Source organism: Paenibacillus sp. ov031 (assembly GCF_900143165.1).
Lineage (GTDB): Bacteria > Bacillota > Bacilli > Paenibacillales > Paenibacillaceae > Paenibacillus > Paenibacillus marchantiae.
Window position 1 is genome coordinate 57,672 of sequence record NZ_FRDO01000002.1, and the last position, 115,343, is coordinate 173,014.

A 115,343-nucleotide genomic window follows, 5' to 3' on the forward strand; every position below is an offset into this window, starting at 1 on the left:
ATCCCATCATCAGGTTCATATTTTGAATGGCTTGCCCGGATGCACCTTTCACCAGGTTGTCGATGACCGAAATAATCGTCAAACGACCTGTACGAGGGTCAGCCGCAAATCCGATATCACAATAGTTCGATCCGTACACTTCCTTCGTTGAAGGCCAGATCCCCGGCTCACGTACACGCACGAACGGCCGATTCTCATAATATTTGCGATACAGATCAACGATTTCACGGTCACTGTGTTCACCAGTTAGATTGGCATACATCGTACTCATAATTCCACGAGTCATCGGTACCAGTTGAGTTGTGAATGTTACAGTGACTGGAGTTCCAGTGATATTCCCCAGCACTTGCTCAATTTCAGGAATATGCTGATGTTTGTTCAGTTTATATGCTTTGAAGTTCTCATTCATTTCTGCATAATGATTCGTCAAACTTGTTCCCCGTCCCGCACCCGACACTCCAGATTTGGCATCAATAATAATACTGGAAGGATCAATCCATCCTGCTTCAACAGCTGGAATCAATCCGAGTAACGTAGCCGTTGGGTAACAGCCTGGGTTGGAAATAAAGTTCTTGCCCTTCACTTCGTCGCCATACACCTCTGCCATGCCGTATACCGCCTGTTCCAGCAATGATGCAGATGGTGCCGGATGTTTATACCACTCTTCATACACCGTTCCATCCTTGAGTCTGAAATCTCCAGACAGATCAATGACCTTAAGACCCGCTTCAAGCAGACTCGGAACGAGCTTTGCGCTTACACCAGACGGGGTTGCTGTGAACACCAGATCTGCACGACTTGCGATCTCAGCCGGGTCTACGCCGTCGAGTGGCCTCTGAATCACGTCCGTCAAATGCGGGAATCCATCTGCAATGGACTCACCACTGCTGGATGAAGAGATTACCGAAGTAATTTCAACCTGCGGATGGTTCTGGAAAAAACGAATCAGCTCCACCCCGCCGTAGCCGGTGGAACCGACGATTGCCACTTTTAATTTGTTATTCACTCTCGCTCCCCCAATCTTGTCGTATGCGCTACTTATACTGTTCTCCTGCTCCCAAAGAGCTTTCATACAGCAATTCCGTCGCTTCTATGCATATTTGTGTATTATTATACGACTCTAGTTATATAAATACAACACTCTATCATCAATTTTACATGGATTCTCATCACTTCCGAACATATCTTTCCAACATCTGCGGACGAACCCGTATACTTCTGCTAAAATACGTATTATAGGAAACATTACAACCAGGATCTAATTCATAATCAATCTACACGATGAAGGGTTTATGAATGGATTCATGATGGTCATTATGAGACATGGGGGACTACAGTGCATATCGAATCCATTTTACTTGTTGTACTCCTGGGCCTGAATATTATTTTCGCTGCAGCGGTCGTTTTCTTCGAACGAAAGGATGCCAGTGCATCCTGGGCTTGGCTGCTCGTCTTGAACTTTATTCCGGTGTTCGGGTTTGTACTCTACTTATTAACAGGGCAAAACCTGACGCGCTACCGACTTTTCCAGTGGAAAGAGCGCAAGAAGCTTGGGCTTGAAGAACGTATTGCTGCCCAGCTTGCACAGCTGCAAGATAATAGAACACCTTTCCGTAATCAAGCGACAGAGAGTAGTCAGGACATGATATATATGAACCTGAAGCAAAACGATGCTCTGTTGACGGAAGACAATGCGGTCGAGATTATTACCGACGGAACAGACAAATTTCAGCGGTTGCTCGATGATATTGAGGCAGCGAAAGATCATGTTCATGTGCAATATTACATTTATAGAGGCGACCGACTCGGTAAAAGAATCCGGGATGCACTTATTCGTAAAGCGCGCGAAGGTGTCAAAGTTCGTCTGCTGTATGACGCGCTGGGATCACGGCGCGTATCCAAACGTTTTTTCAAAGAATTGCGCGAAGCAGGCGGTTTGGTTGAGGTCTTTTTTCCATCCAAATTCAGTCTGATCAACCTGCGTATGAACTACCGAAATCACCGTAAAATCGTCATCATTGATGGCAACCTTGGATATACAGGCGGGTTTAATGTAGGGGATGAATATCTCGGGTTGAATTCCAAGTTCGGTTACTGGCGCGATACTCATTTGCGTATTCAGGGTAATGCTGTTCATGCTCTTCAGACCCGTTTTCTTCTCGATTGGAATGAAGCGTCTAAGCAGCACGATACACCATATGTTCCGGCGCATTTCCCTCATATTGAGGGCACAGGGACAACTGCCATGCAGATTGTATCTAGCGGACCGGATGCAGAGACAGAGCATATCAAGAACAGTTACCTGAAAATGATTAATGGAGCCAAACATTCGATTCTGATTCAGACGCCTTATTTTATTCCAGATGCCAGTGTATTCGAAGCCATTCGTCTTGCGTGCCTGTCAGGAATCGATGTTCGCATTATGATTCCAAATAAACCGGATCACGCCTTTGTATATTGGGCTACGCTATCTTATATCGGTGAGTTGTTAAAAGTGGGAGCAACCGTGTTCATCTACGATAACGGCTTTATTCATGCCAAAACGCTCATTATCGACAGTATGGTCGCATCTGTGGGAACCGCTAATATTGATTACCGCAGCTTCCGATTGAACTTTGAGGTAAATGCATTTATGTATGACGAGGCGATTGCGACTACTCTTGTGCAGACGTTTGAGCATGATCTTCTTGTATCCCGTGAGATGACGCTGGAGGAATACAATAAACGCAGTGTGAAGATCAAATTTAAAGAAGCGATTTCTCGTCTGCTGTCTCCGATTCTGTAAATACAGTAGTTATAGCAGATACAGTAAGTAGTACAGTGATTTTCGTTCCAAAAGACAAAACAAAAAGCAGGTACTTCCTTTCCAGCTATTTCTGGTGGAGGAGTACCTGCTTTTTTAGATTATATATTTACTTTCTTATAAGTTAAACGAATGACCTCTAGAGTGCTCTCCGTTATCATGTGAATGTGTTAAGTTTGATTTATAGAGTGCCCTACTCGCTGTACCTTACAATTCCCCACGCTTAAAGCCTTCGCCCAGTACTTCATGCGCATTGCTAATAATGACAAAAGCCCCAGGGTCCACTGACCGAATTAAAGCTTTTAGTCTCGGCACCTCATTCTGTCCAACGACCACCATCAGTACGGTTCGCTGATCATCGGTGTAACCACCTTTTGCCTCCAGCTTCGTCAGTCCGCGATCCAGATCATCCAGAATCACCTTCGTAATCGGTTCGGTCTGGTTGGAAATAATATAAGCTACCTTGGAGTTACCAAGCCCCATCTCGACGGCATCAATGACTTTTCCAGTAACGTATAACCCGATCAGAGCAAAGAGTGACTGCTCCAATGACAATACAAAGGCTGCCATAATAATGACCATAGCATCCATCATCACAACGCAAAGAGAGTAACTCAGTCCGCTGTATTTCTGAACGATTCTGGCCAGAATACTCATGCCCCCTGTTGAACCTCTACCTCGGTATACAATTCCAATCCCGAGACCAACCCCAATTCCTCCATAGAGAGAACCGAGCAGTGGATTCGTTGTTGGAATGGCCCAGTCTTTCGTAAGATATACAAACAGTGGCAGTACAACGCTGCCGAGTACAGAACGTATACCATACTGCTTGCCAATCAGGAGAAAACCCGCGATCAGAAGTGGAATATTAATAGCCCACTGGGTGTATGCCGGCTCAAGTCCCAGCCAATGTTTGCCTAATATCGATAACCCGGATACCCCGCCTGAAGCAATCTGGTTCGGAAGTAAAAATAAATTAAAGGCCACGGCAATCAAAAACGAACCTAAAATAATGGATACGGTATCTACAACGTTTCTCCATGGGCCGTTCAGGGGAATGAGCGTGGTTAACCTCTTCTTGCGGTTATTGTGTAACTGCTGTTGCTGTTGCATGTCATCTTGCTCTCCTTTTTTGTATATATGCTCAAAAAAAAGCCCCTGTATACACCCAGCATACGCCTACACGTATCGGGTCTATACAGGAACTTTTGATTAATCGGTATCTACTTTAATCTGGCTGCGCAAATAACCATCGATGAATCCATCGAGGTCGCCATCCATTACTGCTCCTGTGTTTCCAGTCTCCACGCTCGTACGGTGATCCTTTACCATACTATAGGGATGGAACACATAGGACCGAATCTGGCTACCCCACGCAATATCCGACTGTTCTCCTCGGATTTCGTCCAGATGTTGTTTTTGTTCCTCAATTTTACGCTCATACAATTTGGAACGAAGCATCGTCATCGCGCGCTCACGGTTCTTGATCTGTGACCGTTCATTCTGGCACGTTACAACCACACCTGTTGGAAGGTGAGTAATCCGTACGGCTGAGTCGGTGGTATTGATATGCTGTCCACCCGCGCCACTCGCACGGTACGTATCGATCTTGAGATCTTCTGTCCGAATGTCCAATTCAATGGTGTCATCAATCTCAGGAACCACATCACAGGATACGAAGGAAGTATGCCTGCGTCCTGATGAGTCAAAAGGTGAGATCCGCACCAATCGGTGGACACCCTTTTCGGCTTTCAGATACCCATAAGCATTATGCCCCTTGATGGATAGCGTGACACTCTTGATGCCTGCTTCATCTCCTGCCAGATAATCCAGCACCTCAACCTTGAAGCCACGTTTCTCGGCCCAGCGAGTATACATCCGCATCAGCATCTGTCCCCAGTCCTGTGACTCGGTACCACCAGCACCCGGGTGAAGCTCGAGAATCGCATTCATCTTGTCATACGGCTGATTCAGGAGAAGCTGTAGCTCGAACGCTTCTACCTTGCTTACGATGGCTGTCACGCTGTTGCCGATCTCCACAGCCAGATCATCGTCGCCTTCCTCGTCAGCCAGTTCTGCCATCATCACCGCATCGTCATAATCCTGCTGCAGCTTGGTGTATTGATCCACAGATCCCTTTACCGCGTTCAGCTCAGCGATTAAAGATTGTGCCTTATCATTATCATCCCAAAAATCCGGGGCGGACATCTTCACTTCGAAGTTCTCAATCATCTCTTGCTTAAGATCTAAGTCAAAGAGACCCCCTAAGATTTGTTAGTTTCTTGCCTATTTCACGCAGGTCCTGCTTCACGCTTGGATCGATCATGTGCAATTCCTCTTTTCATTAAGATAAGCTCCCCGCATCCAGGGCATTCCTCTAGATCAAGTATCCGATACTTCACCTTGGAGTCTAGGTTACCTTTATATCGGCAATCCTCTTCTCCATGATCATGGTCACATAGTTATAACTATGCACCAATTACAGGTTATGCATCCTTCACTTGATCATTTGGAATACCCGGCTGCAAGGAGCCGTTCATGTCATTCTATTTAAGTTGATCCAGCATTCGTTACACCTTACCACTCCAATTGCAATAGCATCTTCCGATCGCTCTTATCCCCAGATTTTCTCGATTCCCTCTCACAAGGGAAAAATCCGGTGATAAAGGCGAACGCGTAGCTTCTCCAGATTGCTTCCGCACTCTCCGTTATGGTGTAAAAAATTCAGATCCAACTTATACACAGGGTAATATAAGAGAGTCTACTCTTGACCGTGGCAGTGTTTAAACTTTTTGCCGCTGCCACATGGACAAGCATCGTTGCGTCCGATTTGGTCAGACACTTTTACCGGACGTTTCTCTGTAGGTTCGCCGCTTGTCGAGATCTGGCTTTCGTCAACAACCGCTTGACGCTCCTGATTGCTCTCGATTTGTGCTCTCATCACATAAGTTGCCACTTCTTCCTGAATCGAAGCGATCATCTGATGGAACATTTCGAAGCCTTCGAACTGGTACTCACGTAGTGGATCTGTACCACCGTAGGCACGAAGGTGGATACCTTGACGCAATTGATCCATTGCATCAATATGATCCATCCATTTGCTATCTACTGCGCGAAGCACAACCACTTTCTCGAACTCACGAACCATCTCTTCACCGATTCGCTCTTCACGTGCATTGTACTTGTTCTGAACTTTCTCAAACAGGTAGTCGATAATCTCTTCTGCTTCTTTGCCCCACAGATCATCTTTCGTTACAGAACCTTCATCCAGCAATTTGCTGTTCATGTAGTCGGCAACTTCCTGCAGTTCCCAGTTTTCCGGAATGTCATCACTGCAATGAGCTTCCACAATACGTTCAATGGAAGGTTTGATCATATCCATAACGATCTGTTTAATATTCTCGGACTCAAGCACCTCGCGGCGCTGTTTATATATAATTTCACGTTGTTGGTTCATGACATCATCATATTGGAGAACGACTTTACGTACGTCAAAGTTATTACCTTCAACCCGTTTTTGTGCCGACTCTACCGCACGGGTAATCATCCGGCTCTCAATCGGTTGGTCTTCTTCAAAACCAAGACGCTCCATCATGTTCAGTACATTGTCTGCACCGAAACGTCTCATCAGTTCATCACCCAGTGACAGGTAGAACTGTGTAGAACCCGGGTCACCCTGACGTCCAGCACGTCCACGCAGCTGGTTATCAATCCGGCGAGATTCATGACGCTCTGTACCGATGATATGAAGGCCGCCCACTTCAGCTACACCTTCGCCCAGGATAATATCTGTACCCCGTCCAGCCATGTTGGTTGCAATTGTTACTGCACCCGCTTGTCCGGCTCCTGTGATGATCTCAGCTTCCTCAGCGTGATATTTGGCATTCAATACCTGGTGACGGACACCACGGCGTTTCAGCATATCAGAAATACGCTCGGAGTTTTCGATGGAGACCGTACCAACCAGAACCGGTTGGTTCTTGCTGTGACGTGCAACGATTTCTTCCACAACCGCGTTGAACTTGCCATCGATGCTCTTGTACACCACATCAGCCATATCATCCCGTTTGTTCGGACGGTTGGTTGGAATCTGCAATACTTCGAGACCGTAGATTTTTTTGAATTCTTCTTCCTCGGTCTTCGCTGTACCCGTCATTCCCGCGAGCTTGCGGTACATCCGGAAATAGTTCTGGAATGTAATTGTAGCAAGAGTCATGCTCTCGTTCTGTACTTCAATGCCTTCTTTGGCTTCGATCGCTTGGTGCAATCCATCGCTATAACGACGTCCTGCCATCAGACGGCCTGTGAACTCATCGACGATCAGTACTTCTTCATCACTCACCACATAATCGACATCACGACGCATGATTACGTTAGCTTTCAATCCCTGTACGATGTGATGGTTGAGCGTAACATTGGCATGATCATACAAGTTTTCGATACCAAATGCTTTCTCCGCCTTCGCCACACCAGCTTCAGTCAAAGCTACGGATTTCACCTTGATGTCCACCGTAAAGTCTTCTTCTGGAACTAGACGTTTCACGAAACGGTCAGCTGCATAGTACAGGTCCGTGGATTTCTGAGCTTGTCCGGAAATGATCAGAGGTGTACGTGCCTCATCGACCAGAATGGAGTCCACTTCATCAATGATACAGAAGAACAATGGACGTTGAACCATCTGCTCTTTGTACAACACCATGTTGTCACGCAGATAGTCAAAGCCAAATTCATTATTCGTTCCGTACGTAATATCACATGCATAAGCATGTTGTTTCAAAGCATGGTCCATACCGCTCAGGTTAACCCCTACCGTCATGCCCATGAATTCATAGATTTGTCCCATTTCCTGGCTATCCCGTTGAGCCAAATAATCATTGACCGTTACCACGTGTACACCTTTGGACGTCAATGCATTCAGGTATACCGGGAGTGTTCCTACCAGTGTCTTACCTTCACCCGTCTTCATCTCTGAAATCCGGCCTTCATGAAGGGCAATGCCTCCGAGCATCTGTACGTCATAGTGACGTTTGCCCAGTACACGGCGAGATGCCTCACGTACGGTTGCAAATGCTTCAGGAAGAAGTTCATCTGTTGTTTCTCCCTTTTCAATGCGGGCACGGAATTCATCCGTTTTGGATTTCAGTTGTTCATCAGACAGAGCCTGAAATTGTGGTTCCAGTTTATTGATCACATCGACTGTCTTCATCAGACGTTTAACATCACGTTCGTTCATGTCGCCGAAGATCTTTTTGACAAGTCCTAGCATGGTATACCCCTTTCGTGCAAAACAGAATAGACCCCCTGTTGCCGCCGCGCGACACCATCGGATGGATATGCATCCACTTGCCCGGGGGTGACAAACGATATAAAAAATAATATAAATGAATCAACTCCAGGCTTGCCAAGGTTCCCTCATGAAGCTGATTCGGTATTCAACCGGATCCGGTTATTAGAAATAAGCCGAATACCGAGCCTTATGAATCATGTTCATGGTGCTGTGCCTGTCATTGATTATGATTAGCGATCATTCGTTGACAATTCCTCATCAGGACAATGATTCTCTTGCATAAATTGTAACAGTTTGTAAGGGTCGCCGCAACACGCCACGGCACACTTCTTTGAACTTCTGAAGCCTCTCCGATGGAGTTTAAGTGCAAAAAATCATAGTCGTTAGCGGAAGCCCTTGATTCTATCGTTTCATTTTCCAGTTAGATAAGGCATGTTAACGAATTTTGGTGGTAAATTTGGATGAAAATCTCAATATAGAGAAAAAGAATACACCTTTAACGACTTCTCCGCAAGCACTGAAAATTTTGCTTTCACTTTGCACGGATTGGTCTCATTCCTACTATCTATTAGACGCAGTAACATGGGAAATAGTTTCACAATCTTGCTTCAGCGACTTTTTCCAGCCCATCCACGCACAAAAGAGCCCCATCCCATAAAGGATGGAGGCTCTTGTTAGTTTAATCCAATACAGGAATCCAAAGTATCCCTGTCTTCATTCGTTATCATTAAGGAATCATTTTACATTTCAATTCATTAGTTCAACCTTGTTCAATCAAACCGTATTTACCATCGTTCCGTTTGTACACAACGCTGACTTCTTCGTTCTCAATGTTGGAGAATACGAAGAAATTGTGGCCGACCATGTTCATTTGGAGGATAGCCTCTTCCACGTCCATTGGTTTCAACATAAACCGTTTCGTCCGTACCACTTCCAGGTCATCATCTTCGGTCTCCGTATCCAGTTCAGCGGTAGCCACTGTACCTGTCGGATCTTCGACGAAGAGCGTTTTCAGGCTGCCTTCCTGGCGGAACTTACGGTTTATTTTCGTTTTGTGTTTACGGATCTGACGTTCCAGCTTGTCCACCACGGAGTCAATGGAAGCGTACATATCGTCGCTCTCATCCTCGGCGCGGAGCACAATGCCTTTCAAAGGGATCGTCACCTCTACTGTATGCAAGCCTCTCGTCGTGCTCAGGGTAACAGCACCGTCAGAGTTAAGGGGTGCATCGAAATACTTCTCGAGTCTACTCAACTTTTTGTCGACATAATCCTTCAAAGCATCGGTAACCTCGATTTGTTGACCTCGAATACTTAAATTCATAGGGCACTCCTCCTTTTCCTTTGCCACTTCATTATAACACGAATGTAAGCGCCATGTAAAAACTCCCGGTGACCGAATAATGACATCTGTTCAAGCCACATCAGCCAACATAGGCTTACCGCCATATTTCGCGATATTTCACCATTTTGAGGCATAATCGTTAAATAACATGGATTGTCTTACTAGGCGCTTGATGATGTAATTAACCGTTTCCGAGCTCCTTCAATCTATTATGTAAAATGAATACAAACTATGTCTTGAATCTATCAAAATCATAAGAATAATGTTCTATGGCTGATTCTCAAATTTCGAATCTATTAAAACAAAAAAAGACCCCGGAAAAACCGGAGTCTGATGCTAGCGATAATTCAATTGGTAACCATCTAACCATATATGTAGGTCGGATTGTCCGGATGATTATAATTTGATTACGTTAGCTGCTTGCGGTCCACGCGCGCCTTCGACGATATCGAATTCTACGGATTGACCTTCTTCCAAAGTTTTGAATCCTTCGGATTGAATTGCGGAGAAATGTACGAATACGTCGCCGCCGTCTTCAGTTTCAATGAAACCGTAACCTTTTTCTGCGTTGAACCATTTTACTTTACCTTGCATGCACTAACATTCCCTTCGTCATCAAATGAAGTGAAGCTTTCGGCCTTAACCTCTGCCCACAATTCAGATAATACCATCCAAAGTTATCCATTGTCAATTGGTAACGTAAATGTTTTCTTGGAATTTTTTGTAGATTAGTTGAGGATTGTGTTGAATGGTGGATTTACTATTATTCTACACATAATATATTGTTGTAACAATCTTCATTGTATTAAAAATCCACCCTAGCAATACCCTTTTACACGAAAAAAAATAAGAATAAAATAGTATGAAGTTTAACTTCTTTCAAATTCATTCTCCTTGTGTGATAAGAAGCCTAAACAAGAATAGTCAAGAATTTAGAACGTCTAACTAAAGAAGTTCCCTATTGATTATGTCTTATGTTAAATGTCAAGATCACTTAAATTTGCAAATTTAATAAAAGTATAACAACCTTAAATATCATACTATTTTGTGATTCTTGCAATTTTTTAGGTTTATCAGTAAAAATCAAAGAAGGAACAACTGGTCTAAATTCATTTCAGCTGTTCCTTCTTTGATTAAATCTAGCTTAAATATGCGTCGTAGTAATACTTCTCCTAAACCACACTTTAAGAGACATCTGTAATAGACATCAAATTTCCTTGCGAAATATCTTCACAGCATCAACTACATCCTTAACATCAGTATCTGTCATTTTGGGAAACAGCGGGAGTGTAATGGCTGTCTCATAATATCTCTCCGCATTTGGACATAATCCCTTTCTATATCCTAACTTCTGATAATAAGGTTGTAGATATACCGGGATATAGTGGACATGTACGCCAATATTCCGATTGCGTAATGTTTCAAAGATTTCTCTTCTAGAGTAACTGAAATACTCAGGTAAAAACCGGACAACATATAGATGCCAGCTAGAATTAGCCTTCGGGTGCTGATACGGTAATACAAGCCCAGGAATCTCTGCAAGTTCCCTGTTATATATCTCAACAATCTCCCTGCGTCTTTGTACAAAATCGTCCAACTTATCCATCTGAGACACACCTAGAGCGGCTTGTATATCTGTCATTCGATAATTATAGCCCAGTGCATGCATTTCGTAGTACCAAGGACCGTCATTTTGGGTCATCTCATCCGGGTTACGAGTCATACCATGACTCCTAAATTGAATTAATTTCTTATAAAAAGTCTCATTGTCAGTCACGATAATTCCACCTTCTCCGGTCGTCACATGCTTTACCGGATGAAAGCTGAACATCGTCATATCTGCCCATGTTCCAATCTTTCGTCCATCATAGTCTGCGCCTAGCGAATGCGCCGCATCTTCAATCAAAATTAGATTCTTTTCTCGGGCAATATCCAATATTCGATCTATTTCGACAGGTTGTCCTGAAAAATCAACTACGATAATTGCTTTGGTGCTAGGAGTGATTTTGGTCTCGATCTGGTTAGCATCTATATTGTAAGTTTCCATATCAATATCACAAAAGACCGGGGTTCCACCTTGATAGAGCACACAATTGCTGCTTGCTAAAAAAGTTAAGGGGGTGGTTATTACCTCATCTCCCAGTCCAATTCCAGCAGCAAAACAGGCACCATGCAATGCTGCTGTTCCGTTGGTAAAGGCCACAGCATATTTAGCCCCAACGTAATTGGCCACTTTTTCTTCAAAAGCTTGAATGGCTGGACCTTGTGTAAGAAAATCACTTTTCAACACTTGGATAACAGAATCGATATCGCCTTCATCCAGCCATTGCTGACCATAAGGAAGCATGTTTGGTCTGTGTTGATTTGATTCACTCATGACTTGCCTCCTTCAATAAACAAGTAGTTCCTCACTAGAAAAAGCTATTGAAGACCTCCTTGGGTAATCCATTCCCTTGTCCGAGAAATTCCTTCTTCAAGTGTCACTTCTGGCTCCCAATTAAGCAATTGTTTTGCTTTCGAAGAATTGCATAAAAGCTTCTCAATTTCGCTCTGAGGATGAATGTGTTCCACGTGCTTAATTCTGGCTGGATCCTTTACAATTAAGTTGGCTAAATCATTAACTGAAATATCCTTGCCCAAACCTGCATTGACAACTTCCCCATTTACAGCATCACTAAATCCTGCCGAAACAACAAAGCGAGCGCAATCCTCAACATACAATAGATCCCTTGTTTGAATCCCAGAGCCATAAATATTAAGAATTTTTCCATCTATTTCATTTTTAATGAAAATTGCAACTACTCCGCCTTCGCCACCCGTCTTTTGAAAAGGACCGTATGTATTGAAAGGACGAATAACCACAGTAGGTAATCCATAAGCATAATAATAGGAAAGAACCATATTTTCCGCGCTAATCTTGGCACCCGCATAAGGAGATGCAGGTTTGGTCGGATGTAACTCATCAATACCCTTTTCATCTGCACAACGGTCATAAACCATGCATGTACTCATAAAAACTACTTTTGTATTGTGTGCCCTACATTGCTCAAGGATGTTAAATGTTCCAATTGTATCATTGTTAAAAGTAGTGCGTGGATCGTCAATAGAATCTTGTACATTTATGGATGCGCCCAAGTGATAACAGATCGAGAATTTATGGTTCATAAATAGTTTTTCAAGCAATGCCTCATCCATGATTGTTCCCTCTATAAATCCTTTAAGGTTTGGATGTTTGTCAAACTCGACAATATTTGAAACAGAACCGTTAGATAAATCATCCAATAACCATACAGAATGACCTTCTTCCAATAAACGCTTAGCCACCCAACGTCCGATAAAACCAGCGCCTCCAGTTAGCAAAATATTGTGCTTCATTTTAAGTAACCTCCAACGTAAGTAGATTAATTAAGCCTAGCCAAAGAAATCCCAATTTAATGGAGTTCCTTTGGGAATATCTCTGTTCACTCTTTTACCAATCAAAAAATCATAATGTTTAGGCTCAAGTCCATATCCCGGTCTAATTATTCGTACGTTATGTGGGGACAATAGCTCGCCAGCTTTAATATTTTCAGAAGTATATATCGAACGTCTAAATTTCATTGAGTCTTTTTCTGTTTCAGATGCACCATAACTAATATGACCTAGTGCTTCCCAAGCCCTCTTTGACTCTTGGACCAATTGTTTCATTTCCTTAGGCTCCAATGAGAAGGCCGAGTCCACTCCCCCATCGGATCTTGATAATGTAAAGTGTTTCTCAATCACAGTTGCCCCGAATGCTACGCTAGCAATTGCCACGCCTATTCCTTGCGTATGGTCAGATAACCCTACTTCGCAACCAAAGAGATCCCTCATATGAGGTATTGTCATTAGGTTTGTTTGTTCAGGTGATGCAGGATAAGTACTTGTACATTTTAATAATATTAATTGGTCATTGCCATTATCTTTAACAGTTCTAACTGTTTCATCCAAATCTGCCACTGAAGCCATGCCTGACGAAATTATAAGCGGCTTACCTAACGCCGCAACTTTCCGTATAAGAGGAATATCGGTATTCTCAAATGAAGCTATTTTATATGCTGGTACATTAAGCTTCTCTAGAAAATCCACAGCACTATGATCAAATGGCGAACTGAAAACGATTAATCCTAATTCATCACATCTTTTAAAAATAGCTTCATGCCACTCCCAAGGAGTGTGCGCTTCACTGTACAACTGATACAGAGATTGCCCTTTCCATAAACTATTTTGTTCATTAATGAAAAAGTCACCCTTATCTAAATTCAAAGTCATTGTATCAGGAGTATACGTTTGTAGCTTTATAGCATCAACTCCAGCATTAGCCGCTTCCTCTACAATTCGGATAGCTCTATCAAGCGATTTATTATGATTACCTGACATTTCGGCAATTATAAATGGTGGCACCTCTTTTGAGATAATGCGATTAGAAATGTCTAATGTTTTCATCGTTGTTCTCCTTATGTTCTTTAGCAATTCCGATCAATTGAGATACAGGTGTGTCCCACCCTTTATCCAAATAATCGGCATATTTTTTTTTGTCTTTTACATAGTGGAAACTGCCTTCAGATTTATCTTGGGCTTTGCCTGTATTTATATTTGTCCTAATGTTAATCCACTCTCTTATAAAGAGCTCCTCTATTTCTTTTATCAATCTTTCATAACTTGTACGTAAAGTATCACTATTTTCTAAAGCGACTTCTTTTTGAACAATTATATCTCCCGTATCCAAATTCTCATCAACGTAATGGATGGTAACGCCTTTTTTAGTGTCCTCCACTATACTCCAAAAGTTCGGATCTGCCCCTCTATTCCAAGGCAAATAAGAAATATGCAAATTCACTATTCGTCTTTTAAACATATTAATAATCTCAGCGGGAATTAAATAACGATACCCAAAACTCACAATAAAATCTACCATGTGTAAAATCTCGCTTTTTTCTTGAAGCTTTTCTTCAAAAAAAATAATAGTATCATTATATGTTTCAAACAACTTCTGTTTGATCATATCATTACTGGGTCCCAGCCAGAGTACTCTCATCTGCATCTGTCCACCCTTTCAAAAGCATTTTTACTACTCTAGAGACCCCTAATCCATCAACTACAGAACGGGCTTTAATTCTTCTTCCCTCTAAATCCACTACGTCATACAAAAGGTTTCTTAGTGCCTTAGATATTTCTAATTCGGTAATCTCACTCGATTTGCCAAGATAGTGATCAACACCAAACTGTTCACACTGCAAAGCAATGGATACTTGGTTATCAGCTACTGTAATTATGAGTCCAGGCAGTCCCATACAATATCTTTCCCACGTTAGGGAGCCTCCCGAACATATAGCAAGATCCGATTCTATCATTATACGTGCAATAGATGGAGGTTGTACAAAAAGATTAAGGTTCTCAGATTCACCGCATATTTCTTGTAGAACTGCTTTATCCGTATTAGACTCTCCAACAACAACATTCACCTTTAAGCTACTTCCTTTTAACATAGTATGAAGAACATTTACAACCCTTAAAGTTTCACTAGTAGGATCTGTTCCTCCAAAACACACAAATATTGTTTCAATATTGCTTCTACTACTATAATGTACAGTACTATTTAATACTTCTTTGAATTCATTTCGAAGCAACGAATACTCAGGTCCAATAAGTCTGACTGTACTATCCAGCAATAGACCGTCATATTTCATCTGATTATTTTCATGCAAATTCGTATCAATTAGAACATGACAATCATGCTTTCTATTCGCCAAGTCATCAATAACTACCATTTTACAACAGGAGTTTTTAACTTCTCTTTCCCAAACAAAATCAATATTATAGCTATCAATAATAAACCAGTCATCTTTCAGAACACCAAATTCATTAACTAATTGAGCGATGGTTTGTTCTGCATCTTCTATTGACCCTGCTGGATAAGAACAATTCAACTTCAATAATCCGAATCCTTTACGTTCAACAATTTTTCTCAGATGTTCAGTGATCTCTCTACAAACAAATACTATATTGAAACAAAAGAGAGAAAGCTCCTCACTTAAAGACAAGCAACGCATCAAATGTCCTGTACCTATCTCTTTTGAAGCATCAGCTCTTATAAAGATTCTCATCTTTAATTCATCACCTTTTTTTGCTCAATATGACAGTTTATTTTATGCAATTCAGGTTTGCACTCCATTAAAGAAATAATATTTTTCCAATCATATATTTGTTTAGACTCATATAAATAACAATATATACTCTCTATTAACTTCCAGTCCTCTACGGTATCAAGAGTCCAACGATATTTTGAATAGTCAATATCATTAAGATAATCATATATCTTGAATTCAGTTTTATTATTATATATATATGGCGTGACATGCTCTCTAAAAGAAGGTGAAGACGCGTTTAGAAAGGCTTCTTCTAAGGCTTGTATAGAGAATATTTCAGCATCAAGCCCCCGAGGAAAGGTTCTATTAATTGTATTACTCACATAATCATAATCTTTGTTGTTGAACTGTGAAATCATGGAGGATACTATGTTACTATCAATAAGTGGACAATCTGACGTAATTCGAATGATAGTTTCAGCCTTACAGGTAAGCGCTGCTCTGTAATATCGATCAAGAACATCATTTTCGCTGCCTCTAAAGACATTTATACCAATTGCCTTTGCTTCATCTACAATAATATCATCCAATGATGACTCTGTTGTTGCTATTACAATTTCATTTATATCTCCTATGGAGCTGATTCTATCTGTTACATGTTGAAGGATAGTCTTCCCAAAGAGCTTTTTCATTACTTTTCCTGGTAAACGAGTGGAACCCATTCGGGCCTGAATAATTACAACAGTCTTCAATTAGGCTCCCCCTATTAAATTAAATTCTCCTGCATTATCCAATCCCTAATTAAAGATTTATGGATAGGAGTTAAATTATCTTGACCATCCGTAGGAAAAAGGGTGTTTAATGAGGGATTTACACGATAAACTGAAGGTATAATATACATATTTAATTCTTCTTCTGCTATTAACTTTTCTTCGAAGGTCATTAGCTCCTCATATCTTTTTTCGCCAGGACGAAGCCCAATATTGTGTATTCCGACTTCAGAATTAATTTGATAACGTTCTTTGACTATTTCAATTATAACTTCGGCCAAATCGCCTATTTTAATAACAGGCATTTTAAGAACAAAAACCTCTCCTCCTTGCGCTCTATCATTAGCTTCAAGTATAAGTTCAATTGCCTGGGAGGGAGTCATCATATAGCGCAGCATATCTGGATCTGTAAGAGTTAAATCCTTTCTATCTAATATTTGTTTTTTAAACAGAGGAATTACTGATCCTCGTGACCCCATAACATTACCAAACCTCACAGAGGAAAAAATAGTATCTTTAGAACCCTTTTGGTATTCTGCAGCAGAGATTAGTCTTTCCGCGGTAAGTTTCGTAGCTCCGTATGTGTTGGTTGGTGATATTGCTTTATCTGTACTTGTAAAAAGTACTTTTTTCACGCCATTCGCAATCGCCGCCTGTATAACATTTTGGGTGCCAATCACGTTAGTCTGTACAGCTTCAAAGGGATTATACTCACATGAAGGCACATGCTTCATTGCAGCAAGATGAAAAACATAATCAATATCCTCCATAGCCCTCATCAGTCTGGATAAATCTCTCACATCTCCGATCAAAAATCGAAGTTGATCAGAGAATGAACTAAGTTCATGATTCATTTCATATTGTTTATGCTCATCTCTACTGAAAACTCTAATAACATGGGGTTTATGTTTGATTAAATGTTGGACCAATTGTGTTCCAATAGTTCCTGTACCGCCTATAACAAGTATCTTTTTTTCAGTATATATAGATTTCATTTTTATACACATCCTTAAATTAATACGGCTCTACGGAATTTTCAATAAATAATATCACTACTATACATTATCGGTATAATGTCCTTCTCTTTGAATCCTTGTAACAAAAAAACCCCTCAGTTGAGAGGTTAACTCATATAAATATCGCGTTATTTTCTACGATCCATAAGTATGCTACCCGGTGAAAGATTAGATTCATAGGCACTTCGCTGTGTTGCCGCTTGCCTACGATTATACAACCATTCCCGAGCTTCGAGAAGGAGTGATTCCATTCTCCGCAGTATAACAGGATCCAATTCCAGTACTCGTTTAATCCTGTCTTTTTGATCCTCAGTGGATACTTCTTTATTTTGCAATTCGATATTAATCAAATCCACAATGGGTTGTCTCTTTGTAATAAATTCTTCTACTTCCTCGTAAGAACATATTTCGATACTATCCATAAATGAAATGGTCAACTTTTCTAATTGTTCGATGTAATTATCCATTAGCAATTTCCGATTGGCCTAATGCTATTTTATTAGCCTGAATCCAAGTCTCACGTAACTCAACTAGATAACTTAAAGCTTCTTCTATCTTCTGATGATCTTTACGTATATTCGCTTCGATAAGCAAATAGTTGGTGTATTCATATAGAGAGTACAAATTCTTTGATATCTCATAATCAAAATTAAGCGTACCCATCAATTCACTGACAATAGATTGTGCCTTACCAAGATTGGTACTTGTCTTCCCATGATCATGTTGCTGCAGGCCTTGAAGCGCAGTTTTGATAAACCTTATTGCACCATCATACAACATAACAACAAGTTGGGCTGGAGTTGAAGTTTGGACTGCTAATTGCTTGTATTTATTGTAAGGAGAATTAATCAATTCGCTCACCTCTAACTATGAATTCAAGCCCAGACTTGATAATAAACTGGAAGACTGGGAATTTAATTTGCTCATGGCCTGTTCCATTGCAGTAAATTGTTTGTAATATCTATTTTCAGCAGTAGTAAGATTTTTCAGCATTGTATCCATACGGCTATCATATGATTTCAGTTCACGCCCCATAACACTCTCAGGTTTATAAGCCCCTGTGATTGAGCCAGAAAAACGGTCAGTACCAGCACGGTCAGAAATCATATTGATTGAATTGCCAACTTTCTCAGCAAGCTTATCAAAAATTCCAGTAGAAGGAGAACTTACTGGCCCTTGGAATAAATCCAATATTTTTTGAGGATTATCAGAGATAGCACTCTTCAATTTAGACTCATCCAGTATAAGTTTACCTTCATCATAATACTTACCTGTAGTTATCCCCATAGCACTAAGATCACTCAAATTTGCGGTGATAATCATCCGCATCTGCGAAACCGTGGACGTCAATATATCATCATTTTTCAACAAACCACTTTGTGATTTTTCTGTCCAGGCTTTAATATCCGCCTCTTTCATTTCCTTCTTTTGCTCATCTGTAAGTGGTGCAAAATTCCGATATTTTGCTTCGCTCGTTTTGGAATTCAATGTACTGAGTAAAGAATTATAATCTTCAATAAATCCCTTAATAGTTTCCAAAACGTTATCCGGATTTTTCTGAGTTGTTATATTAACAGTCTCCCCAGACGGGGTTGTGGAAAGCAAATTGAATGTAATTCCATTTAACATGAAGTTGTTACTATCCTTCTCAACATCTATTCCGTTAATATTTAATTTTGCATTTTCACCAGATTTGAAATTTTGTTCTCCTTTAAAGAGAGCCAGTAAGGTATTATCCCCTGTATCGGTTCCAAGTTTAATAGGATCTCCATTTTGAGAAGTGAAGACCAATCTCCCGGTCGCCTTATCAAAACTTGCTGTTGTATTCGCACCTGCACGAGCTGACACCTCTGCTATAACATCATCAATAGAGTCAGAACCTGCAAAGCTAAAAGTTTCATTGTTAATTTTGAGAGAAAAAGGTTCAGTGGCTCCTGTAAGTGCAGACAATTTAGTGCTTCCCGAAAAACCTGAACCTGCGCCATTGGTCTCAATAACTGCTTTGTCAGTTGGTGTACCACCAAATAAATTAACAACAGAATTAGTACCAGTATTCGCTCCGATGTCCACCTTACCGGCAGGACCACTCGTCTTAGAACGAATGATCAACTGACCTGTTAATTCGTCATAACTTGCATTGACATTCGCTTTGGTATTAGAGTTAATTGTAGAAATCATACTTGAAATTGATGTAAGGCCATTGAATAATGGCTTTCCATTATCATCTTTGAAGCTTACACCATTGATGATTAGATCGAAACCTTTATCAAGATAATCCTTACGATCAGTTTCACTCATCCCTGCCAAATCAACACCATCAACTTCTGCAAGAGTAGAAGTACCTTTGTAAATCTTATCCGTACCTGTAGTTTGCACGGTAGCACTTGTTGCAAGTTTTGATATTTGAACTTTCATATCAATCCCATTAGCATCAGCAGTCGCCTCTGCTTTAAGAGCATCCTTATTCCCCGTAATAACAGCCTTATTCGCATTTAGTGCTGAGTCTTTACCATACTTATCCGTTAATTTATTATAACGGAAATCATAGAGCTTGCTATTTATCTCACGATAACTGTCTCGTTTCCACTCTACCAGTTGTTTATTTTGGGTAATTTTATCATATGAAGCACGTTTTGCAGTCATCATACTTTTCACAAGACTATCTATATCCATACCTGAAAAACCATTAATACGAGTTACCATAATCGTTTTTCCCCCTTAGATTCAGATTTTTTCATCAATAAGAATACCGGCAATCTCCATCATTTTAGCTACTAAATCTAATGTTTTTTCAGGTGGGATCTCACGAATTAACTCTCCAGTTTCTCTGTTTAATACTTTCACCATAATATCATGTGTTTTTTCGTGAATACTTATCTCTAATGAAGTCTGTGGTCCCTGTAGTGACTTAATCGCACGTTCGATCGTTTTCACCAGTTGTTCATCTGCTACAGTGGACAGCTTAACCTGATTTTCTGAAGAATTCATCTCTTTATAATTGTCAGCGTTGTTAGAATACTCTTGTACACGTTGTCTTGATAGGGAACTTTGCGTTGATAATGACAACTCTATATTCATTGAATTAAGCCTCCAAAACAAAGGATTATTAACTTATTATCGGTTTCACTTGCAAATTCTTTAGACAATAGCAGACATTTTATCCTGCAATTCAGCTAGGGTTGATTCCATCGTTTCCGTTATCTTGCTCAACACAACTATACTAATCTCAAGAAATCCCAATTGTATTTCTTTATTCTTCCGCAGATTCTCCGTTGATAATACTTGTTCGATTTCAAACAGGTTCCATATACTTGTTATTAGCAAGGCTTGAAGATTGTGACGCAACAACATATGTCCCATCAATTCATTGAATAAAGAATCCGTTTTCTCTAATTTTTTCAATGCTTTCAGCAACTTTTCAACAGACTCGTTTTCTCTTAGTTTAATCCCTTGCAATAAAACATGTTGCTTCTTAAGTCTCATTTTTAAATCTTTAAAATGGCCCAGCTCTGAACTAAGATTCAAGACCATTTGACTTAGACTCAAAGGATAATTTTGTATTTGTCGAATTTCCTCATGTACACAAATAGACTCTCTTCCCAATCGAAAGTATTCTTCATAAAAATCAATTAGTTTCATTGGTATGGTATGATTTATTTTAGCTCCGCCTTCAGTTGCATTTATTACTTGAAGTTGTTTATTGAATATCTCCGATTCGAACCAACTACGAAATGCATTCCATATCTCTGTAGTATGCACTTCACCACCATAGTAGCCCTCTGTTGTGATCTTCTGATCCATGGAAGCTACTGGATTGCTATCATAAATCGTATTGCTAGCATGAGTTTCATTTGGAGAGTTACCATAAGCCAAATCTTGCCCGACAAGAACGATAGGAAAGGCTCCCAAATGAGCAGCTAGTCCAAACGCTACATGAGCGCAGGACTGTCCAATACTAATGGAGTTATCTCCCTTTAGCCCCATAACATCCTTCAACCACACATATTCACCTACATTGTCTCTTATAGGTATACATATATTATTACTGAATTCTTCAAAAATTTCCGGATATAGCAGCAGCGGAGCAACTAACGTTACTTCTGAGGGGTAGCTCTTGTTTTTATAGAAGTACGTGTATGTTAGTTCTCCCCGCTCAATGGAACAGATGAAATCAGGAATAATACCCTCATCGCATAAACGCTCAGCTATGGTATCTACTGCAATTATTACTGCCTTATGTTTGAATTGTTTAAGGTATTGTATGTTCTTGTTTAATGATGGACCTGCAGCTACAACAATAGCTGGCACATCTTTGAACAAATTCCTCATCTGCGCTGTATCTCTTGAGCGAACTAGATGTCTTACATTTTTCATATTGTGCTCAAAGCCCATCAGACTATCTTCCACTGAATTCCCGTATAACGTGGTTCTATATTTAGATATTTCTTTGATCTGTCTAACCAGTGAAAGACAAGAATCAACATCATGTTCCCGATAGTAGGAAGTATAATAGAATCTAATATTTTTCAAATAAAATATAAGGCTAGTTGAGAATAACTTATCTAAAAACATAGGCAAGTTACTCAAATCATCAGCAAAAAGAATTACGTTCGGAGATGCAAAGAAAGACAGGTCTTTCTCCCTCAAAACGTAATTAAAAAATGAGCAGTTCGGCTCTACGATCACTAGAAATGACTCTTTGCTCATAGTTTGAATCAGGTATTCCAGCTCCAATGTGGAATAAATTCCCATAGCGAAAATCAGTTCTTTTTTGTTCGGATTAGGTATACTTTCCATGTCTACATTTTGGCCCAAATATATTACTTTATTATTAACCTCAATCAAATCACCTTTTTCGTGATTTTCTTCAAAAAAACGAAAAGAACACTCGTTATCAGGTTCACCAATCCAATGCAAGCTATTGTTGGATAGAAGCCTGATGTTGTTATCTAGTAATTGCAAAACATGTATCCCCCTTTTACTCTTAATCACAAATAGCGTGTTCTCTAAAAAGAAAGCCCCACATGAGTGGGGCGGAAAACCTTTTTTTTGGAAACTTATTATCTGAGCAATTGTAGAACACCTTGTGGTTGTTGATTTGCTTGAGCAAGCATCGCTTGAGAAGCTTGAGCCAAGATGTTGTTTTTTGTTTGTTCCATCATTTCCTTTGCCATGTCAACGTCACGGATACGGGATTCAGCTGCAGTCAGATTCTCAGAAGCAGTTCCCAAGTTGTTGATCGTGTGCTCCAGACGGTTTTGAACTGCCCCCAGTTTCGAGCGTTCACTGGATACTTTTTGAGTAGCCACATCAATAACTTTGATTGCTACAGTTGCTTGAGATTGAGTGGAAATTTGCAGCCCCTTCACACCCAGAGCGGACGATCCCATATCTTCAATAGACAAATTCATTGTTTGGCCTGTATTTGCACCGATTTGGAATGTTGCAGTTCCATCTGTACGGACATTAGCTGCAGCTGTTGTTTCGTTGAACGAGGACAACGCGTTAGTAGCAGATGTACGAATATTACCGCCAGTATCTTTCACAGAAATTGTCAAACCATTGATTGCTCCTGTTGATCCATCATTAGCTGCAGTAACTAGAACATTGCCTGAGGAAACAGTGAGCGCCAAGTTAGCATCCGCACCGCCACTTGATGTGTTACCCAGATTAGCCAAAGTAGTAGTAGAAGTTACAGTGATTTTGTTAGTTACAGTAGTTCCATCTTTTACATAAGAAACTGTAATTTCGTCACCTTTGGTGATTCCAAGATTATTACCATTTCTATCTGTAGCACTAACCAAAGTTGTTGTCCCAGCAGTAAGTGCAGCACCCGCACTATTTTTCAATGCACTGTTAGTATTAACATTTGCAACAGCGCTGTTAACAGCTTGACCCATGGAACCGTCAAGAAGGTTCTTGGTATTGAATTGGGTAGTGGATTGAATGCGATCGATTTCCTCATTCAACTGGTTCATCTCATCTTGCAGGTTTTTACGGTCGCCAGCAGTATTTGTATCGTTACCGGATTGAACTGCGAGTTCACGCATACGTTGCAGGATGGAGTGAGTTTCGTTCAATGCACCCTCAGCAGTTTGGATCAAAGAGATACCATCTTGCGAGTTACGGGATGCTTGATCCAAACCACGGATTTGGCCGCGCATTTTTTCGGAAATTGCCAGACCTGCAGCATCGTCACCAGCACGGTTGATGCGAAGACCGGAAGACAATTTCTCGATGTTTTTGTTAGTGTTAGTAGTGTTTGTAGACAGTTGACGGTGAGTGTTCAACGCCGCAATATTGTGGTTAATAATCATTTGATATTTCCTCCCTGAAAATAAGTTAGTTCCACATCCTTGTGGTAAACGCCGCGACATTAAGGTCGGCCGCCCTGCCGAAGCAGCGTCTAAATAATATATCGACAGGAGAGGAGCAACTGTTTATAGCAAATTGGAATTTTTTTATTCTTTTTTAGTACTATCGTTCCGCAAACGTTCCATAAACGCTTCGACATTTACTGCTAGAGGTGTTGCAGACTCACGGTTCGCTTCTTGGATCGATGCATATATCTCCTGCCGATATATATCAATATGCTTGGGTGCAGAGATACCTATTCGTACCGTATCACCCTCTACGGCAAGTACAGTCACCTCAATGTGATCCTGAATGATGATGGACTCACCCTTTTTTCGTGATAGTACCAGCATGTCAGACTCCACCCTTCACTGATTTCGCTTCATCTTCTTCCCATATGAGATGACGTGTCTCATAGCTGGATTGATGGAGTACAACTTGCTTACCCACACGATTTACGGGATTAAGCACAATAGGTGCAAGAAGATTCATTGTAGATTTATTCGTTTGGGAATGGATCGTAACCATGGAGTACACCGATACTTGATCAATGATTCCCAACTCTTCCTTGTCTACCTCGCTCAGCTCAAAACTATAATCGGGCACAAACGTAAATGGACTTACCAACAAGAACGATAAATCCGGTTCTCGCACAGACTGTAAATAACTGAACGGCGTTCCCTCCCATGGAATTATAGCAAACTCCGTCTCTTCCTCAAATCCAGGCAAACCTTTTGGAAACTGATATACATCTTCCCCACTAACCTCTACATCTCCCCACGTACTTGTATGAATAATAATAACGAACGCCTCCTTGGCGATTAATAATATATACAAAAAGAGCCATAGAGGGCTGCATCCGAGACCGTCTATAGCTCTACATTATAACTCATAACCCCACATCTATGGCAGGTGGAGTGTATTGAACTGATGCATACTGTTTCACATAGATATCCAACTTACCTCGTTGATACTCAATTTCCGGTTTATTAACAATAACGTTCATTTCGGAGACAGCTGGTTCATAACTAATGTCTGGCGGTCTCGTCTCAATTTGAATATCTACATTATCAAATGATGCGGGAGTCCTTGTTTCTGGAAAAGACTTTGGTTGCCAGTCCATACCAATAATATTAGATATCGTATTGCTCGGTTTATGAATAGCAGCTAACTGATTTCCCTGTTGAACACGTTCAGCCATGTTTTGCAAAAACTGCTGTTGAATGCCCGAGTAGATTCGGGCATTCATGTCAATCATATTGCCACCATTGTAGGCAGAGAAGGCCTTGCTCTGATCTACATGAAGAGTGATTGGATGACTCTCCACAGTTAGCTTGGCAGGCCTGGTGTTTAGCTGAATTTCTGCCTTAGGCTGACGAATAGAGTACTGACCAGGATTAGTATCCATATTTAGAATAGAAGGTGTAGTTCTAATCTGAACTACAGGAAGAGTCTTCATGAGTTAGATCCCCCTTTTATCTAAGGAAATCCACCAAAGATGGAGAGATGATTTTTGCACCCGCGGACAAAGAAGCATTGTAGATGTTTTCCTGAATTTTGGATTGCATAGCTAACTCTGCATAATCTGCATCCTCAACCTTTGATTGTAGATCAGTTAAGTTAATGCCTAGATCATCCAATCTTCCCATCATCAGATCAACCCGATTCGTCTTCGCACCAATCTCAGAGCGAATCGCAAGCATTTTGTCCATCCGACTGTCAATGTTATCAAGTTGATTTGAAAGTTCCTTCTGGTCGCCATCCGATAATGCTTTCATAATTGTATTCATAATAACAAATAAATTATCATCTTCTGTACCTGTACCAAACACTTCATTACCATCCACGTTAATTGGCAATTGTACACTCTCACCAACAATAAAGTTAATCTTACCTTTATCCGTTATAACAGAAGCAGCATTTGTTGTGTCGAATGAGCCATCTGCATTGGTAGGAAAGTCATATGGCTTAACATCATATGTCTCACCGTTGAAAATGTATTTACCGTTCAGCTTACTGTTGGATATATCGACAAGCTGTTCCTTTAGCTGTTGTACCTCTTCATTTATACTATCCAATGCAGATTGAGGATTTGTTCCCGTCGATGCATTTACTGTCAATTCACGAAGACGCTGAATTACACTTCCAGCTTGATTCATGACAGTATCATTAAAATCAAGCCATGATACGGCACTGTCTACATTTTTCTGATACTGCTCATTAGAAGACAACTCAGCTCGATAACGAAGGGAGTACGTGATACCTACTGGATCATCTGAAGGTTTGTTGATTTTCCGACCTGTTGCCAACTGGGTTTGTGTATTATTCATCTGTTGCGCATTCCGGTTCAAGTTCAAAAGCAGTTGCGAACTCAACATATTATTCGTAATTCTCATAATAGATGCTTACTCCTTCCTTAACTATCTGCCTACTACACCAGTAGAGTTAATTAATTTATCAAGCAGTTGATCAAATGTAGTCATAAAACGCGCTGATGCGCTATAGGCGTGCTGGAATTTAACCATATTGGTCATTTCTTCATCCAATGACACACCACTCACCGACTGGCGACGCGTGTCTACTTGCTCTACAAGAAACTCAGAGTTAGACGTCTGACGTGCAGCTTCTTGGGACTGAACCCCGAGTTGTCCAACAATCGCACTAAACTGTGCACCAATCGTTGCATTACGTAAACCATCTGCTGATTTCATCGGTGTGTCCTTAAGGTTAGCAAGTAAAATGGCAAGTGTATTGTTTCCTTTGATTACAGTCTCTGTGCCAGACGCATCCGTAGTACGCAAAGAAGTAGCAATCTTGTTCGGATCAGCCAGAATTTCCGCATTCAATGAGATATTTCCAGCTGTAATCGCAGTCCCACCACCAGCTGCTGTAAAGAACGGCACTCCTGGTGAATTGGTTCCGTCCATACTGTACCCAAGCTGATGCAGCCCGTTCAATCCTTTGACCGTTACCTTCAGATCTGTAGCCAATGTCCGCGCCGCACCAGTATATGTAACACCACCCAGGACAGTATTATCTGGCAAAACAGAACCGGCAGGAAGCGTGATCTCAATATCTCCGTTGGCAAGCGTATTAGCCAGGTCATCCATTTGTTTCTGGTAGTCACTGACCAATGTATCTCTGGATTTAATCATACCGTGTACTTCGCCGTTAGTAAGATTACCTGCTGCGTAAGCCGCATTGAGGTAAGCTGGGTCAACGACAGCCTGGACTGCCCCACCCGTAACCAGCGCTTGTCCATTCATCTGAATGGAGTATCCTTGTGGTGAGTCGGTAACGGTAATATTCATAATTTTGGACAGCTTGTCCGCCATCAGGTCACGCTGGTCACGCAAATCGTTGGCATTGTCGCCGAGCGATTCGATCTTAACGATCGAACTATTCAGGTTAGCAATGTTACCCAGGTAGCCTTGAATTTCACTACTTTTCACAGAGATGTTACTGTCCAGATCCTCACTGAGTGCACCCAACTGACGACTTATCTGATTCATCGCATCTGTCAAGGCAAGTGTTGTCTCTTTTACGATTCGACGAGCAGTAACATCCTCCGGATTTTTGCTCAGATCGGACCATGATTTATAGAAGTTATCCATAACTGTCCGGAATCCGGTATCGGATGGTTCATTTACAATGGCTTCAAGCTTCTCAAGGGTATCACGCTGAATGGACCAACTCCCGAAGTTGGTGTTTTCATTACGGTATTGGTCATCTAGGAATTTCTCACGCACACGGGTGATAGAATCAAACTCCACGCCTGTTCCGAGTTGTCCTGGTGTTGTACTGTGCAAAAATGCAAACGGCTCCATAGGAATAGACGCCTTCATGTTTACCGTTTGCCGGGAGTACCCTTCCGTGTTGGCATTTGCCACGTTATGTCCAGTTGTGCTAAGCGCTGTCGTCTGTGTGAACAAGCTGCGTTTAGCCGTTTCGATTGAATGAAAAGTAGATGTCACCTTGTTTCCCCCTAATTAATCAGGCACGTGTATCAAAAAGACCAATTCGCCCTGGATTACCGTTCTTATCAGCAGGATGCTGATATGTGGCATCCTGTTCCGGCCGAGAAGCAAATATGTCCATTGAGAGATCAATAAACATCAATGATTGCTCGATCAGTTTTTGATTCAATTGATTAATTTCTTTCAATTCCTGCAATGTTCCCGCTAGCTTCTTCTGGACTTCAAGCAATCGCTGTTTATCAGCCGGATCAAAGATCAGCTTGGAGATCTCTGTGATATTCAGGTTAAGCATCGACTTGATGCCCCGCTCCTGAAGCAGTTCATGAACTGCACTCAGTCGTTCGCTCTCAAGTGGCTCCTGCTGTTTCATAAACTTGGATTCCTTATTCATTACAGCAATGAGTTGATCCACATCGTTTTTGACAATAACCTGTCTCTTGATCTCGCTGAGTGCCAGCATCTCGCGGTGACTTTGTTCCATTTGCTGCAAAACTGCAATTAATCTGTCCAGTGCTGCCATTACGTGATCACCTATTCCTTATCAAAAGACTTAAAGTACGGCAGTAACTTGTCAGCAAGCTTGCTGCTGTCCACTTGGTAAGTTCCCGAACTTACCTGTTCTTTCAGTTCCTGTATCCGTTGTATACGTCCTGCATCCTGTGTACGACCTTGTTCCTCAAGCATCTTCATCGCCTCCGGAGAAATGGATACCTCGTCCTTACGGCGGCTCTTTTTGGCATCAGCCTGCTGATTGGATTCAACGTTCCTCTGATATGAATTGATTGCACCAATTCTACTCGGTTCATTGATTTTCATACGAATTGCACTTCCTTCCACCTTAGGATTTTTAACATTATCTTTATGTTCTCGAACGATTAGGATAATAAAAAAAACCGATAATCTTTAATAAGTTTATCGGTACGTTCCAAAACATTTGTTATAGCAAAACTTGTATTTAAGCCCTCGTTCCTATAGATCCCGTAGTTTGTCGACAGCATTATAGGTTCGTCCGCCTATGCTGCCGTTATCCTTCTGACCTACTTCTCTAGCCGCTCCAGCCAAATCTTTCGTCAAACGATTCCGGCAAGAGTCGCACATATGGCCATCACGAATCAGGGTTCCGCACACTTCACAAGGATACATCATATTTGGGGCGTTTTCGATGGAAATACGTCCCTCACGAATGAACTTGGTAATATTTTTAATTGAAACGTCTGTTGCATCAGATAGTTCCTGTATGTTAGTGCCCTTGTTTTCGCGCAGATATTCCACACAAGTCTGGTATTCCAGTTCAATTTCCTTGATACAGTTCGAGCACACATCCCGAAAATTCAACGCATATAATTTTCCACAACGCGGACAATTACCCAGATTCATCGCTAAAACGCCCCTCTCAAACTTCCTCTTCCGAATGGATAATAACTATACATTACCTTATTTTCTCACTTCAAGTCCATAGCCTCTTTGCGAATAAAAAAGGGGTATAGGGTGCATGTATGCGCAACCTATACCCCTGATCTAAATCCTTAATTCAATGTTTTGATGCTTAGTACAGAAGTCCATGCACTTATATTTTGATCGTTCAGTGCACGAATGCGATATTTATGAAGGCTTGATGGAAGCAAATCGGAATGAACAAAGGTTGTATCATTTATAGTCGCTACGATTTGACCATCTGCTTCAATTTCATATGAAGAGGCACCGTTCACTGCATCCCATGTTAATACAATACCCGTTCTGTCTGAAGTTCCTTTTAATACCGGAGTGCTCAATTGTGTGGTTCCGCTGATCAAATCACTCCATGTTCCTACGCCAGCGGCGTTCTTGGAACGAATGCGGAAGGTGTGATCTGTATTGGCTGCAAGACCACTCTTCGTGTAGGCAACGCCTGTAACAGCGACGATTGTACCGTCGATCTCCAGATCGTATCCCGTAGCTCCGGTTACTGCGTTCCATTTCAGGGCGATAGCCGTATTGGTTACGGAGTTTACGGTAAATCCAGTAACGGAAGCTGGGATTGTGCTTTGTGTCAAAATGGCTGTCCATGCACTCGTATTAGTATCCGTCAAAGCACGTACGCGATATTTATGTGCTGTACCTCCGAGCAGACTACTGTGTGTGTACGAAAGCTCGTTCACTGTCGCTACTACCACACCATCGGCTTCCATTTCATATTTCGTAGCGTCGGTGATTGCTGCCCATGTCAGGTTAATAGCCGTTTCCTCCGATGTCGCTTTCAACACTGGAGTGTTCAATTGCGTCGTTCCGTTGATCAAATCACTCCATGTTCCTACTCCCGCGGCATTCTTGGAACGAATGCGGAAGGTGTGATCTGTATTGGCTGCGAGACCACTCTTCGTGTAGGCAGCGCCAGTAACAGCGACAACTGTACCGTCGATTTCCAGATCATAACCAGTTGCTCCGGTTACTGCGTTCCATTTCAATGCTATTGCTGCATTCGTTACGGAGTTAACAGACAATCCGGCAACGGAAGCCGGGATTGTGCTTTGTGTCAAAATGGCTGTCCATGCACTCGTATTGGTGTCTGTCAAAGCACGAACACGATATTTATGTGCTGTTCCTGCCAGCAAGCTGCTGTGCTTATACGAAGGTTCGTTCACTGTCGATACTACCGCTCCATCAGCTTCCACTTCATATTTCGTAGCGTCGGCGATTTCTGCCCATGTCAGGTTGATAGCCGTTTCTTCCGATGTGGCTTTTAATACTGGAGTGTTCAATTGCGTCGTTCCGTTGATCAAATCACTCCATGTTCCTACTCCCGCGGCATTCTTCGAGCGAACGCGGAAGGTGTGATCTGTGTTGGCTGCAAGACCATTTTTCGTGTAGGCAGCAGCTGTAGTGGATACTAATACACCATCAATCTCTAGATCGTAACCAGTAGCTCCAGTTACTGCATTCCATTTTAAAGCTATTGCTGTATTTGTTACCGAGGAAATAGTCAATCCGCTCACGGACGCTGGAATTGTGCTTTGCGTTAAAATCGCTGTCCATGCACTTGTGTTGGTCTTGGTCAAAGCCCGTACACGATATTTATGTGCTGTCCCTGCGAGCAGACTGCTGTGCGTGTATGAAGGTTCGCTCACTGTCTCCACGACCACACCATCGGCTTCTACTTCATATTTCGTAGCATCGGCGATTTCTGCCCATGTCAGATTAATAGTCGTTTCTTCCGATGTCGCTTTCAACACTGGGGTGTTCAATTGCGTCGTTCCGTTGATCAAATCACTCCATGTTCCTACTCCCGCGGCATTCTTCGAGCGAATGCGGAAGGTGTGATCTGTATTGGCTGCGAGACCACTCTTCGTGTAGCCAGCAGCTGTAGTGGATACTAATACACCATCAATTTCCAGATCATAACCCGTTGCTCCAGTTACTGCATTCCATTTTAAAGCTATTGCTGTATTTGTTACCGAGGTAATAATCAATCCGCTCACGGATGCCGGGATTGTGCTTTGCGTCAAAATAGCTGTCCACGCACTTGTATTGGTATCGGTCAGAGCACGTACGCGATATTTATGGGCTGTTCCTGCGAGCAAGCTGCTGTGCGTGTACGAAGGCTCGTTCACGGTCGCTACTACCACTCCATCAGCTTCTACTTCATATTTTGTAGCGTCGGCGATTTCTGCCCACGTCAGGTTGACAACTGTTTCTTCGGACGTTGCTTTCAATACTGGAGTGTTTAGTTGCGTTGTCCCACTAATCAAATCACTCCATGTTCCTACGCCAGCGGCATTCTTGGAACGGATGCGGAAGGTGTGATCTGTGTTTGCTGCGAGACCACTCTTCGTGTAGGCAACGCCCGTGACAGCGACAACTGTTCCGTCGATCTCCAAATCGTAACCAGTCGCTCCGGTTACTGCATTCCATTTCAAAGCTATTGCTGCATTCGTTACCGAGCTAATAGTCAATCCGCTCACGGAAGCTGGAATTGTGCTTTGCGTCAAAATGGCTGTCCACGCGCTTGTGTTAATATCGGTCAGAGCACGTACGCGATATTTATGCGCTGTTCCTGCGAGCAAGCTGCTGTGCGTATACGATGGTTCGTTCACGGTCGCCACTACCACACCATCAGCCTCTACTTCATATTTCGTAGCGTCCGCGATTTCTGCCCATGTCAGATTAATAGCCGTTTCTTCCGATGTCGCTTTCAATACAGGTGTGTTCAATTGTGTGGTTCCGCTAATTAAATCACTCCATGTTCCTACTCCAGCGGCATTCTTAGAACGGATGCGGAAGGTGTGATCTGTATTTGCTGCGAGACCACTCTTCGTGTAAGCAGTAGCAGTAGTGGATACTAACGTGCCATCAATCTCTAGGTCATATCCCGTAGCTCCAGTTACCGCGTTCCATTTCAAAGCTATTGCTGCGTTCGTTACCGAGCTAATAGTCAGTCCGCTCACGGAAGTTGGAATTGTGCTTTGCGTCAAAATGGCTGTCCACGCACTTGTGTTGGTGTCAGTCAGAGCACGTACGCGATATTTATGTGCTGTTCCTGCCAGCAAGTTGTTGTGCGTGTACGAAGGTTCGTTCACTGTCGCTACTACCACACCATCAGCCTCTACTTCATATTTCGTAGCGTCAGCGATTTCTGCCCATGTCAGATTAATAGCCGTTTCTTCCGATGCGGCTTTCAAAACTGGTGTATTTAATAATGTGGTTCCGCTAATCAAATCACTCCATGCTCCTACACCGGCAGCATTCTTCGACCGGATGCGGAAGGTGTGATCTGTGTTGGCTGCAAGACCACTCTTCGTGTAGGCAACGCCGGTGACAGAGACAACCGTACCGTCGATTTCAAGATCGTATCCAGTGGCTCCAGTTACAGTTGTCCATTTTAACGCTATAGCCGCATTGGTTACAGAGTTCACTGTTAGTCCTGCAACAGAACCTGGTAGCGTATTTTGACTCAGTACGGCTGTCCACGCACTTGTATTGGTATCTGTCAAAGCACGCACACGGTATTTATGAGCTGTACCTGGTGTGAGTCCGGTATGCGTAAATGTCGGATCTACAACAATACCAGCGATTACTCCATCAGCTTCTACTTCATATGAAGTAGCCCCCTCAATAGAAGGCCAAACGAGAATAATTTCTTCCTGTGAAGGACTTGATTTTAATACAGGTGTGCTCAATTGAGTTGACACGGTTAACAGATCAGACCAACTGCCTGCCCCGCCTGTATTTTTTGGTCTTAAGCGGAAAGTATGTTCTGTATTAGGAATGAGTCCTGTTTTGCTATATGTGGTACCAGTCACAGCCACGATATTACCGTCAATCTCCAAATCGTAACCCGTTGCACCTTTTACAGCGGTCCATGATAGTGCAACTTTATTAAATGTTGCTTCTGTTACTTTCAAACCACTGACGGAGTCCGGAACGACCAGTTGCGTTATTGTTTTACTCCAATCGCTCTCATTGTTGGAGGACAGCACTTTTAGCGTGTACGTATGACTTGAATTTGCTGCGAGACCCTCATGCTCATACGATGTCACATGGCCAAGCTCGATAGGCTGCTCATCATCAATTTTTAATTGATAATGAGTAGCTTGGTCAACCGCATTCCATTGGATAATATTTTTACCTTCCTGGGAGCTTGCCGAAATCATCGGTTGTTGGAGCAAGGTTTTGATCTCATACAAAGGGCTCCATTCACTTGTACCTATTGAATTTAGAGAACGTACTCTATAGGAATACAACGTATCAGGCAATAGTGAATTGCTGTCAAAGGTTGTCCCATAGTAAGGCCCCTTAATGATTCCATTCTCCTCAATTTCATATTGCACGGCCTGCTGTGCATGCTGCCATTTCAAGTTAACTGTATTTTCACTTTGTTTTCCTGTGACCCCAGCCGGAATAGAAGGGATGTTGCTAATCGTCACCGGGTCTACTAACTGTTTGGTAAAAGAGGCCGGTTCCGCTTTGCGTGTATAATACGGGTTCAGTTCAGAATAGAAGTCCACTACCTCTCCCGTATCCGCATTAACGACCAAACTTAACTGCCTAACATCATAATTGTATACATCAACCGGTGTAAGTTGACCCAGAACATTATAGTTCGAGATAGTCCATTGCCCCACTTCCATGCCGGATTGTCTATACGTCATCTCAGTGAAGTAATCACGAACCTTACTTAGATCAATAAGAAATGCATTGTCGATCTGTCCAGTATACTTGGATGTATACGAGCCGAAGCTTATATTCGTAATATCACTGGTAAATCCCAAGATGGACTGCCTTCTTGTAAAAGAGTAACCTGTTGTTGAAATATTGTAGGATCTAACCCAACTGAGATTAACATCTCTCTGGTTCACCTGTAATTTACCGTTGTTATTCGTCATTACATATTGATAATCATTACTTGATGAAACAATACCATTACTCGTTGCGGCATCAGCACGGTTCCCCCCGTACACGCCAAACTGTCCGAATACCAGCATTAGCACCAGTAAACGGACGGTCCATAAGTAAAACCTATTTTTTCTTTTTCCTGCACCCACCGTTGTTCTCTCCTTCAAAAGATATGTTGTGCCACTCCCTGTGCTGTCACCTATGGTGAACGGCAGAACTATCTATTCTACACAGCAGAACCAATTCCTCTTTTTTACATGTAAAAATATTCTTGTATAATTCATATTCATAATTTCGTCAAACAACCAATATACAAATTATAGATGTATATATAAAAATCCATAATAGTGATAACGCTGTACATACAAGAACGTACTTTCTCTTTTCTATATAAAAGATATTAATTATTATCATCATATAATTTGAGTATGATAGCCATTTATTAAGTAATATTCATATTACGGTCAGGATCTGGCCAAAGTCAGCGTGTAAATCTCTATTGGAAGGTTAATAGAATATCCAGCGTTCAGGATCACCTGTCCGCAAGCATCCAAGGTGCTACCGGTTGTGTAAATATCATCAAGCATCAGCAAGCGTAAGGGACCAATTTCCCAACCTTGTTTTGTTGGTCTGAAATTCGAAGAGGCTCCTTGTCCAATCGTAGATGAATTAGCTGGCTGTGAATGCATCTCCTTTTGCGCGAATTGAGAGTTGGCTTGATAGAGGTCATATATCAACTCCAGTCCATCCGGCTGCATTGCAAATGCATCTTGCATGGTCTGAATACGCTCGCCGCGTGTTTTGAAGCTTTGTTTGGTGGTGTTGATCCGACGCTGCAGCAGATCAACTACAGGTAGGCGGACGGCTGCGGCAAGTCCTGCTGCGAGCCGCTCGGCCTGGTTGAAGCCGCGCTCGGCAAGGCGTTCGTTGCTGACGGGGACATAGGTCACCGCGTCTGGCCGCCATCGCGGCTTGTTGTTTTGGAGCAGCGACTGGCGGCTGAGGGTCGCTGCTCCGGTAGGAGCGTGCGTATAGTACGCGTCTGAGCTGTGGCTGTTGTGTTGCGCGTGTATATGCACAGGCGCTAACGCGGTAGGTAAGTGAACGGGCGTGGGCGCTGTTACGCGCCCGTTATTTCGGTGAACGAGTGCGTTTGTTGTCGCGCTCGAGCCAGGTGGGTGTGAACCAGCAGCCACCTGGTATTGAGCAGGCGTGGCGGGATGAGCCGCGGGGGCCAGGGTTTCTTTTGCCAAAACAGGGTTGAATTCTTCACTCATTGCTTGAAATGCTTGAACAGTAAGAGCCGTTAACAGTGGAGCGTAGCGCTCGTGGCCTCTGAATTTGTACATCCCAATCCATTCCTTCATTAAAGCGTTATACTGGACGGCGCTGCGGTTGCATATGAAAGAACGGTTTTGCATGTGTGGGCGGACGCAGTCCGGGCAGCCGATCCCTCGACCACAACGCAGACAGCGAATGGAACGAATCCATGGAATTTGCTGCACACAACGCGGACAGATGCCCGGGTAGATCGGAGACAATATCGCTCGTGTACCACAGGTTAGACAAGTCGCTCCGGGTGGAGCGAGCAATCCATGCAGGCGATGGGTGAGTTGGTGCACGTGGTCTGTTATGCTGCTTAGCCAGTTCGACATTAGGTTGTTGCCTCCCTCAGTATCTATTGGTGTGTTGGCGGGTGAAGGTAGCCTTTGCGTTTTGCGATGGTGTTCATTTTTTGGATCTGGGCCACCGCTTTCACCTGGGAACGCGTACGACGGGATGATGCGAAGACGACTCTTCCTGCTGGATCATCCATAGATCGACCCGCTCTACCCGCCATCTGTACCAGAGAAGCTTCGTCAAAGAGACCATTATCCGCATCCAAAATAAATACATCGCTACGTGGAATGGTGACGCCCCGCTCCAAGATAGTGGTGGTCACGAGCAAACGTATGGTCCGTTCACGAAAAGCAATAACTTTGCTCGCCCGATCCGGATCTTGGGATGATGTTCCTTCGATATGGATTTGTGGAAACATGCGACGCATGAGATTTACAAATGCCTCAATCTGAGCGATCCGTGTCACAAAAACAAATACCTGTGCATCCCGTAGCAAGGAGGTTTGAATGCTCTTTTTTAGTGTGGCGGGCAGCTCTCGCTTCCGAATACACTCGGCGACGGTAAGCATTTTCAGTAAACGCGGTACTGGTAAAGGATGACGGTGGAAGCGGACCGGGACTTTGGCGTGAGTGAGTTTCCCTTGCGCTGCTTCCCGCTGTAGCCTAGCTGGTGGCGTAGCGGACAAGTACACAAAATGGCCATCAGGCTTGCATGAGGACGCCGCCGCATGAGCGAGCATGGGATCATTATGATAAGGAAATGCGTCGAGCTCATCGATAATGACCAGATCGAATGCCTGGTAAAAACGCATCAGTTGATGTGTGGTGGCGAGTGTGAGCTGCGCGTCTTTCCAGCGTTCGGTGCTGCCTCCGTATAGCGTAGCGAGCGAGATGCCAGGGAATGCTTTCGCCAAACGAGGGGCAAGTTCCAGCACGACATCCCGGCGCGGCGTAGCCACAAGCGCTCGTCCACCGCGCTCCAATATGTATTGGAGCAAAGGGAAAATCATTTCCGTCTTGCCGGCCCCGGTCACGGCCCACAGCAAAAACCGCCCCGGCCCATCCCCTGCGGATGGCTGGGCCAAAAACGCCAGCGCCGCGGCAGCCGCCGCGCTCTGCGCAGGGCTAAGCCCCCACCGGGCAAGTCCGCCCTCGGTGGGGACAACGGCCATGCCACGCTGCGATGCACCACGTGGCACGCCCCAAGGCACTGCGCTGCGCAGCAGCAGCGCACAGGCACGGCTGCGCCCCAGCGCGAGGCAAGCCTCGCAGTAGGCGCACGCCGCCAGGCCGCAGGCAGCGCAGGGCACGCGCTGCCCGGCAAAGCTGCCGCATCGGCGGCAGCGGGGCGCGCTGTGCGCGCGACCAAGCCACGCGAGGCGTTGCCGCCGCGTGGCAGGCCCTTCCAGGGCGGCTGCTATGCTCAGCCGCCCACGCAGGTGCGCGAGCTGCGCAGCCGCGCGCCAAACCGAGGCAAGCTGCGGCGATGTGTCCGCCAGCAGCGCCTCTGCCTCGGCCGCCAGCAATTGGCGGCCGCGAAGCCGCTCAGCTAGCAGGGCCGCGCCCCGCTCAAGCTGAGCCCACTCCCCGGCGGGATACGACTCTGGCATCCCGCCCACCTCCGCGCCTCTTTCCGCAGTAATCCCCGCTTTGCCCGCCATCTCCCCCCTAGCCTCCAGTTCCCCGGAAGCCCTCTCGTACTTTTCCAGTTTCCGCTGTATATACACCTGCCAATGCTCCTCTCCCCACTGATCCATACCTCGCTCCACCTCAAAATTCTCTACCATCCACGATGCCTGACTTAAAGGTAACTCCCTGCCTAACATCAACCATCGCGAAACCCGCTGTCCGCTCACCCCCTCAAGCCACCACGCCACATCCGCTCGGACATCCAGTGACAGCACCATCTTCCACTCTTCTTTCACTCGGCACACATACAACCCAACCTTCATCTGCTCTCCTCCCTCATTCTCCATGTCCCGAAACGCAAAAAAGCACATGCCCACCGACTAGTCGTCGGAGCATGTGCTTCATGTCCATATCTCATTTATTCACTATCCATTTGTATTATCACTATAACAATTATGCAGTTGTCCCACAAGTCGTGTAGTTTCCAAAAGCAATCGTTACGATCATTTTACCTATTCAATGAGTAGCGATAATCTTTCTTTGATCATGCGAAACTTTTTCCAATCTGCATCGTCTATACTTTTAACTTAAGATTTCTGATTTCAAAAAGGTTCTTGCTGCAATCCCCACAAGACTCCAACAGGGACAATAACCATAGATTGCATAAAAACCCATATTTAATTTAACAGCAAGCTTGGCTACAATGACAAAAAAAGACTACAGCATAAGCTGTAATCTTTAACCTCGAACATGATGAAATCCAAGCTTATTTTGGCAAGCTGGCACGACTTCATTGAAAGTGCATTCTGACTGATGACACGCTTTAGCCAGTCTGTCTCAGCAGCTTGCACAATTAATGAGCCCGACTGTTGCAAAAAAAAGCATCTACTGCTTTGGCTCACGCAAATCGATAAGGCGAAAAGAATGACTCCCAGTCTGATTCCACTGTTCCATATCCGAAGGGACAGCAGACAAGTAAGATAACTCCATTCCTTGCCTATGCATAAGCTTCTCAATAATACGAACCGTTTCGGCTTCCGTACGATCAGCGACAACCGTCAATGTGAAGCTCTTTCCACGGTAAAATAATTCCCGGCAAAGCGCTCTTACAATGCCTTCAATCCGCTGCTCCTGATTGGAAGGAATGAGCATAATCTGCTCGTAGCCCTCGGGGTCCGGACGGGAAAGATGGCGCTGGTGCATGGCATGAACGGCCATTGCCGCCAGGAAGTATATGAGCAGAATCATAGTCAGATGAGCAACCATGGCAACTGCACCTCCTCGGAAGGTCATGCTCACCCATGGCGAACATCCCTGTATACAGCAGTATATGCTGCATTCCCCGAAGGGTTACACTTGCAAATCCTAAAGCGCATATTCCATTCTGATCGACACCGGACGAAGAAGACAGGCCAGGTCGTTCAATCATTCATGCCGAAGCTTGAACATAAGTTCGCCTAACTTCACACTTTGCTCATTTTCAGTAATAAAGTCCATTAACCCGCTAACCAGTCCAACACTCTGGAATGGGCGCGAGTAAACAGAATCCTATAATTGCTATAATCAAACTGCATCTAAATACAATCGTATATTAGAGGGTAACCCAACCATATTTGATCGAGTTGATAACCGCTTGTGTACGATCATCCACTTCCATCTTCTGCAAAATACTGCTGACATGGTTTTTTACTGTTTTCTCACTGATGAACAGGAACTCACCAATCATTTTATTGCTCTTACCTTCAGCCATCAGACGCAATACTTCAGCCTCACGACGAGTAAGCGGATTATTGTCGCCAGCGACAAATTTAACGCCTGCTTCCTTCGAAGCTCCTTCGCTCATTGCCCCTGTCTCATTAAGGTACGTCATACGACGCAACTGCATGATCAGTTTGCCAGTTACTTTAGGGTGGATGAATGCATGCCCTTCATGAACAGAACGAATCGCATTGATCAGGGACTCGGCCTCCATATCTTTGAGCAGGTAGCCATTAGCACCTTTACGCAGCGTCTCGAACACATAACTCTCATCATCATGAATAGACAAGATAATGACTTTGACATCCGGGAACAGCTCACGCAATTTCTCCGTCGCTTCAACCCCGTTTTCCACAGGCATGTTGATGTCCATCAATACGATGTCCGGTTTATCCTGATTACAGAATTCGAGCACCTGAATCCCATCGCCGCATTCGCCGATGACCTCAATGTCGTCCTCCATATTTAAAATGCGTTTCAGACCTTCACGGAACAGCTGATGATCATCAGCCAAAAGAACTTTAATTGATGTCTTTCCAGTATCACGGTTTTCCATCCTGCTACTCCTTTCCCTTATCCACGTTTGTCGGGATATGAATCACTATTTTGGTTCCTTGATTTTCCGCGGACTCGATCTCTATTCTTCCTTCTAACAGTTCAACCCGCTCTCTCATCCCAATCAGACCGAAGTGGGTATGATCCTTGCTCTTCTTCGCAAGAAGCTCCGGTTTGAACCCAAGCCCATTGTCCTGCACGACAATCTTAACGAGCTGAGCCTGGTATGTAATTTCCACTACAACATAAGTGGGATAAGCATGCTTTGCAGCATTGGACAGACCTTCCTGCACGAGGCGGTAGATCGCAGCCTCCATTGCCGAAGATAAACGGTGTTCCTTGCCTCTCGTTTCAAAAAGCGAGCGGATTTTTGTTTTTTCTTCAAAATCCTGCACGTACTTCCGAAGCGTTGGAATCAATCCCAGGTCATCCAGTGCCATAGGACGCAAATTGAAAATAACTTTTCTCATTTCTCCAAGACTCGAACGAACCTGGCCTTTCAAATCTACTATTTCGGCCTGGACCATCTTAAAATCCTGCTTTATGAGCATTCTTTCTACAATTTCCGTCCTAAGCACTAGATTCGCGAGCATCTGCGCAGGTCCGTCATGGATCTCACGGGCAATACGTTTCCGCTCTTCTTCCTGGGCCAAAATTATTTTCAAACCAATCATTTGTCGATTTTTGGCGGATTCAATGATGCGGGTCACTTGACCCAGCTCACCCGACAGATACTCCAGTACAACCCCCATCTGGGAACCGATCGTCTCGGCGCGCTCCACGGAAGCTTCCACATTTTTGGCACGCTTCTGCAGATCATCCCGACGGGCTTTCAGATACATTTCCTTCTCACGGTAAATCATCAGATCCAGCTGTAACTGCGTCGCTTTCTCATACGCCTGCTTGATATCATGCTCGGAATAACGGACGAAGTCGCGGCTAACCTCAGTTAGCCGGATCCGGGAGCGGCGGTAGTTAAGCTCCAATTGATCTACTTTCTCGATCGTTTCCGCCGTCTCCTTCAGAACCGACTTCAATTCCTCGTTCAGCGTTTTCAGCTCATTCCGAGTCGAGTCCATAATCTCAAACATTTGATATTTACTGTTTTCCATGACTTGTATGGCGTTTTTTATGACGCGGTCTATGGCATCGGCTTGTAAATCCACGTTTGTTCGACTCCATTTCTATCGTTTCCGGTATATATCATACCATATCACGATGAGATGGTAACGGTCTTCGTGTTCTGTTCCCATTTTACAGTCAGTCCAAGCTGCTCTGAAACGAGTCTGAGAGGGACTAAAGTCCTACCACCAGATACGTAAGGTGCTACTGTTGCACTTTGTCTTTTGCCATTGATGATGAATTCTTTCTGGCCTACAACCAGATCAATCAGCTTGCCACCGCGCACGACGGTAACTCTTTGATTTTTGCTATCCCAGCTCGCCTGTCCGCCAAAAGCATCCAATACATGCTTGATTGGAACATATGTTGTACCATTTTTCAGTACTGGCGCAGAATCGATTGCCTTTTTCGTTCCGTTTACGGTCATGGATTTCTGTCCAAGCACCAGAGAAGCAGTTCCTGTAGGCAAGCCCACTTCACTGGATTTGGATGGCATGGTGAAAGCAATGTTGTCAAAAGCAACCGTGCCTGTCTTCGCACGCTCATCCTGACCTTCTTCCACATTCACCACATAAACCCGTTTCAGCTTCGCCGGATAAGAAATATTCAGCCCATTCAGGTCCACGTTCAGTTTTTTCCAACCATCCCAATCAATTGCCTTAGCGAGATCGGCATATACCGTTTTGCCACTGGCATCCGTAAATTCAGCACGCAGCCAGTTCAGGCTCTTATCTCCCATAACATCCATCGACATGGATGTCGCTGTTGCAGATATCTCTTTGCCAGTGGAACCGTTCAATTGGGCATATGCATACATTTTACCTATTCCTGCGGTCATGTCATAGCTCAGCTGTAACACCTTGGAGCCAGCTTTTTCACCTGTTCCCGCTGTCACGGAAGCCGATCCAGTTACACCTGATGCGTTGGTCGTGAAGTTGATCGGGTAGCTTACATTCTCGAAGTTCTCCCATATCGTTTCACTTGCCGCAGCGGAGAGCACAACCACCGTGCTGTAGCCGTCATAACGACCGATCGCATAGCCAACTTGAGCGCCAGCGTTCACGGAGGATACGGTTAATTGGTCTGCAGACACTTTACCTTTGAATCCAATAAACTCCCATGTCAGCGAATCCGCCGGAACTGTCACACTTTGTCCGTCTTTGGTCTTCGCCGTTACTGGAATGGAAATCGTTGTACCCGCTTGGAGCGATCCCAAGCCAGATCCTGCTGTCAGCGAAGCCAGTTCACTGCCACCCAGCACGGTAACTTTAATGGAAGATGAAGCACCATTACTTGTTGCAGTCAGCGTCGCTGTACCTGGTTTCACACCTTTGATCGTTCCATTGCTTACACTGACGATGCCGTTGTTGCTCGATTTCCATGTCATCTTGATATCGCCTGTCGCAATCGGGTTATAGTAGGTGTCATATCCTTTGGCTGTATACTTGCCCTCTTGCCCTACCAGCAATGTTTGGCTGCCACTCACGGCAAAGCCCTGCAGCTTACCTTCCGGAGCCGTAGAGAACACGCCCAGCGTGTTTACGACCTGACGCTGCTCTGTACCGTACTCCGTGTTGAACGTAAGCCCTGCTGTCTCCTCGCCAAGCGGACGAGTTACCATCGTTGTGGAACCGCCTCCGTCCAGATTCATGCCTTTCCATACACCAATGCTGGTCATGAAGGATTGCAGTTCAGTCAGCGACAAACCGCTGCTGTTACTGTTTTTCTCCGCTGCAATAATGTAGACATACCGACCATCTTGGGAGTAGCCGACTGCTGTTCTCGCACGAATGCCACCGATGCCGGAAGCAGCAATATCACGGGAAAAAGTAGCCGCCTTGCCACCATTCACCAGAATGGTATGTCCACCGATCATCATCTGCAGGTTGCTTGGATCAACGGTCTCCCCCGTCGTTTTGGCTTTTAACTTGTAATCCGCATTCAGCGACTGTCCTACCGCCAGGTGAGTCATAATCCATGTCGCTGCCGTTCCGTGCGCACGCAAAATGTACCCATCCGCCGGCACCGTCATGTTTAACGCCTTTTTATCCGAAATTTGGGTGATCACACCGTTCTGCACAAGTACCTCAGTTGGTGTTGTGGAAGGATCATTCGGTCGCTTCGTGGACGTCCAAGCCGGTGTATAAATATACATCGAATTGGCGTGACTGTATTTCACCGAGCTCGATTCGACCGTGTAGTCCTCTTTATTTATCCCACGCAAAGCAAACGTTGAACCATCATCTGCCTTCACGGTGCCATCGAATGAATATTCATCAATCATCGGCTTGCCGTCTTTGGTTACGGTGAGGGCATACATCCCTGACAGCTCTGATGGAGTAGATACGAGGACCCCATCCGAGACCTGTCCACCAATTGGGGCAAGTTCCCCGGATACATTGAAATAATCGCCGTTCACGGCGGCTACTGCTCCGTTTTCCTTAGCCATGCCACCCGTGCTTTGTTTACTATTCAGATTGCCGCCCTTGCCTGTCATGACATCCAGCTTCACATAGGGATTTTGTAAATCCACTTGAATGACATCTGCCAGTACGTTCACCTTCGAGCCGGAACGTGTCGTTGTATAATTGTATTTCATCAACTTCGCACCCGAAGTCAGAATTTCTTCGCTCAATTTACTTGTTGTTGTAGAGGCCGCTGCAGCCACCGACTGCCATGTACTTCCCGACCACACCTGTTGTCCCGCTCCCAGAACCGGTGCAATCCAGATCACGCCTGCCAGCGTCACAATCGCCCATTTCTTCGCCTTGCTACCCTTAACGTCGTTCAGCCGTTTCCCTTGTTTCCCCAGCATGTTTGAAACGTCTCTCCCATCTTGTATATCAATCTTAGATATCACGATCTCTACCATGTGGCAGCAGACAGCGAGATTTCTAGTATACTCTTCTATTAATAGACTACTTTTTGTGGAAAAAGTTACGCCCCGAGCCTGAATTCAGGTATTTATTGGGTTATGCGATATCCTATTGTTCTGTTATACGTTTTTACAGTCAAAAAATAGACTTCAGTTATGCTTGAGTTAGCACAACCGAAGTCTATTTGGAGTAAATCTGGCTGTTGAAACAATTGATGTAACCAAATCAACGTTGTTTCTACATTTAGGAATGTTGAAGCTAATATTTACGATGACGGTTTTGAAATGAGAAATTCACCAATAATTGTTGTTCCATCATTCTCGTACACGGTTATGCCTCGATCCATCTTCTGCTGGCTCTGCCATTGCAACGCTTCTTCAGGTGTTCGTTGTTCTGGAGCAGGACCAGGACTATCTAGTTTTAAATATAAAAAAAGACCATTTCAAGAAATGAACTTCCTTAAAATGGTCCAGTATGTTACGTATCGTTATCATGACTATTCCTAATAACATTATTGAAATATCATTTCGTTTTACAAGTATCCTAACTTATCCAACACACGCTTCAACATTACCGCTGCTTGTGCACGAGTAGCATTACCTTGAGGGACAAACGTTTTTGACGTCATACCCTGGATAATTCCTTCTTGCACTGCTTTGGCGACAGAATCCTTGGATTGGATTTTGTTGCTGTCCTTGAACTTCGATAACGTGGAGGCAGCTGAAGATTGCAGTGAGACCGTTTTTCCACCAAAATTCATAGCCCGAACCATCATAATGGACATCTGTTCACGGGTAATTGGACGGTCTGGCTTAAAGGTACCATCCGTATTCCCTGTAATGATTCCTGCTTCAGCAGCTGCACCGATATAAGCACTCGTTGTGCCACCGCCCAAAACATCACGGAAACGACCTGCTGCTGTTTGGTTCCCCGGCAGCCCTAATCCTCTAGCTACTAATTCAGCAAATTCTGCGCGTGTAATATTCTGATTTGGTCCATAGAAAGAACCGTTCGGCGTACCGATAATCCATTTGGCAGAAAGCTCTCTAATGACTGCACTAGCCCAATGGGATGATGTATCCTGGTAGTTTACGATATGTGTAACAGGAACAACCGTTTGATTGCCATTCAACTGTCCTTGGACAACCACACCATTGATAGTGGTTTTAAACGAACTAGGCACGTTAGATAGGATAAATGTACCTGGATCCATATAGGTTAACCCTGAAGTTGTCGTCGGTGTTTTCAGTGGCAATTGTATAGCGAGCAGGCTTTTAATGTTCTGCTCCACACGTAGGTTGTTATTTCCGTTAAATGCAGACAAGTATATATTCGTATTATTGCCTAACTTCTGTGCGCCTGCAGCTAGTAACAAGCCATCCAATGTACCTGCTCCCGATACCGGTACTGTCTCGATCTGCACATAAAGATAGGAAGAACCTACACTCGTTGATCCCCCCACGTCTTGAATCATGGAGGACACATCCAAACCAGACAGGGGAAGTGTCCATAGGCGATCACCATATTTGATTCCAATTGAACCCGTGCGATTGCTCGATGCCAACTGAGCCAATGCGCTTAAGGGGAAGCCGACATATGCCGAAGATTCATCAGCATTCATCTCAAATACAACAGGCTGTGCCGTTTTTCCAACCGTGCTTGCATACTCAAAGGCCTGTAGCAATTTGGCAGCATCTACGTTAAATTGACGAGTTGAGAGATTGTTGCGAGTTATTGCTGACACATTGGTAGCCGTATCGTTACTCATGACAAGAACAGCCTGACCATAACTCGATGCATCTAATTCTGTCAGCCAGGAAGGACGGCCATTCGTCTGACTGCCTGTGGAACTGCCATTAACCTGTAAGTTAAGTGGCCCGAAAGCTACAATTGTGTTATTTAATGCATCTCTTAGTGGAACGGCTCCCGGAACGTAACTAACGGTTCCCGTCTGTCCCGAGGTAGCTGAACTTGAAAGCTTCAGAGTTACTACGGAACCTGAACTTGCAGCTGAAAGTACACTTACCGAAGAGCCACCGAGCTGTACATTGAATTGCGACGCGGTAAGAGCCGTCTGAGCTTGAAGTGGTTCCTTAAAGTTAATGGACGCGGTATCTCCTTGAAGGACAGCCGAAAGAATTTTTCCGTTTCCATAGGTGTAGGTCACTGGCGCCAAATTAATGTAACCAGCCGGGTTGCCATTTAAGTCAGTTAATCTCAATGTTCCAGGCACGTAGGATAAACTAACGTTTTGCGTACTTGAAACGGCACTTGCCAATGTTAAGGTAACCAAGTCATCCTCAATCTCTGTATCATTTACAAACACTGCCTTCCCATCTACCAATACGGAGTATTGACTCTTTAGGGGCTTGTTCGTCCTGCTCAGCGGTTCATTGTAACGAATCCATAATGTAGATCCGCTTACTTCTGCGTTTTTAAATTCGGGAGCTTTCGTATCAAGACTATTACGAACGTAGAATCCACTAAAGCCCGCAAGCGCTTGTCCACGAGTGTCTTTTACAGGCCATGAGCCTGGTTCATACGATACTCTAACCACTTCCCCATTTTGTATGGAACGACTGAGGCTGAGTGTCACCAGAGAACTATTGTTGGTAGAAATGCTGTTAATTCCCACTGATGTGCCGTCAGCAGTAACACTAAACTGTCTTACAGCATCACTTGAATTGATATAGACCGTCTCTGGGTAGTACAAGCTAATCGTACTATTATAAGCTGTACCTTCACGTGGTTTGGACATGATGGAATCCAGATTATTCTCCACATCTCTGGCAGAGAATGCTGCTGCAGCGTTAAAAGACAAATCTTGAATTTTACGAGTTCCTGTTCCCGGGGCGTACGCAATTCTAACAACCTGTCCTACCGCTACACCCGTGTCCAGTACAACATAGACACTATCTCCTGAGACATAGGAAGTACTCACATTCCGGTTCTCTCCGTTAACCGTGACCGTGAAGCTGGAAGTAAACGGATCAAGACTTGAGAGCAACTCGTCATATGTCAAACGTATGATGCTATTGCTGTACATTTTAGCTGTCTTTAAAACTGGAGCGGTGGTATCCGAACCCAATGTCCTGAATGTCCATGAGTTTGTCCCATTCAATCCTGTAAACAAGTTTCCCGCGTTATCCCGCAGAAAGCCTCCTAATATATCCACAGTGTAGGTGGTATTGCTTGTTAGACCATTTAACGGAATAATCCGTAATTGTCGGTTGTTAGTACTGTTGAGTAATACTGTTGCGGGTATTGCAACACCATTTGCATTTTTTAATATAACCGCTCCAGTAATGTAAGCTGAGCTCAACTCTTTGCTGAATGTCACTGTAAGTTCACTCGTTAAAGAAACATTGCTTGCTCCATTAGTCGGAGATAACGAGGATACGGTTAATGCTGATGGATCAGAAGAAAACGCAGTGAAGTTCCATTCTCCTCGACTAATCCCTTTTACATCATTACCAACGCTGTCCCTTAATACCCCTTCAGGTATCACAACGGAGTATGTAGTGTTATTCGAAAAGTTGTTCGTTGGATCAATGGTGAGCGTTCTACCATTTATCACAATTCGCGGTGCACCTGCACCTATATCCAGTTCTTCAACAACTGTACTTCCTTGTAGAAGCTGAATTTTGCCTACACCCGCTGAAATACTATCACTGTAAGTCAGTTGTATGTTGGACGTAGTAGGAACAGAAACTGCTCCTAGATTGGGGAAATAGGAGGTTACCATAGCCGTTCCGATTCCCTTTGTACTAAATTTCCATTGTTGCGATGTCAGGCCTTTGACCACAGTCCCTCCATCAGCAGTTAGCAGGGAGCCTGAATCGAATTGTACATAGTATGTTCCTCCACGTAACATTGGATGAGCAATACTTACTTCTTTTCCTACCCCTTCAACACTCTCAGGTGCATCCGGATCTGCTAGAGTTCCCTTGATCTTTACATCCGGGCTATCCATTCTAACAGTAGCCACAGGTGAATTATCCTGAAAACGTCTGATTATTACATTTCCCACAGCGTTTTCAGACTTCTTAACCGCTTCCTTGAATCGAATTACGAGCGGTGCTGCACCATCAACCTCCGTTGATCCCACCGCAGGGATTGTAGTTTCAATCAATGTGTCGTTAAATTCATCGGCGGCATACACCGTATTTGTGTCCATAAACGGGATACCTTGCCAACCTTGAATAGACATTAGCACGATTAACAGACCGATAATCCCTCTGCGAGCCGTTCTTTTTAAAATCACCGTTCCTTCCTCCTCATCCTGTTTCATTTCAACTGTCTGATGTACAGACCTCATTATGTATGTCGGTTACATTACCAATTTTATTTAGTTAAAAGGAAATAAAAGGAATATTATTACGTTTCTCCAAAGTTCTTAATGTTTGCATACAAAAAGCCCCTGATTCCATATCGGAATCAAGGACTTTATTTAAAGATCGTATCGTTAACTTACAGACCTGCTTGCTCTTTCAAAACGTCTGCTTTGTCCACTTGTTCCCAAGGTACATCCAGATCTGTACGGCCGAAGTGACCGTAAGCAGCCGTTTGTCTGTAGATTGGGCGACGCAGATCCAGCATACGGATAATACCAGCCGGACGAAGATCGAAGTTGTTACGCACAAGCTCAACCAATTTCTCTTCGCTGACTTTGCCTGTTCCGTATGTATCCACGTTGATCGATACCGGGTTGGCTACACCAATCGCGTAAGCGAGTTGGATTTCCACTTTGTCGGCAAGACCTGCAGCAATGAGGTTTTTAGCAACATAACGAGCTGCATAAGCCGCGGAACGGTCTACTTTAGTTGGATCTTTACCGGAGAACGCGCCACCGCCGTGACGTGCATAACCGCCGTAGGTATCTACGATGATTTTACGTCCAGTCAGGCCTGCATCTCCTTGAGGTCCGCCAATAACGAAACGTCCTGTTGGGTTGATGAAATATTTAGTCTGCTCATCCAGCAATTCAGCTGGAACGACAGGCAAAATTACGTGTTCTTTGATGTCTTTTTGGATCTGCGCAAGTAGAGTCTCTTCAGCATGTTGAGTAGACACGACAATTGTATCAACACGCACCGGTTTGTCACCGTCGTATTCAATCGTTACTTGAGTTTTACCATCCGGACGGAGATATTCCAATGTACCGTTCTTACGCACTTCAGCCAAACGGCGAGCGATACGGTGGGATAATGCGATTGGCAAAGGCATGAGTTCAGGTGTTTCATTCGTTGCAAAACCAAACATCAGACCTTGGTCACCGGCACCAATGTTCTCTGTCTCGCGAGCCATTTGTTCCGGGTCACGGTTCTCCAGAGCTGCGTTAACGCCTTGGGCGATGTCAGCAGACTGCTCGTTCAGAGAAGTCAGGACGGCACAAGTATTATAATCGAAACCGAACTTGGCACGAGTGTACCCGATTTCCTTAATCGTATTACGAACGATGGACGGAATGTCCACATATTCAGACGCGGAGCTGATCTCACCGATGACAAGCACAAGTCCTGTTGCTACGGAAACTTCGCACGCTACACGAGCATTTGGATCATTCGTCAGGAACGCATCCAATACGGCGTCCGAGATCTGGTCGCAAATTTTATCCGGATGTCCTTCAGTTACAGACTCCGATGTGAATAGATGTCGGCCTTTAATAGACATTGAAGTTTCAACCTCCCATAACGAGTAGTATGGCGATTGCCCGAACAAAACATTTACGTTGATTCGTTCACTGTACCCTCGAAAGCTTTCCGGGCGGAATAAGGACGCAGGGTCCGCAGTTACGAAGATAAGGATTTTTCAGGTAATGGCCTCAACAAAAAATCAACCTTTCCCTAGCGGAAAAGGTTGCGTACCTCAACTGCCATCTTAACGTATTTGTCAAGACGTGTCAAACGGATTGGGATAAGGAAAACACCCTATAAGTGCTGCTGTGCCTGGCGTATCAGCCTTTTGGTAATCTCTCCACCGACCGATCCATTCTCACGGGAAGTCAGATGGCCCCAGCCTTTATACTGACCATAAGAGTGATCACTTACCTCACCCAGTTCAGAACCAAATTCGGTATCTGCACCAGCAAGACCTCTACCGCCATATCCCACATTCAGACCAAACTCAGCGGCAATTTCATACTTCATCTGATCCAACATCTGACGACTTTCGGGTACCACTTTGCGGTTGCTTCTAGCCATGATTCCTGCACCTCCGGTTATTGGTTGTGTACAGTTATAGAGTGAGCAGGAACAAGGCTGGCTAGCCGTATTAATGTTTGTTAGAACTGGGTAATCTGAACAAATGAAATGAATAAAAATTCTGATAAGTGCTTATCCTATTTCAGAGAATATCCACCACGTACCATGACAGTAAGGCTGTACTTGTTTCCATCTAATACCGTTATACCCCGTCCATCTCTTGGGAAAGTGAGCAAGTGATTGGTCGGTGCTGTCTGACCATTCGTCAAATCAACCCCGTCCGTCAGATCAGCTACACCATTCGTACCTTCACTGACGATCACAGCTTTACCGCTACGCACGATGAACTCCGCGCCAGATGAACCGATCAGTTGTTGACCTGGCTTCACGGTCACAATCTCAACAGCATTAGAGGCGCCAGAGACCAATGGAGGAAGTGTTGTGTCTCCCCCTGTGCTGCCTGTTCCTGTAGAGCCACTATTACTACCTGATGTATTTCCAGACCCTGTGTTCGTACTTCCACCCAAAGCCTTTTGAATTTGCTGATCCACATAACTCTTCGTCACTACCGGATCATCTGCTGTTCCTGGTTGGCTTGTACCTGCACCTATTGCCGTATTGCTGTATACAGACCCAACCCACACGCCAACACCAATCGCCAGTGCAGCCAGGGATACTTTCATATAAGGTTTCATGTGATTTATTTTCCTCCTCTGGTAATCTATTAACTTTAACTATAGAGAAAAAGTAGAGATGCGACAAGCAAAACCTCGTTTCCGTTAGGGTGGAAACGAGGTTTTGCCACTAATCCTATTAGATTATTAAGTCTGCAAATACTATTATTCTATGACTGGTTCTTCTTTTGGTAACTTGGAAAGATCATATCCATAAACTTGCTCTGCAAGAAGCAAGCGTTGTCCTTGGAATTGATCATACAAGCTTAGTCGGTAAGAGCCGCCTCGTAATTTCTCGAAGAAGCTATCTTCGACGCTCCAGTTCAGTGTCTGGCTAGTTCCCACTTTCAGATCAGTACCAGGAGTCAACTCTTTCTCGAAAACTTTTCCATTTTGAGCTGTAAAGGTTAAAATCCACTTGTGTTCATTCTCAGCCATCTCAATCTCTTCGCTACGAGTAAGCGTGTAATTCATATCAACTTGTACTGAATTGCTACCAGCCAGATATGCACGTACACTGTTAGAAGTAAGTGTAAATGGATAGAGATCAATATTGGTTAAAGAACCTTGAACACTAATGGAGGTTGGAGGTACTTCAAATGCCATAGCATTGACATAAGCAGTCGCTTCCCCTTCGCCCGTTACAAATTTGCTGTCTGCAATACCTTCACCCACAATCAGGCGCAGGTCTGAGAAGGTAACAGACTTCGGAATCTTAGCCCAGAACGTAACAATCGACTTCTGACCCGGCCCAGGCAGACGCTCTGCTTGCTTCGCAGTTGCTCTGTAATACTGGCCATCGGAAGTTTTGAAGTATCCAACAAGTTTGCCTAGACCACTCTGACGCAGTGACTTGTTCGTCATTTCGAATTCGGTATATACGATATCCGATGACGTTCCTGGATAACGAATTGTTCTTCGAACACCCATCTCGGTCTCTTTATCTGCAATACCATTTGTATAGGTCTTACCCGTTGCTACGTAAGATACGGGCTGGATCAAACCGGACGTATTTAATGTGATCCACTCATTCGTTTCTTCTTCACTAACCTTTTCGATCAAACTTAATTCCAATCGTCCCATACGAAGCTCAGAAGGAATTTTGGTCAACAGATAAGCCTCCGTCGTCATACCCGCCCCAAGCAGTTTTCCACTTTGCGTATAGATTAACTTCTTATCTCCATCGATTTGAGCCGAGTCAATGGTAAACATGGCTTCGAGCTCTGGAAGCTGCACCGTTTTGCTGCCGGCATTGCGAATCGTTACTTTTGCAGCCACAATGTCACTATCTGCCCAAGGTAAACGCTGTAACGATCCCAACGAAACACCAAACGTTCCTTTACTATTCTTGATGACCGTCTCTGTTGTCAAACCATCTCCAGTGGTTACAGATTGCGGAATGGCATATACGCCTACAGGATAAGAGAAAACAAAGCTACTTGTACTCGTTGGAGTCGTTGTATCCGTGCTCTCAGTCTTATCCACAGGACTCATCGCGTACAGCTTAATTTTGCTTGTGTCCCCATCACCTTGTAAGGTTGCGTTGAGTTTAATCGTTTTAATATCTCCTGGATTAAGCTTTAATGCGTCCAATGCTTTGGTTTCAATCGGATAAATTGTTCCGTCAGCAGTTCGTACTTCAAATGAATATGTTGGTACTTTAACAGCTTTCTTGCCTTCGTTCTTAAGCACAAATTGCATATTCAAATCATATTCACCGTCATCAATACGTACCTTTGCTGATTCCAGCAATGTAGATAACCGTTGTCCCTCAACAGATATCATATTCGGTTGATTCGCAGCCACCTCTACGTTCGTTGCTTTGCTTGCCTCAGGCAGTTGCAACGTAGCAACAGGTAAGACCGTCTTCTCTTCACCCTGCTCTTCCACCAACAATAGTTCAGACTTTTGCAGCTTCACCGATGTAGGGAGAAATGCCATCAGACTGAGTGCCTTATTAGCCTGAGCCTGAATGCTAACGCTTGTACTATCCTTGTCTGGCGTCAACGGATAATTCTTACCACTTGGTGTACGCAAGATCCATTTGATATTCGGATTTTCGAGTAATTTATAACTAATATTGTTTAAATTCACACCAATTTTGACATATTGATTCTTATCTTCACCTGGGAATACTTTAATACCAGACACTTTCACCTTCACGGCAGAATCACTTAGACGAACCGTCTTCGGTTTGCCTACGGGTGTAGTAATACTATAGGATGCGGGTACATTAAACTTACCCAGCGTACGTTCATAGTTAGATTGACTGAAATCCCACTTCACGATGAGGAAGTTCAGATCACTCAGCTTCACATCGCGACCAACCTTCATGACGTAAGTTAGATCTACCGTTGACCCAGGTGCAACTGTTTTCTTTTCTTGGTCCTTCGCAATCAGTTTAGGTGAGAACAGCGTTCCGCCTTTAGTTTCTACTTTACTCCAATAATCAAGCATCAACATTGGGGTACTGTCATTGTTTTTGTATGACAGAGTATATGTGACGACGTTGCCTTCATCTTGTGCCAAGATGTTCACATCCGTTAATCTTACGGAGCTACGTGCGGTTACTTTGACAGGAGACAAGTTACTCAGTGTATGTACGACCTTGTTCGTTGATGTTGTTTTCTTTGATGCACTGCTATTTGAACTGGTGGCAGACGTTTTATTCGTTGTGCTCGCTGCCATCGCAATGCCAGCGGTTGAACTGATCAACAAAGCACTTGCGAGCAAGCTCACAACCATTTTCTTTTGATCCACTTCCAAACCTCCCATAAGTTGCTTGTTGCTTTATAGTATAAACGTTTGGAAAGGGGAGAAAGTTACGATGTTGTTGTGTTTTAAGCAATTTATAGTCTCTAAAAGACAATATAAAAAAGGAACCACAAGGGCTCCTTTTTTACTAAAATAGACTATTAGTTTTGCAATTCAAGTGCAGTAGAAGTATTACCAGCCAAGTCAGTTACAGCAGTATCAGCAACTGTACCCAATGTAACTTGGTTAGTCGCATCTGTTGCAGAAATAGTTACTGTCAAAGTGGTGTTCGAAGTCCAAGTACTTGAAACTGTAGCAGTTCCAGTTTTGGAGTATGCAGCATCAACAGCAGTTTTTACAGCTGTTTGACTTGCTGTATCGATAGCTTCGCTAAACACTAATGTTTGTGTAGCATTTGCTGTGAAGGAATTAGCTGCTGGCAACTTAGTAGTTACTGTTGGAGCAACATCATCATGAATTACAGTTGTTGCAGAAGCACCATTTGTAGTTCCAGCGCTATTAGTTGCTTTAACAGTAATTGTGTTTGAAGTATTTGCAGCCAAAGTTACATTCGTAGTATATTCTCCGTTAGCGTTAGCAGTAACAGGAGCAACAGCATTACCATTAATTGAAACAGTTACTACAGCGTTTGGAGATGTTACACCAGTTACTGCATAATTAGCAGTTTTTACACGTGTAGCACTTGTTACTGTTGGTGCCACAGGAGCAGTCGCTGTGGAAGCTGCGATAGATACAGTTCCAGTAGCAGTATCAGAATCGCGGGTGTCAAATGATTCAAGTTTCAAATCAGTTTTAGCTACACCATCTGTTCCAAATGCAGAAGCATCTACAAAGTTACCGTTATCGTTAGTGAATACTACGCTAACTGTACCAACATAAGCAACATCAGAGAAGTCAAGAACAATTTTATTGTCTCCAGTTGCGCTAGTCAGTGCACCTACGTTTTTAACTTCGTAGTTATCATTTGCGCTTCCGTAACTAATTGTAGTTCCATCAGCTTTAATCACTTTAAAGTTATCTTTAAAGTTCGCAGTGTTTTTAGCTTTTACCGCTTCATCAAGATTAATTGTCAATTCCGAATTAGAAGAATTAAATGCGATATCTGTTCCAAGATTAATTTTACCACTCGCCGTTTTGAGTACAGATGGAGCAATAGTATCCAAAATTGGAGTAGTGCTTCCTGCCAATGGAGCATTCACAAGATTTTTAGCAGCATTTGCAGAGAATGTTAAAACTTCACCAGCATTTGCACTAATTTTGTTGCTCAGGGTCAATTTAACAACTGTGTTGTCAGTAGAATCAACAACAGCATTTGTTACAGTGATTCCACCAGCAACAGTGAATCCACCTCTGTTAACACTAGATACTGGTTGGTTGAACTTAACCAATACTGTATCTTTAGCAGTTGCGTTAGCGCGTACTACTTCAAAATCAGCATTGATTGGAGTATTACCAGTACCACCAAAAGTTTTAGAGTATCCATTCAAGAATACGCCCGCTGAACTCTTAACACCTTGAATTGTAAGTTCGCTAACACTAGCAACATTAGTAGGCAAAGTGATAATTACACCTTTATTATCATTCACTGGGGTAATGTTAGTACCCGCCGGCAATTTACCAGTTACAGGTGTTGCATTGTTAGTTCTTACATACTTAACGAAATAGTTGTCCGGGTTAAGAATAGATGCTGTAGAAGATGTATCCATAGATTTATCAAATGTTACATAGTAAACATTTGCGTTACCAGTTACACTTGTAACACCTGGTGCTGCAGCATCTTTAGCTTCAAGTGAAGTAGTGTAAGGAAGCATTGTATTTTTCAAAGTTGTAGTATCTTGCAATCCTGACAACTCAACAGTGTATTTACCAGACTCAAGAGCTTTGGAGAATACAAGTGTGAATTCTTTAGTGGAACCTGTAGCTCCACCTAAGATGGATACACCATAGTCAGTTACAACTTTACCATCTTTATCTTTCACAACTACATTAGAAGTTTTGAAAGTAGTCAGGTCAACTGGTTTAGTGAATGTGTATTTAACACGATCATAAGTAGTTTCATCATAGAGAGCACTTACTACTTCTGGACGAGTTTGGTCAACTACAGGGTTGATGGACACTTTAGTGTCAGCTGCAATTACGTTGCTGCTGAAGTCAACAATGTTTTGAACATACAAGTCAGTTGCGACAGCTGGAAGCTTAGCAGAACCACTGAAAGTCAACTTGAATGTTTTAGAATTGATTTTCTCAACAGTGTCGTTAGCGTAGTGTTTAGTAGAACCACTCAGCCAGTAGTAGTTGCCACCTTTGATTGCTTCGGAGTCTTTAACGTCTTCGCTAAATACTACTGTAGCTCCCTCAAGTGTAACATCTTTTACTTCTGCAACTGTTGGAGCTGTTTTATCTTCAACAACTTCGAAGTCTTTAGAAACTTCAATCAATTTGTAAGGAACATAATCTTGAACTCGGTCATTAATTGTCAAAGTATGTTTACCAACACTCAATGTGCTGAACACTTCGATGATCAATTCGCGACTACCCGATCCAGAAATCACTCCAGAAATTGCTGTTCCATCAAGTTTGAACGTGGATGCAACAGAGCTGTTAGCTTCTACTGGCTCAGAGAAAGTAACTTTGATTGCTTTGTTACCCAATCCTTCAACACTTTCAACTGTTGGCAATACAGAATCAACTGGCTTGAACTCGATGTCTTTTTGAGTCACGAGTTTAGTTGTGTCAGATCCTTTAAGGGAGTTTACAGAAAGTTTGTAGTCTTCTTGATTAAGAAGAGCGTTTGTCAAAGTCAGAACAACGGATTTTCCACCGTTTTGAAGTTCTGCAGACTTGATAGACACATTGCTATCAGCATCGTCTTTAATTGTGTAAGTAGCTACATTTTCAGCAGATGCTTTATTAACGTCTCCATCAAAATTTACAGTTACTTCTTTCAAGTTAGTAGCAGTTACGCTCTGAACTTTAGTAGCTGTAGTTACTACATAAGTAACTTTCTCAGTGAACTCTTTATCTTTGTAAGTGAATTTCACTTCAGTTTCTTTGTTAGCTTCAAGAGCTTTATCCAAAGTTACTTTAACGGATTCACCGTCGCTGATTTTGAAAGTAACAACTTTACCAGCTTCGCTTACTTCATAAGAAGCAACTTTCAAGCTTTGAGCTTGATCGATTGCGTATGCTGCACCTACCAACAACTCACGGGAAGCGTTAGCGCTGAAGTTAGCTTTAGCGTCGATCAGACCAGCGTTGATCGCTGCTTGAACATAACCTTTAGCCCAGTCAGCTGCGTTGTTGTTAGTTTCAGTTGGGATTTCCAGGTCAAGTGCACGAGTCAAGATGGTAGCCATCTCGGAAACAGTTACTTTACCGTTGAAATCAAAGATTTTTTTCTCTACGTTTTTACCTTCCATGATACCCGCAGCAGTTACTGCTTCGATGTAAGGTACAGCCCAGTTTTTAGCTGTGTAGTTTTTGTCGTTGTAAGAAAGAGTTCCTGTGATCTCTTTCAGACCAAGCAATTTAGTGATGACTTTAGCGAACTCAGCGCGAGTCATGTCTTTATCCAAACCTGCAGTACCATCTGGATAACCAGTGAAGATACCTTTTGCTTTCAATGCATCAAACTGTTGTTGTGGCGAAACCGCTGTATCACCGAATGCTACAGATGCAAACATTGAGAATGCCATTGCTGTAGACAGAGCTACGGATAAAATTTTCTTCATAACCTTTTTTTCTCCTCCTTGGGCGTTCATAACATTGGAATTTTCTTTAATAGGGTCGCTCGTGTTCCTCATTCTATTGTCGCACCCCCTTTCCAGAGTCATGAGCAAGTTAATATAAATGATGTCTGTGAGCATATCACAGAAACTTGTAAACAAGAATAATAATAGATCCATACGAAAATAGAGTAGTTTCCTAATCCTACCTTACGTATTATACAATGGGTCTTCCGTGCCGTAAAGCAATTTTTTCTAATAAATAGACAAGATTCTTCACGAGGTCAATCTTGGTAAGTTCCCCAATGTTTTTGACTCTACATCTTAAACGCAACAGATTTCAAAAAGTTGCGAATTCAGCAAAAAAAGTTTTGAACTTATTTATGTATTGATGCAGTGCGGGTAAAGGCGAGGTTCAAAACCTTTAAATCTGTGATACTGAAGCAAGCTGTGCGTAGTGATATCTCGTATGAATGGATGGGAACGTTTATTTATACCCGTTAACTCGCTCCATGAAGCGACAAATTCTTCTAATTGTAAAAAATAAATAAAAGGCATTCCATATGGAATGCCTTTCGCGCAGCACTGGTTCTATAACTTAGCGAATTTTCATCGCAAGATCGATAATTTGAGCACGCATTTTTGGATCACTATTCAATCTCAGATACATATCGTCAATGGGCTGTCTGTTCTCCCGATACGTCTTCTCATGCTTCATGGTAGTGTGGGACCATTCAATCAAATCATTCTCAGCCAGAACCAAATTGTTATACGCATCATGGAAGCCAGTGCTCTGTACGAGTCCTTCCATCACTTCTTGGGAAACTTCCTGTGTCTTGCGTGTATCTTCCAACTTTTTCTCCAAAATGACTGCCTGCTTCTCGAACTGTGTCTTTGCCTTCATGTAGCCCAGCTGGGCTCTCGAATAAATCGGTTTCATTAGCTAACTTCACCCTCTAGATCATTGTGTATTTACCGTTATTGTATCTTAAACTCTAGCAAATTACAAAAATAGTTATTGGTAAAAAACAGTTTTCTTCTATTATAAAAGTGTTCTTTACCAGTTGTTTTACAGTCATAAAAAGACCTGCCCCTCTAGTCCAAGGGACAGGTCTTTCCGTATTGAATAGTTTTCTATACGGATTAGCTCAAGTTTTTAGGGAACAGCTTCGTGCTCTTCTTAAGTAGTTCAACTGCAATTTTGGCAGCTTCTGCACGAGTCATATTACCCTTTGGATTGAACTGATACTGAGCTTTGGTTGCGCCAGGCACCGTGACCGGGCTTCCTTCCATGATTTTCGCTTTAGTTATCGCGAGCACAGCAGGACGAGCATAGAATTCAATAGAGCCTGAGTCCAGGAATGACTTTCCAAGCGTAGCAGCTAGTTTACTGTCGTTCGTCGCCAAATTGGAGTTCATTGCACGAGCAATCATAACGGCTGCCTGTTCACGTGTAATTGGCATTTCCGGTTGGAAATATCCATCACTCAACCCCGTAACGATACCTGCCCGAGCAGCTGTCTCGATAGCTTCATAAGTCCAACGATCGGACTTGGTGCTGATTGAGACGTCCTGGAACGTTTGTTGGTTGGCATAATTCAACGGAATATCCAGACCTCTAACGAGTAACGTTGCAAATTCTCCACGAGTTGTCTGATCATCTGCACCAAAAGAACTTGCTCTCAATGGATTCATAATTCCTTTGGAATACAAAGCATTAAGCAAATTACGAGCCCATGGGTGGTTTGTAATATCAGGATAACTTCTACTCAATTTCATTACTTTGTAGTATCCGAACTCATCAAATGGTACCGTAATCGTGTGACCTTTTGTATCAACGACTCCCCCAATAGGAATCCACTTGCCTACATTGGTTTTATCTGAGTATCTGAATACTGTAATGGTAGAACCTACATCGTCTACAATGGAAGGATCATAAGCGATCGTCAGGCTACCTCTTTGGGATGGAGTTAGGACTCTCTCAGCAGCATATTGCGTAAAGTTCCCTTCCAGACTGTAAGGAGCCAAACCATTGGTTCCTGCGCTATAGCCACTTTCTCCTTTATCTCCAAGCTCCCCAATACCACCGTGAATCCAGTAAATATCAGAAATTGGTGTAAAGTTGCTTGTATTGAGTGTTGAACTAAACAAACCCGTAAGTTCAGGCGATACAGTAATGAAACTTTGTGCATTTTCACTACCTTCATCCGGAGATCCGATCCAGTTACCGTAGTCATTTTTTCTCTCTACAATCCCTTTATCCGGATCAGCAATTCCGAACAAAATCTTGTTATCTGGATAGAACTTGGTCATATTTCTTACTGTTGTGGATTGCAGAACCGTTCCCTTCGGAAGTGAAAGCTGCAGCTCTTTGTTAAATACAGTATATTTATTGGCCACTTTCGGAGCCATGTATTGCGTATCTGTTGTAATTGTAGAGGTATAGAATACATTGACTGTGTCATTAATGGTTCCGCCCGGACGAGTAATTTGAATCTTGATTGCGTTATTTTTGTCGGGTTTCAAACCTACATAGTCCAGTATAAAACGATTGTTAGAATCCGTACGTTTAACCGCTGGCTGCTTATCAATAACAACCTGAGTAGCCCCTTCTGCCTCAATATCGAATCTTACAAAGTTTTTATTAACAACAATCTTATCTCCTACGGTTGGCTGAGGAGCAAGAATGCGATAAGAAGATGGTTCACGTACAATCTCTAAGCGCTGAGTTGTTCTAGCACCTGTTCTATTAATAAGTTCGAGTGTATATACGTGCGTTCCAGGTGCATCAAATTTCAGATTTTGAATTCTTACGAAGAACTGATTTTCATTACCCACAAAATCGAATGTAGGCATTCCGTTTTCACCTAATTTATTCGTTTGTAGTACACGATCAGTAGCTTGTGTATGGGTGAACACTAGTTTGGAGCCAAAATAAACGTTAGCAATTTGTGCTCCACCGCCATTAATCACAAGATCATAATTTTCTTCACTTGTTACATATTTATCTTCTTTGAATGCAAATTCAGGCGTAACCGCGAAGATTTTCTTCAGTTCGTCCTGTGTATAACTGGTTAGAGCCTTATCAACAAAGGGTTGTCTGGAATCCTTAGGAACCAGAGTAGGCATAAAGGTGGTAACTGTTGATTGGTTCGTATCAATAACATTGATTCTAAGCGTTGTTGTTATGGTTGTAGGCTTTTTGTTGGCATCCTCATCAATTGCACGAATCACAATCGTGTTCTCACCATATACTATTGGCCCTTCTTTCAACACTTTTAATTTAATGGAAAAATCTCCATCGCTGTTCGGGAAACCTGATGTAACCTGTGTATATTCAGTATCTTTAAGCACCTTACCATTCACTACAAGCTCGGGTTTAAAGTTACTCCCCAGCGTCTTAAAACCGATAAATTTACCTTTAACAGACATGGTCTCTTCCGTACTCTTCGAATCAAAACTATACGTTTGTCCATCTTGCAAATTCTCTACATAGATCGAACTAACGGATGAATAAGAAATCTTGACTACTTTGGGCAAGTCAGTCGGTTTACCGAAATAAAAACGAATTTGCTGTTCACCAGGAATGAATCCTGAGATTTGATATATCTGTTGCGTATCTTCTAGCTTCATGTCAAGCGTTGTTGGTACTGCAGCGATTTTCAGTTTAGTAGTTCCTGTAGGAAGGTATTCACCAAATAATTCTGCTGCATCAATTTTTTTGCTGGATTCTACCAAAATAAAGAATGTATCGCTTTTCACTCTTGATCCATCCAGTTTGGTCTTGGACTCTATCGGGCCACTTTTGTAATCCGGGAGGTAGTACATATTCAAGATATCCTGGGAACCTGGCGAATACACGTATCCTCCAGTAAATCCTGTGCTGAAGTTACCATAAGTAAGGCTGACTTTGACTTCCTGATTCTTCTTGACATCAGTCCCGCCTTCTTCTAACTCCATTTTGAAAGGTGTGTCCACTACAAAATCCACGAGTCGATATTCCAAACTAATTCCGTCTGCTCCTGCAATCGCAGTTGTTTTGGTTACGTGAAAAGTGAATGTTGTAGGTTGAGCTATATTGCTATTCGATAATGTAATCGTTCCGTTCGTTGGACTAAAATCTGAACTACTTGCTGAATAAGGCAATAATGCTTGTCCAGACAATTTGCCTTCTGTTTGTCCCACTATTGTAAAATCCGGATTTGCATCGTTTAATATGGATTGCGTCTCTGTCCCTACCGTTAAGTCGAGCTTGGTGAATGGTTGGTTTTTATCAAAATAATACACCGAACGCTCCGTTTCAATGGAGTTTGATGCACTTGATATTTTAAATTTCAACGTATTTATTCCTGCTTTAAGCTTAAGCTGCGGCAAGAAAAATGATCCATCTTGTAACATAGCCGAATCAAAAGAATCGCTACCATTTACTGTAACGGTAACCTGCGTAGCGTTTTGCACCTTACCTTGGATAGATACACGTTCCGTATTAACGACTGTCTCAGAACCTGCGTTAAGGTCGTAGGTTGCATTCCCTGTACCTCCAGAAACAACCGTGGAGATTTTGAAGTTCTCTATATATGGAGCTTGATCATACAAAACATAAAATGTATCCGAACGTTCAACAGAACCCTGTACTCCTAGGAAGGTAATCTTGTTGAATCCGGGAAACAATGTAAGGTTGTTTGCGTTAAACTTGTTGTTCCCACTGCTATCTGCAGTGACTGCAGTTGTAATGGATTTCGTTTCATCTGGAACCCACTTATTCACACTGCCTTCAGTCGTGGAATTCAGCTGTTCTACTTTTACTTTCATCGTATCCTTGGAAACAAATGCATATGAACCCGAGATACTAATGGTTGATGTTGATGTGGTATATGCGTTACTTCTGGAAAGGAATTCTTTGCCTGTCTGTCCTGAAACCAAAGACAAAATGGATGTTTCCCTTAATACCTTAATATCTGGCGTAAAGTAAGTTGAATATGCGTTAGATCCTGTACCGTCACCGTCCGCAGCCGAAGCAACGGCCCCACCGAATAGACCCTGTGGGAACAATGAGAACACCATAGCGACCAACATGATCCATGCCAACGGCCGTTTCTTTTGTTGCATTACGTATCATCTCTCCTCTTTTTAAGTCAGTTACCGTTATATATCGGCCGAAAGGTTCCAATTATTTAGTAAAAACAGCAAAATAAACAAAAAACCTTGTCCACGAGGGACAAGGTTTGGGTTGAAAGAATATTCAATAAGATCAGTAAACGAGCGTTTCTATTTAGGATTTTGAACGGGTCTCCGGGTTCAACTTGACGCGCATGCGCATCAGGAAGTTAATGACCGGCCTTCTGGTTTTACTTACAAGTCCGATGACTTCTGCTCCAACCTGGAGGAAGAACATCATGATACAGATCACGACGAACGTTACCCAGTTGGCTTCGAACATCGCAGCGGAAGATTGGATAATCGCAAGTACACCGAAGAATGCGGCAATACCGTAGATGATCAGCACTGTCTGACGGTGACTGAATCCAAGTTCACGCAAGCAGTGATGCAAGTGACCTTTATCCGGTGAGAAAATCGGTTTCCGTTGTACCGCACGACGAATGATCGCGAAGAAGGTATCCGAGAGCGGCACACCAATAATGATCAACGGTGTAATGAAGGACACGACAGCAATTTGTTTGAATCCAAGCATGGATAGCATTGCCAGAGAGAAACCAAGGAATAGTGATCCCGTATCCCCCATGAAGATCTTGGCTGGGTGGAAGTTGAAGAACAAGAAACCAACAATACTACCAAGCAGTACAAGACACATCAAGGCAATCATCATATTACCCATCAGGAAGGACATCACAGCAATGGTACCAATGGCAATACCGGACACACCGGCAGCCAGACCATCCAGACCATCAATCAGGTTAATCGCATTTGTTACACCAACGATCCAGAGAATCGTCAGCGGAATGGACACCCAAGCTTCCAGTGAGGAGTACGCATCCTGAAAAGGAATATTGACGAAGTCTACACGGATGTTGAATCCGAATACGACTACAGCAGCAGCAACAATTTGTCCGAGCAGCTTCACTTTGGCTGACAGTTCAAAACGGTCATCCAATGCACCAATCAGTACGATGATCGATCCACCAATCAGAAAAGCACTGACAAAGCTCATGTCTCTTGTCGTAAACCATGCCGACACAAAAGGAAGCAGTGCAGCAACCGTAATGATAAAGGCCAGGAAAATCCCTAGACCACCAAGACGCGGCATAATCCGAGTGTGCACTTTACGAGCATTCGGCGTATCCATTGCTCCAATTCTGACTGCGAACTTTTTGACAAGTGGTGTCAGGGCAAGAGCCAGTCCCATTGACACGATAAATCCAATGATAAAGATCGCTACCATTTGAACATTCGACCCCCAATTATAATACCTGTAAGAAATTATAAATCCCCTGATCTCTTTTTATATATAAATTATTGTTCGTCACTTTTAAGAAAAATACCATTTGCACCAGAACGGAGAGGGCAGAAATAACCTGTAGAAGCGAAGCGTTCGCCTTTATCACGGGATTTCAACCTTAAAAAGGTTGATAAAAGAAATCCAGGGATAACAGCGATCAAAAGGTTATTCTGACATCGGAGTGGCCATGTGCAACTAAAAGTTTTTAATTGAGTGGCACACATGTAATCCGGAATGAATTATACGCTGATCACAGGGGAAATGCCAACCTCAATTTTTAGCAAAAACGTTCATTTTACGCGTAATAGCCTAATTTTAACGGACTTTAGTCACGTTTTCTTTGTCCCGCATCACTTTGACAGCGAATTTCGGAAGCGCAAGCATTCGGCCAGCCCGACTAGGTTCGCGAAGCAGACGATAAAACCATTCCAGTCTTAACTTTTGGAACACTTTAGGTGCACGTTTGGATTTGCCCGAAATCACATCAAAGCTGCCTCCAACCCCCATGGTAACGGGAACTTGAAGCGCATCTTTGTACTTGTGAATCCACGGTTCCTGCGTGTCTGCCCCACGTGCAACAAACAGCAGATCAGGTGCAACTTCACGGATGGAAGCGACAACCTGCTCGTCCTCAGCCGGACCAAAATAACCGTCGCGATAACCTACAATTCGAATCGCCGGATATTGCTCTTGTAACCGAACTGCCGTTTCTTGAATCACCTCAGGTGTGGAACCGAGCAGATACACGCCCCACCGATAGTTTTCTCCAACACGCAGCAATTCATGTAAAAGATCAAATCCAGGCACCCGCTCTGCCACAGGCTCCCCACAATAATTGGCAGCCCATACAACACCTGTTCCATCGGGAACAATCATTTCTGCAGATTGCATAACCTTCATCATCGCTGGATTCTCCAGCGCGGCCATGACCATGATGGGATTGGCTGTGATGACATGGTGCGGCTGCTTTGTAAGCACTGCTTGGCGTAGAACCTCCACCGTTTCTTTCATTGTTAGTTTGGAAAAAGGAATACCATAGATTGAAACGGTAGGTATTGGTCCGGTCTGATTCATCTTATTTCACCCTTTGCGGCCTAAATATTTAATAATTTGCTGAGCAGGCACTTTGGCTTCCTGCTTCAATTCGGTGATGCCTTCTTCATGTTCCTTCAGCCACTGTGAACGCTGATCCAACAGGTTAGCCACCGTCTTCGCCAGTTTATCCCCATCCAGCGCATCCGTACTGCCCACGGTTTCACTATCCAGACGCAGCATGAATTGATCAATCTTCGGATCATACGAGATACCAACGGGTGGAACATACTGCGAAGCTGCATAGATTAGACTGTGCAGACGCATGCCGATAACGACATCACAATTGCTGACTTCCTGCAGCATCAGCTGCGGATCGGTGAGATCCTTGGTAATGCTTACTTCGCTACCCTTGTTACCGAGGTCACCGAGCATTTCCATGACAAACCTTGAAGCCTGTTCATCAATCGGTAAGTGAAACGGCATAAAGCGCAAGTGAACGGCCTTTTTGGAGCAAAGCTTCTTGAGTCCAGCAGCAATGGCTGTAAGCTCTTTACGATCCGACTCCCAGAAACGTACGGATACGCCGATCACCGGGAGTTTGGTATGAACGCTTGCTCCTTGAGCATTAACCGCGATTGAACTTACTTCTTCCGCTTTGGCTTCAGGCAACGGCAGACCCATCACCGGGTCAGGAACCACATGAATCTGATTCCACTGCAATCCGAGCCCGCGCAAATATTCAGCAGATTGTTCATCACGCACAGATACATAATTACAGGCTTTGAAGACCGAACGAATCATCGGATTGAATATTTTGCGTTTTACAGGTCCAATGCCCTGCGCATAGATAAATGTTGGTTTTTTCAACCATTGGGCCAGTTTGATGACGCCCAGGTAGTAAGGGATGGATTTCAGTCCGGTTGCATCCTGCAGCAGACTTCCTCCTCCACTTATTAAACCATCACTTTCCTTGATCGCTTCGCGAACTTCCTTCAACTTCATCCGATGTACTGAACGTACACCATACATTGAAGTGGTCCACTCCGGATCACCGGAGAGCACAATCGGCTCAATCGTGACATTCGATCTGTGACTCTCCTCTTCCAGCGCAGTCAAAATTGACTTTAGTACCGCTTCGTCTCCACTGTTGTGGAATCCGTAATATCCTGAGATGACTAACTTTTGAGAAGTGGTGACCATTTTTTCCAACATCCTTCCGCTACTTGCCACACACCCACAGCAACGATACCGAAGATTAAGCCAAGTCCCAATCCCATCACTCCACGAATGAGTGACAATACAGCTGGCGTATGGATATGCGCGAACGTATCCACCATGGACAATTGTCCAATTGCTGCAATAATGAGCACAAAGATGACTTTACGATATTTTAAAGCGGCGAACACGCCAACGATAAACAGCGGGTGTCCCAGCATAAATTCTTTGAATCTTGGCCGCACGCCGAATGTATCTTCCAGCGTTGTACGTAGGAACATCTCGAACGGTGTAACCGAACCCGAGTTGCCTGTACGGCTCAAATAATAGTATCCAACCACAGCAGCAACCAGTGCCAATACAACCATCAATACGTTAATCGGTGTACGAAGAATATCCTTAATTTGTTTAATGGAGAACGTACCCGAACCACGGTAAAACACAATATATATCGCTACCAGCGCCATAGGTGCAAAGTGCAACAGGCTAACGCCTCGGAACTGGTTGATCACCAGACTGTACGTAATGCTGTTCAGCAATGCGATGACAAAAGGCACCGCCAGGAACGACAGAATCGATGTTCTTACATATAAGAATAACGTTTGTGCCAGTCGACGACCCGCAGGCGCGTCTGGCTGACGCTGTTGCTGATAGTTCACTGTACGAACCGCCAGCACCATCGCAATGGTTGGCGCACTAATTGCGACCAGTAAGGCAATTCCTTGTTCCAGCAACGTCGGTTTGAGCAAGAACAATCCGGCACTGCCCACCAGTGCCAACGCAAATACCAGCAATGTCAGCAGTGGCACAAAATATGAAACCATAAGCGTAATCATTGCGATTGCACCAATCAGGGCAACCAGCTTGGCATAACGCTGAATGGAAGAATCTTTAACCGTGAACGCTTCAGCTTGTCCCAGTTCAAAGCCGTGTTTGCCCATACGTTCAATCGCATGACCTGGCTCACCCAAACTATTGATCAGATTATCAATTGGATTGGTGATCATGGCTTTGGCTGTATTCCGACTTGGCGAAGCATTCATATAGATCATACGAATGTTGCGGTCTTTGGTAGCCAAAACAAAACGGTCAGCAATGGTGTCTACATCCAGATTGGCATCCCCGTCACTTAAGGAGTACAGACGAGTTACATTGTAGTCAATTTTATAGGAGAGAGTCTCAAAACCGGATTGTGGTTTCTTCAAATTCTCAATAGCCGCCAGTCCAATATGGTGCTTGTTCAGCAACTGGGCAAACATATCGATACTCTTCATCTCTGCATTATCATTGTACCCTTTCACAGCATCACCATCAAACAAGATGCGCTTTACCCCATTCTCTTCGAAGAAGGTAAGCAGGCGTTCCATGGATTCCTGATTGTAAGGCACACTGTCTGAGATCCGTGGCAAAATGTAAAATCCTTTATCACGCAGCATCTTCACGGCAACCGGATCTGGTTGCAAAGGCTGCATGTTGGCATTCTCCGGTGGAGTCTGCAATATTAAGCCGCTACGACCTTCATATTCCCATGGAAGCACAGGAATCTCCCGATCGGCGAACGTTTGTTCAATGATAGGGGTATACGTTTGTGCATTTTCCTCATTTGTGAATAGAACATACGTGTAATTATCGTTAGCAGGAATGACATTTTGGGTCATGTTCGCAAGATCCTGCCCGTTATATACCATCAGACGGCGGGACTTCTTCAACTCATCCAGTGTACTTTCGAACACCGCCATGGTTGTCACTCCGGCGTCTTTCAACCGAGTCAGTTGTTCATTCATAAAGTCTTGCGGATGGGCCTGATAAGCCGAGATATCCAATAGCCCCCGATAATTGAAGACAAGCTCCACCTTTTTGGCGGAAGATTCCGTCTGCACCCGATCACTGATGACAGGAATGGAAGCAATCAAACCGATAATGACAACAATCCACAGCCACTTCCGTGAAGCGGTATTCCAATAAAGCCATTTTTGACGCACTACATGTACCTCCTCAAGTGTTGGAACCAAATGCACGTTCAGCTCATGATTTTCATTGCAAAATAGTGAATAAATACCGGATACAAACAGCTTGTGTCAACAAACGTGCATCTATCCGCAATTCATCCAAAATAGAAGTAGACATTTACCCTTTTTACCTAAAAGAAAAGCCCCTCCGCCAACCAACCTTACGGTGCGGAGAGGCTTTCTCATGTTCTTGCTCAGTACTTCATACGTATTTATTGTGCGTCTACACGCGTCATCACCGTAGTAGCCAAACGTTCGATACGGCTTTCCGCGTCTTCCAGGTTCTCTCCGCGCACGGCGAAGTACACTTTGATCTTCGGTTCTGTTCCCGAAGGACGCAGGCAGAACCATGATCCGTCTGCCAAAATAAATTTCAGAACGTTCTCTTTCGGCAAGCCATCCAAGCCAAGGGAGTAATCCAGCACATCTTGTACAGCGATGCCAGCTACTTCTTGTGGCGGATTAGAACGCCAGTCGGTCATTTTCGCCTGAATTTGAGCTACGCCATCCTTGCCTTTCAGGGTACGGGACTCCAGCTTCTCCAGGAAATATCCGAATTGGCTGTACAGCTCTTGCAGGACATCATAGAGTGTTTTGCCTTGGTTTTTATAATAAGCAGCTGCTTCAGCAATCAGCATTGCAGCGAGGACTGCATCCTTGTCACGTGCGTAGCTGCCTGCCAGGTAGCCGTAGCTTTCCTCATAACCGAACAAGAACGTGTGGCTGCCGGTTGCTTCGAACTGGTTCATTTTTTCACCGATATATTTAAAGCCTGTCAGGGTGTTCATCACTTCTGCACCGTAATGCTCGGCAATGACCGCTCCCATCTCGCTTGTTACAATCGTTTTGACAACCGCGCTGTTCTTCGGCAGTTTACCTGTCTCTTGCAATCGACTCAACACATAATGCACCATGATGGCTCCGGATTGGTTACCCGATAGTACGAAATACTTACCATCCTTGTCTTTCACTACCGCACCCATGCGGTCAGCATCCGGATCTGTACCAATCAGAATGTCTGCATCTACGGATTCACCCAGCTTCATTGCAAGTGTAAATGCTTCGCGCTCTTCCGGGTTAGGGGATTTCACTGTGGAAAATTCAGCATCAGGCTGTTCTTGCTCTGCCACAATGTGAACCTGCTCAAAACCGATCTGTTCCAACACACGACGTACAGGCACATTACCTGTTCCGTGCAGTGGAGTGAAGACGATTTTGAAATCACGGCCGACGCCGGATTGAATCAGGTCCCGACTGAGGCTCAGGCTGGCAACGGTATCAACAAATGCCTGATCTTCCTCTTCCCCAAGCCATACGAGCAATCCTTGAGCCTCGGCTTCTTCCTGCGTCAGCTTTTTCACATCCGCGAGGGAAGGAACTTCCTGAATGTATTGAATGACTTTCTCCGCTTCGTGTGGTACCAGTTGGCCACCCTCGTGGTTGTATACTTTGTAGCCATTGTATTCAGGAGGATTATGACTTGCTGTCACCACAATACCGCCGGTTGCTTGCAGATGACGTACACTGAAGGAAAGCTGAGGCGTAGGACGCAGGGATGTAAACAACTTAGCCACAATGCCATTTCCAGCCAGAACCAAGGCAGCATCCAGTGTGAACTCAGGTGAGAAATGACGGGAATCATGTGCGATCACTACAGAAGGTTTACCTTCTTTGTCGCCATGCTGCTCCAGCAAATAACGGGCAAAACCTTGCGTTGCACGACCCACGGTATAACGGTTCATCCGGTTGCTTCCCGCCCCGATCACACCACGCAATCCACCTGTACCAAACTCCAGATTTCTGTAGAAACGATCCTCCAGCTCTTTCGGGTGATCCTGCAAATCACGAAGCTCCTGTTTCGTCGCTTCATCAATCGAAGCATCCTCCAACCACTGCTGCAATGTTTGTGCTGCTGTTGTGCTTAACTGTTCCATTCCTGCAAACCCCTTCCTTCTATATAAAATTCAATGAACTGCTGAATTATACAATCATTAGCTTGGGTCAGACAGTGCGAACATGATCTCGCCTTCTGCTACCACTTTATCGCCTACTTTGGCTGTAGCTTTGCCTTTACCGATTGAACCTTTAAGACGTGTAATCTCCACTTCCAGCATCAACGTATCTCCAGGCACAACTTGTCCACGGAATCGGAAATTATCCAGTCCCGCCAAAAAGCCGATTTTGCCTTTGTTGCCTTCCAAATTAAGAATGGCTACTGCACCAACCTGTGCCAGTGCTTCTGTAATCAGCACACCCGGCATAACCGGATACTCTGGAAAATGACCAATGAAGAATGGTTCATTAATGGTTACATTTTTTAATCCAACGGCACGTTTGCCATCCTCAATCTCTAAAATCTTGTCCACCAGCAGAAACGGGGGACGGTGTGGAATAATCTCTTGGATCTGTTTGATATCGAGCACAGTGTAATCTCCTCTCGGGATGTTTATATGAGAATTCTCCATCATAAAGTTCTCATGTGCGCACAGGTGACCGTTACGGTTATGGATCGTTCTTTCGATCGCTGTTGTTTCCGAATGTTTCTGAACTATTTTCAGATGAATAACATTCGGAAACAAAGGCGAGCGCTTCGCTTCTTCTGAACGATTCCGTTCCCTCCACCGACTTTAGTGCGGACATGGAAAATCTGATTATGATCAAGTCGGGCCTCATATAAAAGGTTTTTAATTTTAATGTTGTATGGAAAGCATATTTTCGGTTAACACTAGTTATATCCTTCATGACTGCAGTAGTGAAGGTTGAGATAAGGGGTCTCTCTTCGCGATGACGAATGTCTTTCGCAGGGGAGGCCTCTTTTGACGTCAAACGTCATCCATCATTATACTGTTTTCAACGCCAAAAAGAAAACTCCTGCCTGCGCAGGAGTTTTGCATATATCGTTCATCTACGGAGCGAATACTAAATCATATACATGTTCCCATGTACTCCACTGCAATACGGAACCGATATCCTGTTTGCCCAGTACCACGTAGCCAGCCACCAATCCGCCAGCGAGGGCAAGAACAAGCAGGACCGGAACCAGAAACCATCTTGCGATGCGCCATCCACTCTTCTTCTTCTTGACTTTCGTCTTATCCGGCTTGCTGTTCTGCTGCTGTGTATCTGTCATCACATTCACCTTTTATGCTCTCATATTGTTGGCAAGACCGGCCATAGAATCACTGGATGTCAGCGCACGTGCCGCCAGTTGGTAAGTCCGCTGTCCTTGCATCAGCAAAGCCATCTCTTGTGTCAAATCCACGTTGGATTGTTCAATGTAGCCTGCACGAATCATAGCTGTCGCTTCACGTGTAGCTGCATTGGCTCCAAATACATCATCCTCGGTCAGACCCGCATCCAGACCAAACAGGTTATCCGCATACTGCACAAGCCCTTCCGGGCGCTCGATATCAACGAGTTGCAGTTGGGCTCCAATCGTTGCATTGGCCTCATTGCCACGACGGATCAACAAGTTGCCTTTTTCATCAAATGCAACCTTGCTGTTATTCGGTGCCGTAATGCGATTACCTTGACGATCCAATGCAAAGTGGCCTTCGCCATTGACCAATACCATCATGTCTGGCGCATTGGGATTCGTTTTGGGTCTTGTATCAGGGACAAAATGAAATGCACCCTGACGCGTCCACATTTTCTCACCATTCGCTTCAACGGCAAACATCGCATTGCCTTCAATCGCCAGATCGGTAGGACTGCCTGTCTCATTGAGCGTACCCTGACTCATATCCTTTGTCACATCAGCCAAACGTACACCAAACCCGAGGTTGTATCCCATTGGGGTCGAGCGTCCATCTAGCTTATACTTGTCCGGTTGCTGCTGCACACGTGTCAGTACATCTTCAAAGGCTGCTTGCTTACTCTTATAGCCTGCCGTATTCACGTTGGCAATATTATCGGAAATGACATCCAGACGCTGCTGTATTCCGGTCATGGAGACCATTGCACTAATCATGGAATTATTCATTCGGTGGTTACCCTCCCTGGTTCTACCCTCCCAAACCCTCCCTGGTAGGGAGGGCCCCAGATGGCGCTGCCCTCTGGACTCCCGAAAACAGGCGGAGTGGGTGCGTGGGGTACGATCTTGCTAAGTGACGATGGTGTGTGTGCGCCGCGACTGCCCAACTAATATTTACGCCATAGTTTCACATGGCTAAATATTAGTTGGGCACGCTCTTTGTGCGGCGAGTAGCTCCGCGTGGTCTCTCCTTGCTTTGCTTCGCAAAGGACTGTCGAGACCGTCGCTACGCTTAGGATAATGCTACGCAATCCTCGCATAGGCTCGGCTGCGTTTAGACCTTTGCGCTCCGCGTGGTCTCTCCTTGCTTTGCTCCGCAAAGGACTCTCGAGACCGTCGCTACGCTTGGGGTAATGCTGCGCAATCCTCGCATAGGCTCGGTTGCGTTTTGGCTTTGCGCTCCGCGTGGTCTCTCCCTGCTTTGCTCCGCAAAGGACTGTCGAGACCCTCGCTGCGCGGCTATATTATACGTTGGCGTTATACACGCCCAACTTCATTGACGGCTTTATCCAGACTGCGGTCGTAGAATTGTACGACCTTCTGGTTCGCTTCATAAGCACGGAATGCTGCGTTCATATCTACAGTTGCCTGTGATGCATCTACATTCGAACCTTCCAGGTAGCCCTGACGGATCTGCACATTATCACCGGCAGCCATCATCCGAGCGGTTGCACCATTCTGATCATTCAGGCTGAAATTACCATCGCCTTGACGTACCAGTTGGTTGGGTTGATCGATGACGCTGATTCCCAATGTGACTCCTGTGGGTGCACCCGTCTCTGCATTGACGAGACGACCTTGCTCATCCACTTTAAATTGGTCTACCGAGCCTGTCAATACAACAGGTTGTCCATTATTATCCAGAACCTGTGAACCTGTTGAGCTGAGCAGCTGTCCAGTTCCTGTAACCTCGAAGTGACCATCACGTGTATATCTTCTGTTGCCTTCTGCATCCTGTACTGTAAAATACGCCTGAGGTTGGTAAGTTACCGTGCCATCAGCTCGTACAAATTTGCCTGAACCGTCAAACGGGACAGGTTGTCCTGTCTGTGGATCATTCACGGCCAGATTGGACGAAATGGCAAAATCACTCTTTTGCCCACTTTCCATAATGGCTCCCTGCAAATTCATGGACAAACTTTCTTCCGCGAACACACCTGTGTTCAGCTTGCCCAGCCGCTTTGTCGGAAGATTGGCATCTCCGCCTACCAAAGTAATGAGCATTTCCGGAAAAGAACGGCTTACGCTGTTCACTTGTTTATATCCCGTTGTGTTCATATTTACGATGTTCTGCGTTGCGGTGTCATGGCGGCGTTGTTGCGTAATCATTCCCGCGGTAGCGGTGTACAGACCTCTTAACATGTATTAACCCCTCTCCTCAAGCGCTTGTCCTGCATTACAGGATGGCTGCTTGTCCGTTCTGCTTCCCGAGCTTGGGCGAACCTTTGCTTTTTATATCGGCAGATTAGAACTTTTTCTTAACCACCTGATCCAAATTATTCAACATAATGCCAGTCCCCTTCACGACACAATGCATCGGATCCTCTGCAACCCATACCGGTACATGCAATTCATTGGACAACAGTTCGTCCAGTCCGTTCAGCAAAGCGCCTCCACCTGTCAACACGACACCTCGGTCAATAATGTCTGCCGCTAATTCTGGTGGCGTCCGCTCCAATACCGACTTGGCTGCCACGATAATAGATTGCACGGAATCCCATAGCGCCTCTTGCACTTCATTTCCCGACACCGTTACGGTAACAGGCAAACCGGATACCATATCCCGTCCGCGAATGTCCATCTCTGTTTGACGACCACCCGGATGCACGGAACCAATCGCAATTTTGAGATCTTCGGCTGTACGTTCACCGATCATGAGTTTGTATTTGGCTTTGATAAACTTGGTAATCGCTTCGTCGAACTTGTCCCCTGCGACTTTAATAGAAGAGGCGGTGACTACGTCGCCCATAGACAGGACTGCAACGTCAGTCGTTCCGCCGCCGATATCCACGACCATATTGCCGCTCGGCTGAAAAATATCCATCCCCGCACCGATCGCTGCCGCTTTCGGCTCTTCTTCCAGAAATACTTCTTTGGCACCGCTGCGCTCAGCAGCTTCACGGATAGCCTTCTGCTCCACGGAAGTAATGTTGGTTGGTGCACAGATCAGAATACGCGGGTGGCTGTACCAGCTTCTTGCTCCCACACGATTAATGAAATGTCTAAGCATAGCTTCCGTAATCTCGAAGTCCGCAATAACACCGTCACGCAGCGGTCTAATGGCAACAATGTTACCTGGAGTACGCCCCACCATACGACGCGCTTCTTCCCCAACAGCAAGGACCCGCTTCGTATCGCTTTCAATGGTCACGACGGAAGGTTCATCGAGGACAACCCCACTTCCTTTCACGTGAATAAGCACGTTCGCCGTGCCAAGATCAATACCGATATCCTTGCTAAACATAAAAGAGCCCCCAAAGTGATATTATTTGGTCAGCGTATCCTGTGAAAAAGAGTCCCTTATCACGTCACCGCTCGTTCGACAAAGTGCAACATATATATGTAAAAATCGGGCTGATAAGATGTCATAATTCGATCCTGTACCAGCTTTTAACATATCATACTTCAGGGGAGGGATTCAATGCATGTGTGAGCTTTTTGGCCTACGTCTTTCCGCAGGTCTCTACGATTTAGCGGAAGCCAGCACCTCGCGTTTTTTACCGCTTGTTTTTTTGTATTTAATTTTGGTCGCTTCACCGCCCCGCAAATGACGGATGGACTTGTGATACTCCAGAATGTGTTTCACCTGGTCAGCAAGATCAGGGTTGATTTCCGGCAGACGCTCCGTCAGATCCTTATGCACAGTACTCTTTGACACGCCGAATTCCTTGGCAATGGTACGGACCGTATTCCTCGTCTCAACAATGCAGCGACCAATTTTTATGGTCCGTTCCTTGATGTAATCGTGCACGCTCCCGCCTCCCTACTGTGTGGATAGTTTGGTACATTATATGAGGAGCATGCCTATATATTCGCGGTTTAAAGGTGTGACAAGCTTCGAAGGTCCCATTATTTTCTGAAAAGCACAAAAAGAGCAGAGGAGAATTCCCTCTGCCCGTCATGTTGCTGCGGTAAAAATCATTTTATTTTTCCGGAAGATATCCTTGCGGGTTAACCGGTTGTCCGTCTTCGTAAACTTCAAAGTGAAGGTGGTTGCCCAGCGTTTTTTCCAGTTCATTAACGCCAGCCGATGCAATTGCATCTCCTTGCTTCACTTCATCATTCTGTTTCACTTTGACGTCAGCCAGGCTTTGGTATACGGTTTTGAGGTTATCACTGTGTGTGATTTCCACAACTTGACCTGTCAGCGGGTTTTGTTCAACCCGGGTAACTTTTCCGCCGAGCGCTGCTTTGACTTCGAACGTTTTGTTATCCCCACGTGCCAGATCTACACCCGTGTTCGGAATAAATGTGTCATTGTACTGCACCATCGCTGCTTCATGTTCCTCAGTTGAAGCTTCGTTGTCATAGAAAGGTTTTACTACCGAAATTTCGGACGGAACCGCTACCGGCCATACAAAATTCTCCGACTTTGCAACAACTTCCACACTTTCTTGTTCTCCGTTAACCGCTGTTCCTTCTGTACCCGATGCGCCCGTTTCTACTACCCCACTTGTAGGGTCCGAGTTCAGCGTTTTGTCGCCTGTGCCCTGATAGACCCACACTAAGGTTAGTATAATGCCTGCTGCTGCGATGTAGGCTGCCGGGAAGACCCAACGTTTGGACATTGCTCTTTTCCATGAAGAGGGCTGGCTAGCCGGTACTCCTTGAGTTGTTTTAGGAGTTTCTTCTTGGCCTGTTTTTTTGTTTTGTTCATTCATCTTAATCACCTCAGTAACAAGTGTTACCGGGTGCAACTCTTTTATACACGCGCGACTCTAATTATTTTCACAGAACTTTCAAAGAGTGCTATATAAGGCGAAAAAGGGGGATACACTGGACCACTCCGCGCGCAGAACAACCTTTCGGCCGCTGTTACTCCCAGATTTCTTTCTATCACCTTCTTCAAAGGTGAAATCCGGGAGTAAAGGCGGACGCTCCGCTCCTACAGCTTTTTTCTGCTCTCTCCGTTCCGGTGTAACTATTAATTGCAACTGATATAGCCAAGTTTTGAAAGCTCAGGAAGGGGTTGCTGGTAGAGAAGCCTGGATTGCTGTAATAGCCAATCCTTCTAAGAAGTGAGTTCATTAGCTGAAAGCAACATGATATAGGCTTGATTCGTTAATACCGATTTAAGGAGCCATAGGTTCGTTAAAGTGAGATGAGAGGTTAGCGAGGCCGCGGCACTAATGACTGTTCCATCTAACATCATGCTTAGTTAATGAAATTTTCTAACGAACTCAGGTGGCCTTTTTTGATGGAAAAGTCGCAACCTGGAGATTCTAGCGAACCTTAGGCACGCTAATTACTCTTTTTGGCGCTTTATCGGCTCCATTTCGTGATATGTCATGATATAGCGCTTCTGAGATTCGTTAGCTTCTCAAACGTACACCGAGAGTAGGAAAACTGCACAGTTCCACTTCACTGTTAAACTGTTGTTAATCTGTTCGTCGTTTTACATCTGTTAATAATCTATTGCTCTATCCTTATCCAACCGTATTCATCTTTCCTACTTTGAGGCCAGCATCTTGGATGCCTGTCCGAAGGAGATGCCTGTGTAGTAGTGTTTGAGAATCTGGGTCGCGGTGTGACCCTCTTGTGCCATGCCGTTGGCTCCCCATTGGCTCATGCCGACTCCATGACCGTATCCATACGTTGTAATCTGAACCTCATCTCCATCGGTCTTCCAGCTGAATTGGCTGGATCGAAGCCCAAGCAACTTTCGAGCCTCCGGTCCGCTAAACGTTTTACCTGCAATCTGTATCTCCTTGATCCGATGGCCTTGCGTTGTAGACAATACTTCCATCCAACCACCGCTCTGCTGCGCGCTCACAGGGATGGCATTCGCCCCCAGATTCAACTTCTGGAGAATCTCACTGCGCTTCATCGTGATGGTTTCCTCAAAGCCCGGAGCCAGGTTTTTATCCCACGGACTCGCTACACTTTGCAAATAAGGTACAGGGTTTCCCCATACATCCTCTGCATTCTCCGTATAACCATTACTTGTAGAGAAAAAGGATGCGGTAATCGCCTTGCCTTGATATGTCATGACGGAATCCTTGCTTTCGCGGACAGCCTGCTGCAGCTTCTCCCATTCCTTCGCTTTCCCCAGACGCGTCCAGTCCGCTTTCACTTGTTCTGGTGGTATGAACACCTGATGACTCACGGTATCCGTTACATCAGCTTCTCCTGAAGGTACACCGCTTGTATCGTTGGCTGCCAGCCTTCTCACGATAAATGTCCTTGCAGCGATGGCCTGTGCCTTCAGAGCTTCCAATCTGAACTCAGCTGGCATCTCGGCAGCGACAACCCCGGTAACATAATCTTCAAGTGGAAGATTCATCGTCGTACCGGTTGCAGACAGGTACACCCTTACTTGAGGTTCAGGGTAGGTAACAGGTACAGCTGGAGAAGGTGCTGGAGTCGTTACACTGCCTGTACCTGGTGGGATAGGGATCGGTTTAACCGGATCATCCGTCCGCGGCCAGACCAGTATGGCGGGGATCAACAGCGCAAGTGCAAGCACTGCCGATACAGCGGCCGCTGGCTGCCACCGAGTATTGTTCTTGCCCCATCTGCGGCCTCGGCCGAACGTACGCATTCGGCGGCGCTTCACACGACGAAACTGGTCTAATTCAATGACAGGCATGTGTATACGTGCCGCAGTGTGTTGAGCTGACTCCTGTTGGGAGCTAGGCCGTCTAGGAGATGTTGTTACGGGCTCATCTGGAACAGTTCTGATGTTCGTTGAAGCAAGCTTGTCTTTTTCCACACCGAAACCAGCAATCTCTTCTGGCTCCTTCACTAGTGGACGAGGGACAAGAGGTACCTTAACCTGCACACGGGCTTCTTTCATTTTGATATAACCCTCCGTTGTCCATGGCCGGTCAAGCGCCGGTCCTTTTGTTCAAATCCATAGTTTAGGGTATGAGCTGGCTGGATCTGATAGAACCTGATTTAAGAGAAACGAAGGCATTCCATATGTGGCGATTTCTAACTTAATTCTGCTATGTATTATTAAAAAACATTGATCTGTCGCGGAATCCTTTTCCATAAGGTACCACCCGTTCCTCCAAAAGCATGCTCTTTCATTCTGTTCAGAATTGGTACAGAATATGATGTTATGCTATATAAGTTAGGACCAGCTATTAATAGAATCAGGTACTGATTCAATGGATCGTTGAACACAAAAAAAAGCCAAGCCAGATGGCTTAGCTTTTGATCTGAATTTAAATGACAGCACGCATGCTCTCGTATCCGCAATATACAATGATGTGTGATTCATATTAGAGAGCAACGCCTATTGTCCAATTCGATGTTATGCCCAGGTCGGTTGTACTTTGAACAGCGGTACTTCTTCCCCGACTTTTTCATTCGATGCTTTAACTGCATCCAGCTTAGGCTCTTCAACCGAAATACGATAAATATCGGCTCCAAGTCCGTTAAGCTTCTCAGCGAGATGTACGTAGCCACGGTCGATGTGATGAACACCGCCCACTTCCGTTGTACCTTCAGCAACAAGACCCGCGATAATAAGTGCGGCACCCGCACGCAAATCGGTAGCAGTTACTTTGGCACCCTTCAGCTTGGCATTGCCCGTGATGATGGACGAACGTCCTTCAACTTTGATCTCCGCATTCATCAATTGGAATTCATCCACATGCATGAAGCGATTTTCAAAAACAGTCTCTGTTACAACACTGGTTCCCTCAGAGGCAAGCAAAAGCGCCATCATTTGGGATTGCATATCGGTAGGGAAACCTGGGTATGGTAATGTTTTCACATCCACAGCCTTGAGCGGACGATCCGCAATGACACGAACGCCATTCTCGTCAGGATGAATGGTTACACCCATCTCTTCCAGCTTCGCAATAACAGAACCCAAGTGGTCTGAAATCGCACCTTCGATATACACATCACCACCGGAGATTGCAGCAGCAGCCATATAGGTACCTGCTTCAACCCGGTCCGGAATGACGGTATGCTTCACGCCAGACAGTTTCTCCACACCTTCGATGCGGATGACTCCTGTTCCGGCACCTCGTACTTTGGCACCCATTCCATTCAGGAAGTTGGCAAGATCCACAATCTCTGGCTCTTTTGCCGCGTTCTCAAGAACAGTTACACCTTCAGCCAATGTTGCAGCCATCATAATATTTTGAGTGGCACCTACAGAAGCCACATCTAGATAAATTTTCGCGCCACGCAACCGTCCTTGGCTACGAGCTTCTATATAGCCTTGGCCCAAGCTGATCTCAGCGCCCATGGCTTCAAAACCTTTCAAATGCTGATCAATAGGCCGTGTACCGATGGCACATCCACCAGGAAGCGAAATTCTTGTATGACCCATACGCGTCAACAATGGCCCCATGACCAGAAATGACGCCCGCATTTTACTTACCCATTCATACGGTGCCTCACAGGAAGTAAGTTTCTCCGCATTTACGGTAATCACTTCGTCCCGGTATGTAACACCCGCTCCCAGCGATTCCAACACCTTGTTAATCGTCATCACATCGTCTAGAGGAGGAGCGTCAATAATAACGCTTTGTCCTTCTTCCCCTAAGAGAGAGGCAGCGATGATCGGAAGAACAGAATTTTTAGCGCCGCTAACTTTGACACTTCCGGTCAACCTTTTGCCACCGCGGACGATAAATTTGCTCATCATGGTTCCCTCCGCGCTTTTATTCCCTTTTCTTCATTCCGGAATACGTAAGCCCTTCTGTAATAGAAAAGACTGTTGCTGTGTGTGGAATTTCGACATAGCCTGGCAAATAATGCCCTTGATGTCTATTCAGAAAAGAATTGGTTTATGATCCATATCGATGATACCACGTGCGTTGCATGATGCCCTCCGACTTGTAAATGTAATGCCTTACAGGCCAGCAAACATCTGAACAGACAGATTGGGATGATTAGTAGCCGGATTCAACCGGATATCCCGTTTATAACCACAAAATAAGTGAACAATTGTGAATTCCCTAACTTCCATCATAACATTGTTGAATTGTACGATACAAGCATTTTTACATAAAACATCTCAAATTCATCCAATTCCACGTCACACTTTTTTCTTAATTTCTTTGCCGACAACTCATACTCTAATTGTTAACACAATTAATCGATGTTATTCGACATTACACTGCTTGAAGAACCTAACAGATGATTAACCAACCATCTCAACATTAAAACAAATGGCGCAACATTTGTGTCCATGACAAATAGTCAATGACAAAGCCTGAAACAGCATGCCCAAGTATAATGGCCAGCAGTAAATGTAACAGTCTTCCCTGTGCTCCTCGTGGCTGCCTGATGATTAAATCCAGCTTGAGATTCTGCAAAGCCCACCACGACAACGCTATACATAAAAGAGAGACGATAATCGAAACTAAGCCATTCGTACTTAATGTCTGGTTCAACTGATTCGTCAGGTCAGTATCCATATATTCATTACCTCCACATTTGTTGCAGCGATCAGCATAATTATGCCTGGCATCCATAACTTGTTAGAACAATGGAATGACTTGAACACAACGTACTGAGCCTACTGTCAGACTTACTCCTGCTATGCAGGAAATCTGGATGCCCAATCACGGAGCAGCAACAATCTGGCTGTGAATGACTATGGAATTCATCAACGCAGCTTCCTGCATCTGCTGACTCTATGGAATATAGGCTCTTTCATCATACATTGTCAATTACATTGATTTCCACTTTGATAATATTTTAAATTCAAAATGCCGGGATTTTGTGACTAAAACGACATAAAAGAGCGTTATTTCGATATCGATCCTGTCATTTCCTCGGAAATAATTTGGATTTCCGTCGTTAAAAATGGTTCCAACAGTGATCATTATCGCCACGACTTTAGTCCTACATTCTATTCAACTGCCCATAAACGGTGAATACAATTAACTTTATTTGCCGTTAAATCAAGAGCTTCAACCGAAGAAAATGACCATATATTTTACTGTAACTGGAAAAGGCAACGTTCCAAAAACTCAAAAAAGCCCGGCAGACTAAGCCGCCAGGCTCCAATGAACAGTTTATTTGCCGTATACGTTGATCCGGTTAACCGCTTTTTGCAGAGCAATCTCTGCCCGACGGTGATCAAAATGATCCTGATTGCTTTGGCTGCTGAGACGGCGTTCTGCCCGCTCTTTCGCCGCACGCGCACGGTCCACATCGATACTTTCCGGGAATTCGGCACTTTCTGCGAGGACAACAACCTTATCTTTACGGACTTCGATAAAACCGCCGCCAATAGCGACCTGCTTGTTCTGTTTTCCGTTTTTGATAATGATTGGTGCGATCTGCAATGGTGTAACCATAGGGATGTGACCTGGCATAATACCCAGTTCCCCTTCAACACCACGAACGATGATACTATCCACTTGCTCTGTAAATACCAAACGCTCAGGCGTTACAATTTCCAACAAAAAGGTGCTCAATTCCATCCCTCCTGAAACTATCCGATAGCTCGCTTCATAAGGACAATCCTGGATTCAGATTATACCAGTGTTTTGGCTTTCTCCACTGCCTCTTCAATTGTACCCACGAAGAGGAAAGCTGCTTCCGGAAGATCGTCATGCTTGCCTTCGAGAATTTCTTTAAAGCTGCGCACCGTTTCTTTAACCGGAACGTATTTACCCGGAATACCGTTAAATGCTTCAGCAACGTGGAATGGCTGGGACAAGAAACGTTGAATTTTACGAGCACGGTAAACGAGCGCTCTGTCTTCTTCACTCAGCTCGTCCATACCCAGAATCGCAATAATATCCTGCAATTCATTATAACGTGCCAAGATACGTTTAACGCCTTGAGCTACGTTGTAATGCTCTTCGCCTACAACTTCAGGGGACAAGATCCGGGAGCTGGATGCCAGCGGATCTACCGCAGGGTAGATACCCATCTCGGAAATTTTACGTTCCAGGTTCGTCGTTGCGTCCAAGTGGGCAAACGTCGTTGCTGGAGCCGGGTCAGTATAGTCATCCGCAGGCACGTAGATGGCCTGGATGGATGTTACGGAACCTTTTTTAGTCGAAGTGATACGTTCTTGCAGTTGACCCATTTCCGTTGCCAGCGTTGGTTGGTAACCTACCGCGGAAGGCATACGTCCGAGCAAGGCAGATACTTCTGAACCTGCTTGAGTGAAACGGAAGATGTTATCGATAAAGAGCAACACATCACGGCCTTCTTCATCACGGAAGTATTCCGCCATAGTCAGACCAGTGAGGGCTACACGAAGACGTGCGCCTGGAGGCTCGTTCATTTGTCCGAAGACCATTGCTGTTTTGTTGATAACGCCGGAATCACTCATCTCGTGATACAAGTCATTACCTTCACGTGTACGCTCACCAACACCTGCGAATACGGAGATACCGCCGTGTTCTTGTGCGATGTTGTTGATCAATTCCTGAATCGTTACGGTTTTACCTACACCGGCACCACCGAAGAGACCGATTTTACCACCTTTGGCGTAAGGAGCCAACAAGTCGATAACTTTGATTCCTGTCTCCAGCATTTCAGCCTGGGTAGTCAGTTCATCAAATGCAGGAGCCGAGCGGTGAATCGGATTTTTATGTGCAGCAGCTACAGTGCCGCCAGTATCAATGGCTTCGCCGAGTACGTTAAATACACGACCCAGTGTCGCTTCCCCAACAGGTACAGAGATTGGAGCTCCTGTATCTACGGCTTCCATACCACGAACGAGTCCGTCCGTGGAGGACATCGCGATACAACGTACCCGGTTGTCACCCAGATGTTTCGAAGCTTCGAGTGTCAGATTAACACTTACGCCGGCTTCGCTTACTGTAGTGATCGTAATGGCATTGAGGATTTCCGGCAGACCGCCGCGATCAAACTCGACGTCAACAACCGGACCCATGATGCTCACAACGCGTCCTTTGTTCATCTTAACGTTCCCCTCCTACAAGCCTGCTACTTTTGCAAAAATAATGTACCGTTCGTTTATCTTTGCTCTGCAAGCCTTCATTAATAAAAAACGGTTAGCCTTGTGCTGCGTTGGCACCTGCCACAATTTCCGTAATCTCCTGCGTGATCGCCGCTTGACGGGCACGGTTATAGGTCAATGACAAGTCATTAATGAGTTTAGATGCATTTTTGGTTGCATTACCCATGGCCGTCATTTTCGCACCCAGCTCACTCGCTTTACCGTTCAGAAGAGCACCATAGATCAGCGTTTCCGCATAACGCGGAAGCAAAACCTCCAGTACTGCTTCAGGAGACGGCTCATACTCGTAGCTTGCAGTCGGTCCTTCTGCAGCAGTTACCTCAGGTGTTTCCATCGGAAGAAGACGTTCTACCGTAGGAATCTGGGTCAACGCATTTACAAAGCGGTTATAACAAATGTACAATTCATCAAATTTACCCAATTCAAACCCTTTAACAGCTTCGTGTGCGATGGATTTGATATCTGCAAATGATGGCGAATCGGAAAGATCCGTTGTAGTGGATGTCATCGCCATTTCACGTCGTTTGAAATAATCGCGTCCCTTACGTCCAATGACGAACAATTCGTAGTCATTCTGAGAGTTGTGCTTTTCTTTGAGTGTCAGGTTGACCTGACGCAAAATATTCGCATTGTAACCACCCGCAAGACCGCGGTCCGATGTAATAACCAGATAAGCTGTCTTTTTGACCGGACGACTTTCCAGCATCGGATGCTGAACCCCTTGCGTGCTTTTTGCAATACTTGCCACAACTTCTTTCAGCTTCTCCGAATAAGGACGAGCTGCTTCCGCTTTTTCCTGCGCTTTACGCAGTTTTGCGGCAGCTACCATTTCCATTGCTTTGGTGATCTGCTTGGTGCTTTGTACGCTTTTAATTTGCCGCTTTATTTCGCGCATGCCTTTTGCCATGATTTCACCACCTTCAAGTTTTGACGTAGTCAAAACTACTTCGTAAGCCCAAACTTAAACTTTGGCGAGCCAAAGTTACTTCGTAAGCATTCACTAGTTTTGACATAGTCAAAACTACTTCGTAAGCATATTGAAACTTTGATAGATCAAAGTTTTACATGCAGACATGCGGAATCGGTTAAACAACTCCGCAACTGCATATCATCTATTTAGACAGAGACAGCAAAGCTCTTTCTGAACTTCTCAATAGCATCTTTCAGAGCGGATTCATTGTCTGCAGTCAATTCTTTTGTATCACGGATGGACCCAAGAATTTCCGGATGGCTGCTCTCCATGAACGCGAGGAACTCACCCTCGAAACGAGTAACATCACCTGTAGGAATCTCATCCAGGAACCCTTTAACCGCTGTGTACAAGCTGACTACCTGTTGTTCTACAGGCAGAGGCTGGTTTACACCTTGCTTCAGGATTTCCATCATACGAGCACCACGATTCAGGCGGGCCTGAGTCGCTTTATCCAGATCGGAACCGAACTGGGAGAACGCTTGAAGCTCACGATATTGAGCGAGGTCGAGACGCAGGGAACCTGCAACTTTTTTCATCGCTTTGATCTGAGCAGAACCACCAACACGGGATACGGAGATACCTACGTTGATCGCCGGGCGTTGTCCAGCATTGAACAAGTCAGCTTCCAAGAAGATTTGTCCGTCCGTAATGGAGATTACGTTCGTCGGAATGTAAGCAGATACGTCGGAAGCTTGTGTTTCAATGAACGGCAGTGCGGTTAAAGAACCACCACCGAGCTCATCATTCAGCTTCGCTGCACGCTCCAGCAAACGGGAGTGCAGGTAGAAGACGTCACCCGGATAAGCCTCACGGCCCGGTGGACGGCGAAGCAGCAAGGAAAGCTCACGGTATGCGGAAGCTTGTTTGGTCAAATCATCGTAGATGACCAAAACGTGCTCACCTTTGTACATAAAGTACTCACCCATCGAACAACCGGAATACGGTGCGATGTACAACAATGGTGATGGGTCAGATGCTGCTGCAGTTACAACAATCGTGTACTCCATTGCGCCTTTACGACGAAGAGTTTCTACGACTTGTGCAACTGTAGATTGTTTTTGACCGATAGCAACATAGATACATTTCATGCCGCTACCTTTTTGGTTCAGGATGGCATCAATCGCGATTGATGTTTTACCTGTTTGACGGTCACCGATGATCAACTCACGTTGTCCGCGACCGATTGGAACCATTGCGTCAATGGCTTTAATCCCTGTTTGCATCGGCTCATGAACCGATTTACGATCCATTACGCCTGGTGCTTTACCTTCAACCGGACGGAATTCCGTTGTAGCGATTGGCCCTTTGCCATCCACTGGAATACCGAGCGGGTTAACAACGCGTCCAATCAATGCTTCGCCAACAGGCACTTGCATGATTTGACCGGTACGTTTTACTTGGTCGCCTTCACGAATATCATAGTAAGGTCCCAGGATAACGATACCGACGTTGCTCTCTTCCACGTTCATGGCGAGACCCATAACACCGCTTGGGAATTCAACCAACTCGTTGGACATGACATTCTCAAGTCCGTAGACACGAGCGATACCATCACCAACCTCAATAACCGTCCCGACTTCGACTACATCGATATCGTTCTTGTATTGTTCGATCTGGCTCTTAATTAATGTACTGATTTCTTCTGGTTTGATACTCAAGTGTCCTCACCCCAATCTACTGTACTCGTCTGTTAAAAGACTGCTCAAGACGTTCAAGCTTGCCAGCCAAGCTACCGTCATAGATCGTATCGCCAATGGCAACTTTCAATCCGCCCAGCAAAGTCGGATCGACAATGTTCTCGATACGGATCTTTTTATTCACACGGCCACCGAATTCACGGGCTACCGCTTCTTGTTCTTCATCATTCAAGGCATAAGTCGAGTACACGCGTGCATCGGCTATGCCGAGCGATTCGCCCTCGATCTTCACATAATCATTCAGCAGAGCTTCCAGCAGTTCAACGCGTCCACGCTCAATCAAAAGCAAGACGGTTTTCAGAACAGGTTCAGACACCTTGCCGTCAAGACTTGTGCGAAGTACATTCTGTTTTGCCTCTTCAGAGATGTTGGGTGACTCGATAAATTTACCGATTTCCGCATCACCAGTGATGGCAATTACAACAGTACGTAGCTCTTGTTCGACTTCAAGCACCTTCTGCTGTCCGAGAGCAACTTCAAACAATGCTTTCGCATAACGCTTAGCAACAATCGTATCGCGGCTCATTGTCGGCCTCCTACCTCATTGAGGTATTGGTTCACAAGCTCCTCTTGTGCAGGACCGTTCTCAACTTCTTTTTTGATCAGCTTGGAAGCGATTTGAACGGAAGCTGTACCCAGTTCGCTGCGAAGGGCTGCAACCGCTTTGTTCTTCTCGCTCTCAATCTCACGCACAGCATCGTCTTTTAGGCGATTCGCTTCTGCTTTTGCATCCGCCAGAATCGTTTCAGCCTGTTTGCCGCCTGTTTGTTTGGATTGTTCAATGATGTCATAAGCATCTTTACGCGCTTTTTCAAGAGCCTGCTTCTGTTCCTCAACATAGGCAATAGCCTGATCCCGCGTTTGGGCAGCCTCATTCATTTGCGCCAATACGAGCTCACGACGTTTTTCCATAATGGAGAAAAGTGGACCAAATGCATAACGGCTAAGCAGCCAATATAAAATACCAAATGCTATAATCGCCAGAACTGTATTTTCCCATACGAAATTCAATCTGTTCACTCCTTCCTGAAGGTATCCTCAGGCCGCAACTCCGGTTTACGGACGCTACCTAAAAAGAAGGCGCGGATGGCTGTGGCCTTCCCCGCCAAACCTGCACTGATTTTATTAAGCCGCTCCGTAGAACATGAACGCGAGTACTACACCGATGATCGGCAATACCTCGATCAAACCTACACCGATAAACATTGTTGTTTGAAGAGTGGATTTTGCTTCCGGTTGACGTGCAATACCTTCCACCGTTTTGCTAATTACCAAACCGTTACCGATACCTGCGCCAAGTGCGCCCAATCCTGCAACAATTCCTGCTGCCACTAATGCCATTGCTCCCATTTGTATATCCTCCTTAGAATGTTCGTTCAAATTTTATAGTTCAGCCCTACAGGTTTAACCGTATTGGACCTGAATCTTAATGTTCCTCATGCGATTCGACGGTTTGTGATATGTATACCATCATCAAAACCGTAAATACGAATGCCTGTATGGCTCCGATGAAAATACTGAATCCCTGCCATGCCGTCAACAGCGGAATTGCTGCAATTGCGCCAATCCATTTGAATGCTGTAAGTTTCATAATCGTGGAGATCAGAACCTCACCTGCAAAGATGTTGGCGAACAAACGCATACCGTGTGTCAACAACTTGGATGCCGTCTCCACAATGTTGATTGGGAAGAACAGCCAGTGTGGTTGGAAATAATGCTTGAGATACGCTTTGGTGTTACGGAAAAGTCCCAATCCATGCGCGATAGCAAATGCGATCAACGCTAGACCCATGGTTACCGAAAGGTCAGCCGTAGGTGATTTCCACCAGGCAACTTCGATATGTGGATGAGCTTCAGGATTCTTCTCATGAGCTTCATGGAACGCTTCTTGGACGGAGACAATTGGCTTGCCAAAGATTTCAGCTTGGCTTGCATCCGTAGCCCCAGTTACAAAGCCCAAAGGGAGACCCAACATGTTTCCCACAAAGATAAACATAATCATTGTGGTTGCCAAGGTAAGGAAATGCTGCCCCTTCTTCATGTCCATCGTGCTCGAGATCAGGTTACGTACAAACTCAATCGCCCACTCTAGGAAGTTTTGCATTTTGCCCGGATTTTCCACTGACAAGTTCCGCGTAGCCAGTTTTGCAACAATAAATACAATGGCGGATGTTACGATCAGCATCAGCAGAACAGACAAATCCAGATGGAACCCACCCAGGTTAATTATCGGAGATTCATGCATATTTTTCTCACCCCTTTCTCATTCGAAAGCTTGCAGCACCTCTATGAGTCTGCTTTGCGGGACAACAATATCCCTATAAATAGTAAGGAAAATTGCGCTATGACCAAGCCAACTACAACCGCATATAAATTGAAGTATTGCGGATACTGCATCGCCACGAAAACAGCGAGTACTGCGAGAGCTGCTCTAGTCAAAAATCCCAGGTTCACACGCTTAAGGTTTCCTTCCGCTGCACCATCCAACATTCTCCTGACTTTGCGACCCAGATAAGACGCGTTGATCCAACTGATCACCGTTCCTAGGGCCAGTCCCAAAGCTATTGTTTCCACACGGGGCAGAAAGGCCGCTGCTAGAAAACAAATCATAAGAAAGTACATGATGAAAACAGTCATCCATCTGCGGTATCTGGTTAGTTCACTCATCACTTTCCCCCATGAATTTTTTCGCGATAAAGTAGATGCTTACGCCGCCTGCTGCCAAAAAAAAGAGAACGCTTACGGCGATCCATATTCCGCTACCCCCGATGGTCTTGTCCACCCAGGAGCCAACGTAATATCCGGCAACAGCGAGAATGGCAATCTCGATTCCAAAAGCTGTCACGAGCCCCATCGCTTTCCATACATTATCGTCATGGTTACGGGATGAATTTGGTTTGTTCGAATCGGCCATTTTCCACGCCACCCTTGCAATCCCAGTTAATTTTACTGAATGATGAGAGCCTTTGTCAATTGAATGATTTTAGCGTTTTAAAGGGGAAAACGACGGGAATACAGGCCCTCAGAGCCCATAAACCCGCGTAAACCGTACAGTTTAACTGTATGCTGTACCCTTTAATAATCCGTTAGAAAAAATGAATTATTTTTTGAATTTTCTGTGAAATGATTCCGGACGTTCACTATTCACACCAAAATGATGCAAAATCGCATTGACAATTCTTTCTGAAGCATGTCCATCACCATAAGGATTGGCAGCCTGACTCATGCTTGCATACAGTGTTTCGTCTGTAAGCAGAGCTTTGGTGCGCTCATATACACGTTCCTCTTCGGTACCCACCAGCTCCAGTGTTCCAGCCTCAATTCCTTCCGGACGCTCCGTTGTATCCCGAAGGACGAGAACAGGCACACCAAACGAAGGCGCTTCTTCCTGCAAACCTCCTGAATCTGTCAAAATCAAGTGAGTATGCGGGTAAAAGTTATGCAAATCCACCACGTCTAGTGGATCAATAAGTTGAATACGGGGGTGATTCCCCAAAATCGCGTGAGCCGGCTCCTTCACAGCAGGACTTAGATGTACCGGATACACGATGGCAATATCCTCAAACTCGTCGGCAATCCGTTTGACGGCCTGGAAAATGTTACGGTGAGGCTCGCCTTGGGATTCACGGCGGTGAGCTGTCATCAGCACAAGACGCTTGCCCTGTGCCCAATCTAGTACCGGATGTGTGTAATCCTGCCGTACTGTATATTGAAACACATCTGTTACCGTGTTGCCTGTGACATACGTACTAGACTCCGATTTATTTTCTTTGGCAAGGTTGGAAGAAGACCAGTCCGTCGGTGCAAAATGCAAGTCAGCAAGCACACCGGTTAACTGACGGTTCATTTCTTCCGGATATGGAGAGAGCTTGTTCCACGTGCGAAGACCTGCTTCCACATGCCCCACCTGAATCTGCTGCAGGAACGCAGCATAGCTGGCTACAAACGTTGTCAGCGTATCACCGTGAACCAACACGATATCCGGCTTTGCTTCACGCAAAACCGGCTCCAGGCCTCCCAGCACACGAATCGTAATTTCATTCAACGTCTGGCGATCTTTCATCACATCCAGATCGTAGTCTGGATGAATATCGAATACTTCAAGAACCTGATCCAGCATCTGACGATGCTGTGCAGTAACGCAAACGATCGATTCAATAGATTCGGGATGTTTCTGCAGTTCCAAAATAAGCGGAGCCATCTTGATGGCTTCCGGGCGCACCCCGAATATCGTCATGACTTTAATTTTCTTGGACATTGAAGCAAAGCCCCTTTTCTATAAGTTCATGTTCAAAAAGTCCGGTTTTCAGTACCAAGAATATGGAATGAAGGTAGAAATGGAGTAGCGGAGCGTAGGGAAAACTACGTGAGCAACGGACATTTCGGCTGAATTTCATATTCGATGTCGATGATGCCCTTGGGCATCCTTCGTAATCAAAATTGGACTTTTTGAACAACCTCTTACAAAGCATGCGATATGCTTATTTAGTGCCGTATAGACGGTCTCCTGCATCCCCCAGTCCGGGAACGATATAGCCGTGATCATCCAGACGATCGTCCAGTGCAGCAACGTAGATGTCTACATCCGGATGCGCATCCTGAACAGCTTTTACTCCTTCAGGAGCTGCAACAAGGTTCATCATTTTGATTTGCGTGCAGCCGCGTTTTTTGAGCACATCAATAGCAGCAATGGCAGAACCGCCAGTTGCCAGCATCGGGTCGATGACAATCAACTGACGCTCTGTCACGTCCGTAGGCAGCTTGGTGTAGTATTCAACAGGTTGCAGGGTTTCCGGGTCACGGAACAAACCTACATGTCCAACTTTTGCCGCCGGCAGCAATTTGACAACACCATCCAGCATCCCAAGGCCCGCACGCAAAATCGGCACCAGCCCAAGCATACGTCCGGAAATGACTTTTCCTTGTGTTTCAGCTACTGGTGTCTGTACATCAATAGTTTCCAGCTCAACATCTCTTGTAATCTCATAAGCCATCAGTGTAGCCACTTCATCCACCAATTCACGAAAATCTTTCGTATTCGTACGCATGTCGCGTATAAACGTCAGTTTGTGTTGAATCAAAGGGTGATCACATATTACTAATTTTCCCATCTAATTTGTCCCTCCGGTATGTTCTTCATGTTCAGCATTACCAAATATGCCTAATCATCATTCATAGGCCCGATAAATCCTGTATATTATATCATCACCTACTCCGAATTACACCATCAAAGGGCACTTAATCATTACAGAAAACCGAATCCTATAAAAATAGGACCGGAAAAATGAGTCTTCCGGTCCTTTTTGCTCTCGCTGTTATGTCAGTTGAATGTTAAAAATGTGTAAACACTATGAAGCTCCGCAAACCGAATGACCTTCTGATCGCTGTTATCCCCAGAATTCTTTTGATCCATTAATAAATGGTGGAATTCCGGTGATAAAGGCGAGCGCTACGCTTCTTCAGGTTCTTTCGGTTTGCTCCGTCTGAGTGTTTACATAAGAACATCTCAAATACAAACACCATGAGCAAGTTTTTTAGTATTTAAGGTCAGTGTAGAGCGGGAATTGGTCCGTAAGTGCCGTTACTTCAGCACGGGCTTCATCCAATTTAGCTGTATCTTTAGGGTTTTTCAATGTTTTCGCAATGATCTTACCAATAGCTACCATCGCTTCTTCGTTCATACCACGGGAAGTAGCTGCAGGTGTACCGATACGGATACCGCTCGTTACAAACGGGCTAGTTGGGTCAAACGGAATTGCATTTTTGTTCACGGTAATGCCGATGGAATCAAGTACATGCTCAGCTTCCTTACCTGTGATATTCACGCTGCGTGTGTCGATCAGCATCAAGTGGTTGTCTGTACCGCCGGATACGATGTTCAATCCTTCAGCAATCAGCGTTTCAGCCAATACTTGTGCATTTTTTACCACGTTTTGTGCATACGTTTTGAACGAAGGTTGCAGTGCTTCACCGAATGCTACCGCTTTGGAAGCAATCACGTGCATCAGAGGTCCACCTTGGGAACCAGGGAATACCGCTTTATCAATCGCTGCTGCCCAAGCTTTGCGGCACAGAATCATACCACCACGAGGTCCACGCAGCGTTTTGTGAGTTGTTGTCGTTACGAAATGCGCATGTGGAACCGGGCTTGGATGCAAGCCTGCAGCTACCAGTCCTGCAATGTGAGCCATATCCACCATGAACAAAGCACCTACATCATTAGCGATGGAAGCAAGCTTTTCAAAATCAATGATACGCGGATATGCACTTGCACCTGCAACGATCATACGAGGGCGATGTTTAAATGCCGCTTTGCGCACTTCATCATAATCAATCAGGAATGTATCTTCTTGTACACCGTAAGCCACGAAATTGTACAGCAATCCGGAAGCATTAACCGGGCTACCATGTGTGAGGTGTCCGCCATGCGCAAGGTTCATACCAAGCACAGTATCACCTGGTTTCAGAGCCGCAAGGTATACTGCCATGTTCGCTTGTGCACCGGAGTGAGGTTGAACATTCACATGTTCTGCTCCAAACAATTCTTTGGCACGATCACGCGCGATATCTTCTACGATATCCACATGCTCACAACCACCGTAGTATCGTTTGCCTGGATATCCTTCAGCGTACTTGTTAGTAAGTACAGATCCCATTGCCTCAATAACCGCTTCGCTTACGATATTCTCGGACGCGATCAGCTCAATGTTGTTTTGTTGACGTTTCAGTTCAAGATTCATCGCTTCCAGTACTGCCGGGTCATTCTTGCGCAATTGTTCCATGATTAAATTCCTCCCAGTTATAAGTGAATTTATAAAGCGAAACTACAGTGGTTACACTCCTGACTTCGATTGCATCACCATCTTCCGATCGCTGTTATCCCCAGATTTTTCTGAACTCCCTTATAATAAGGGGGAAATCCGGGGATAAAGGCGAACGCTTTGCTTCTTCAGATTGGTGTTGCACTCTCCGTTTTCGTGTAAAGTCTAATTTGGCTTTAAATAGGTTGAAGATATCAGTCACAAAATGTCGAATCTGGTTGCTCTTCCATACGATACACTGCACGCTCGCCGCCAATCAACTTCGGACGGGTCAGTGCTGTAGTTACACGGGCATCACCGATGTAGCGGAGTGCTGTTCTGAAAGGTACTGCCACATGCCGCAAATGCATGCCAATCATCGTCTCCCCAATATCCAGTCCCGCATGGGCCTGCACATGTTCAGCCAGGCATGGATCGGTCAGCGAGCGATACGCTGCGGATGCCATGGAACCACCTGCTTTGGGCACAGGTACTGCACCCACTTCAGTCAATCCAAGACGTGTAAGCAGTGAACGCTCCATAACCAGCGCACGGTTCAGGTGCTCACAGCATTGGAATACAACATCAAAACCGAACTCCTGCTGCACCTCGCGTATACCCGCAAGAAGCTGCTGCGCTACTTCAACAGCACCGCTTGTACCAATCCGTTTGCCTGCAACTTCACTTGTACTTGTACCGATCACAACGATCTGTCCAGGTCCAAGCTGTCCGGCAAGCGCCAGTTCACGCAGAATGGATGCGGTCTGTTCATGCAATCCGGGTTGTTCCGAATCTAACTCAATAGTCATCCTATCGCCTCCCGATAAAATCATGCCCGGCTTCCTCTTGGCTGCCCTTGGTATTCTCTTGTATGGCATTTCAGGTACTATTATAGCGAATAATCAGATGAAAGACGAAAAAAAGAGCAGTCTGCGGGTAACGCAGAATTGCTCTTTTGCCCAGGCGACCGGCCGTTTGTTCCGGTGCTCCATCGTGGTTATGCCCACTTCGTCGCCAGTTACACCGGATCCCTGTTTTCCCATTCATCATAAAACAACCTGCGTTTAAAATCAACGGGTAATTTACATCCCATGTACGTTTTTTATATGGAAATCTATCGGTACCTGGGAATGATTAAACGAATCCAATTACTCCAACTTGTCCAAAAGTCTATCGAGCGCAGTCCGAATCTCTGCCGCAGCGATGTTGTAATCGTCGCGACTGCCGCCAAACGGGTCCGAAATATCAAAGCTCGGAATGCGTTGTCTGATCTCGATTGCCCGCTCACGTTCAGATGCCAAAATCTCCTGACCTAGCGCACGTTTCATTTCGAATGTTGCAAACAGGCTGTCCAATTCCTGAAGATCATTCAAGACTTGTTCGTCATTTTCCGCATACTCTTTCAAGGTATACGTCTTGTGTACCGAGTCAGGAAAAACCTGCATGACATGCTGTTTATGACTGCGTGTTAACGTGAGAATCAGGTCGGCCCAGCCGACTAGGTTGGAGCTAAGAAGCGTCGAATGTGGGGGTCCCTCAACGTTGTGATCCCTTAATACAGCCTCCGCATGACGGGAAATCGGCATGCCCGTTGTTGCGGCTACACCTGCGGAACGAACGTCCACCTGAATGCCCCGCTCAGACGCCAGTTTACGTAAAAGTCCCTCCGCCATGGGGCTGCGACATGTATTCCCTGTACATACAAACAAAATATGTTTCATTGTGGTTAGCCTCCCCATTTTGCAAATGTTGTCGAATCATGTTTGAAACTCCATCTGAACCAATGAAACTCTTAACTATATATTGAAGACTGCACTAGGCTGTAATTATGGTTAACGTCGTTTTTTTTAAAATATAAACAAAAGTCCAAAAGCGAGCAAGATCGCTCCGCCGACCGCTTCTCCGTAATCGCCCATATTCTGGCTCACACGCCGTCCCAACATCAGACCCATGACGGACATTGCTCCACCACAGACACCAAAAGCCAGTACCGTTAACACCAAGTCACTGCTGAACATGCCGAGCGAGACTCCAACGGAAAACGAATCCACACTGACACTCAGTGAGAACAGTATCACACCGAGCAAAGATCGATGATCCACCAGTTTGGTATCTCCCTCCCGGAAAGCGTTCAAGATCATATGGGCGCCGAGCAGGACCAGCAGACCGCCAGCTGCATACGTCGTAATGTCACCAAGCAAGGAACTGACATATTTGCCCGTATACATGCCGATGAGCGGCATGATGATGTGAAACAGGGCCGTTACGGTACTGATTCGCAATACGTCTCTCATACGAATGCCCTTCATACCAATCCCGATGCCGAGTGAGAACGCGTCGAGTCCGAGAGCGACGGCCATAATCAAAATGGTTACCAACTGCCCTACATGGGCAGACACATCCCACATCCCCATACCCCCAAGTCACGTAAAGGTTCTTGTACACCTTATGCGGACAAGGACATAAACATGACCTGAGAAGACATTTTGCAATCCCAGCTCAAAAAAATGGAATTGCTAGTCGTAACTAGAGGACGAGTGCCAGAGGGAAATATTCTAGCGATATTATGGAAAAAGGGAGCTATCGGTCACCGACCTGAATGAGTCGGTGACCTGCCGCCTTGAGCAGCCGGTTCATGACGGCTGCTCCCAGTCCTTCGCGCGAGCAGGCTTCAGCCACAATATATGTGGCGCCTTGCTCATCGCAGCTACGCAGCGCGGCGTACAGCCGGCGCGCTGCTTCCTCCAGCTCGCTGGCTTCGCCCAGCGAGAACACGGCATCGGCGCGGTACTGCTCCGCGTGCTCGGCGAACGCCAGCACTGCGGTGCGCTCCCCGCGCAGCGCCGCCTCTGCGAGGGCGGCGCTGATCCAGGCCGCCACCGCTGCGGGCGGCCCCTCCACCACGCACAGCGCACCTGTGGGCGCGTAGTGCGTGTACTTCATGCCCGGCGAGCGCGGCGCCGGGCTGTCATCGCCACCGGGCCCCTCGGCGAGCAGCGCCGGGTCCGTGGCGACACGGGCGGCAACGGCGGACAGCTGTTCCGCCGTAATGCCGCCAGGGCGCAGGATGGTGACGGTACCGTCGTCACCGACCTGCACCACCGTGGACTCGACGCCCACCCCGGTGGGGCCGCCGTCCACGATGCCGCCGATGCGGCCTGCCAGATCCTCGCGCACATGTGCTGCGAGTGTCGGGCTTGGCCGCCCGGAGCGGTTGGCGCTCGGCGCGGCGACCGGGCATTCCGCCGCCGCGATCAACTGCAAGGCCACCGGATGATCCGGCATACGCACGGCCACCGTGTCCAAACCGGCGGTAACCCGCGGGGATACCACCCCTGGCCTAACCGGCAGCACAAGCGTAAGCGGCCCCGGCCAGAAGGCCGTCATCAGCGCCTCCGCTGTGCCATTCACTTCCGTGACCAGTGAATCCAACTGGTCACGCTGTGCAATATGCACAATCAGCGGATTGTCCGAAGGCCTCCCTTTGGCTGCAAATACAGCTTCAACCGCAGCTGTACTGCGAGCGTCTGCGCCAAGACCGTATACCGTCTCGGTTGGGAATGCCACGGTCTGTCCTTGACGAAGACAGGCTGCGGCATCCTGTAAGTCAGCAAGAGCCTGTTTATACGCACTCCCTTTTGCCACGTCATTCTTGTTCTCATTGGTTACCAGTACATTGACATCCCACATACTTGTAACCATTTTCTCTGTACTTTCATCGTTCTCCATGCCTTTCATGGAAGACTGATGCAATTGCTCGTTCTCTCTCGTCATATATCCATCATTCCTAAACTTCAGTAGGGTAGTTAATGCAAGACATTCCGCTTCCGAGATGCCTTCTTCGCTTATGTTTTCTGATTCCTATAATTATAACATATCTGCTCTGCCCAAGGATGCGGTCTGAATCTTCCCAGCGATTAACATCATGCGATCTTTGACTCGAGCCTATGATAAAACAAAAGGGCACTTCCATGAATCGAAGTCCCCTGATAAAGCTTATATCCAGCAGCATGTTATACAGTTATGCAAACAATCCCGTCACCCAATCCCACAATTTGACCGCCATATCCCACAGGAAGAAACGCGCTTCTGGTGTAGCTGCCTGCACAGATGCTTGTGCGTCCCCAGGCTCTACGGCAGCTGCAGATGCTGTTGCAGGCTTCGCCAGCGCATCACCTGTTCCTGCATCTATGAAGCATAATGGTGGAAACAACACACACCACCAGTTTTGTCCCTCACCTTTTCCCAGTGTTATCCGCACTGCTTCGTAATCTCCAGCCGGATATACGGTACCCCCATATAATTTGGTTGGAAACGGAACAACCCCAAGTTCCACCTGATATGAATAGGTTAGGCCACGATTGGCAAGCTCTTCTCCTACACGATCCTCGATTTCAGATAAATGCTGACGGATGACCCCACGCGCTTCTTCCAGACTTTGCGGATTCTCCAGTTCGGTTACCCACCCATTCATTTGGGCAACGACGGCGTCCCGAATCTCGCGTTTGACCAACTGATCTCCCGCTGCATCCGAGTTTGCCAGAATACGCAAGCGAATGGATTGTTCCGGAATGGCTGTGGCCGCCACAGCTGCATCGGTTTTCTGACCTTCCCACATCATAATAATCATCATAAGACATACAATTATAAGTCCAATTTGTTTCGCGATTCTTCTGCTCATTCCGTTCTCCCCCTCGGCTCCCGTGATCATGATCCCTGTAACTCTCTCATGTCTATCAGTATGCCCGGAAGAGACGGAAGTAAACCTGCTAGATTACAAATCTACTAAAATTTTAATAGGCGGGTAATACTTAAAACGAAAGGACTGTTAGTTCGCTTTATGTATGACGAAAATCAAAGAAGCGCCTGCCTATGGAACGCTTGTCGGCTGGCACTTCTTTGATAAATCTAAAACTCTAACCTACCCTTGATATTCCAATTAGCATGCTGTATGGATGCCCTTGCTTCTCGGCTTCTCGGTTACTTATTCACCCGAAAAGCTTCCCAAGCCCCGCCAACCGAATTGCGGCTCGCTACAAGTTTACCGCCGTTATTCAGATCACAGGTCACATACAGATTATTGGCGAGAGCCTGCAACGCGATTGTTCCATCACCCAAATCCACACGATTGAACTTCTCCCATTGCTGAATGGTTGTGGCTTTTGCGATCAGGGCCCCACCCATATTAACATCCGCTGTGACATATTTATTATTGATTTTGGACTTGAGGGACACCGTTCCATCGGAGTTCGTGATCCATTCAAAAAGCTCCCAGTCTCCTGCCGTCGTCCGATTGGCGACAAGCTGGTCATTGCCTTGATTCTCGGCAGAGATGATTTGCTGATTGGCTTGAGCAACCAGATAGTTGTATCCACTTGGATTCGGAGGCTGCACCGTGCCCCCACCCGTAACCTCCGAATATACGGCTTGAAGCAGCGCACCTGAGCGGTCATTGCTGTACTCCCAGAACATGATGCCACCCAGATTGCTGTTTTTCACATATTGCACCTTCAGGCTGAGCGATTGCGGGTCGTCATAGGAGATAAAGGTATTCCCATTAAACAGATAAGGAGCTTGGGCACTGCTGTCCCAGTACCGTGTATACCCGTTTTTATTCAAATATTGGCTGACAATAGTGTTGTAGTCGGGTTCAAAACCACCCGAAGCTGGCCTGTCCAGACCATTGTTCGAATTCTGGACACCAGTCCAAGCCCGGCCGTAAAAGGCTCCGCCAATAACCAGTTTATTCGCGGGAACACCGCTATTTCTGAACAGATTGACCGCAGACGTTACACTAATATCTCTTCCGGACAGATTCGTATGATGACCTGTGGTTGCGTCCCAGGTTCCATGAAAATCGTAAGTCATCAGATTGATCCAATCGAGCAGAGGCGTGATATTATTGATTTCCACACCATTCAGATAACTGCTGCTCGCTCCGGAGGCAATGGTCAGCAGATATTGTTTTCCATTCATTTGTCCTTGAGCATTCAGCTTCTCACGAACCTTCGAGAGCAGTTGTGTGAAGTTTTGTTTATCTTGCGGCCGTGCAGTTGTACCGGCAGCAGGGTTGGTCGGATATTCCCAATCCAGATCGACGCCGTCCAGATTGTTGGAGGTTACCAACTGCACAATGCTGTCGGCAAATGTTGTGCGTGAGGCGTCCGTTAGCGCAGCGTCTGAAAAACCGTTAGCTCCCCAGCCACCAACAGACAATATCACCTTCAGATCAGGGTTTCTGGATTTCAGTCCAACCATAAGTTGCAGTTTGGTACGATCCGAGTTTGTAATGGTTGCTTTGCCGTTAGAGATGAGTGCAAAGGAGTAATTGATATGAGAGAGCTGTTCTGCCTTGATATCATTCGCGGTCCAATTAGCCCAACCAGCCACGTAAGCAATAATTTTCTTTGGAAGAGGAGCTGCGTCAGCTTGTTTCGCTGGTCCGAAGGCAAATGTTGAAACGGTTAGTGCAAAAGATAAAAACAAGAGCATGAACACTTTTACAAATGAAGGGATCGTACCAACTCGATTTAGGTTCATCACTTAACTCTCCTTTGGGTTTTAATTTTAGGAATTCAGCGGTAGCCTCACGTTTTGGTTAGCAGGAGGATCACGCCCTGTACTCCCTGCTGCTTCTCTCGTTAATGCCGCTGAAAGGCTATGTTTGTTTATCCACATCGCTTTTCCACCCTTTCTGTTCCAATCAGACTCGAAATAAAGGAAGCGTTTACAATTAAATGTAATCGATTTCATTAAAGAAAAAGGAACCTGAGCCGCTGAACATTCGTGGATGGAATACATAGATTCGCAGAAAAAATAGGCTAACTCAAAAAGGATCATAGTACGTTGAGCTGAAGGGCAATGGGATATCAAAGGAAATTTGTCGCTGAACAATTTTGATAATCTAGGGAAGAAGTACACCAACGAAATTACAATTACATTCATCATTGGCATGACTGGTTGCATGGATGAGGAGTAGGTTGATAACCGACTTTCAAAGTATTGATTACTGTCTGACGTGTAGAGTGTAAGTAGGCGGGTAAAATACGTATATAATCTAGTTAAAATTAGGATAATACAGAATTGAAATATTTGTCAATAAAATTTAAATTTGGCATTCATTCAAAGTTCCAAAGATCGCCTTGCCTTTTTAACAAAAAAAAAGATCTTCACCTGGCTGCGCAGGCAAAGATCAGAATAACAAACAAATCACTTACTGCTCCATAACATATTCCCCCTCTTAATGAGAAGCTGGATGTCCCTAGCAGAGATGAATCATACGAAACTTCAAGATTACGCTGTTGTCTTTTCCTTTTTGACCATACTCGATAAACGTTCCAGTAAGGTAGGTCGTTGTTCACCTATAAGAAGCTCGTCCTCTTCTTCCTGGCCATACAATTTAATGCTCATCACCAGCCCGATACATGCCATATTAATGAGCAACGAAGTGCCTCCATAGCTGATAAATGGCAGCGTAATGCCCGTAAGCGGCATCAGCCCAAGGAAAGCACCAATATTTTCAAACACCTGATATAACAACATGCCGATAATCCCCACAATCACGACAGGTCCCGCCCGGTCTCTACAGTGTAAAGCGATTAACACCATACGATGAATGAGGATAAAATACATTAAGAGCAGAACAGATCCACCTACAAAACCAAACTCCTCGGCAATGACCACAAAAATGGAATCCGAATACGTATACGGTACACGCCCCGATTGGACGGATGTTCCCTGCATATAGCCTTTGCCTGTTATGCCCCCCGAGCCTATGGCGAGACCCGCATTTTTCGTATGCCAGGAAGCTTTCGACGTTGCTTTATCCGGTACAAGCCAAGGATCAATACGCTCGGCCCAGTGCTCCCGGTTCGCCTTTTCCAGAAAGGTAAAAATCTCATCGTGATATGACGTATATGCTTTGACGAATCCAAAAAAGGTTATCCCCACAATGGCAAGAGCAATTAGTGCATGCGACCACTTGATATTCCCTATCCATAACACAGCGACCAGAATCACGATGTATCCAAGGGCGTTGCCCAGATCATTCTGAATCATTACGAGTGCAAAGGGAACGAACGTCCATAAACCAATAGGAACGATGTCTTTCCAGAAACGAAGCGTAGAATTTTTTCTTTTGACCAATACATGAGCCAGAAACAGAATCAAGATCATTTTAAACAACTCTGCAGGTTGAAAAGAAAGATAATCATTAATCTTTATCCAGCCATTCGCATTATTGATCGTGCCCCCTATGAAATTAACAAGAATCAACAGGACAATCCCAAACCCGTAAATATAAAACGCATATTGGATATACAGTTTATAATTGACCAATCCAATACCAATGAGGGCTACGAATCCAATTCCGTAAAACTGCAAGGTTTTGATATGATGATTGCCCAATTTCGGATCGGACTGAATCGCACTGTACACCGTAAATACACTCATGACCATAAGCAGCAGCAACACAAACAGAATAACCCCGTCCATCTTCTTCAGCATTCTCAGCATGTTCCCACGTATCCCCCTGAGGCTCAACACCCAATAATTATTTCCATTAGTATTTAATATTACCATTGTATAGAATTGGAAGGGAAAATGGAAATCCGTCAAACAAAACAACGAAAAACCCTGAAACTCACAGATCTGTCTTGCTCCGATCTGTTGATTTCAGGGTTAACTTATATCGTATTCATTTGCAAAGAGTCTGTCCTAGGATAAAGACTATTGCTCCTGCTGTGTTGATTTGCGTCTAACTAGCTTCATGACCAGTTCTGTAATGCCTGGTTGTTCTGCGGAACCAAGGATATCCTCGTTCTCTTCCGTGTGAACCTTGATACTCATCACAATCCCCATACTGATCATGTTGATCATAATTGAGGTACCACCCGAACTAATAAACGGCAAGGTAATCCCAGTCAGCGGCATCAGACCAATGAACGGACCGATATTAACAAAAATCTGGTAGAGCAGCATCGCTATAATACCGACAATCAGATATGGCCCTGCCCTGTCCTTACATTCCAACGCAATCAGCACAAGCCTGTGAATAAGAATAAAGTACAGTAGCAGCAACACGGATGCACCTATAAAACCGAATTCCTCCCCAATCTGTACAAAGATCGAATCGGCATATGCCAGTGGCACCCGATTCGACTGAATCGTTGTTCCTTCCAAATACCCTTTTCCCGTAATGCCGCCAGAACCAATTGCAAGCTTCGCGTTATACGTCTGCCAGAGAACATCTCTTGAGGTCAAATCCGGCACAAGCCATGGATCGAAACGATCTGCCCAGTGCGAACGTCCAACATCCTTCAGAAATTTGACAATCTCATCGTGATAATGAATATAAGCCTGTATACCACCGATAAAAGCAGCCACAGCGATAATAAAACCAATAAGGGCATGAGTAAATTTAATATTACCAATCCATAATAGCCCCACAAGAATGACCACATAACTTAACGCATTCCCCAAGTCATTTTGAAGTAATACGAGTAGTAATGGCGGCAGTACACAGAGTGAGATCGGAATGACATCACGTCCAAAATAAAGCGGACGATTCTTTTTTCTGGCTAAAAAGGCCGATAAAAAAACAATCAGGCATAACTTGAACAATTCAGCAGGCTGCAAACTGACTCCGAATATGGATAGCCAACCTTTGGCGCCATAATATTCTTTACCAAAGAACATAACGAAAATGAGCAGCAGCATACCCACGCCATAGATATACAAATAATTTTTGATAATGAATTTGTAGTTGATCATCGACATCCCAAAAAAGACCACGAAGCCCAAAATATAATACATCACTGCACTTTTCGTGAGTCCCTCCAGCTTTGGTCTGCCGAAGGTGGTACTATAAATCGACAAAATACTAATAGCCATCAGTATGAGCAATATAAAAACAATCGAATAGTCTATTTTTTTGAATTTATGCAGCATGTAGTTATGTTCCTCCAAGCATTCAGCAATCTTCGGTATATCTCATTGTAGAGGATTTCACGGCAAAAAGAAAACCCGTGGAACCTTACATTTTCGTCACCTGTTCCGAAGTACGAACACCCAGTACATGCCGTTCTATGCCTGCAAGGTCTGGCACGACGATAATTTCCGGCCAATATCCGGCCGATTCAAGCAGAGCTGCGATGTCCCCAGCCTGACCCTGGCCCAGCTCAAAACCGATAATCTGCGGCGGTGCAGGCAGCAGCACCAGCTGCTCCAGCATGATGCGGTACGGCCCCAGCCCATCGGGGCCGCCGTCCAGTGCCGTGCGCGGCTCATGATCGCGCACCTCGGGCTGCAACCCGGCGATATCTGCCGCCGGGATGTAAGGCGGGTTGGACACCAGGATGTCCACCCGCGCCCCGGCGAACGGGGCCAGCAGATCGCCTTCACGGAAGTCGATCTGTACCCCGTTCGCGACCGCGTTCCGCGCGGCCACTTGCAGGGCGGCCGCCGAGATATCTCCGGCGCCTACCTGCCAGTGCGGGCGCTGCGAAGCCATCGTCACTGCGATGGCACCGCTGCCCGTGCCAATGTCGACGGCGAGCGGAGAGCCGCCGGGAAACACGCGGTCGGCTTCGCGCAGCACAGCCTCGACCAGCAACTCGGTCTCCGGCCGCGGGATCAGCACGGCCGGCGTGACCTCGAACGGCAGCCCGTAGAATTCCTGGCTGCCGATAATGTACTGCGCCGGCTCACCCGCAGCCTTGCGCGTGACGGCGTCTTCCCAGCGGTTGCGAAGCTCGCTGGGAAAGGGCTCCAGCTGCATCATATAGTACGCGGCCCCTTCGCGGCCGAGTACATGTTCCAGCAGCAGCCGGGCATTGTTGTGCGGCTCGTACACGCCGCACTTCTCCAAAAAAGAGGAAGCCTCCACGAAGGCTTCCCGACAACTCTGTTCCGGCGTCATGACAAACTGCGCGCGGGTCACAGCATTATTCTCCTCTATCCATCATATCCGTCTGCTCGGCAATCGTCAGTGCAGACACGATATCAGCAATCTCACCATTCATGATTTGATCCAGCTTGTGCATCGTCAATCCGATACGGTGATCCGTAACACGGCTTTGTGGGAAATTATAGGTACGAATCCGCTCACTGCGGTCACCTGTACCCACTTTGCTCTTCCGTTCACTCGAAATTTTCGCTTCTTCTTCCTGACGCATCATATCGAAGATACGCGTACGCAGAACCTGCAATGCTTTTTCCTTATTCGAGTTCTGGGATTTACCATCCTGACACGTAGCCACAATTCCCGTTGGAACGTGAGTTACCCGTACAGCCGATTTCGTGGTATTAACCGATTGTCCACCGGCACCACTGGAACAGAACGTATCTACACGGATATCTTTATCATGGATTTCAATATCGAAATCTTCGGCTTCAGGCATAACGGCTACTGTCGAAGTAGACGTATGAATCCGACCGCCGGATTCCGTTGTAGGAATACGTTGCACACGGTGTGCGCCACTTTCGTATTTCATTTTGCTGTACGCGCCGCGTCCATTAATGAGGAATACGACCTCTTTGAATCCGCCCAAATCATTTGTGTTAACGTCCATCAGTTCCACGCGCCAGCCTTGCGTATCGGCATAACGTGTGTACATCCGATAGAGATCCGCTGCAAACAGCGCCGCTTCATCCCCACCAGCTGCACCACGAATTTCTACGATGACGTTTTTATCATCATTCGGGTCTTTGGGCAGCATGAGAACACGAATCAGATCGTCCAGTTCTTTCTGGCGAGTACTCAGTTCATCAATTTCCATTTTGACCATTTCACGCATCTCGTCGTCCAGCTTCTCGCCCTGCATTTCTTTCGCAGCTTCGAGATCCTGGCTCACTTGTTTGTACTCATTGTATGCTTCATAGGTAGGCTGCAGATCCGATTGCTCTTTGGAATATTCCCGCAGCTTCTTGTTGTCACTTGCTACATCCGGGTCACACAGCAGCTCGCTGAGTTTCTCGTAACGGTCGGCTAACGCCTGTAATTTATCAAACATGTATAGTCACCTCACGCATTATTTTCGTTCCAGCATTTCAACGTTCATTCGATTCATTCGATTCCGATAGGCATTCAATTCATTCATGCGTTATCAGACCATTTATATTTCACAAGGCACGGAGTTCTCAGAAATCCCTGACCGTAACATTCATTTTATGATCGACGTATAACATCGCTACAACGTCATCAAATCCTTTACTTTTAAGTTATATAAAAGAAATCGCGTACCCGGTGTCAAACCCGCTTCAACTCATTAAGCTGAGCGAGAAATTTAACATAGGTATACGACTCTTAATTATAGCATATTCTTATGCTCCTGAATAGCAACTGTTTGCAGCAGCTGCATCCAAATTTTGATTTACTTTATTTTAAGCAACCAGATTGATTTGCAACCGCTATAAGAGTATAAGAGCTCATCTCCCATGAGCCTTCTTCCTTTTATTATATCCAGAGCGAGTAAACAATCCAGTAAATGTACAGGATATACAGACAAATTTATTGTCGAATGCCTTAAGCTCATTGAGAATTTTTTTGCAATATGTAAAAAGCCCTGCCATCTTCATTAGAAGACGACAGAGCTGTTATACTCGTATATTCAAGTATGTTTTCTTATCTAGATTATCCAGATTAGACGTTGAAGCGGAAATGCATAACATCGCCGTCGCTTACAACATACTCTTTACCTTCGAGACGAAGTTGTCCGCGTTCTTTCGCACCGTTCATGGAACCGGCAGCAACCAGATCGTCGTAGGAAACAACCTCTGCACGGATGAATCCGCGCTCGAAGTCGGTGTGAATGACACCCGCTGCGCCAGGTGCTTTTGTACCCTTACGGATCGTCCAAGCACGAACTTCCTGTACGCCTGCTGTGAAGTACGTGTACAGACCCAGCAATTTGTAAGCAGCTTTGATCAACAGGTTCAGACCGGAATCCTCGATACCGAGTTCTTCCAGGAACATTTGTTTATCTTCGCCTTCCAGCTCCGAGATCTCTTCTTCCACTTTCGCACTAATCGGCACCACTTCTGCATTTTCAGCAGCTGCGAATTCTCTTACTTTTTGCACATAAGCATTGTTCGCCACATCACCGATTTCGTCCTCAGCTACATTGGCTGCGTACAGAACAGGCTTCAGGGTAAGCAAATGCAGATCGCGCACGATCAGTCGCTCTTCGTCCGTAAGCTCCATGCTGCGTGCTGGCTTGTCTTCGTACAGAACAGCCTTCACTTTCTCCAGTACTTCCACTTCCTGAGCAGCTGACTTGTTGCCGCCCTTCATGTTTTTCTTGGAGCGATCGATTTTTTTCTCAACACTCTCGATATCGGCCAGGATCAGCTCCAGATTGATCGTTTGGATGTCGCTTACCGGATCAATTTTGCCATCAACATGTGTGATATTCTCGTCTACAAAGCAGCGTACCACGTGTACAATTGCGTCTACTTCACGAATGTGTGCAAGGAACTTGTTACCAAGACCTTCGCCTTTGCTCGCACCGCGAACAAGACCTGCGATATCTACAAATTCAAACGCCGTTGGTACCGTTTTTTTCGGTACAACGAGTTCTGTCAATTTGTCCAAACGCTCGTCCGGTACTTCAACGATCCCCACGTTAGGGTCAATCGTACAGAACGGATAGTTTGCCGATTCAGCACCAGCTTGTGTAATTGCGTTAAACAGTGTGGATTTACCAACGTTTGGCAGGCCCACGATTCCAGCTTTCAAAGCCATGTATATGACAACTCCTCATTGATTACTTGTTCGGTATGGATAATCCTATACATTATATATGACAAACCCCAAGGCATCAAGGAACTTCGCCAATTCGACCAGAGCGCCATCCGCTTCCCCAAATCCCTGGTTACTGCGGATGATTCGTTTTGCGTAGATCATACGTTTGACTTAGATTATCCGATTTTAGTTTTACCCTTTGATTTCCTTGTACATCGTCAGATCCGTTACCTCATACCCCATCTTGCGATACAGGCTGCTTGCCCGCACATTATGTCCAAAGACATGCAGACCAATGCGATCCACGCCAAGGCTCAAGGCTTCCTTTTCAAGCGCCTCCATCGTCTCTGTACCGTAACCCTTACCCCGATAGGCTTCTTCGACCACAATATCCAGCAAAAAAGCGTCTTTGCCACGGCGGTTATCCGTAACGTTAAACCAGATATAACCCACATTCCCGTCCACGGCATGCACCAAATTATAGAGGTACGCACCCGGTGTATTCAGCCCTTCAGGTAAATATTTGTCGTAGGATGCCTCCGCAAGTCCCTGCGCCTCTTCTGCAGCCCAAGTACCCGCCTCCACTTTCTCTTCTGCAAAATCTTTAATTGAGCGAACACGGAAATTTTCATATTCTTCTTGATTCATGGGGATCAGTTCCATTGGTTTCCCTCCTAGTTTGAGTGTTCTATGTATGATCTTTTTGCACTCTATAGTATTGTATCTTGTTATACCATGGTCTGCATGATGCAATTCAAGCCAAATCCTATACAACTTTTAGTTACCTCACTCTGTTTATATCTATATGAAAGAAAGGAGCAGATTACTTATGAATACGCGTCGTCCCTTTTCAAAAAGGAAAATAATCATCCTATCTACAGTGATTCTCTTCATTGGATTAGTTATTTCTATAGTTTACCAGGCGCTGGACCCCTTCAGACATTTAAGGATCACGATTCATAATCAGTCCGACTATGATCTTTCAAATATTACAGCACGCGTGAGCAGCGGCGTTGACTCGTTCAATACAAACAATGAGGGTACTATATACAACTTAAATAAAGCAGTCCCCAGCGGGGAACAAGTGAAGTTCGCTCCACAGCTGCAACTTTCCGGTGAAGGATCCGTCTATCTGGAGTTTACGAACAGCCGTGGTGAAACCTATAACAAAACGGTATGCGGCTATACCGAATACTTATCTGGCAACTCCTATGTGACTGTAACCAACGAAACGATAACCGTGAGAGAAGATTGTATGTAGCCCTTCTCTCCCACGTTAAACAACAAAAAGAGGCTCCCCAATTCGTCATGATCTGACGGGGTTCCCCTTTTAATTTTCTAAGGTTCGTTAGCTCAGCTCACATAAAACCAAATCGAATTCAACGCCGTTCCACCAGACGCGACGTCTGCTTCAAATCCTTGATCCGCCCTGCACCAATGCCAAACATGACGGTACGCAGCTCGAATTCAACCTGCTCCAACCGCTCATTCAGCGCATCATCGGAAGCGACGGCAGACTCCAGCAGAGATCGGCCGAATCCGGCCAGATCTGCACCAAGCGCCAGCGCTTTGGCCGCATCAACGCCTGAGTACAGTCCACCGCTGCCAATCAGAACACCTTCCGGGCTTACCGCTCTCACTTCCTGAATACACTCCGCTGTCGGAATGCCCCAGTCGGCAAAAGCTTCTGCTGCCGCACGACGTACCGGATTCGAATTTCGGAACTTTTCGACCTGCACCCAGCTGGTGCCACCTGCTCCAGCCACATCGATAAAAGCCACACCTGCTTCGTACAATCGCTGTGCCGTCACGCCATCGATGCCAAAACCCACTTCTTTCACGCCAACAGGCACGTCCAATTGACGGCACAGCTCCTCGATCCGATGAAGTAATCCGCTAAAATCGGTATTGCCTTCAGGCTGGAAGATCTCCTGCAAGCTGTTCAAATGCAGCACCAGCATATCTGCGCCAGCAATCTCAACGGCCCGCTGGAAATCAACAGTGTTAAAGCCGTAGTTCAGCTGCACCGCGCCAAGGTTCGCGATGACCGGAATATCCGGTGCCCAGCGCCGCACATCAAAGGTGGTTGCCAGTTCGGGCTGTTCCACGGCAGCCCGAATCGAACCTACGCCGAGTGCCCAGCCTCGGGCGTTTGCCACACGGGCAAGCCGCTCATTAATGGCACCCGTTGTTTTGCTGCCACCCGTCATCGAACTGATGAGCAAGGGTGTACGAACCCTTTTACCAATAAACGAAGTCTCCAGACTTACCTCTTCAAAATTCAATTCAGGTAACGGGTTATGACGAAAAGTATACCGCTCCATTCCGCTGGTTACCCCTTCTCCTGCCACATTCTCTTCAAGACAGAGGCGCACATGCTCCAGCTTCCGTTCCCCCGTAGCCACCTCGGGAAGCAGCCGTTTGCCGGCTCGCTCTTGTTCATTCATGATGAGACCTCCTTATGTGAGAATAGTGCTGATGGACAGGATAATTGCCAGTTTCGGCTAGGTTCCGTTCAGGATTTGCCCGATACAGCAGAGAGATTCTCAGAAATATTAATTCTTATTATGTAACGTACAAACGGTATGATTTGGATCTATATTATAAATGATATTCACACTCAGCGCGTCAACTCTACCAGTATAACGTTCCGGCCCAGCAATGGAAAGGGTGCCCCGAAACCCAATAATAACTTGAGTTTCGAGGTTCTACATATATTTGATAACTAGATATTTGGAGGTTGGGTCAGTCATTCTGTTAGATGAATCTCTTCTATAAATTACTTTACAATTTCCGATGCAAGCTGCGCTCCAACAAGCTGCCCGGACAATGTCACAATCGGTGTTCCACCGCCCGGATGCGTTGTTCCGCCCACGTACCACAGCCCTTGTACATCCTTGCTTTTATTGCCGGGACGCATGAAGGTCTGCTTCACGGAGTTGGACGAGATGCCGTAGATCGACCCTTGATGGGCGAGTGTATCCCGTTCTATATGTTGAGGTGTGTACCGGATCAGCACATCCGACTGCTTCAATCCCATAATTCCCCGCTGGGCCAGCTTCTCCAACACCAATTCACCGTAACGGTCCATCTGTTCACCCCAATTCCATGAGTCCGACAAATACGGAGCGTTCACCAGAATGAACAGATTGCTCGCTCCTGTCGGAGCCATGCCCGCTTCCGAATAACCGGAATAACAGATGTAGATCGTCGGATCGGCAGGCATTTTTCGGTCACGGAAAATATGATCAAACTCCGGTTCATACCGTTCCGGAAAAAAGACGGTATGGTGCAGCAGGGATTCATACTGTCTCTGCACACCAGCCAGTGTCACGAACCCCGAAATCGACGGCTCATACTTGCGAATTCGCTCATCGCTCATCTGTTTGCGATATTCTGGTGCAAGCAGCAGCCGATTGACGCTAAGCACATCTCCATTGGCAACGACCTGATCGGCTTCCCGGAAGCCCTGATCCGTATCCACACCTGCCACTTTACCATGTCTGACAACAATTTGATGGACTTCGATGCCAGTAACGATCTGCACCCCTTTTTCCTGTGCAAGCCGTGTCATTGCTTCTATTAGTTGATAGGTTCCACCCTTGACCCCATAGATGCCCTCTTCTGCTTCCACATGACCCATCATGGCAAAGATCGAAGGCGCCTGATATGGCGATGACCCAACATAGGTTGCGTACCGACCGAACATCGTAAGGGTATGGGGATGTTGGAAATAAGAACGCAGCAGTTTATCCAGCTTCACTGTAGGCCTTACACGTAGCAGACTGCGCAGCATTCGAAGATTATATTTATCCTTAGGCGACAACAGCAGCTTTCCAAGAAAATGACGATTGGCTTCCAAATACAGCGCTGCAGACTCGTCCATAAATGCATCGTAACGGGCTGCATCCTCCGGGCTGTAGGCAGCAATCTGCTCTTTCATCCTCTCTCGATTGCCCGACAAATCAACCACGGTTCCATCTGCAAATATATTACGTGTACGAGGTTCCAACTCATATAGCTGCACATAATCTTCCATCACCACACCAGCGTGATCGAAGACGGAACGGAAGCTTGCGGGCATCGTGATCGTACTTGGCCCCCGGTCAAAATGATATCCATCCTGCTCAATCTGTTGCAGCTTTCCACCGACCCGCTCCTGCCGCTCCAGAATGGTGACCCTCACTCCTTGCGAAGCTAGACGAATGGCACACGATAGACCTCCAAATCCTGCTCCGATAATAATGACGTTACCCTTCAACTGTACCGCCTACCCTTCCATACATACCCCTTGCCGGAACGGCCTGCCTGCCAGGAAGCGATGCCGATCGCAATGACACAGGCCATACTAATCGGCTGCAGGAAAGCAAGCCACCAGGGTTGTCCTCCAGCGTGATCCGATACCCTTTTGACTGCCATCCCGAGCACGGTTCCCACAAGACCATAGATGATGGACGTAGAATTGCCCGCCAACAAACCGATCATCAGACCGAGCGGAGGCACAATATACATCAGTGTATACATCAGCATCGTGCCTAACAGCAGCACATCTTTGCGCCCCATACCTTCGTACATGTTTTTCTTATAGCCGTTCCACACTTCTGCACCATTCTGGTACATTCGTGTATTCGTTACATCATGAACATCGGCCAACATGACGGGATGTCCCGCACGCTTAACCGCCTTCGCCAGACTCATGTCATCGACCAGATCAGCCTGGATTGCAGCATGTCCACCAGAGGCCTTATAACTGGAACGATGAATGAGCAAAAACGCCCCAGTAGCGGCTACAAACATTGGATTGGATGATCTGCGTATCATGAAAATGGGGAGATGGCTGATGATGGTGAACACCATCATAGGCACAACGAGCTTTTCCATCCAGGTCTTCGTCACCTGATAGGGGAATCCCGTTACGAGGCCGCCGCCTTGCTCACACCCCGCAGCAATAGTCTGCCGGATGGCTTGCGGTTCCAAGCGTACATCGGCATCCACGAACATAAACCATTCACCCTTGGCCTCCTGTACCAGTCGGTGACAAGCATGAGATTTTCCCATCCAGCCTACGGGAAGTTCCACGCCATGCAGCAGGCGCACACGTGGATCACAATCGGCAATTGCTTGAACTATAGCTGCCGTCTCATCTTCCGAGCGATCATCCAGCACCAGTACTTCCATCCGAAATCCAGATGTATCGCTGGCAAGCACACTTTCCAGACATCCTTGAATGTGCAGTTTCTCGTTGCGGGCAGGAATCAACACAGAGACCAGCATATCCCTGTCTTTCAATTCATCTGCGTTGAATGAACGCACTTTGGGCAGACAGGAGACGTTCCATATTGCAAACATCAACTGAACGCCCAATACACAAGTCAGTATAATCCAACCTATTTCAGATGCACTCATCGCTAACGGTTCACCCGCTTTCGTGCCGCATCGTATTTTTCACTCGTAGAACGTACATGACGAATCAGTGGAAAAGCGCCCGGTAAACTCCCCTGCCCGATGCGTACCAGCTCTGATTTATGGTCATTCAACTGCTGCTCCAGCACCCTGCTCAATCTGGTGGCAATCTCGTCACTCTTCCATGTCTTCCAATTTTCTATTACAGGCGCACCCACCTGCATCGATACTTCCGGTAAATCATGTTGAACCATGCCATGGCACAAAGTCACAGGTACAGCTACGGCCCTCGGTGAGCGGCGAAGCAGCAGACCAATGCCTGGACGAAACTCAATTGGCCTGGCATCCTGATGCAGAATTTCCCCTTGGGGAAAGATCCAGACCCTTTTGCCGGAGTGAAGCAGCTCGGTGGTATATTGCAAGGAGGTTCGAATGCTGGATGCATTCTCCTTATTGATTGAATACGCGCCAAGTTTGCGGAAAAAGGCATATTGTCGCAGCTGCTCTTCTTCCATCATGACATAATGATCGCCTCGGGAAGTCTGCTGCGATGCATGATAGAGCAGCAGACCATCCCACCACGAGCTGTGGTTCATGAAATAGATGACCGGTTGATCCGGGTCCATGGGTGAGTCATTGTTCGGGAGCAGCGGGTCCAGTGACCCTGATAACGTAAACGAGCGAAAACGTCTCCGCAGCAAATAATAATGATTGTATAAGGAAAAAATCCGGTTAAACGGTTTTGATTTTACGGCGCGAATCATATAGCCAGCTCCCCTCAGCAAGAAGCACACCTACAATAGCAATGATGAAGCTGCCTGTAATTCCTTCTTTGAGAGCTAACAACCCAAACAAAAGAATAAACAGCTGATATAACCATTTTGCACGCAGCAATGAGCTTCGATCTGAAGGCATTGCCGGAAGAAACAAAGAGAGGAACGCTCCCATTACAAACCAGCTTATGTAATTGGTCCAGGGCACACCGTAGAATCCACCTGGGGCTTGCCATTGCCAGAATCCTCTGGCATGCGCAACCGGGTCCAGCACCAGATCGAGCACGATGGCCCAAAATCCAGTCTTAACCGCCCGGATCAGCTTGCCGGTCCAGGTCGAGCCACCGCCACTGAGCAGAGCCGAGTTACCCACCACGGCAATCCAGGCGAAGCCTAGTGTAACGGGTACACTAAACAGGTGGATTCCGAAGAAGTCTGAATACGAATACTCGCCAAAGGGCCAGTGTGTATGCACGCCGACCCATTCTACCCCCATGCCACCCAGCCATATAATAAAGGAAACCAGCCAGAGTCCAGGTTTCATCCAAATGACTGACTGGTCGGACAACCCTGTCCGTTTCCGTCCTTGATATATCAGATCCAGCACATACAGTGCATAGAAGATTAGAAACAAACCGTTGGAGAAGGACAGTACATCCGGAACACCGATCGTCAGCATCAGTACCGCTCCGATGAAGTACCACGCCCAGTACAGGCCCTGAACCATCAGGATACCGCCGTGCGGGAGGCTTGGTAAGCCAGCATTGGATAACGTTTCACAATGGCACCCAGCATCTCCAGTTTCAGTTCATCACTAACAAATGCACGCTTCGTGTACACGTCATAGTCGTTGCGCTCAACCGCATGCAGAATAGTCGAATAAAAGGCTGCAGCCAGCTCAATGGCAAATGCACTTTCGGTTGGATACGTATCCAGACGGTCCATACCGATACGGAACCAGCCCAGCGCAGCTGCTTTTAATTCATGAATGATGGCTTTAAACCTTTCGTCAACAACACCGTTAGCCCAATCCTGTTCGGAATATCCATGCTTCTCCATCAACTCCAGCGGAACATAGCGGCGGGCTCTTGCCCGGTCTTCGCCCACATCACGGATAATATTGACGATCTGCATACCTTTGCCCAGCGCAATCCCGTTCATAGCCACGTCTGTACCGTTGTCATCTCGCAATACAGGCAGCAACATCTCGCCGACGGTTCCGGCAACCAGATAACAATACTGTTCCAGTTCCTCCATCGTTGTATAATGTGTGACTTTAAGATCAGTTAATTGTCCGTCCATTTGACGGAAGAAAGGCCCCTTGTCCAAATGAGGGAAACTCGTAAACAGCCATCGTAATGCCGGCCAAATAAAATGTCCTTCCGCTTCTTCCAGTTGATTGAACAGATTGCGGATTTCATGAATCGTATAGGGCGACTGCTCCGGCTCATCTACACTGTCATCGATCATGCGGCAAAAGGCATAGATCACGTACACGGCCTCGCGGCGTGGGCTGGGCAGACCTCTGAAGGCTTGATAAAAAGATGACGAGCCCTTTTGCATTAATTCCTCACACTTGTTCAAAATCGCTTCATTCATGTTTCCATCTCCTTCGTCAGTAAATTCACTGCCATCCGTGCACTTTGCATCACAATAGGAACCCCGCCTCCCGGATGTACAGAAGCTCCTGCCGCATACAGTCCCCGGATTGCCGGGAATGGCTTCGGTTGCGGACGATATACACCGGATTGAAACAGTACGGGTGCGATGCCAAAGCTGCCGCCGCCATACAGCCCGTCACGCTCAGCGTCAGCGGGAGTACGTATTTTTTTCCACTTGATTGCTTCACGAAGTCCCGGAAATCCGCGTTGTTCCGCTTCTTCCAACACTCGTTCTGCCAGCGCTTCGCTCTCCCGAGACCAGTCGACACCATCGGCATCCGGCACTGGAATGAGGAAGTACAACACACTCTGACCTGGCGGAGCTGCTGTCTCGTCCAACGCAGCCGGATTGAATACATAAAAAGAGGACTTCGCCGGAATGCGGCGCTGGTCGAACACTTCCCGCAGACTGCCGTCCAGACTAGGAGGTAGGAAAAACTGATGCGTCGTTGCATCCTCCCAGGTTTTGTCTACGCCCGCATAGATCAACACACATCCTGATGAGGGACGATATGGCTTTCGTTTACGTGAAACTTCAGGCGTCTGACCCAGCAGACCCGACAGGTGGGGGAAATCGCCATTGTAGATAACTGCATCCACATTTTCTGCGCCTGCGGCAGTTTCTATACCTTCGCACACACCATTTTTAATATTCAGTCCCGTCACTTCCCTGTTCAGCACCACGCGACCACCACGTGATATCAGTTCCTGTTCCAGTATGGCAGGTAATGCAGCATAGCCACCCTTCACCATCCAGATGCCATATTCATGCTCTGCATAAGGAAGCAGGGAGTAAATACCCGGCGTGCCGAAGGGAGATCCCCCAATATAGAGACTTTGCAGCGAATAAGCATCCAGCAGTTCCTCATGCTGAAAATAATCGCCTACAGCCTTCCGTACACTTTTGTGAGCACTTAATCGGCCCATCAGGGACATCAGAGACGGAGTGAAGAAATCCCTTTTTCGCGGAAAAGCCTGTTCCAGAAACGCAGCCCGTCCCGCCGGAAACAGTGTGTCCATATCTTTCATAAATTTCGAGAATCCCTTGCTTTCTCCAGGGAAGAGACGTTCAATCTCTTCGGCCTGCTGTTCACGTGCCGTCATCTTGGTCATCACACGACCGCTGCTGTAATGAACCCTGTACAATGGATCACAACGCAGCAGCTCAATCTTCGAACGATCCACACCTGCTTCCTCCAAAATGCCAAGCAGCATCTCGGGCAGAAGTACGATGGTCGGGCCTTGATCGATCCGATATTCCCCTTCCTGCTCGTAGCCGATACGACCTCCAACTCTGGAACCCCGTTCGTATACCGTTACGTCCCAACCCTGTTTATTCAGCAGCAATGCTGAAGTAAGACCGCCAATGCCTGCACCTACGATGGCTGCCCGTTTCATGAATGGCCTCCCGCTTCCGCCGTTTTCACATACGAGGATGGTTTGGAGCG

At 45.4% G+C, this 115,343-nt stretch carries 93 protein-coding genes and 1 riboswitch (2 of these 94 cut by a window edge); of the genes, 2 read left to right on the plus strand and 91 right to left on the minus strand.

Going from position 1 to position 115,343, the window contains the following annotated elements:
* Positions 1-1,006, minus strand: partial view of an N-acetyl-gamma-glutamyl-phosphate reductase gene (argC, locus tag BUA17_RS10615; RefSeq protein WP_072733584.1) — the 5' portion only. Its footprint begins 44 nt before the window's first position; 1,006 of the gene's 1,050 nt are visible here — the first part of the coding sequence; the start codon lies at positions 1,004-1,006; its stop codon lies beyond the left edge, outside the window.
* Positions 1,007-1,336: 330 nt separating this feature from the next.
* Between argC and cls the strand changes: the two genes are divergently transcribed.
* Complete coding sequence (gene cls, locus BUA17_RS10620; RefSeq protein ID WP_072733585.1) at positions 1,337-2,785, plus strand: cardiolipin synthase; 1,449 nt, start codon at positions 1,337-1,339, stop codon at positions 2,783-2,785.
* Positions 2,786-3,010: 225 nt separating this feature from the next.
* On the opposite strand, the gene BUA17_RS10625 is transcribed toward cls, so the two are convergent.
* From BUA17_RS10625 to BUA17_RS11025, 82 genes are all read right to left on the minus strand, one after another.
* Positions 3,011-3,916, minus strand: coding sequence for a YitT family protein (locus BUA17_RS10625; protein ID WP_072733586.1), 906 nt, complete (start codon positions 3,914-3,916; stop codon positions 3,011-3,013).
* Positions 3,917-4,015: 99 nt separating this feature from the next.
* Positions 4,016-5,129 (minus strand): peptide chain release factor 2 gene (gene prfB / locus BUA17_RS10630; protein ID WP_097115779.1). Its coding sequence is split into 2 segments (ribosomal slippage): positions 4,016-5,056 and positions 5,058-5,129, totalling 1,113 coding nucleotides; the frame shifts between segments, so codons are not numbered across the junction.
* A 435-nt stretch (positions 5,130-5,564) separates the two neighbouring features.
* Positions 5,565-8,069: a preprotein translocase subunit SecA gene (secA, locus tag BUA17_RS10635; protein WP_063567525.1), complete on the minus strand. Its 2,505-nt coding sequence runs from the start codon at positions 8,067-8,069 to the stop codon at positions 5,565-5,567.
* Between the two features lie 781 nt (positions 8,070-8,850).
* Complete coding sequence (gene raiA / locus BUA17_RS10640) at positions 8,851-9,414, minus strand: ribosome hibernation-promoting factor, HPF/YfiA family (protein ID WP_072733587.1); 564 nt, start codon at positions 9,412-9,414, stop codon at positions 8,851-8,853.
* A gap of 417 nt (positions 9,415-9,831) precedes the next feature.
* A complete protein-coding gene (locus BUA17_RS10645) occupies positions 9,832-10,029 on the minus strand; it encodes a cold shock domain-containing protein (protein ID WP_024631599.1) in 198 nt (65 codons plus the stop codon).
* A gap of 613 nt (positions 10,030-10,642) precedes the next feature.
* Positions 10,643-11,812, minus strand: coding sequence for a UDP-4-amino-4,6-dideoxy-N-acetyl-beta-L-altrosamine transaminase (pseC, locus tag BUA17_RS10650; RefSeq protein ID WP_072733588.1), 1,170 nt, complete (start codon positions 11,810-11,812; stop codon positions 10,643-10,645).
* A 44-nt stretch (positions 11,813-11,856) separates the two neighbouring features.
* The gene (locus tag BUA17_RS10655; protein WP_072733589.1) at positions 11,857-12,810 is read right to left on the minus strand and encodes a dTDP-glucose 4,6-dehydratase; all 954 of its coding nucleotides are present in this window, start codon (positions 12,808-12,810) and stop codon (positions 11,857-11,859) included.
* Positions 12,811-12,846: 36 nt separating this feature from the next.
* Positions 12,847-13,899, minus strand: a complete 1,053-nt coding sequence (pseI, locus tag BUA17_RS10660) for a pseudaminic acid synthase (protein WP_072733590.1) — start codon at positions 13,897-13,899, stop codon at positions 12,847-12,849.
* A complete protein-coding gene (locus BUA17_RS10665; protein WP_072733591.1) occupies positions 13,877-14,491 on the minus strand; it encodes a formyl transferase in 615 nt (204 codons plus the stop codon). The genes pseI and BUA17_RS10665 overlap by 23 nt, the downstream gene beginning before the upstream one ends.
* Positions 14,463-15,560 carry a UDP-2,4-diacetamido-2,4,6-trideoxy-beta-L-altropyranose hydrolase gene (pseG, locus tag BUA17_RS10670; protein ID WP_072733592.1) on the minus strand — a complete coding sequence of 366 codons (1,098 nt, stop codon included), beginning with the start codon at positions 15,558-15,560 and terminating at the stop codon, positions 14,463-14,465. The genes BUA17_RS10665 and pseG overlap by 29 nt, the downstream gene beginning before the upstream one ends.
* A gap of 2 nt (positions 15,561-15,562) precedes the next feature.
* Complete coding sequence (locus BUA17_RS10675) at positions 15,563-16,294, minus strand: cytidylyltransferase domain-containing protein (RefSeq protein ID WP_072733593.1); 732 nt, start codon at positions 16,292-16,294, stop codon at positions 15,563-15,565.
* A 14-nt stretch (positions 16,295-16,308) separates the two neighbouring features.
* Positions 16,309-17,307 (minus strand): SDR family NAD(P)-dependent oxidoreductase, encoded by a 999-nt coding sequence (locus BUA17_RS10680; RefSeq protein WP_072733594.1) that lies wholly within the window; start codon positions 17,305-17,307, stop codon positions 16,309-16,311.
* Between the two features lie 149 nt (positions 17,308-17,456).
* Positions 17,457-17,795: a hypothetical protein gene (locus BUA17_RS10685; protein WP_072733595.1), complete on the minus strand. Its 339-nt coding sequence runs from the start codon at positions 17,793-17,795 to the stop codon at positions 17,457-17,459.
* On the minus strand, positions 17,788-18,189 hold the full coding sequence (fliS, locus tag BUA17_RS10690) for a flagellar export chaperone FliS (protein WP_348537069.1): 402 nt from the start codon (positions 18,187-18,189) through the stop codon (positions 17,788-17,790). Before fliS ends, BUA17_RS10685 begins: the two co-directional genes overlap by 8 nt.
* A gap of 6 nt (positions 18,190-18,195) precedes the next feature.
* Positions 18,196-20,031, minus strand: coding sequence for a flagellar filament capping protein FliD (fliD, locus tag BUA17_RS10695; protein ID WP_072733597.1), 1,836 nt, complete (start codon positions 20,029-20,031; stop codon positions 18,196-18,198).
* A gap of 21 nt (positions 20,032-20,052) precedes the next feature.
* Positions 20,053-20,406 carry a flagellar protein FlaG gene (locus tag BUA17_RS10700; RefSeq protein WP_072733598.1) on the minus strand — a complete coding sequence of 118 codons (354 nt, stop codon included), beginning with the start codon at positions 20,404-20,406 and terminating at the stop codon, positions 20,053-20,055.
* A 60-nt stretch (positions 20,407-20,466) separates the two neighbouring features.
* Positions 20,467-22,290 carry a motility associated factor glycosyltransferase family protein gene (locus BUA17_RS10705; RefSeq protein WP_072733599.1) on the minus strand — a complete coding sequence of 608 codons (1,824 nt, stop codon included), beginning with the start codon at positions 22,288-22,290 and terminating at the stop codon, positions 20,467-20,469.
* Positions 22,291-22,388: 98 nt separating this feature from the next.
* A complete protein-coding gene (locus tag BUA17_RS10710; protein ID WP_072733600.1) occupies positions 22,389-23,645 on the minus strand; it encodes a flagellin N-terminal helical domain-containing protein in 1,257 nt (418 codons plus the stop codon).
* A 144-nt stretch (positions 23,646-23,789) separates the two neighbouring features.
* Positions 23,790-24,035 carry a carbon storage regulator CsrA gene (gene csrA, locus BUA17_RS10715; RefSeq protein ID WP_072733601.1) on the minus strand — a complete coding sequence of 82 codons (246 nt, stop codon included), beginning with the start codon at positions 24,033-24,035 and terminating at the stop codon, positions 23,790-23,792.
* A gap of 1 nt (position 24,036) precedes the next feature.
* Complete coding sequence (locus BUA17_RS10720; protein ID WP_244552123.1) at positions 24,037-24,519, minus strand: flagellar assembly protein FliW; 483 nt, start codon at positions 24,517-24,519, stop codon at positions 24,037-24,039.
* A gap of 52 nt (positions 24,520-24,571) precedes the next feature.
* The gene (locus tag BUA17_RS10725; RefSeq protein ID WP_072733602.1) at positions 24,572-25,141 is read right to left on the minus strand and encodes a DUF6470 family protein; all 570 of its coding nucleotides are present in this window, start codon (positions 25,139-25,141) and stop codon (positions 24,572-24,574) included.
* A gap of 16 nt (positions 25,142-25,157) precedes the next feature.
* Complete coding sequence (gene flgL, locus BUA17_RS10730) at positions 25,158-26,078, minus strand: flagellar hook-associated protein FlgL (protein WP_072733603.1); 921 nt, start codon at positions 26,076-26,078, stop codon at positions 25,158-25,160.
* A 24-nt stretch (positions 26,079-26,102) separates the two neighbouring features.
* Positions 26,103-27,656 (minus strand): flagellar hook-associated protein FlgK, encoded by a 1,554-nt coding sequence (gene flgK, locus BUA17_RS10735; RefSeq protein ID WP_072733604.1) that lies wholly within the window; start codon positions 27,654-27,656, stop codon positions 26,103-26,105.
* Between the two features lie 19 nt (positions 27,657-27,675).
* Positions 27,676-28,179: a flagellar protein FlgN gene (locus tag BUA17_RS10740; protein WP_072733605.1), complete on the minus strand. Its 504-nt coding sequence runs from the start codon at positions 28,177-28,179 to the stop codon at positions 27,676-27,678.
* Between the two features lie 11 nt (positions 28,180-28,190).
* Positions 28,191-28,475, minus strand: coding sequence for a flagellar biosynthesis anti-sigma factor FlgM (gene flgM / locus BUA17_RS10745; RefSeq protein ID WP_053779526.1), 285 nt, complete (start codon positions 28,473-28,475; stop codon positions 28,191-28,193).
* A gap of 153 nt (positions 28,476-28,628) precedes the next feature.
* On the minus strand, positions 28,629-29,036 hold the full coding sequence (locus BUA17_RS10750; RefSeq protein ID WP_072733606.1) for a TIGR03826 family flagellar region protein: 408 nt from the start codon (positions 29,034-29,036) through the stop codon (positions 28,629-28,631).
* A 149-nt stretch (positions 29,037-29,185) separates the two neighbouring features.
* The gene (locus BUA17_RS10755; protein ID WP_072733607.1) at positions 29,186-34,177 is read right to left on the minus strand and encodes a fibronectin type III domain-containing protein; all 4,992 of its coding nucleotides are present in this window, start codon (positions 34,175-34,177) and stop codon (positions 29,186-29,188) included.
* A 315-nt stretch (positions 34,178-34,492) separates the two neighbouring features.
* Entirely contained in the window at positions 34,493-34,978 is a 486-nt protein-coding gene (locus BUA17_RS10760) for a ComF family protein (RefSeq protein WP_072733608.1), read from the minus strand.
* 424 nt (positions 34,979-35,402) lie between these two features.
* Entirely contained in the window at positions 35,403-35,597 is a 195-nt protein-coding gene (locus tag BUA17_RS30845; protein WP_139295648.1) for a hypothetical protein, read from the minus strand.
* Positions 35,598-35,706: 109 nt separating this feature from the next.
* Positions 35,707-36,957 carry a helicase-related protein gene (locus tag BUA17_RS10765; protein WP_348537070.1) on the minus strand — a complete coding sequence of 417 codons (1,251 nt, stop codon included), beginning with the start codon at positions 36,955-36,957 and terminating at the stop codon, positions 35,707-35,709.
* Positions 36,958-38,161: 1,204 nt separating this feature from the next.
* Positions 38,162-38,542, minus strand: a complete 381-nt coding sequence (locus tag BUA17_RS10770) for a hypothetical protein (protein WP_064641914.1) — start codon at positions 38,540-38,542, stop codon at positions 38,162-38,164.
* Between the two features lie 325 nt (positions 38,543-38,867).
* Positions 38,868-39,590, minus strand: coding sequence for a response regulator transcription factor (locus BUA17_RS10775; protein ID WP_063567747.1), 723 nt, complete (start codon positions 39,588-39,590; stop codon positions 38,868-38,870).
* Between the two features lie 4 nt (positions 39,591-39,594).
* Positions 39,595-40,755: a sensor histidine kinase gene (locus BUA17_RS10780; protein ID WP_024631628.1), complete on the minus strand. Its 1,161-nt coding sequence runs from the start codon at positions 40,753-40,755 to the stop codon at positions 39,595-39,597.
* Between the two features lie 47 nt (positions 40,756-40,802).
* The gene (locus BUA17_RS10785) at positions 40,803-43,526 is read right to left on the minus strand and encodes a stalk domain-containing protein (RefSeq protein WP_072733610.1); all 2,724 of its coding nucleotides are present in this window, start codon (positions 43,524-43,526) and stop codon (positions 40,803-40,805) included.
* A gap of 593 nt (positions 43,527-44,119) precedes the next feature.
* The gene (locus tag BUA17_RS10790) at positions 44,120-47,851 is read right to left on the minus strand and encodes an Ig-like domain-containing protein (RefSeq protein WP_170867830.1); all 3,732 of its coding nucleotides are present in this window, start codon (positions 47,849-47,851) and stop codon (positions 44,120-44,122) included.
* Between the two features lie 206 nt (positions 47,852-48,057).
* On the minus strand, positions 48,058-49,260 hold the full coding sequence (gene metK, locus BUA17_RS10795; RefSeq protein ID WP_072733612.1) for a methionine adenosyltransferase: 1,203 nt from the start codon (positions 49,258-49,260) through the stop codon (positions 48,058-48,060).
* A 257-nt stretch (positions 49,261-49,517) separates the two neighbouring features.
* Complete coding sequence (locus BUA17_RS10800; protein WP_053782866.1) at positions 49,518-49,790, minus strand: alpha/beta-type small acid-soluble spore protein; 273 nt, start codon at positions 49,788-49,790, stop codon at positions 49,518-49,520.
* A 137-nt stretch (positions 49,791-49,927) separates the two neighbouring features.
* On the minus strand, positions 49,928-50,485 hold the full coding sequence (locus BUA17_RS10805) for a hypothetical protein (protein ID WP_072733613.1): 558 nt from the start codon (positions 50,483-50,485) through the stop codon (positions 49,928-49,930).
* A 144-nt stretch (positions 50,486-50,629) separates the two neighbouring features.
* The gene (locus tag BUA17_RS10810; protein WP_083584667.1) at positions 50,630-53,224 is read right to left on the minus strand and encodes a hypothetical protein; all 2,595 of its coding nucleotides are present in this window, start codon (positions 53,222-53,224) and stop codon (positions 50,630-50,632) included.
* Between the two features lie 155 nt (positions 53,225-53,379).
* Positions 53,380-57,042, minus strand: a complete 3,663-nt coding sequence (locus tag BUA17_RS10815; protein ID WP_072733615.1) for a beta strand repeat-containing protein — start codon at positions 57,040-57,042, stop codon at positions 53,380-53,382.
* A 520-nt stretch (positions 57,043-57,562) separates the two neighbouring features.
* On the minus strand, positions 57,563-57,904 hold the full coding sequence (locus BUA17_RS10820) for a hypothetical protein (RefSeq protein ID WP_072733616.1): 342 nt from the start codon (positions 57,902-57,904) through the stop codon (positions 57,563-57,565).
* Between the two features lie 203 nt (positions 57,905-58,107).
* Positions 58,108-62,073 (minus strand): S-layer homology domain-containing protein, encoded by a 3,966-nt coding sequence (locus BUA17_RS10825; RefSeq protein ID WP_072733617.1) that lies wholly within the window; start codon positions 62,071-62,073, stop codon positions 58,108-58,110.
* 163 nt (positions 62,074-62,236) lie between these two features.
* Positions 62,237-63,364, minus strand: coding sequence for a glycosyltransferase family 4 protein (locus tag BUA17_RS10830; RefSeq protein WP_072733618.1), 1,128 nt, complete (start codon positions 63,362-63,364; stop codon positions 62,237-62,239).
* Between the two features lie 372 nt (positions 63,365-63,736).
* Positions 63,737-64,495 (minus strand): WecB/TagA/CpsF family glycosyltransferase, encoded by a 759-nt coding sequence (locus BUA17_RS10835; RefSeq protein ID WP_072733619.1) that lies wholly within the window; start codon positions 64,493-64,495, stop codon positions 63,737-63,739.
* A gap of 6 nt (positions 64,496-64,501) precedes the next feature.
* Positions 64,502-65,656 carry a polysaccharide pyruvyl transferase CsaB gene (gene csaB, locus BUA17_RS10840; protein ID WP_063567738.1) on the minus strand — a complete coding sequence of 385 codons (1,155 nt, stop codon included), beginning with the start codon at positions 65,654-65,656 and terminating at the stop codon, positions 64,502-64,504.
* Entirely contained in the window at positions 65,632-67,653 is a 2,022-nt protein-coding gene (locus BUA17_RS10845) for a DUF5693 family protein (RefSeq protein ID WP_072733620.1), read from the minus strand. The genes csaB and BUA17_RS10845 overlap by 25 nt, the downstream gene beginning before the upstream one ends.
* Before the next feature lie 239 nt (positions 67,654-67,892).
* Positions 67,893-69,614, minus strand: a complete 1,722-nt coding sequence (locus tag BUA17_RS10850) for a phospho-sugar mutase (protein WP_072733621.1) — start codon at positions 69,612-69,614, stop codon at positions 67,893-67,895.
* A gap of 57 nt (positions 69,615-69,671) precedes the next feature.
* Positions 69,672-70,103 (minus strand): 3-hydroxyacyl-ACP dehydratase FabZ, encoded by a 432-nt coding sequence (fabZ, locus tag BUA17_RS10855; RefSeq protein WP_064641900.1) that lies wholly within the window; start codon positions 70,101-70,103, stop codon positions 69,672-69,674.
* A gap of 482 nt (positions 70,104-70,585) precedes the next feature.
* On the minus strand, positions 70,586-70,810 hold the full coding sequence (locus BUA17_RS10860; protein ID WP_024632706.1) for a DNA-directed RNA polymerase subunit beta: 225 nt from the start codon (positions 70,808-70,810) through the stop codon (positions 70,586-70,588).
* A gap of 12 nt (positions 70,811-70,822) precedes the next feature.
* Positions 70,823-71,662 (minus strand): flagellar hook-basal body protein, encoded by an 840-nt coding sequence (locus BUA17_RS10865; RefSeq protein WP_072733622.1) that lies wholly within the window; start codon positions 71,660-71,662, stop codon positions 70,823-70,825.
* A gap of 528 nt (positions 71,663-72,190) precedes the next feature.
* The gene (locus tag BUA17_RS10870) at positions 72,191-73,075 is read right to left on the minus strand and encodes a flagellar hook-basal body protein (RefSeq protein WP_063567733.1); all 885 of its coding nucleotides are present in this window, start codon (positions 73,073-73,075) and stop codon (positions 72,191-72,193) included.
* A gap of 103 nt (positions 73,076-73,178) precedes the next feature.
* Positions 73,179-74,177: a rod shape-determining protein gene (locus BUA17_RS10875; protein ID WP_063567732.1), complete on the minus strand. Its 999-nt coding sequence runs from the start codon at positions 74,175-74,177 to the stop codon at positions 73,179-73,181.
* Positions 74,178-74,396: 219 nt separating this feature from the next.
* The gene (spoIIID, locus tag BUA17_RS10880; RefSeq protein WP_024632710.1) at positions 74,397-74,684 is read right to left on the minus strand and encodes a sporulation transcriptional regulator SpoIIID; all 288 of its coding nucleotides are present in this window, start codon (positions 74,682-74,684) and stop codon (positions 74,397-74,399) included.
* 172 nt (positions 74,685-74,856) lie between these two features.
* The gene (locus tag BUA17_RS10885; RefSeq protein WP_072733623.1) at positions 74,857-75,594 is read right to left on the minus strand and encodes a M23 family metallopeptidase; all 738 of its coding nucleotides are present in this window, start codon (positions 75,592-75,594) and stop codon (positions 74,857-74,859) included.
* Between the two features lie 788 nt (positions 75,595-76,382).
* On the minus strand, positions 76,383-77,729 hold the full coding sequence (spoIID, locus tag BUA17_RS10890; protein WP_072733624.1) for a stage II sporulation protein D: 1,347 nt from the start codon (positions 77,727-77,729) through the stop codon (positions 76,383-76,385).
* Positions 77,730-78,191: 462 nt separating this feature from the next.
* On the minus strand, positions 78,192-79,538 hold the full coding sequence (murA, locus tag BUA17_RS10895; protein WP_083678749.1) for a UDP-N-acetylglucosamine 1-carboxyvinyltransferase: 1,347 nt from the start codon (positions 79,536-79,538) through the stop codon (positions 78,192-78,194).
* 520 nt (positions 79,539-80,058) lie between these two features.
* Entirely contained in the window at positions 80,059-80,316 is a 258-nt protein-coding gene (locus BUA17_RS10900; RefSeq protein WP_062321714.1) for a DUF1146 family protein, read from the minus strand.
* Positions 80,317-80,919: 603 nt separating this feature from the next.
* On the minus strand, positions 80,920-81,324 hold the full coding sequence (locus tag BUA17_RS10905) for a F0F1 ATP synthase subunit epsilon (protein ID WP_062321712.1): 405 nt from the start codon (positions 81,322-81,324) through the stop codon (positions 80,920-80,922).
* A 59-nt stretch (positions 81,325-81,383) separates the two neighbouring features.
* Positions 81,384-82,787, minus strand: coding sequence for a F0F1 ATP synthase subunit beta (gene atpD, locus BUA17_RS10910; protein WP_063567728.1), 1,404 nt, complete (start codon positions 82,785-82,787; stop codon positions 81,384-81,386).
* 94 nt (positions 82,788-82,881) lie between these two features.
* Positions 82,882-83,754, minus strand: a complete 873-nt coding sequence (gene atpG / locus BUA17_RS10915; RefSeq protein ID WP_063567727.1) for an ATP synthase F1 subunit gamma — start codon at positions 83,752-83,754, stop codon at positions 82,882-82,884.
* A 209-nt stretch (positions 83,755-83,963) separates the two neighbouring features.
* On the minus strand, positions 83,964-85,478 hold the full coding sequence (gene atpA, locus BUA17_RS10920) for a F0F1 ATP synthase subunit alpha (RefSeq protein ID WP_063568357.1): 1,515 nt from the start codon (positions 85,476-85,478) through the stop codon (positions 83,964-83,966).
* A 16-nt stretch (positions 85,479-85,494) separates the two neighbouring features.
* Positions 85,495-86,043, minus strand: a complete 549-nt coding sequence (locus BUA17_RS10925) for a F0F1 ATP synthase subunit delta (RefSeq protein WP_064641894.1) — start codon at positions 86,041-86,043, stop codon at positions 85,495-85,497.
* On the minus strand, positions 86,040-86,528 hold the full coding sequence (gene atpF / locus BUA17_RS10930; protein WP_063568355.1) for a F0F1 ATP synthase subunit B: 489 nt from the start codon (positions 86,526-86,528) through the stop codon (positions 86,040-86,042). Before atpF ends, BUA17_RS10925 begins: the two co-directional genes overlap by 4 nt.
* A 114-nt stretch (positions 86,529-86,642) precedes the next feature.
* A complete protein-coding gene (gene atpE, locus BUA17_RS10935) occupies positions 86,643-86,867 on the minus strand; it encodes a F0F1 ATP synthase subunit C (RefSeq protein ID WP_062321699.1) in 225 nt (74 codons plus the stop codon).
* 76 nt (positions 86,868-86,943) lie between these two features.
* Positions 86,944-87,762, minus strand: coding sequence for a F0F1 ATP synthase subunit A (gene atpB, locus BUA17_RS10940; protein ID WP_063568354.1), 819 nt, complete (start codon positions 87,760-87,762; stop codon positions 86,944-86,946).
* A gap of 41 nt (positions 87,763-87,803) precedes the next feature.
* Entirely contained in the window at positions 87,804-88,184 is a 381-nt protein-coding gene (locus tag BUA17_RS10945; RefSeq protein ID WP_063568353.1) for an ATP synthase subunit I, read from the minus strand.
* Positions 88,177-88,431, minus strand: a complete 255-nt coding sequence (locus tag BUA17_RS10950) for an AtpZ/AtpI family protein (protein WP_063568352.1) — start codon at positions 88,429-88,431, stop codon at positions 88,177-88,179. Before BUA17_RS10950 ends, BUA17_RS10945 begins: the two co-directional genes overlap by 8 nt.
* A 186-nt stretch (positions 88,432-88,617) precedes the next feature.
* Positions 88,618-89,775 carry a non-hydrolyzing UDP-N-acetylglucosamine 2-epimerase gene (wecB, locus tag BUA17_RS10955; RefSeq protein WP_072733625.1) on the minus strand — a complete coding sequence of 386 codons (1,158 nt, stop codon included), beginning with the start codon at positions 89,773-89,775 and terminating at the stop codon, positions 88,618-88,620.
* 223 nt (positions 89,776-89,998) lie between these two features.
* The gene (gene upp / locus BUA17_RS10960; protein WP_053782842.1) at positions 89,999-90,628 is read right to left on the minus strand and encodes a uracil phosphoribosyltransferase; all 630 of its coding nucleotides are present in this window, start codon (positions 90,626-90,628) and stop codon (positions 89,999-90,001) included.
* Positions 90,629-91,051: 423 nt separating this feature from the next.
* On the minus strand, positions 91,052-92,299 hold the full coding sequence (gene glyA / locus BUA17_RS10965) for a serine hydroxymethyltransferase (protein ID WP_162842473.1): 1,248 nt from the start codon (positions 92,297-92,299) through the stop codon (positions 91,052-91,054).
* Positions 92,300-92,532: 233 nt separating this feature from the next.
* Positions 92,533-93,126, minus strand: a complete 594-nt coding sequence (locus BUA17_RS10970; RefSeq protein ID WP_063568349.1) for a TIGR01440 family protein — start codon at positions 93,124-93,126, stop codon at positions 92,533-92,535.
* 141 nt (positions 93,127-93,267) lie between these two features.
* Positions 93,268-93,349: riboswitch (ZMP/ZTP riboswitch) on the minus strand.
* A gap of 116 nt (positions 93,350-93,465) precedes the next feature.
* A complete protein-coding gene (locus BUA17_RS10975) occupies positions 93,466-94,038 on the minus strand; it encodes a low molecular weight protein arginine phosphatase (RefSeq protein WP_063568348.1) in 573 nt (190 codons plus the stop codon).
* 126 nt (positions 94,039-94,164) lie between these two features.
* Entirely contained in the window at positions 94,165-94,725 is a 561-nt protein-coding gene (locus BUA17_RS10980; RefSeq protein WP_063568347.1) for a manganese efflux pump MntP, read from the minus strand.
* A 172-nt stretch (positions 94,726-94,897) separates the two neighbouring features.
* Complete coding sequence (locus BUA17_RS10985; RefSeq protein WP_072733626.1) at positions 94,898-96,091, minus strand: L-threonylcarbamoyladenylate synthase; 1,194 nt, start codon at positions 96,089-96,091, stop codon at positions 94,898-94,900.
* 247 nt (positions 96,092-96,338) lie between these two features.
* Entirely contained in the window at positions 96,339-96,998 is a 660-nt protein-coding gene (gene spoIIR, locus BUA17_RS10990) for a stage II sporulation protein R (protein ID WP_072733627.1), read from the minus strand.
* Between the two features lie 299 nt (positions 96,999-97,297).
* Complete coding sequence (locus BUA17_RS10995) at positions 97,298-98,857, minus strand: glycosyl hydrolase family 18 protein (RefSeq protein ID WP_072733628.1); 1,560 nt, start codon at positions 98,855-98,857, stop codon at positions 97,298-97,300.
* 753 nt (positions 98,858-99,610) lie between these two features.
* Positions 99,611-100,831 carry an FtsW/RodA/SpoVE family cell cycle protein gene (locus BUA17_RS11000; RefSeq protein ID WP_072733629.1) on the minus strand — a complete coding sequence of 407 codons (1,221 nt, stop codon included), beginning with the start codon at positions 100,829-100,831 and terminating at the stop codon, positions 99,611-99,613.
* A 213-nt stretch (positions 100,832-101,044) separates the two neighbouring features.
* Positions 101,045-102,265 carry an FtsW/RodA/SpoVE family cell cycle protein gene (locus BUA17_RS11005; RefSeq protein ID WP_072733630.1) on the minus strand — a complete coding sequence of 407 codons (1,221 nt, stop codon included), beginning with the start codon at positions 102,263-102,265 and terminating at the stop codon, positions 101,045-101,047.
* Between the two features lie 85 nt (positions 102,266-102,350).
* Positions 102,351-103,235, minus strand: a complete 885-nt coding sequence (gene prmC / locus BUA17_RS11010) for a peptide chain release factor N(5)-glutamine methyltransferase (protein ID WP_083584700.1) — start codon at positions 103,233-103,235, stop codon at positions 102,351-102,353.
* A 25-nt stretch (positions 103,236-103,260) separates the two neighbouring features.
* Positions 103,261-104,328, minus strand: coding sequence for a peptide chain release factor 1 (gene prfA / locus BUA17_RS11015; protein WP_063566965.1), 1,068 nt, complete (start codon positions 104,326-104,328; stop codon positions 103,261-103,263).
* Between the two features lie 629 nt (positions 104,329-104,957).
* Positions 104,958-106,058: a redox-regulated ATPase YchF gene (gene ychF, locus BUA17_RS11020; protein WP_063566964.1), complete on the minus strand. Its 1,101-nt coding sequence runs from the start codon at positions 106,056-106,058 to the stop codon at positions 104,958-104,960.
* Positions 106,059-106,250: 192 nt separating this feature from the next.
* The gene (locus BUA17_RS11025; protein ID WP_072733632.1) at positions 106,251-106,721 is read right to left on the minus strand and encodes a GNAT family N-acetyltransferase; all 471 of its coding nucleotides are present in this window, start codon (positions 106,719-106,721) and stop codon (positions 106,251-106,253) included.
* A gap of 166 nt (positions 106,722-106,887) precedes the next feature.
* Between BUA17_RS11025 and BUA17_RS11030 the strand changes: the two genes are divergently transcribed.
* Entirely contained in the window at positions 106,888-107,319 is a 432-nt protein-coding gene (locus BUA17_RS11030; RefSeq protein ID WP_063566962.1) for a hypothetical protein, read from the plus strand.
* Positions 107,320-107,437: 118 nt separating this feature from the next.
* On the opposite strand, the gene fni is transcribed toward BUA17_RS11030, so the two are convergent.
* The 8 genes from fni to crtI (BUA17_RS11070) all read right to left on the minus strand — a co-directional run.
* Positions 107,438-108,505: a type 2 isopentenyl-diphosphate Delta-isomerase gene (fni, locus tag BUA17_RS11035; protein ID WP_072733633.1), complete on the minus strand. Its 1,068-nt coding sequence runs from the start codon at positions 108,503-108,505 to the stop codon at positions 107,438-107,440.
* A gap of 332 nt (positions 108,506-108,837) precedes the next feature.
* On the minus strand, positions 108,838-110,319 hold the full coding sequence (crtI, locus tag BUA17_RS11040; RefSeq protein ID WP_072733634.1) for a phytoene desaturase family protein: 1,482 nt from the start codon (positions 110,317-110,319) through the stop codon (positions 108,838-108,840).
* Complete coding sequence (locus tag BUA17_RS11045; protein ID WP_063566959.1) at positions 110,316-111,464, minus strand: glycosyltransferase family 2 protein; 1,149 nt, start codon at positions 111,462-111,464, stop codon at positions 110,316-110,318. Before BUA17_RS11045 ends, crtI (BUA17_RS11040) begins: the two co-directional genes overlap by 4 nt.
* Positions 111,465-111,466: 2 nt before the next feature.
* A complete protein-coding gene (locus tag BUA17_RS11050; RefSeq protein WP_063566958.1) occupies positions 111,467-112,225 on the minus strand; it encodes a lysophospholipid acyltransferase family protein in 759 nt (252 codons plus the stop codon).
* Entirely contained in the window at positions 112,194-112,961 is a 768-nt protein-coding gene (locus BUA17_RS11055; RefSeq protein WP_072733635.1) for a carotenoid biosynthesis protein, read from the minus strand. The genes BUA17_RS11050 and BUA17_RS11055 overlap by 32 nt, the downstream gene beginning before the upstream one ends.
* Positions 112,961-113,833 (minus strand): phytoene/squalene synthase family protein, encoded by an 873-nt coding sequence (locus BUA17_RS11060; protein ID WP_063566956.1) that lies wholly within the window; start codon positions 113,831-113,833, stop codon positions 112,961-112,963. The genes BUA17_RS11055 and BUA17_RS11060 overlap by 1 nt, the downstream gene beginning before the upstream one ends.
* Positions 113,830-115,293, minus strand: a complete 1,464-nt coding sequence (gene crtI, locus BUA17_RS11065; RefSeq protein WP_072733636.1) for a phytoene desaturase family protein — start codon at positions 115,291-115,293, stop codon at positions 113,830-113,832. The genes BUA17_RS11060 and crtI (BUA17_RS11065) overlap by 4 nt, the downstream gene beginning before the upstream one ends.
* A protein-coding gene (gene crtI, locus BUA17_RS11070) for a phytoene desaturase family protein (protein WP_072733637.1) crosses the window boundary here: on the minus strand, positions 115,290-115,343 show its final stretch. 1,497 nt of this gene lie beyond the right edge of the window; the window shows 54 of its 1,551 coding nt (coding positions 1,498-1,551); its start codon lies beyond the right edge, outside the window; it ends in the stop codon at positions 115,290-115,292. Before crtI (BUA17_RS11070) ends, crtI (BUA17_RS11065) begins: the two co-directional genes overlap by 4 nt.

Bases quoted from the DNA above. Each gene is read 5' to 3' on its own strand.
- BUA17_RS10625 (WP_072733586.1), bottom strand. From the start codon at position 3,916: ATGCAACAGCAACAGCAGTTACACAATAACCGCAAGAAGAGGTTAACC.
- secA (WP_063567525.1), bottom strand. From the start codon at position 8,069: ATGCTAGGACTTGTCAAAAAGATCTTCGGCGACATGAACGAACGTGAT.
- raiA (WP_072733587.1), bottom strand. From the start codon at position 9,414: ATGAATTTAAGTATTCGAGGTCAACAAATCGAGGTTACCGATGCTTTG.
- BUA17_RS10645 (WP_024631599.1), bottom strand. From the start codon at position 10,029: ATGCAAGGTAAAGTAAAATGGTTCAACGCAGAAAAAGGTTACGGTTTC.
- pseC (WP_072733588.1), bottom strand. From the start codon at position 11,812: ATGAGTGAATCAAATCAACACAGACCAAACATGCTTCCTTATGGTCAG.
- BUA17_RS10655 (WP_072733589.1), bottom strand. From the start codon at position 12,810: ATGAAGCACAATATTTTGCTAACTGGAGGCGCTGGTTTTATCGGACGT.
- pseI (WP_072733590.1), bottom strand. From the start codon at position 13,899: ATGAAAACATTAGACATTTCTAATCGCATTATCTCAAAAGAGGTGCCA.
- BUA17_RS10665 (WP_072733591.1), bottom strand. From the start codon at position 14,491: ATGAGAGTACTCTGGCTGGGACCCAGTAATGATATGATCAAACAGAAG.
- pseG (WP_072733592.1), bottom strand. From the start codon at position 15,560: ATGAGAATCTTTATAAGAGCTGATGCTTCAAAAGAGATAGGTACAGGA.
- BUA17_RS10680 (WP_072733594.1), bottom strand. From the start codon at position 17,307: ATGAAATCTATATATACTGAAAAAAAGATACTTGTTATAGGCGGTACA.
- BUA17_RS10685 (WP_072733595.1), bottom strand. From the start codon at position 17,795: ATGGATAATTACATCGAACAATTAGAAAAGTTGACCATTTCATTTATG.
- fliD (WP_072733597.1), bottom strand. From the start codon at position 20,031: ATGGTAACTCGTATTAATGGTTTTTCAGGTATGGATATAGATAGTCTT.
- BUA17_RS10700 (WP_072733598.1), bottom strand. From the start codon at position 20,406: ATGAATATAGAGTTGTCATTATCAACGCAAAGTTCCCTATCAAGACAA.
- BUA17_RS10710 (WP_072733600.1), bottom strand. From the start codon at position 23,645: ATGATTATTAACCACAATATTGCGGCGTTGAACACTCACCGTCAACTG.
- csrA (WP_072733601.1), bottom strand. From the start codon at position 24,035: ATGCTGGTACTATCACGAAAAAAGGGTGAGTCCATCATCATTCAGGAT.
- BUA17_RS10725 (WP_072733602.1), bottom strand. From the start codon at position 25,141: ATGAAGACTCTTCCTGTAGTTCAGATTAGAACTACACCTTCTATTCTA.
- flgL (WP_072733603.1), bottom strand. From the start codon at position 26,078: ATGAGAATTACGAATAATATGTTGAGTTCGCAACTGCTTTTGAACTTG.
- BUA17_RS10740 (WP_072733605.1), bottom strand. From the start codon at position 28,179: ATGGCAGCACTGGACAGATTAATTGCAGTTTTGCAGCAAATGGAACAA.
- flgM (WP_053779526.1), bottom strand. From the start codon at position 28,475: ATGAAAATCAATGAACCGAGTAGAATTGGTGCAATCAATTCATATCAG.
- BUA17_RS10750 (WP_072733606.1), bottom strand. From the start codon at position 29,036: ATGAATCTGGGTAATTGTCCGCGTTGTGGAAAATTATATGCGTTGAAT.
- BUA17_RS10770 (WP_064641914.1), bottom strand. From the start codon at position 38,542: ATGGTTGCTCATCTGACTATGATTCTGCTCATATACTTCCTGGCGGCA.
- BUA17_RS10775 (WP_063567747.1), bottom strand. From the start codon at position 39,590: ATGGAAAACCGTGATACTGGAAAGACATCAATTAAAGTTCTTTTGGCT.
- BUA17_RS10785 (WP_072733610.1), bottom strand. From the start codon at position 43,526: ATGCTGGGGAAACAAGGGAAACGGCTGAACGACGTTAAGGGTAGCAAG.
- metK (WP_072733612.1), bottom strand. From the start codon at position 49,260: ATGTCTATTAAAGGCCGACATCTATTCACATCGGAGTCTGTAACTGAA.
- BUA17_RS10800 (WP_053782866.1), bottom strand. From the start codon at position 49,790: ATGGCTAGAAGCAACCGCAAAGTGGTACCCGAAAGTCGTCAGATGTTG.
- BUA17_RS10805 (WP_072733613.1), bottom strand. From the start codon at position 50,485: ATGAAACCTTATATGAAAGTATCCCTGGCTGCACTGGCGATTGGTGTT.
- BUA17_RS10815 (WP_072733615.1), bottom strand. From the start codon at position 57,042: ATGAGGAACACGAGCGACCCTATTAAAGAAAATTCCAATGTTATGAAC.
- BUA17_RS10820 (WP_072733616.1), bottom strand. From the start codon at position 57,904: ATGAAACCGATTTATTCGAGAGCCCAGCTGGGCTACATGAAGGCAAAG.
- BUA17_RS10825 (WP_072733617.1), bottom strand. From the start codon at position 62,073: ATGCAACAAAAGAAACGGCCGTTGGCATGGATCATGTTGGTCGCTATG.
- BUA17_RS10830 (WP_072733618.1), bottom strand. From the start codon at position 63,364: ATGGTAGCGATCTTTATCATTGGATTTATCGTGTCAATGGGACTGGCT.
- BUA17_RS10835 (WP_072733619.1), bottom strand. From the start codon at position 64,495: ATGAATCAGACCGGACCAATACCTACCGTTTCAATCTATGGTATTCCT.
- csaB (WP_063567738.1), bottom strand. From the start codon at position 65,656: ATGGTCACCACTTCTCAAAAGTTAGTCATCTCAGGATATTACGGATTC.
- BUA17_RS10850 (WP_072733621.1), bottom strand. From the start codon at position 69,614: ATGGAACAGTTAAGCACAACAGCAGCACAAACATTGCAGCAGTGGTTG.
- BUA17_RS10860 (WP_024632706.1), bottom strand. From the start codon at position 70,810: ATGACAGATACACAGCAGCAGAACAGCAAGCCGGATAAGACGAAAGTC.
- BUA17_RS10865 (WP_072733622.1), bottom strand. From the start codon at position 71,662: ATGAATAATTCCATGATTAGTGCAATGGTCTCCATGACCGGAATACAG.
- BUA17_RS10870 (WP_063567733.1), bottom strand. From the start codon at position 73,075: ATGTTAAGAGGTCTGTACACCGCTACCGCGGGAATGATTACGCAACAA.
- BUA17_RS10875 (WP_063567732.1), bottom strand. From the start codon at position 74,177: ATGTTTAGCAAGGATATCGGTATTGATCTTGGCACGGCGAACGTGCTT.
- BUA17_RS10885 (WP_072733623.1), bottom strand. From the start codon at position 75,594: ATGAATGAACAAAACAAAAAAACAGGCCAAGAAGAAACTCCTAAAACA.
- spoIID (WP_072733624.1), bottom strand. From the start codon at position 77,729: ATGAAAGAAGCCCGTGTGCAGGTTAAGGTACCTCTTGTCCCTCGTCCA.
- murA (WP_083678749.1), bottom strand. From the start codon at position 79,538: ATGAGCAAATTTATCGTCCGCGGTGGCAAAAGGTTGACCGGAAGTGTC.
- BUA17_RS10900 (WP_062321714.1), bottom strand. From the start codon at position 80,316: ATGGATACTGACCTGACGAATCAGTTGAACCAGACATTAAGTACGAAT.
- atpD (WP_063567728.1), bottom strand. From the start codon at position 82,787: ATGAACAAAGGACGCGTTGTGAGCATCATGGGTCCGGTTGTTGACGTC.
- atpG (WP_063567727.1), bottom strand. From the start codon at position 83,754: ATGGCAAAAGGCATGCGCGAAATAAAGCGGCAAATTAAAAGCGTACAA.
- BUA17_RS10925 (WP_064641894.1), bottom strand. From the start codon at position 86,043: ATGAGCCGCGATACGATTGTTGCTAAGCGTTATGCGAAAGCATTGTTT.
- atpE (WP_062321699.1), bottom strand. From the start codon at position 86,867: ATGGGAGCAATGGCATTAGTGGCAGCAGGAATTGTTGCAGGATTGGGC.
- atpB (WP_063568354.1), bottom strand. From the start codon at position 87,762: ATGCATGAATCTCCGATAATTAACCTGGGTGGGTTCCATCTGGATTTG.
- BUA17_RS10945 (WP_063568353.1), bottom strand. From the start codon at position 88,184: ATGAGTGAACTAACCAGATACCGCAGATGGATGACTGTTTTCATCATG.
- BUA17_RS10950 (WP_063568352.1), bottom strand. From the start codon at position 88,431: ATGGCCGATTCGAACAAACCAAATTCATCCCGTAACCATGACGATAAT.
- wecB (WP_072733625.1), bottom strand. From the start codon at position 89,775: ATGTCCAAGAAAATTAAAGTCATGACGATATTCGGGGTGCGCCCGGAA.
- upp (WP_053782842.1), bottom strand. From the start codon at position 90,628: ATGGGAAAATTAGTAATATGTGATCACCCTTTGATTCAACACAAACTG.
- glyA (WP_162842473.1), bottom strand. From the start codon at position 92,299: ATGGAACAATTGCGCAAGAATGACCCGGCAGTACTGGAAGCGATGAAT.
- BUA17_RS10970 (WP_063568349.1), bottom strand. From the start codon at position 93,126: ATGACTATTGAGTTAGATTCGGAACAACCCGGATTGCATGAACAGACC.
- BUA17_RS10975 (WP_063568348.1), bottom strand. From the start codon at position 94,038: ATGAAACATATTTTGTTTGTATGTACAGGGAATACATGTCGCAGCCCC.
- BUA17_RS10980 (WP_063568347.1), bottom strand. From the start codon at position 94,725: ATGTGGGATGTGTCTGCCCATGTAGGGCAGTTGGTAACCATTTTGATT.
- BUA17_RS10985 (WP_072733626.1), bottom strand. From the start codon at position 96,091: ATGACGAGAGAGAACGAGCAATTGCATCAGTCTTCCATGAAAGGCATG.
- spoIIR (WP_072733627.1), bottom strand. From the start codon at position 96,998: ATGAGCAGAAGAATCGCGAAACAAATTGGACTTATAATTGTATGTCTT.
- BUA17_RS10995 (WP_072733628.1), bottom strand. From the start codon at position 98,857: ATGAACCTAAATCGAGTTGGTACGATCCCTTCATTTGTAAAAGTGTTC.
- BUA17_RS11000 (WP_072733629.1), bottom strand. From the start codon at position 100,831: ATGCTGAGAATGCTGAAGAAGATGGACGGGGTTATTCTGTTTGTGTTG.
- BUA17_RS11005 (WP_072733630.1), bottom strand. From the start codon at position 102,265: ATGCTGCATAAATTCAAAAAAATAGACTATTCGATTGTTTTTATATTG.
- prmC (WP_083584700.1), bottom strand. From the start codon at position 103,235: ATGACGCCGGAACAGAGTTGTCGGGAAGCCTTCGTGGAGGCTTCCTCT.
- prfA (WP_063566965.1), bottom strand. From the start codon at position 104,328: ATGTTTGATAAATTACAGGCGTTAGCCGACCGTTACGAGAAACTCAGC.
- ychF (WP_063566964.1), bottom strand. From the start codon at position 106,058: ATGGCTTTGAAAGCTGGAATCGTGGGCCTGCCAAACGTTGGTAAATCC.
- BUA17_RS11025 (WP_072733632.1), bottom strand. From the start codon at position 106,721: ATGGAACTGATCCCCATGAATCAAGAAGAATATGAAAATTTCCGTGTT.
- BUA17_RS11030 (WP_063566962.1), top strand. From the start codon at position 106,888: ATGAATACGCGTCGTCCCTTTTCAAAAAGGAAAATAATCATCCTATCT.
- fni (WP_072733633.1), bottom strand. From the start codon at position 108,505: ATGAATGAACAAGAGCGAGCCGGCAAACGGCTGCTTCCCGAGGTGGCT.
- BUA17_RS11045 (WP_063566959.1), bottom strand. From the start codon at position 111,464: ATGAGTGCATCTGAAATAGGTTGGATTATACTGACTTGTGTATTGGGC.
- BUA17_RS11050 (WP_063566958.1), bottom strand. From the start codon at position 112,225: ATGATTCGCGCCGTAAAATCAAAACCGTTTAACCGGATTTTTTCCTTA.
- BUA17_RS11055 (WP_072733635.1), bottom strand. From the start codon at position 112,961: ATGGTTCAGGGCCTGTACTGGGCGTGGTACTTCATCGGAGCGGTACTG.
- BUA17_RS11060 (WP_063566956.1), bottom strand. From the start codon at position 113,833: ATGAATGAAGCGATTTTGAACAAGTGTGAGGAATTAATGCAAAAGGGC.
- crtI (WP_072733636.1), bottom strand. From the start codon at position 115,293: ATGAAACGGGCAGCCATCGTAGGTGCAGGCATTGGCGGTCTTACTTCA.